General features: G+C 66.3%; 93 protein-coding genes and 1 tRNA gene (2 of these 94 only partly in view). 45 read left to right on the forward strand and 49 right to left on the reverse strand.

Features of this window, described 5'->3' with window-relative positions; genetic code table 11:
- The 11 genes from EO174_RS05920 to EO174_RS05980 all read left to right on the forward strand — a co-directional run.
- Positions 1 to 895, forward strand: the 3' portion of a protein-coding gene (locus tag EO174_RS05920) for a methyl-accepting chemotaxis protein (RefSeq protein ID WP_126943025.1). Its footprint begins 1364 nt before the window's first position; only the last 895 of its 2259 coding nucleotides appear in the window; the start codon falls outside the window, past its left edge; it ends in the stop codon at positions 893 to 895.
- A 508-nt stretch (positions 896 to 1403) separates the two neighbouring features.
- On the forward strand, positions 1404 to 3668 hold the full coding sequence (locus EO174_RS05925; RefSeq protein WP_047125433.1) for a methyl-accepting chemotaxis protein: 2265 nt from the start codon (positions 1404 to 1406) through the stop codon (positions 3666 to 3668).
- 333 nt (positions 3669 to 4001) lie between these two features.
- Entirely contained in the window at positions 4002 to 6674 is a 2673-nt protein-coding gene (locus tag EO174_RS05930; RefSeq protein ID WP_126943028.1) for a Cache 3/Cache 2 fusion domain-containing protein, read from the forward strand.
- Between the two features lie 925 nt (positions 6675 to 7599).
- Positions 7600 to 8382 carry a flagellar brake protein gene (locus tag EO174_RS05945; RefSeq protein WP_164740106.1) on the forward strand — a complete coding sequence of 261 codons (783 nt, stop codon included), beginning with the start codon at positions 7600 to 7602 and terminating at the stop codon, positions 8380 to 8382.
- Positions 8383 to 8512: 130 nt separating this feature from the next.
- Positions 8513 to 8998 (forward strand): chemotaxis protein CheW, encoded by a 486-nt coding sequence (locus EO174_RS05950; protein ID WP_016904902.1) that lies wholly within the window; start codon positions 8513 to 8515, stop codon positions 8996 to 8998.
- Positions 8999 to 9169: 171 nt separating this feature from the next.
- Positions 9170 to 9553 (forward strand): hypothetical protein, encoded by a 384-nt coding sequence (locus tag EO174_RS05955; protein ID WP_005993867.1) that lies wholly within the window; start codon positions 9170 to 9172, stop codon positions 9551 to 9553.
- Between the two features lie 85 nt (positions 9554 to 9638).
- Complete coding sequence (locus tag EO174_RS05960; RefSeq protein ID WP_047125435.1) at positions 9639 to 12020, forward strand: methyl-accepting chemotaxis protein; 2382 nt, start codon at positions 9639 to 9641, stop codon at positions 12018 to 12020.
- 206 nt (positions 12021 to 12226) lie between these two features.
- A complete protein-coding gene (locus EO174_RS05965) occupies positions 12227 to 13096 on the forward strand; it encodes a CheR family methyltransferase (RefSeq protein ID WP_104537492.1) in 870 nt (289 codons plus the stop codon).
- Positions 13093 to 13689, forward strand: a complete 597-nt coding sequence (cheD, locus tag EO174_RS05970; RefSeq protein WP_024937701.1) for a chemoreceptor glutamine deamidase CheD — start codon at positions 13093 to 13095, stop codon at positions 13687 to 13689. The genes EO174_RS05965 and cheD overlap by 4 nt, the downstream gene beginning before the upstream one ends.
- Positions 13686 to 14762: a chemotaxis response regulator protein-glutamate methylesterase gene (locus tag EO174_RS05975; protein WP_047125438.1), complete on the forward strand. Its 1077-nt coding sequence runs from the start codon at positions 13686 to 13688 to the stop codon at positions 14760 to 14762. The genes cheD and EO174_RS05975 overlap by 4 nt, the downstream gene beginning before the upstream one ends.
- A gap of 108 nt (positions 14763 to 14870) precedes the next feature.
- Positions 14871 to 17096, forward strand: a complete 2226-nt coding sequence (locus tag EO174_RS05980) for an EAL domain-containing protein (protein WP_164740896.1) — start codon at positions 14871 to 14873, stop codon at positions 17094 to 17096.
- A gap of 305 nt (positions 17097 to 17401) precedes the next feature.
- On the opposite strand, the gene EO174_RS05985 is transcribed toward EO174_RS05980, so the two are convergent.
- The 4 genes from EO174_RS05985 to EO174_RS06000 all read right to left on the reverse strand — a co-directional run bounded on the left by EO174_RS05985 (position 17402) and on the right by EO174_RS06000 (position 21773).
- Complete coding sequence (locus EO174_RS05985) at positions 17402 to 18280, reverse strand: alpha/beta fold hydrolase (RefSeq protein WP_241239974.1); 879 nt, start codon at positions 18278 to 18280, stop codon at positions 17402 to 17404.
- Between the two features lie 197 nt (positions 18281 to 18477).
- Entirely contained in the window at positions 18478 to 21069 is a 2592-nt protein-coding gene (gene acnB, locus EO174_RS05990) for a bifunctional aconitate hydratase 2/2-methylisocitrate dehydratase (RefSeq protein WP_104644554.1), read from the reverse strand.
- A gap of 48 nt (positions 21070 to 21117) precedes the next feature.
- Complete coding sequence (locus tag EO174_RS05995; RefSeq protein WP_016903181.1) at positions 21118 to 21528, reverse strand: type II toxin-antitoxin system VapC family toxin; 411 nt, start codon at positions 21526 to 21528, stop codon at positions 21118 to 21120.
- Positions 21525 to 21773, reverse strand: coding sequence for an AbrB/MazE/SpoVT family DNA-binding domain-containing protein (locus EO174_RS06000; protein ID WP_104535509.1), 249 nt, complete (start codon positions 21771 to 21773; stop codon positions 21525 to 21527). The genes EO174_RS05995 and EO174_RS06000 overlap by 4 nt, the downstream gene beginning before the upstream one ends.
- A gap of 151 nt (positions 21774 to 21924) precedes the next feature.
- Here EO174_RS06000 and acnA point away from each other — a divergent pair, with 151 nt between their 5' ends.
- Positions 21925 to 24693 carry an aconitate hydratase AcnA gene (gene acnA, locus EO174_RS06005; protein WP_115677415.1) on the forward strand — a complete coding sequence of 923 codons (2769 nt, stop codon included), beginning with the start codon at positions 21925 to 21927 and terminating at the stop codon, positions 24691 to 24693.
- A 207-nt stretch (positions 24694 to 24900) separates the two neighbouring features.
- Here the strand turns inward: acnA and EO174_RS06010 are convergent, their stop codons facing one another.
- Positions 24901 to 25350, reverse strand: coding sequence for a nuclear transport factor 2 family protein (locus EO174_RS06010; protein WP_126943040.1), 450 nt, complete (start codon positions 25348 to 25350; stop codon positions 24901 to 24903).
- Between the two features lie 97 nt (positions 25351 to 25447).
- On the opposite strand from EO174_RS06010, the gene EO174_RS06015 reads away from it, so the two are divergent.
- Both EO174_RS06015 and EO174_RS06020 read left to right on the forward strand, forming a co-directional pair.
- Complete coding sequence (locus EO174_RS06015; RefSeq protein ID WP_126943043.1) at positions 25448 to 27130, forward strand: long-chain fatty acid--CoA ligase; 1683 nt, start codon at positions 25448 to 25450, stop codon at positions 27128 to 27130.
- 474 nt (positions 27131 to 27604) lie between these two features.
- Positions 27605 to 28474 carry a crotonase/enoyl-CoA hydratase family protein gene (locus EO174_RS06020; protein WP_016903176.1) on the forward strand — a complete coding sequence of 290 codons (870 nt, stop codon included), beginning with the start codon at positions 27605 to 27607 and terminating at the stop codon, positions 28472 to 28474.
- A gap of 53 nt (positions 28475 to 28527) precedes the next feature.
- Here EO174_RS06020 and EO174_RS06025 read toward each other — a convergent pair whose 3' ends face one another.
- The 5 genes from EO174_RS06025 to EO174_RS06045 form a co-directional block, all read right to left on the reverse strand.
- On the reverse strand, positions 28528 to 30705 hold the full coding sequence (locus EO174_RS06025) for an ATP-binding protein (protein WP_126943046.1): 2178 nt from the start codon (positions 30703 to 30705) through the stop codon (positions 28528 to 28530).
- Between the two features lie 4 nt (positions 30706 to 30709).
- Complete coding sequence (locus EO174_RS06030; RefSeq protein WP_026064477.1) at positions 30710 to 31846, reverse strand: two-component system response regulator; 1137 nt, start codon at positions 31844 to 31846, stop codon at positions 30710 to 30712.
- Between the two features lie 140 nt (positions 31847 to 31986).
- Positions 31987 to 33504, reverse strand: coding sequence for a lysine--tRNA ligase (gene lysS / locus EO174_RS06035; protein ID WP_126943049.1), 1518 nt, complete (start codon positions 33502 to 33504; stop codon positions 31987 to 31989).
- A 185-nt stretch (positions 33505 to 33689) separates the two neighbouring features.
- Positions 33690 to 34815 (reverse strand): peptide chain release factor 2 gene (prfB, locus tag EO174_RS06040; protein WP_104544732.1). Its coding sequence is split into 2 segments (ribosomal slippage): positions 33690 to 34739 and positions 34741 to 34815, totalling 1125 coding nucleotides; the frame shifts between segments, so codons are not numbered across the junction.
- Between the two features lie 234 nt (positions 34816 to 35049).
- The gene (locus EO174_RS06045; protein WP_126943052.1) at positions 35050 to 35970 is read right to left on the reverse strand and encodes a LytTR family DNA-binding domain-containing protein; all 921 of its coding nucleotides are present in this window, start codon (positions 35968 to 35970) and stop codon (positions 35050 to 35052) included.
- 152 nt (positions 35971 to 36122) lie between these two features.
- On the opposite strand from EO174_RS06045, the gene EO174_RS06050 reads away from it, so the two are divergent.
- Both EO174_RS06050 and EO174_RS06055 read left to right on the forward strand, forming a co-directional pair.
- A complete protein-coding gene (locus EO174_RS06050; protein ID WP_126943055.1) occupies positions 36123 to 37337 on the forward strand; it encodes an acyltransferase family protein in 1215 nt (404 codons plus the stop codon).
- A gap of 100 nt (positions 37338 to 37437) precedes the next feature.
- A complete protein-coding gene (locus EO174_RS06055) occupies positions 37438 to 38475 on the forward strand; it encodes a DUF1176 domain-containing protein (protein WP_126943058.1) in 1038 nt (345 codons plus the stop codon).
- Positions 38476 to 39287: 812 nt separating this feature from the next.
- Here the strand turns inward: EO174_RS06055 and recJ are convergent.
- The 13 genes from recJ to EO174_RS06125 all read right to left on the reverse strand — a co-directional run bounded on the left by recJ (position 39288) and on the right by EO174_RS06125 (position 53899).
- Positions 39288 to 41027 (reverse strand): single-stranded-DNA-specific exonuclease RecJ, encoded by a 1740-nt coding sequence (recJ, locus tag EO174_RS06060; protein ID WP_126943061.1) that lies wholly within the window; start codon positions 41025 to 41027, stop codon positions 39288 to 39290.
- On the reverse strand, positions 41024 to 41944 hold the full coding sequence (locus EO174_RS06065) for a phosphoglycerate mutase (RefSeq protein WP_126943064.1): 921 nt from the start codon (positions 41942 to 41944) through the stop codon (positions 41024 to 41026). The genes recJ and EO174_RS06065 overlap by 4 nt, the downstream gene beginning before the upstream one ends.
- A gap of 30 nt (positions 41945 to 41974) precedes the next feature.
- Positions 41975 to 42439 carry a transcription elongation factor GreA gene (gene greA / locus EO174_RS06070; RefSeq protein ID WP_016903166.1) on the reverse strand — a complete coding sequence of 155 codons (465 nt, stop codon included), beginning with the start codon at positions 42437 to 42439 and terminating at the stop codon, positions 41975 to 41977.
- An 8-nt stretch (positions 42440 to 42447) separates the two neighbouring features.
- Positions 42448 to 45690, reverse strand: coding sequence for a carbamoyl-phosphate synthase large subunit (gene carB / locus EO174_RS06075; RefSeq protein WP_126943067.1), 3243 nt, complete (start codon positions 45688 to 45690; stop codon positions 42448 to 42450).
- Between the two features lie 114 nt (positions 45691 to 45804).
- Positions 45805 to 46146 (reverse strand): hypothetical protein, encoded by a 342-nt coding sequence (locus tag EO174_RS06080; protein ID WP_232087973.1) that lies wholly within the window; start codon positions 46144 to 46146, stop codon positions 45805 to 45807.
- An 11-nt stretch (positions 46147 to 46157) separates the two neighbouring features.
- A complete protein-coding gene (gene carA, locus EO174_RS06085) occupies positions 46158 to 47291 on the reverse strand; it encodes a glutamine-hydrolyzing carbamoyl-phosphate synthase small subunit (protein WP_104585273.1) in 1134 nt (377 codons plus the stop codon).
- 238 nt (positions 47292 to 47529) lie between these two features.
- Positions 47530 to 48246, reverse strand: coding sequence for a 4-hydroxy-tetrahydrodipicolinate reductase (gene dapB, locus EO174_RS06090; protein WP_126943070.1), 717 nt, complete (start codon positions 48244 to 48246; stop codon positions 47530 to 47532).
- A 443-nt stretch (positions 48247 to 48689) separates the two neighbouring features.
- Complete coding sequence (locus tag EO174_RS06100) at positions 48690 to 49412, reverse strand: MOSC domain-containing protein (RefSeq protein WP_126943073.1); 723 nt, start codon at positions 49410 to 49412, stop codon at positions 48690 to 48692.
- A complete protein-coding gene (locus EO174_RS06105) occupies positions 49409 to 50611 on the reverse strand; it encodes a PLP-dependent aminotransferase family protein (protein WP_126943076.1) in 1203 nt (400 codons plus the stop codon). Before EO174_RS06105 ends, EO174_RS06100 begins: the two co-directional genes overlap by 4 nt.
- A gap of 369 nt (positions 50612 to 50980) precedes the next feature.
- Positions 50981 to 51481, reverse strand: coding sequence for an autotransporter outer membrane beta-barrel domain-containing protein (locus EO174_RS06110; protein WP_104585307.1), 501 nt, complete (start codon positions 51479 to 51481; stop codon positions 50981 to 50983).
- A gap of 57 nt (positions 51482 to 51538) precedes the next feature.
- Positions 51539 to 51793 (reverse strand): DUF6587 family protein, encoded by a 255-nt coding sequence (locus EO174_RS06115; protein WP_016904924.1) that lies wholly within the window; start codon positions 51791 to 51793, stop codon positions 51539 to 51541.
- 1 nt (position 51794) lies between these two features.
- The gene (locus tag EO174_RS06120; RefSeq protein WP_104648642.1) at positions 51795 to 53654 is read right to left on the reverse strand and encodes a ferrous iron transporter B; all 1860 of its coding nucleotides are present in this window, start codon (positions 53652 to 53654) and stop codon (positions 51795 to 51797) included.
- Positions 53651 to 53899: a FeoA family protein gene (locus EO174_RS06125; RefSeq protein WP_104585288.1), complete on the reverse strand. Its 249-nt coding sequence runs from the start codon at positions 53897 to 53899 to the stop codon at positions 53651 to 53653. Before EO174_RS06125 ends, EO174_RS06120 begins: the two co-directional genes overlap by 4 nt.
- 116 nt (positions 53900 to 54015) lie before the next feature.
- Here EO174_RS06125 and EO174_RS06130 point away from each other — a divergent pair, with 116 nt between their 5' ends.
- The 5 genes from EO174_RS06130 to EO174_RS06150 all read left to right on the forward strand — a co-directional run bounded on the left by EO174_RS06130 (position 54016) and on the right by EO174_RS06150 (position 57695).
- Positions 54016 to 54813, forward strand: a complete 798-nt coding sequence (locus EO174_RS06130) for an enoyl-CoA hydratase-related protein (RefSeq protein WP_115676862.1) — start codon at positions 54016 to 54018, stop codon at positions 54811 to 54813.
- Positions 54810 to 55706, forward strand: coding sequence for a hydroxymethylglutaryl-CoA lyase (locus EO174_RS06135; protein WP_016904356.1), 897 nt, complete (start codon positions 54810 to 54812; stop codon positions 55704 to 55706). Before EO174_RS06130 ends, EO174_RS06135 begins: the two co-directional genes overlap by 4 nt.
- Positions 55707 to 55851: 145 nt before the next feature.
- On the forward strand, positions 55852 to 56622 hold the full coding sequence (locus tag EO174_RS06140) for an SDR family NAD(P)-dependent oxidoreductase (RefSeq protein ID WP_104648639.1): 771 nt from the start codon (positions 55852 to 55854) through the stop codon (positions 56620 to 56622).
- 108 nt (positions 56623 to 56730) lie between these two features.
- On the forward strand, positions 56731 to 57297 hold the full coding sequence (yeiP, locus tag EO174_RS06145; protein WP_115676860.1) for an elongation factor P-like protein YeiP: 567 nt from the start codon (positions 56731 to 56733) through the stop codon (positions 57295 to 57297).
- Entirely contained in the window at positions 57297 to 57695 is a 399-nt protein-coding gene (locus EO174_RS06150; RefSeq protein ID WP_164740107.1) for a hypothetical protein, read from the forward strand. Before yeiP ends, EO174_RS06150 begins: the two co-directional genes overlap by 1 nt.
- Positions 57696 to 57992: 297 nt before the next feature.
- On the opposite strand, the gene EO174_RS06155 is transcribed toward EO174_RS06150, so the two are convergent.
- The 3 genes from EO174_RS06155 to EO174_RS06165 are packed head-to-tail and all read right to left on the reverse strand — an operon-like array spanning position 57993 to position 61601.
- Positions 57993 to 59852, reverse strand: coding sequence for a DUF4105 domain-containing protein (locus EO174_RS06155; RefSeq protein WP_126943079.1), 1860 nt, complete (start codon positions 59850 to 59852; stop codon positions 57993 to 57995).
- Positions 59849 to 60148: a DUF2388 domain-containing protein gene (locus tag EO174_RS06160; protein WP_104648635.1), complete on the reverse strand. Its 300-nt coding sequence runs from the start codon at positions 60146 to 60148 to the stop codon at positions 59849 to 59851. Before EO174_RS06160 ends, EO174_RS06155 begins: the two co-directional genes overlap by 4 nt.
- 34 nt (positions 60149 to 60182) lie before the next feature.
- On the reverse strand, positions 60183 to 61601 hold the full coding sequence (locus tag EO174_RS06165; RefSeq protein ID WP_016904350.1) for an FAD-binding oxidoreductase: 1419 nt from the start codon (positions 61599 to 61601) through the stop codon (positions 60183 to 60185).
- A 208-nt stretch (positions 61602 to 61809) separates the two neighbouring features.
- Here EO174_RS06165 and serA point away from each other — a divergent pair, with 208 nt between their 5' ends.
- The gene (serA, locus tag EO174_RS06170; protein WP_104648634.1) at positions 61810 to 63051 is read left to right on the forward strand and encodes a phosphoglycerate dehydrogenase; all 1242 of its coding nucleotides are present in this window, start codon (positions 61810 to 61812) and stop codon (positions 63049 to 63051) included.
- A gap of 329 nt (positions 63052 to 63380) precedes the next feature.
- Here the strand turns inward: serA and EO174_RS06175 are convergent, their stop codons facing one another.
- Complete coding sequence (locus tag EO174_RS06175; protein WP_164740108.1) at positions 63381 to 63968, reverse strand: NUDIX hydrolase; 588 nt, start codon at positions 63966 to 63968, stop codon at positions 63381 to 63383.
- 141 nt (positions 63969 to 64109) lie between these two features.
- On the opposite strand from EO174_RS06175, the gene EO174_RS06180 reads away from it, so the two are divergent.
- From EO174_RS06180 to EO174_RS06210, 6 genes are all read left to right on the forward strand, one after another.
- Positions 64110 to 65582, forward strand: a complete 1473-nt coding sequence (locus EO174_RS06180; RefSeq protein WP_164739368.1) for an amino acid permease — start codon at positions 64110 to 64112, stop codon at positions 65580 to 65582.
- A 79-nt stretch (positions 65583 to 65661) separates the two neighbouring features.
- On the forward strand, positions 65662 to 67092 hold the full coding sequence (locus tag EO174_RS06185; RefSeq protein WP_126943082.1) for an amino acid permease: 1431 nt from the start codon (positions 65662 to 65664) through the stop codon (positions 67090 to 67092).
- A 954-nt stretch (positions 67093 to 68046) separates the two neighbouring features.
- The gene (locus EO174_RS06195) at positions 68047 to 68700 is read left to right on the forward strand and encodes a methylthioribulose 1-phosphate dehydratase (RefSeq protein WP_104535541.1); all 654 of its coding nucleotides are present in this window, start codon (positions 68047 to 68049) and stop codon (positions 68698 to 68700) included.
- 40 nt (positions 68701 to 68740) lie between these two features.
- Entirely contained in the window at positions 68741 to 69307 is a 567-nt protein-coding gene (locus tag EO174_RS06200) for an acireductone dioxygenase (RefSeq protein ID WP_104585392.1), read from the forward strand.
- Between the two features lie 2 nt (positions 69308 to 69309).
- A complete protein-coding gene (gene mtnC, locus EO174_RS06205) occupies positions 69310 to 70008 on the forward strand; it encodes an acireductone synthase (protein WP_126943088.1) in 699 nt (232 codons plus the stop codon).
- A 322-nt stretch (positions 70009 to 70330) separates the two neighbouring features.
- On the forward strand, positions 70331 to 71410 hold the full coding sequence (locus EO174_RS06210) for a C13 family peptidase (RefSeq protein WP_126943091.1): 1080 nt from the start codon (positions 70331 to 70333) through the stop codon (positions 71408 to 71410).
- A 267-nt stretch (positions 71411 to 71677) separates the two neighbouring features.
- On the opposite strand, the gene EO174_RS06215 is transcribed toward EO174_RS06210, so the two are convergent.
- From EO174_RS06215 to hisS, 11 genes are all read right to left on the reverse strand, one after another.
- Positions 71678 to 73264, reverse strand: coding sequence for a calcineurin-like phosphoesterase family protein (locus EO174_RS06215; protein WP_126943094.1), 1587 nt, complete (start codon positions 73262 to 73264; stop codon positions 71678 to 71680).
- A gap of 148 nt (positions 73265 to 73412) precedes the next feature.
- The gene (gene hisIE / locus EO174_RS06220; RefSeq protein WP_126943097.1) at positions 73413 to 74033 is read right to left on the reverse strand and encodes a bifunctional phosphoribosyl-AMP cyclohydrolase/phosphoribosyl-ATP diphosphatase HisIE; all 621 of its coding nucleotides are present in this window, start codon (positions 74031 to 74033) and stop codon (positions 73413 to 73415) included.
- Positions 74023 to 74799 (reverse strand): imidazole glycerol phosphate synthase subunit HisF, encoded by a 777-nt coding sequence (hisF, locus tag EO174_RS06225; protein ID WP_126943100.1) that lies wholly within the window; start codon positions 74797 to 74799, stop codon positions 74023 to 74025. Before hisF ends, hisIE begins: the two co-directional genes overlap by 11 nt.
- A complete protein-coding gene (gene hisA, locus EO174_RS06230) occupies positions 74793 to 75527 on the reverse strand; it encodes a 1-(5-phosphoribosyl)-5-[(5-phosphoribosylamino)methylideneamino]imidazole-4-carboxamide isomerase (RefSeq protein ID WP_126943103.1) in 735 nt (244 codons plus the stop codon). Before hisA ends, hisF begins: the two co-directional genes overlap by 7 nt.
- Positions 75524 to 76126 (reverse strand): imidazole glycerol phosphate synthase subunit HisH, encoded by a 603-nt coding sequence (gene hisH / locus EO174_RS06235; protein ID WP_126943105.1) that lies wholly within the window; start codon positions 76124 to 76126, stop codon positions 75524 to 75526. Before hisH ends, hisA begins: the two co-directional genes overlap by 4 nt.
- The gene (hisB, locus tag EO174_RS06240; protein WP_115676850.1) at positions 76123 to 77250 is read right to left on the reverse strand and encodes a bifunctional histidinol-phosphatase/imidazoleglycerol-phosphate dehydratase HisB; all 1128 of its coding nucleotides are present in this window, start codon (positions 77248 to 77250) and stop codon (positions 76123 to 76125) included. Before hisB ends, hisH begins: the two co-directional genes overlap by 4 nt.
- Complete coding sequence (hisC, locus tag EO174_RS06245) at positions 77247 to 78338, reverse strand: histidinol-phosphate transaminase (protein ID WP_126943108.1); 1092 nt, start codon at positions 78336 to 78338, stop codon at positions 77247 to 77249. Before hisC ends, hisB begins: the two co-directional genes overlap by 4 nt.
- Positions 78335 to 79630 carry a histidinol dehydrogenase gene (hisD, locus tag EO174_RS06250; RefSeq protein WP_126943111.1) on the reverse strand — a complete coding sequence of 432 codons (1296 nt, stop codon included), beginning with the start codon at positions 79628 to 79630 and terminating at the stop codon, positions 78335 to 78337. Before hisD ends, hisC begins: the two co-directional genes overlap by 4 nt.
- Positions 79627 to 80541, reverse strand: a complete 915-nt coding sequence (hisG, locus tag EO174_RS06255) for an ATP phosphoribosyltransferase (RefSeq protein ID WP_126943114.1) — start codon at positions 80539 to 80541, stop codon at positions 79627 to 79629. Before hisG ends, hisD begins: the two co-directional genes overlap by 4 nt.
- Before the next feature lie 9 nt (positions 80542 to 80550).
- Positions 80551 to 80877, reverse strand: a complete 327-nt coding sequence (locus EO174_RS06260; protein ID WP_039521339.1) for a YerC/YecD family TrpR-related protein — start codon at positions 80875 to 80877, stop codon at positions 80551 to 80553.
- Between the two features lie 222 nt (positions 80878 to 81099).
- A complete protein-coding gene (gene hisS / locus EO174_RS06265) occupies positions 81100 to 82533 on the reverse strand; it encodes a histidine--tRNA ligase (RefSeq protein WP_104648621.1) in 1434 nt (477 codons plus the stop codon).
- Between the two features lie 246 nt (positions 82534 to 82779).
- Here hisS and EO174_RS06270 point away from each other — a divergent pair, with 246 nt between their 5' ends.
- Positions 82780 to 83403, forward strand: a complete 624-nt coding sequence (locus EO174_RS06270; protein WP_080591401.1) for a helix-turn-helix domain-containing protein — start codon at positions 82780 to 82782, stop codon at positions 83401 to 83403.
- 28 nt (positions 83404 to 83431) lie between these two features.
- Here the strand turns inward: EO174_RS06270 and EO174_RS06275 are convergent, their stop codons facing one another.
- The gene (locus EO174_RS06275; RefSeq protein WP_126943117.1) at positions 83432 to 84178 is read right to left on the reverse strand and encodes a murein L,D-transpeptidase catalytic domain family protein; all 747 of its coding nucleotides are present in this window, start codon (positions 84176 to 84178) and stop codon (positions 83432 to 83434) included.
- A 101-nt stretch (positions 84179 to 84279) separates the two neighbouring features.
- A complete protein-coding gene (gene thrC, locus EO174_RS06280) occupies positions 84280 to 85587 on the reverse strand; it encodes a threonine synthase (protein ID WP_126943120.1) in 1308 nt (435 codons plus the stop codon).
- A 146-nt stretch (positions 85588 to 85733) separates the two neighbouring features.
- Between thrC and EO174_RS06285 the strand changes: the two genes are divergently transcribed.
- A complete protein-coding gene (locus EO174_RS06285; RefSeq protein WP_104585347.1) occupies positions 85734 to 86048 on the forward strand; it encodes an EthD family reductase in 315 nt (104 codons plus the stop codon).
- 74 nt (positions 86049 to 86122) lie between these two features.
- Here EO174_RS06285 and EO174_RS06290 read toward each other — a convergent pair whose 3' ends face one another.
- The 4 genes from EO174_RS06290 to EO174_RS06305 form a co-directional block, all read right to left on the reverse strand.
- Positions 86123 to 87073, reverse strand: coding sequence for a homoserine kinase (locus tag EO174_RS06290; protein ID WP_126943258.1), 951 nt, complete (start codon positions 87071 to 87073; stop codon positions 86123 to 86125).
- Positions 87074 to 87102: 29 nt separating this feature from the next.
- A complete protein-coding gene (gene thrA / locus EO174_RS06295; protein WP_126943123.1) occupies positions 87103 to 89610 on the reverse strand; it encodes a bifunctional aspartate kinase/homoserine dehydrogenase I in 2508 nt (835 codons plus the stop codon).
- A gap of 93 nt (positions 89611 to 89703) precedes the next feature.
- On the reverse strand, positions 89704 to 89937 hold the full coding sequence (locus EO174_RS06300; RefSeq protein WP_104648615.1) for a hypothetical protein: 234 nt from the start codon (positions 89935 to 89937) through the stop codon (positions 89704 to 89706).
- A 193-nt stretch (positions 89938 to 90130) separates the two neighbouring features.
- A complete protein-coding gene (locus EO174_RS06305; protein WP_180496960.1) occupies positions 90131 to 90631 on the reverse strand; it encodes a TspO/MBR family protein in 501 nt (166 codons plus the stop codon).
- Positions 90632 to 91408: 777 nt separating this feature from the next.
- Between EO174_RS06305 and EO174_RS06310 the strand changes: the two genes are divergently transcribed.
- From EO174_RS06310 to pgaD, 4 genes are read left to right on the forward strand one after another with little or no spacing between them, the layout of a single operon-like run.
- A complete protein-coding gene (locus EO174_RS06310; protein WP_126943261.1) occupies positions 91409 to 93367 on the forward strand; it encodes a tetratricopeptide repeat protein in 1959 nt (652 codons plus the stop codon).
- A complete protein-coding gene (pgaB, locus tag EO174_RS06315) occupies positions 93349 to 95247 on the forward strand; it encodes a poly-beta-1,6-N-acetyl-D-glucosamine N-deacetylase PgaB (protein ID WP_126943126.1) in 1899 nt (632 codons plus the stop codon). The genes EO174_RS06310 and pgaB overlap by 19 nt, the downstream gene beginning before the upstream one ends.
- Before the next feature lie 3 nt (positions 95248 to 95250).
- Positions 95251 to 96504 (forward strand): poly-beta-1,6-N-acetyl-D-glucosamine synthase, encoded by a 1254-nt coding sequence (gene pgaC, locus EO174_RS06320; protein WP_104585337.1) that lies wholly within the window; start codon positions 95251 to 95253, stop codon positions 96502 to 96504.
- Positions 96501 to 96947, forward strand: coding sequence for a poly-beta-1,6-N-acetyl-D-glucosamine biosynthesis protein PgaD (pgaD, locus tag EO174_RS06325; protein WP_126943129.1), 447 nt, complete (start codon positions 96501 to 96503; stop codon positions 96945 to 96947). Before pgaC ends, pgaD begins: the two co-directional genes overlap by 4 nt.
- 628 nt (positions 96948 to 97575) lie before the next feature.
- Here pgaD and EO174_RS06335 read toward each other — a convergent pair.
- Positions 97576 to 97652: transfer RNA gene (locus EO174_RS06335), tRNA-Arg, on the reverse strand.
- A 133-nt stretch (positions 97653 to 97785) separates the two neighbouring features.
- On the opposite strand from EO174_RS06335, the gene EO174_RS06340 reads away from it, so the two are divergent.
- The 8 genes from EO174_RS06340 (at position 97786) to EO174_RS06375 (ending at position 106034) form a co-directional block, all read left to right on the forward strand.
- Complete coding sequence (locus EO174_RS06340; protein ID WP_126943135.1) at positions 97786 to 99318, forward strand: aldehyde dehydrogenase family protein; 1533 nt, start codon at positions 97786 to 97788, stop codon at positions 99316 to 99318.
- A 339-nt stretch (positions 99319 to 99657) separates the two neighbouring features.
- A complete protein-coding gene (locus EO174_RS06345) occupies positions 99658 to 99942 on the forward strand; it encodes a DUF4190 domain-containing protein (RefSeq protein WP_016903110.1) in 285 nt (94 codons plus the stop codon).
- Between the two features lie 2 nt (positions 99943 to 99944).
- Complete coding sequence (locus EO174_RS06350; protein WP_164740109.1) at positions 99945 to 100712, forward strand: class I SAM-dependent methyltransferase; 768 nt, start codon at positions 99945 to 99947, stop codon at positions 100710 to 100712.
- A gap of 5 nt (positions 100713 to 100717) precedes the next feature.
- Positions 100718 to 101773 carry a quinone-dependent dihydroorotate dehydrogenase gene (locus tag EO174_RS06355; protein ID WP_104585325.1) on the forward strand — a complete coding sequence of 352 codons (1056 nt, stop codon included), beginning with the start codon at positions 100718 to 100720 and terminating at the stop codon, positions 101771 to 101773.
- Positions 101770 to 102822, forward strand: a complete 1053-nt coding sequence (gene murB / locus EO174_RS06360; RefSeq protein WP_115676810.1) for a UDP-N-acetylmuramate dehydrogenase — start codon at positions 101770 to 101772, stop codon at positions 102820 to 102822. The genes EO174_RS06355 and murB overlap by 4 nt, the downstream gene beginning before the upstream one ends.
- Positions 102816 to 103727 (forward strand): DMT family transporter, encoded by a 912-nt coding sequence (locus EO174_RS06365; protein ID WP_126943141.1) that lies wholly within the window; start codon positions 102816 to 102818, stop codon positions 103725 to 103727. The genes murB and EO174_RS06365 overlap by 7 nt, the downstream gene beginning before the upstream one ends.
- 138 nt (positions 103728 to 103865) lie before the next feature.
- On the forward strand, positions 103866 to 104570 hold the full coding sequence (locus EO174_RS06370) for an aspartate/glutamate racemase family protein (RefSeq protein ID WP_126943144.1): 705 nt from the start codon (positions 103866 to 103868) through the stop codon (positions 104568 to 104570).
- A gap of 165 nt (positions 104571 to 104735) precedes the next feature.
- Entirely contained in the window at positions 104736 to 106034 is a 1299-nt protein-coding gene (locus tag EO174_RS06375) for an MFS transporter (protein ID WP_126943147.1), read from the forward strand.
- Positions 106035 to 106109: 75 nt separating this feature from the next.
- On the opposite strand, the gene EO174_RS06380 is transcribed toward EO174_RS06375, so the two are convergent.
- Both EO174_RS06380 and ispG read right to left on the reverse strand, forming a co-directional pair.
- A complete protein-coding gene (locus EO174_RS06380; protein WP_126943150.1) occupies positions 106110 to 106808 on the reverse strand; it encodes a phosphatase PAP2 family protein in 699 nt (232 codons plus the stop codon).
- The gene (ispG, locus tag EO174_RS06385; protein WP_126943153.1) at positions 106789 to 108054 is read right to left on the reverse strand and encodes a flavodoxin-dependent (E)-4-hydroxy-3-methylbut-2-enyl-diphosphate synthase; all 1266 of its coding nucleotides are present in this window, start codon (positions 108052 to 108054) and stop codon (positions 106789 to 106791) included. Before ispG ends, EO174_RS06380 begins: the two co-directional genes overlap by 20 nt.
- Positions 108055 to 108174: 120 nt before the next feature.
- Between ispG and EO174_RS06390 the strand changes: the two genes are divergently transcribed.
- Together EO174_RS06390 and EO174_RS06395 are read left to right on the forward strand one after the other, a co-directional pair.
- Positions 108175 to 109401, forward strand: coding sequence for an ATP-binding protein (locus EO174_RS06390; protein ID WP_164739365.1), 1227 nt, complete (start codon positions 108175 to 108177; stop codon positions 109399 to 109401).
- The gene (locus EO174_RS06395) at positions 109398 to 109976 is read left to right on the forward strand and encodes a response regulator transcription factor (RefSeq protein WP_104585309.1); all 579 of its coding nucleotides are present in this window, start codon (positions 109398 to 109400) and stop codon (positions 109974 to 109976) included. Before EO174_RS06390 ends, EO174_RS06395 begins: the two co-directional genes overlap by 4 nt.
- A gap of 702 nt (positions 109977 to 110678) precedes the next feature.
- Here EO174_RS06395 and EO174_RS06410 read toward each other — a convergent pair.
- Positions 110679 to 111635: a glycoside hydrolase family 5 protein gene (locus EO174_RS06410; RefSeq protein WP_104648599.1), complete on the reverse strand. Its 957-nt coding sequence runs from the start codon at positions 111633 to 111635 to the stop codon at positions 110679 to 110681.
- A 472-nt stretch (positions 111636 to 112107) separates the two neighbouring features.
- Here EO174_RS06410 and EO174_RS06415 point away from each other — a divergent pair, with 472 nt between their 5' ends.
- Complete coding sequence (locus tag EO174_RS06415; protein WP_126943162.1) at positions 112108 to 113964, forward strand: EAL domain-containing protein; 1857 nt, start codon at positions 112108 to 112110, stop codon at positions 113962 to 113964.
- A 93-nt stretch (positions 113965 to 114057) separates the two neighbouring features.
- Here the strand turns inward: EO174_RS06415 and EO174_RS06420 are convergent, their stop codons facing one another.
- Positions 114058 to 115343 carry the 3' portion of a sodium/sugar symporter gene (locus EO174_RS06420; protein WP_104582942.1) on the reverse strand. 277 nt of this gene lie beyond the right edge of the window, so only the last 1286 of its 1563 coding nucleotides appear in the window; the start codon falls outside the window, past its right edge — the gene reads right to left on this strand; it ends in the stop codon at positions 114058 to 114060.

The following is a 115343-nucleotide window of genomic DNA, read 5'->3' on the forward strand; positions in this document are numbered from 1 at the left end:
GATCGGCCTGGCCTCGGGCGAAATCGCCTCCGGCAACCAGGACCTGTCGCAGCGCACCGAGCAGCAGGCCGCCAATCTGGAGGAAACCGCCGCCTCGATGGAAGAGCTCACCTCCACCGTCAAGCAGAATGCCGAGCACGCCAGCCAGGCCAACCAACTCGCCATCGGCGCGGCAGCAGTGGCGTCGCAAGGCGGCGACGTGGTGGCCAAGGTGGTCACCACGATGTCCGACATCCAGGACTCGTCGAAGAAGATCGCCGAGATCATCAGCGTCATCGACGGCATCGCCTTCCAGACCAATATCCTGGCACTGAACGCAGCGGTGGAAGCGGCGCGCGCCGGCGAGCAAGGCCGTGGCTTCGCGGTGGTCGCCTCCGAGGTACGCACCCTGGCGCAGCGTTCGGCCAGTGCGGCGAAGGAGATCAAGCAGCTGATCGACGACTCGGTCGACAAGGTCACCCAGGGCGCCACCCTGGTCGATCAGGCCGGCACCACCATGGCCGAGATCGTGGCCAGCGTGCAGCGCGTCACCAACATCATGGGCGAGATTTCCTCCGCGTCGCAGGAGCAGTACTCCGGCATCGAGCAGGTCAACCAGACCGTTACCCAGATGGACGAAACCACCCAGCAGAACGCCGCGCTGGTGGAAGAAGCCACCGCCGCCGCACGTGCGATGGAAGAACAGGCCCAGCAGCTCACCGAAGCGGTCGCCGTGTTCAAGGTCGCAGAGCACGCACCGGTGGCGCGCCAGTTGTCGGCCATTGCCAATGCGCCCGCCAATGCCCGCGGCACACCGCGTCCGATCGCCCGCACCAGCAGTGCCGCGCCGTTGCGGCGCAGCGCCGCAGGCGCATCCGCGACGACAACCGACGTGGGCGACTGGCAGGAGTTCTAAGCGGCACTGACCGCTGTCGGCACGTCCGCAGGGCGTACATGCCGGTTCTGCAACGCGCGTGTCTGTGCGCGAGGGAAACACCACGCCCAGGCACGCGGCCATGTAATCCGCATCAGCAGCATCTTTATCACGGCACCGCACACGCGGTGCCGTTTTGCGTTGTGCACGACCAGGCAGCTGTCCGCACGCCCGCTATGCACCGTGGCCAGCGTGAAATCGCACTTCACATCGTCCGGGCCGGCCTGCGCCGGCGCACCTCCAAAACCGCATTCAAGCAGGGTTTTCTAGGGATATTCCCCACACACCCCCACCGATCCCCTACCCCGCATACACATGGCAGTCACGTGCCTGAGACCCGGCTTTACCAACCGGTCCAGCCTGCCTCAATGCAGCAGCGCTAACGCCGTTATCTGACCGACGCATCACACAAGGGATGACGTGCAACGCACTGCTCCAGCACTGCGCTGCATGCCACTCCATCCAACGGCACATTCGCTCAGGTCACTCCATGAACTCCTTCCTGCACCGCTTCAACGTCGGCAAGCGCCTTTCCCTGGCCTTCGGCGTCTTGATCCTTCTCTCCTGCGCGCTGGTGGCCGCCGGTCTGTACACGCTCAGCCAAGCGCGCGAACGCCTGGACACCATCGTCAACCGCAACATGGCGATGATCCAGTACGCCACCGACATGCTGGACGCCAATGCCACCATCTCGTTGAATCTGCGCAACATCGTGCTGCCGACCACTGCCGAGCAGAATCGCCAGTTCGGTGAAGTGATCGACGCCCAGCGCATCCGCTACAAGGAGCTGCGCGACAAGCTCTACGCATTTCCCGCCGACGCGCACGACCAGGAATTGCGCAACGCGCTGGATTCGACGCGCGAGCAGGCACTGGCGCATAACCAGCAGGTGCGCGAACTGGGCACCGCCGGCAAGGTCGACCAGGCCATGCCGATCCTGCTCGAACGCGCCGCGCCGGCCACCCAGCGCTGGCAGGATGCGATCCGTACCTACTCGGACGCGCAGCGCAAGAGCAGCCAGCTGGCCTACGACCAGGCCAATGCTTCGATGGCGCGTGGCCGCAGCATGCTGATCGGCGGCGGCCTTGCGGTGGTGCTGCTGAGCGCCCTGCTGGCCTGGACGATTACCCGCAGCCTCACCGGCCCGTTGAACCGCGCCACCCGCGCCGCCGAGGCGATCGCCGACGGCAAGCTCGATAACGCCGTGCACAGCGAGGCCAGCGACGAGACCGGCCGTCTGCTGCAGGCGATGGACAAGATGCAGTCGCAGGTGCGCAACCTGATCACCGCGCAGCTGGACATGGCCAAGCGCCACGACAGCGGCCAGATCAGCTTCCGCATGGATGCCGACGCGTTCCCGGGCGACTACGGCCGCATGGCCGGCGATACCAACGCGCTGGTCGACAGCCACGTCCAGGTCACGCTGCGTCTGGCACAGATCATGGGCCGCTACGCGATCGGCGACCTCAGCGAAGACATGGACGCGCTGCCGGGCGAAAAAGCCAGGCTGACCGACACCATGGCGCAGGTGAAGACCAACCTGTCCTCGATGAATCAGCAGATCAAGCAGCTGGCCCAGTCCGCCGCCGACGGCGACTTCGGCGCACGCGGCGATGCGGCGCAGTTCCAGTTCGATTTCCGCGTCATGGTCGAGAGCCTCAACCAGTTGATGGCCACCGCCGATGGCAGCCTGCAGTCGCTGTCGGGCATCCTGCGGGCGATTGCGGCGGGTGACCTGACCGCGCGCATGGACGGCGAGTTCAAGGGCGTGTTCGCACAGATGCGCGACGACGCCAACGCCACCGCGACCCAGTTGTCCGGCATCGTCGGGCACATCCAGCACTCGGCCACGTCCATCAACGCCGCCGCCAGCGAGATCGCCGCCGGCAACCAGGACCTGTCCCAGCGCACCGAGCAGCAGGCCGCCAACCTGGAGGAAACCGCCGCCTCGATGGAAGAGCTCACCTCCACCGTGCGCCAGAACGCCGAAAGCGCTCGCCAGGCCAACCAGCTTGCCATCGGCGCCGCCAGCGTGGCCTCGCAGGGCGGCGAGGTGGTCAGCAAGGTGGTCGACACCATGAGCGGCATCGAAGCCTCGTCCAAGCGCATTGCCGACATCATCAGCGTCATCGACGGCATCTCGTTCCAGACCAACATCCTGGCATTGAACGCGGCGGTGGAAGCGGCGCGTGCCGGCGACCAGGGCCGTGGTTTTGCCGTGGTTGCCTCCGAGGTGCGCACCCTGGCACAGCGCTCGTCCGCAGCAGCCAAGGAGATCAAGAGCCTGATCGACGACTCGGTGCAGCGTGTGGCCGACGGCTCGCAACTGGTGGACCAGGCCGGCAAGACCATGGCCGAGATCGTGGCCAGCGTGCAGCGCGTCACCAACATCATGGGCGAGATCTCCGCCGCCTCGCAGGAACAGTCGGCCGGCATCGAGCAGGTCAACCAGACCGTCACCCACATGGACGAAGCCACCCAGCAGAACGCCGCGCTGGTGGAAGAAGCCACCGCCGCCGCCCGCGCCATGGAAGAGCAGGCCCAGCAGCTCACCGAGGCGGTTGCCGTGTTCAAGATCGTCGAGCAGGGCCCGGCAGCCCCCCGGCCCTCGTCGATGGTCGCCGCGCCGGTCAACGCACGCTTTGCCACCCGCCCGGCCGCACGTGCGGTTGGCAATGCAGCCCCGCGCCGCAGCACCACCGGCACGGCGACGGCGGCAGCCACCGCCGGTTCCAGCGACTGGCAGGAGTTCTAAGCCCCACCGCAACGCGTCACACCCGCAGTCTCCAGAAACAGTATTCGAGCGCAGTTTGATTCGTGATCCACGAATCTTGAGGGCCGCTTCCTAGCGAGGGAAGCGGCCCTTTTTTTGTCCCTGGGGACCCGTCGGACGGCAGCGGGCGGGCACTGCGCGGAACGCTATTTTTCACCCAAAAATAACAAATGCCACTCCGCCACGTTCGCTCCAGAGGGCAAGCGAACTGGACAATTGTGCTGTTTTCGACGCAAATCATCAATTAATTGCATAAACGGCCGCTATCGATTTCACGCATCCGTAACGCCCTCCCCCGGGCAAGGTCGATTCCTCATGCACTCCTTCCACCGGCTGTCCGTCGGTACCCGGCTGTCCGCGCTGCTGACATTGGTGATCGCGCTTTCCCTCGGCCTGCTGGCCCTGACCATCTACCGCCAGTCCGCCGCGGACATCACATCCCAGGTCAAGGCCGAGCTGCACTCCAGTACCCGGCTGATGCAGCAGTCGGTCGCGATGTACGACGTCACCCTGACCGAGGGCACCCAGCGCCTGGGCAGCGTGTTCGACGACATGCTGCCGCGCGGCGCACGCGAGCTGGATACCGCCAGCACCGTGACCATCGGCGCGCAGAACACGCCTACGCTGCGCTCCGGCACACAGGTACAGAATCTCAATTTCGATGCGGTGGATCGTTTTGCGCAGGCCACCGGCGGCGTTGCGACCATCTTCGCGCGCACCGGCGAGGACTTCGTGCGCATCACCACCTCGCTACGCAACAAGCAGAACGCGCGCGTGATCGGCACCCTGCTCGACCGCAAGGGCAAGGCCTACGCCGCATTGTCCGAAGGCAAGCCCTTCACCGGCCAGGCGCAGCTGTTCGGCGAGCAATACATGACCCACTACCAGCCGCTGCGCAATGCCGCCGGCGACGTGATCGGCGCGCTGTTCGTCGGTCGCAACTACACCCAGGGCCTGGCCGCGCTCAAGGCGCAGGTCGGCACCACCAGGCTGGGCCAGGACGGCTATTTCGTCATCGTCGACATGGCACCGGGCGAGCATCAGGGCCAGGTCATCGCCGCACCGCCGGGCACGCCGGCCACGCTGGCGGCCCTGGTGCCGGCCGGGCAGCAGGCATTGCTGCAGTCGGTACTGGACGGCAGGCAGCCCAGCGCCAACCTGCAGTTGCGCGATGCCAGGGGCAACAGCCAGGCCTTCGAAGTCACCGCCCAGCGCTATGCGCCGTGGCAGTGGGCGGTGATCGGCACCCAGCCGCGCAGCGCCATCGACGGCCCGCTGGACGAGCTGATGGGCAGCATGCTGCTGCTCTCGCTGGTGGTGCTGGGCCTGTGCATCGCAGTGGTGTTCATCGCCGCGCGCAAGATGGTCACCCGCCCGCTGCTGGCGGTGGAACGCGTGCTCGGCGATGTCGCTGCCGGCCGCCTGGACAATCCGATCGAGATCGACCGCCACGACGAACTCGGCCGCCTGCTGCGCAACGCGCGCACCATGCGCGACGACCTGCGCGCGCGCCTGCAACGCGACCATCTGATCGCCAGCGAAGCGTTGCGCGTGCGCACCGCGCTGGACGATGTCAGCACCAACGTGATGATCGCCGATGCGGATCGCCGCATCATCTACGTCAACCGCCCGCTGCAGCGCATGCTCAAGAGCGTGCAGGACGAGCTGCGCCGCGACCTGCCCAACTTCGATGCCGATGCGCTGATCGACGCCAGCATCGACCAGTTCCATCGCAGGCCCGAGCATCAGGCACGCATGCTCGATCAGCTCACCGGCACGCACACCGCGCAGATCCATGTCGGTGGCCGCACCATGCGACTGGTGGTCAACCCGGTGCTGGGCGCGGCCGGCGAGCGCATGGGCTTTGTGGTCGAGTGGGCCGACCGCACCCAGGAAGTCCAGGTGGAACAGGAAGTCGCACGCATCGTGCAGGCCGCCGCTGCCGGCGACCTGAGCGGGCGTGTCGGCCTGGAAGGCAAACAGGGCTTCCTGCTGCTGCTCGCCCAGCAACTCAACGTGCTGCTGGACAACAATGCAGACGGATTGTCGCGGGTGTCCGCGCTGCTCTCTGCGCTGTCGCAGGGCGATCTGACCGCGCGCATGGATGGCGACCTGCAAGGCGTGTTCGCCACCATCCGCGACGACGCCAATGCCACTGCCGACCAGCTGGCCGGCATCGTGCGCCGGATCAAGGACTCGTCGCTGGCGATCAACGCGGCCGCCACCGAGATCGCCACCGGCAATGGCGACCTGTCGCGTCGCACCGAACAGCAGGCCGCGGCACTGGAAGAAACCGCCGCCTCGATGGAAGAGCTCACCGCCACCGTCAGGCAGAACGCCGACAACGCCGACCAGGCCAATCGGCTGGTGCTGGATGCCGCCGGCGTGGCTGCCAAGGGCGGCGACGTGGTGGGCCGCGTGGTCACCACCATGGCCGACATCGACACCTCGTCCAAGAAGATCGCCGAGATCATCTCGGTCATCGACGGCATCGCCTTCCAGACCAATATCCTGGCCTTGAACGCGGCGGTGGAAGCGGCGCGCGCCGGCGAACAGGGGCGCGGCTTCGCCGTGGTCGCCTCGGAAGTGCGGATGCTGGCGCAGCGTTCGGCCGGTGCAGCCAAGCAGATCAAGCACCTGATCGACGACTCGGTGACCCGCATCGGCAACGGCGCCGCGCTGGCCTCCGAGGCCGGCAGCACCATGCAGCAGGTGGTCAGCTCGGTGCAGCGCGTCACCGACATCATGGGCGAGATCACCAGCGCCTCGCGCGAGCAGGCCGCCGGCATCACCCAGGTCAACCAGACCATCACCCAGATGGACGAAACCACCCAGCAGAACGCCGCGCTGGTGGAAGAAGCCACCGCAGCTGCACGCGCGATGGAAGACCAGGCCGCGCAGTTGGTGGATGCAGTGGCGGTGTTCCGCCTGGAACAGCAGGACCAACTGAACACCGTGCTGGCCAACGCACGGCACGCCTATAGCTGATGCCACACGGTCCCGCAACCGGCAAGGACACTGCACCAGACAGTTGGTCGGCGCTCATCTAAAAGCTGTCTGTCATGCGGTGTGCATCAGACCTGGAGCCGATGCTTCAATGATCAAAAAAAGCACGTCCAGCACTGCTCTTCCCATGCACACCGACCATCTCAACTGGTCCTTGCCCGCTCACCGTCGCGGGACCCTGAGCGGCATGGATGCCGCGCCGGAGCCTACATGGACGTACTTGCGGCGTGTCCTGTGATGGTGGGCGGGCAAGGACCCTGCAGCAAACCCGCAGCGTCGAGCGCGCGGTGCGCATCAGACATGAAGCAGATACGTCATGAGCGGACGACGCATCCAGCACCGCTCTTACCGTGCACACCGACCATCTCGATAGGTCCTTGCCCGCCCACCGTCGCGGGACCTTGAGCGGCATGGATGCCGCGCCAGAGCCTACACGGACGTACTTGCGGCGTGTCCTGCGATGGTGGGCGGGCAAGGACCCTGCAGCAAACCCGCAGCGTCGAGCGCGCGGTGCCCATCAGACATGGAGCCGATAGGTTATGAGCGAACGACGCATCCAGCACCGCTCTTACCGTGCACACCGACCATCTCGATAGGTCCTTGTCCGTTCACCGTCGCGGGACCCTGAGCGGCATGGATGCCGCGCCGGAGCCTACATGGACGTACTTGCGACGTGTCCTGCGATGGTGGGCGGGCAAGGGCCCTGCAGCAAACCCGCAAACCCCGCCCGCTCCGCAACTGATCCATCCGCACCATCCAGCGCCAGGAACATAGCGCCGAAAGCAACCAAGACGTCACGCAGTGGTTATTTGTCAGCCGCTCTTAAAGATTTCGCTTTGCCGCCGATATCAAGGCGACGCCAGGACAACCGTTCCGGCGTCTTCCCGCATCTACTGTGCTTGTGCCCATGTCCCAAGGCGATACCTCAGAGCTGGACCACGACGATCACCTTGCCGAAGGTGACGAGCGCTATCTGCTACGCAACAAACGGCAGATCCGTGGCCTGCTGCGCCAGTTGCTCGACCAGCGTGCCATCGTGACCATGCATGTGGCCGGGCGCGACATGGCCGTGCCCACCGCCGTGCTCGAAGTGGACGAAGACGAGGACTGCGTGATTCTGGACGGCAGCCACAACGAGGCCTCCAACCGCGCCATCCAGGAGGCCAAGTACCTGCTGTGCTACGCACAACTGGAACGGGTCAACATCCGCTTCCGGCTGGAAACGCCCGACCGGCTGGAACGCGACATCCATGTCGCCTTCCGCGCCGACCTGCCCGAGGCGATGTACCACATGCAGCGCCGCGAGTCGTACCGGCTGGAAACGCCGATCACCGACTCGCCCATCTGCATCATTCGCCAGGAAGAGGCACAGGGCGGCAATCTCAACCTGCAATTGCGCGTGATCGACATCAGCAGCGGCGGCCTGGCGGTCTCGCTCACCGACGGCATGCCCTTGCTCGAACCACAACGCACCTACCGCAACTGCACGCTGCAACTGCCCGACACCGCGCCAATCACCCTGCCGCTGACGGTATGCAGCCAGTACAAGCAGACCCTGCCCAACGGCAGCGAAGGCTTCCGGGTCGGCATGCAGTTCAGCGACCTGCCACGCGGCGCCGACGAGACCATCCAGCGCTACATCTTCCGGGTCGACCGCCAGCGCAATGCGCGCAAGAGCGGCGTGTTCTGAACCCACCCGCACCAGCCTCGGCGCACGGCTAAAGTTGCCCTGCACTGCGCCGATGTTGCTAGGGCAATCCTCATCCGCATGCTTTTTTATAGCTGCAATCCGACACTCAGCCGCAACGCCCGGAGTTTCCATGAACGACAAAAGCACGACCACCGGCACCGGTGGTGAATTCCTCAGCTTCGCCCTTGGCGAAGAACACTACGGCGTGGACATCCTGAAAGTGCAGGAAATCCGCGGCTACGACTCGGTCACCCGTCTGCCCGACGCACCGGACTACATCAAGGGTGTGATCAACCTGCGCGGCACCATCGTGCCGGTGATCGACCTGCGCCTGAAGCTGCGCCTGAAAGAAGCGCGCTACGACGCCTTCACCGTAATGATCGTGCTCAATGTCGAAGACCGCGTCGTCGGCATCGTGGTGGACAGCGTCTCGGACGTGATCCCGCTCAACGACGATCAGATCCGCCCCACCCCCGAATTCGGCGCCTCGGTCGATACCCGCTTCATCTCGGGCATCGGCACCCAGGACGATCGCATGCTGATCCTGCTGGATATCGAGACCCTGCTGGACAGCACCGAGCTCGGTCAGCAGCAGCTGGCCGAAGAAGCGGCCTGATTCAGACCATCTGGTGTCGGGAGCTTCCCGACACGAGACGCACAACCAAGTTGAAGTGAGATAGAAATCACGTTTTTCGGATTCAAGTTGAACGGCGGCTAGCCGATAGCTGAATAGAAGCCCGCGTACATAAACGGGTCACCGTTCGACTTTTGATTCTGGAGAATCCCAATGAAGTTCCTGCTCTCGCTCCTCCCCGTCGCTGCTCTCGTGATCGTTGCTCCCACGCTGTCGGCTCAGTCGCAGGAAATGATTCCGCCGGAAATGGCGACCCGTTTCGTCGGCAAGGACGGCATGGTGTGCGGCAAGGTCGAAAAGGCCAAGTACGCCCAGAGCTCGGAAGGTGAACCCACCTTCCTGTACATGGGCGGCATGTTCCCGCGTCACACCTTCTCGGCCCGCATCGACGGCGCCAACCGCGGCAAGTTCAGTTTTGCCCCTGAATCCCTGGAAGGCAAGGACGTGTGTGTGCTCGGCAAGATCCAGCGCGACAGCTCGCGTGCCGAAATCGAAGTCAGCTCGCCGGCCAGCCTGAAGTTGGCCACCATCAAGTAATCGCCTAGCAGATCGCCACGCCCTCGCGCGTGGCGATCTGCTGTTTGCGGTTATGCGCACTGACTTCTACCGGGGAATCGTGTCAATGCAATGGATCAACAATCTCAAATTGATGCCCAAGCTGATGCTGGCGTTCGGCATCGTGCTGCTGATCATGCTGGTGCAGGGAATCATCGCCTACGCGGGCCTGGCCTCGCTCAATAATGTCACCCGCGACCTGGCCGGCAATACCATGTCCAGCGTGCGCGAAGCAGGCGATCTGCGCGGCATGCTCGGCGAATATCGAAATGCGTCCTATCAAAATCTGGTGCGCGCCAGCGACTCGGTCAAGCAGGAAGCCAAGGTCCGCGCCAAGCGGCTCAATGGCGAAATCGAGGCCACGATCAAGGGCTATCCCCGCCTGATCGAGAGCCCGCAGCAAAAGCAGCTGTTTGCCACCTTCGTTGCGGATTGGAAGAAGGCCTCGGCCTCCTACGAAAGCGTCGACGAAATGCTGGAACTGAACCTGCCTGACGACGCCGTCGATACCTTCGTTGGCGAAACCAGCGCACTGCATGCCAAGGCACAGGCATCGTTGGCCGCATTGATCGCCGAAGACAACAAGTTGGCGCAGGCTGCCAAGAGCAAGGCCGAAAAGGTCCATGCCACCTCGGTCTCGTTGACCGTGCTGGTGCTGCTGATCGGTATCGCCGGTGGCCTGGGCCTGGCATTCCTGTTCGCACGGTCCATCGTCAAGAGCATGCGCGGCGCGGTGTCCACCGCCACCGAAATCGCCAGCGGCAAGCTCGATGGCCAGATCAATGTGCAGGGCCAGGACGAAGTGGGCGAACTGATGCGCTCCATGCACCGGATGCAGCGCGACCTGAAGGAGCGCATCGAACGCGACAAGAAGATCGCCGACGAAAACCTGCGTATCCGTACCGCACTGGACAAATCCTCCACCAGCACCTTCATCACCGACACCGATCGGATCATGATCTACGCCAACGAGGCGTTCCAGAAGCTGGTCACGCATTACGAAGGCAGCATCCGTCTGTCCTCGCCCGAGTTTGAGGCCAGCAAGATCATCGGTCAGCACATCAGCTATCTCGGCCTGCCCGAAGCGACCGTGCACAAGGCCATCGCAGCGCTGGAACGCGACGGCATCACCAGCTTCGAAGAGCGTTACGGCGAGTTTGTGATGATGCAGACCGTCACCGTCATCAAGAACGAGCAGGGCGAGAGCACCGGCGATGTCTGTGAATGGCGCGATCGCACCATCGAGGTCCAGGTCGAAGAAGAAGTCGCCCGCATCGTGCGTGCCGCCGCCAGCGGCGACATGAGCGGCCGGGTGGAAACCGATGGCAAGCAGGGCTTCTTCCTGCAGCTGGCCCAGCAGCTCAACGGCTTGCTGGATGCCAACGCCGCCAGCCTGGAGCAGATCTCCGCATTGCTGTCGGCGTTGTCGCGCGGCGACCTGACCGTGCGCATGCGCGGCGAATTCAGTGGCGTGTTCGCGCAGATGCGTGACGATGCCAATGCCACCGCCGAGCAGCTTTCCGACATCGTCGGGCGCATCAAGGTCTCGTCCACCGCGATCAACTCGGCTGCCGGCGAGATCGCCTCCGGCAACAGCGACCTGTCGCATCGTACCGAGCAGCAGGCGGCCAACCTGGAAGAAACCGCCGCATCGATGGAGGAGCTCACCTCCACGGTCAGGCAGAACGCCGAAAGCGCCCGCCAGGCCAACCAGCTCGCCATCGGCGCCACCGGCGTGGCCTCGCAGGGCGGCGACGTGGTCTCGCAGGTGGTCACCACCATGTCCGGCATCGAGGCCTCGTCCAAGAAGATCGCCGACATCATCTCGGTCATCGACGGCATCGCCTTCCAGACCAACATCCTGGCCTTGAACGCGGCGGTGGAAGCCGCCCGTGCCGGCGAACAGGGCCGCGGCTTTGCCGTGGTCGCCTCGGAAGTGCGTACGCTGGCACAGCGTTCGGCCGGCGCGGCCAAGGAGATCAAGGGCCTGATCGACGACTCCGTGCACAAGGTGGCCGAGGGCTCGGCACTGGTGCGCAAGGCCGGTGCGACCATGGCCGAGATCGTGGCCAGCGTGCAGCGTGTCACCGACATCATGGGCGAGATCTCCGCCGCCTCGCAGGAACAGTCGGCCGGCATCGAGCAGGTCAACCAGACCATCACCCAGATGGACGAGACCACCCAGCAGAACGCCGCCCTGGTGGAAGAAGCCACCGCGGCCGCACGCTCGATGGAAGAGCAGGCCGGCCACCTGGCCGAAGCGGTGTCGGTGTTCAAGCTGGACGAGCCGGCTGCGCCGGCCGCGCCGGCTGCACGCGCCCGCCCGGTCGCCTCGCGCCCGGTTGCGGTGACGCCCGCAACCAAGCCGGCCGCGCGTGCGGCGGCCACGCCGTCGCGGCCGGCCAAGCCGCAGGCCGCCCTGGCCGACGGCAACTGGCAAGAGTTCTGATCCAATGCTGTCCCGCAAAGCCCCGGCACTGCCGGGGCTTTGCGCATCTGCAGCCAGCGCAGTGCGCAGCGCCGCGCATTGGCCACGCCGGCTACCCCGCCAACGCGGTTGCAGGCGCCAGATGCGACCCTGCCCCCGCAAGACACCGATTAGTGCTTCAGTTGCATGACCACGTGGCCGATATCCAGTCATAGCTCACGACGCTTATGGATATGACGACCACCTCGACTCCCGCTTCAGACACACGCGAATTTGATTTTGGCGACCGCGATTTCAAGCGCGTCTGCGACCTGATCTATCAGCGTGTCGGCATCGCCCTGGCTCCGGCCAAGCGCGACATGGTGTATGGCCGGCTGTCGCGTCGTCTTCGCGTGCTCGGTCTGCGCTCCTTCCGCGACTATCTGGACCAGCTGGAAGCAGGCACCGACGAAGAGGAATGGCAGGCGTTCACCAACGCGCTGACCACCAATCTGACCTCGTTCTTCCGTGAGCCGCACCACTTCGACAAATTGCGCGAAGAACTGCAAAAGCGTGCCTCGCAGGCGCCCTTGAAGATCTGGTCGTGCGCGGCCTCCACCGGTGAGGAGCCCTACTCCATCGCCATCACCGCCTGCGAAGCCTTCGGCACCCTGACCCCGCCGGTCAGCATCGTGGCCACCGACGTCGACACCCAGGTGCTGGAAACCGCCTCGCGCGGCGTCTACGCCATCGACCGCGTCGCCTCGCTGGACGCATCGATCAAGCGCAAGTATTTCCAGCGCGGCAGCGGCCCCAACGAGGGCAAGTGCCGGGTCATCCCGGCGTTGCGCCAACTCATCGAATACCGCCAGCTGAATCTGCTGGCACCGCGTTACGACGTCGGCGGCCCGTACGCGGCGCTGTTCTGTCGCAACGTGATGATCTATTTCGACAAGCCGACCCAGCGCGGCATCCTGTCGCGTCTGGTCAGCCACATGGGCGATGACGGTCTGCTCTACACCGGGCACTCGGAGAATTACCTGCACGCAGCCGACCTGATCCAGCCGTGCGGGCGCACGCTGTATCGGCGTGCGCCGCGCGCCGGAGCCGCCACATGAGCACCGCCGTGCAGGTCGACGATGTCATGCGCTACCGCGACTCGCGGTTCCAGACCATCACCGCCAAACTGCTGCCCACCCAATACCTGGTGGTGGACGACGACACCGCGTTGACGACCACCTTGGGATCGTGCGTTGCCGCCTGCCTGCGCGACCCGGTCCTGAAGATCGGCGGCATGAATCACTTCCTGTTGCCGGAAGGCCAGGTCGGTGACGGCGCACCCGCGCGCTACGGCAGTTATGCGATGGAGTTGCTGATCAACGACATGCTCAAGCGCGGCGCGCATCGCAAACGCATCGAAGCCAAGGTGTTCGGTGGCGCCAACGTGCTCAAGGGCTTCACCAGCAATCCGGTCGGCACCCGCAATGCCGAGTTCGTGCGCCAGTACCTGCAGGCCGAGCACATTCCCATCATTGCCGAAGATCTGTGCGGCATCCATCCGCGCAAGGTGTGGTTCTTCCCGACGACCGGACGCGTGGTCGTGCAGCGTTTGCCGCATGCACACGAAGCCGAAGTCGCCGCCGCCGAATCGGCCGTGCGCGCCCGTCTGTCCAAAGCACCGGTCACCGGTGGAGTGGAGTTGTTCGAATGACGCTGGAAACCCCTGTGCGTGTATTGATCGTCGACGACTCGGCGGTCGTACGCCAGATGCTGACCGAAATCCTCTCGCGCGATGCCGGCATCGAGGTGATCGGCTCGGCCGCCGACCCGATCCTGGCGCGCGAAAAGATCAAACGCCTCAATCCGGACGTGATCACGCTGGATGTGGAAATGCCGCGCATGGACGGCCTGGTGTTCCTGGAAAACCTCATGCGCCTGCGCCCCACCCCGGTGGTGATGATCTCATCGCTGACCGAGCGTGGCGCCGACACCACCTTGCAGGCCTTGTCGCTGGGTGCGGTGGATTTCGTCTCCAAGCCCAAGATCGACGTCGCACGCGGGCTGGAAGGCTATGCCGAGGAGATCGTCAGCAAGGTCAAGATGGCCTCCAAGGCCAAGGTCAGCGCGCTCAATCGTCCCAGCGCGCCCAAGGTCACCCTGGACATGCAGTCGGCACCGGTGCCGGGCAGCGCGCTGCGCTTTCGCACCACCGACCGCCTGATCGCCATTGGCGCTTCGGCAGGCGGCACCGAAGCCCTGCGCGTGGTGCTCGAGCACATGCCCGCCGATGCACCGGCGGTGGTGATGACCCAGCATCTGCCGGCCAGCTTCAGCACCGCCTTCGCCGAGCGCCTCAATCGCCATTCGGCGATGTCGGTACGCGAGGCCAGCGATGGCGAGGCGATCCTGCCCGGCCATGCCTACCTGCCGCCCGGCGGCCAGCATCTGCGCATCATCCGCGACGGTGCGCGCTGGCGCTGCCGCATCGACGACGGCCCGCCGGTCAATCGCCACAAGCCGGCGGTGGACGTGCTGTTCCGCTCCGTCGCTGCCAACGCCGGCCCGAATGCGGTCGGCGCCATCCTCACCGGCATGGGCGACGACGGCGCACGCGGCCTGCTGGAAATGCTGCAGGCCGGCGCGCCCACGCTGGTGCAGGACGAAGCCAGCAGCGTGGTCTGGGGCATGCCCGGTGCCGCCTATAAACTCGGCGCCGCGCAGGAAGTGGTACCGCTGGACCGCGTGGCCGAGCGCCTGATCGCGCTGTCGGCGCAGGCGCGCTGATCCGGCATGAAGTCCCGCCCCCCGCACCCGACCGAACAGGCGGCGGCTCCCGGCGTCGCGGACGCCGCGTCGCCGGTGACGGCGGATGCGCGAGCAGATCACCCGCTCATGCCCGGGACGATCAAGGCCGGCCCGATCACCGCCGGCATGACCAGGCCCGACGAACATCCCGACGCCACGCGCTCGCGCCTGCTGGCCGAAGCGCTGGACGGCAGCAGCAGTGCGATCCTGATCTGCGATCTGCAATCGCGCCTGCTCTATGCCAATGACGGCTTCCAGCGCATGTTCGGCTATACCGAGGCCGAACTGGTCGGCAAGCGTCCCTCGGACGTGCTCACCCGCGCGCAAAGCGACCAGGACGAGGTGGCACGCATCCGCGACCGCGCCGACGCCCTGCAGCAGACCCAGGCCGACCTGCTGGTGTACCGCAAGGACGGCACGCCGCTGTGGATCTCGCTCAACTTCAATCCGATCTACGACGCCAGGCATCTTCCCTCGCATTACGTGGCGGTGCTGACCGACATCACCGACACCAAGATGCATGAGGTGCTGCAGCACCGCGTGCTCGAGGCGCTGGTGCAGGAGCGGCCGCTGATCGAGGTGATGACGCTGATCTGCACCGAGGTCGAGCGCATCGCGCCGGACGTGCTGGCCACGGTCATGAGCGCGGACAATCAAGGCTGCCTGCATTCGCTGGCGGCCCCCAGCCTGCCGCCGGAGTATGCCGATGCGGTCAACGGCTTGAAGATCGCGCCGGGCGCAGGCGCCTGCGGCACGGCCGCCTGGCGCGGCCGTGCGGTGATGGTGGAAGACATCGCCACCGACCCGCTGTTCGCGCAATTTCGCGAAGTATTGTTGCCGATGGGCTTGCGCGCCTGCTGGAGCACGCCGATCCGCTCCAACAGCGCACGCGTGCTCGGGACCTTCGCGCTGTACTACCGCAAGGCCCAGCGGGCCGATGCCTGGCACGTACGCCTCACCGATCTGTGCCAGCAGCTTTGCACGCTGGCACTGGAGCGCGAGCAGACCCGCCAACGCGTGCACCAACTCGCGTTCTACGATGCACTGACCGGCCTGCCCAACCGCATCATGTTCAGCGCACGCGCCGAGCAGGCCCTGACGCAGGCCGAATATGCCGGCGAACCGGCCACGTTGATGTTCATCAACATCGACCGCTTCAAATTGATCAACGACAGCCAGGGCCATGCCGCCGGCGACGGCCTGTTGCGCGACATCGCCCTGCGCATCGGCGAACAGCTGCCCGCCACCGCCATGCTGGCGCGCCTGGCAGGCGACGAATTCGCACTTGCGCTGCCGCAATGCAGTGCCGAGCAGGCCAGTGCCGCCGCAGAACGGGTGCTGGGCACCATTGCCAGGCCACTGCCGGTCGGGCACATGACCGTGCATCCGTCCGCCAGCATTGGCGTGGCGATGTTTCCCGAGGACGGGCGCGACATCAACATCCTGCTGCGGCATGCCGATCTGGCCATGAACCGCGCCAAACAGGAAGGCGGCGGACGGTTCCGCTTCTTCAGTTCCGACATGAACCGCATGGCGCAGGAGCGCGTTGCGCTGGAAGCGGAGCTGCGCCAGGCCATCGGCCGCGATCAGCTGCAGCTGCACTATCAACCGCAGTTGCACAGCGCCGCGCCGCACGCACTGTACGGCGTGGAAGCGTTGTTGCGCTGGAATCATCCGCAACTGGGCGCCATTTCGCCGGCGCGTTTCCTGCCCGTGGCCGAAGAGCAAGGCATGATGCCGCAGCTCAACGATTGGGTATTGCGCAGCGCCTGCCGGCAGATCGCCGATTGGCGCACGCGTGGTGTGCCGGTGACGCGCGTGTCGGTGAATCTGTCGGCGAGCAGCTTCGAAAGCCCGCGCATGCTCAGCGACCTGTTGCGCCTGATCGCCGAGACGGGCGCTCAGCCCTCCGACCTCACGCTGGAAATGACCGAGAGCGTGATGCTGTCCGGGCAGCCTGGCGTGCTGGAGAACCTGCATGCCATCCGCGAAGCCGGTATCTCGTTGTCGCTGGACGACTTCGGCACCGGCTACTCCAGCCTGAGCCACCTGCACCGCCTGCCGATCGACGAACTCAAGCTGGACATGAGCTTCGTGCGCGACATCGAACACAGCGAAGACGCCCGCGCCCTCACCACCTCGGTGCTGCGCATCGGCGAGCATCTGCGCAAGCACGTGGTTGCCGAAGGCGTGGAAAACGAGGCACAGCGCCTGTTCCTCGCCGATCTCGGCTGCGAAGTGCTGCAGGGCTATCTGTTTTCGCGGCCATTGCCGGCGGCGGCACTGGAAGCCTGGTTGGGTGCGCAGCCTTAGAAGCGGCTCACGACACTACGTCGTGGTTTGTCAGGCTGTTCTCATAGCGTTTTACGCTCGCATCAGCAGGTCGAAGCAACCTGCTAGAAGGCAAAGCATCTGATCTGCTGCTTCTGCGCAGGGCCCTTGCCCGCCCACCATCGCGGGACGCGCCGCAAGTACGTCCCTGTAGGCTCTGGCGCGGCATCCATGCCGCTCAAAGTCCCGCGACGGTGAGCGGGCAAGGACCAGTCCGGATGATCTGTGCTCATGGTTGCAAGCAACGCATGGTGTCGTTCTGATTCACCAGATCAGCAGCACACCCGTCAGAGCGGCGCCTGTGCCTGAGCGCTGCCTTCAAGCGCGCGCCTTTCCATCCGCGTCGAATCCGATGCCACGGTGCGCTTCAACCACCCCAGCAACTGCGCGGTGACGAACGCCGGATTCTCCAGCGATGCGATATGCCCGGCGTCGGGAATCAGCTCGTAGTCGCAACCGATCACCTCGGCCATCAGCCACAGCTCTTCCGGCGGCCGCGGAATATCGTCTGCGCCGCCGAGCAGGAAGGTGCTGGCCGGATTCAGCGCAGACATCGCCTCCAGGCGATCGGCGCGCCCGAAGATCAGCCGGCCCAACGGCACGATGGAGGCGCGCACCTGCTCGGCCGACAGCGCCGCCAGGCGCTGTGCAAACGCAGCCGGCAGCGCGGAATTCAGATCGATGCCGGGACGGAAAAAGATCGGCACGATCGCCTCGATCAACGCAGGCGTCACCTGTCCCGCGGCTTCCATTGCATCGAGCAACCCGAAATAACGCGTTTGCGTGGCCTGCGGCTCGGCCCCCAGGAAGGTATCCATCAACACCAGGCTGCGCACGCGCTCCGGTGCCAGCAGCGCCAGCTCGGCGGCCCACATGCCACCGACCGACAAGCCGACCACCGCGCACTGCGGCAGCTCCAACGCGTCCAGCAATTGCAGCATCTGCCTGGCAAGATCGCCAACCGTCTGCGTGCCTGCCGGCAATGCTGCCGACTGTCCGTGTCCCCACAACTCGGGGACGATGACCCGATAGTGCTGCGACAGCGCCTGGATCTGCGGCTCCCACATGGCCGCATCCCAGAGATAACTGTGGCCGAGCAGAACCGGAAACCCGTGACCGTAGTGTGCGTAGTGCAGCGTTTGACCAGCGATCGTGCAAGTAGGCATTGGAGATCATCACAGCGAGTGGAAGCGGCGCCACTCTAGGCCTCCCGACTTCAGATTTTTGTTGCAATGCGGCAGGTGAGTTAACTGCGATTGCCTTTAACTTCCGGCATTGCGCGGACAAGACGAAGCCATCGCCCGAATAACGAAAAACGCCCGGCATTGCCGGGCGTTCTCGAATGGGTGATTAAACCGTTGGATCAGGCAGCGACGGTGTCGGCCACGTCCTGATATTCCTGGATCTGATCGAAGTTCATGTAGCGGTAGATCTGGTCGCCACTGGTCTTGATCACGCCCACATCGGCCATGTACTCGTCCTTGGTCGGGATGCGACCCAGACGCGAGCAGATCGCGGCCAGTTCCGCCGAACCCAGGTACACGTTGGTGTTGCGGCCGAGACGGTTGGGGAAGTTACGCGTGGAGGTGGAGAACACCGTGGCGCCCTCGCGTGCCTGTGCCTGGTTGCCCATGCACAGCGAGCAGCCCGGCATTTCCATACGCGCACCGGCCGCGCCGAAGGTGCCGTAATGGCCCTCCTTGGTCAGCTCGGAGGCATCCATCTTGGTCGGCGGCGCAACCCACAGGCGGGTCGGGATGTCGCGCTTGCCTTCCAGCAACTTGGCGGCGGCACGGAAGTGACCGATGTTGGTCATGCACGAACCGATGAACACCTCGTCGATCGCCGCGCCGGCCACGTCGGACAGTGTCTTGACGTCGTCCGGGTCGTTCGGGCATGCCACGATCGGCTCATGGATGTCGGCCAGGTCGATCTCGATCACCGCCGCGTATTCGGCGTCGGCATCGGGCTGCAGCAGCTGCGGATCGGCCAGCCACTCTTCCATCTTCTTGATGCGGCGGCCCAGCGTGCGCGCATCGGCATAGCCTTCGGCAATCATCCAGCGCAGCAGCGTGATGTTGCTGGTCAGGTATTCGATGATCGGCGCCTTGTCCAGGTGCACGGTGCAACCGGCCGCCGAGCGCTCGGCCGAGGCGTCGGACAGCTCGAACGCCTGCTCCACCTTCAGGTTCGGCAGCCCTTCGATTTCCAGGATGCGGCCGGAGAAGATGTTCTTCTTGCCCTGCTTGGCCACGGTCAGCAGGCCGTCCTTGATTGCGTACAGCGGGATCGCGTTGACCAGATCGCGCAGGGTCACGCCCGGCTGCATTTCACCCTTGAAGCGCACCAGCACGCTCTCGGGCATGTCCAGCGGCATCACGCCGGTGGCAGCGGCGAACGCCACCAGGCCGGAACCGGCCGGGAACGAAATGCCGATCGGGAAACGCGTATGCGAGTCGCCGCCGGTGCCGACCGTGTCGGGCAGCAGCATGCGGTTCAGCCAGCTATGGATCACGCCATCGCCCGGACGCAGCGACACGCCGCCACGGGTGGAGATGAACTCCGGCAAGGTGTGATGGGTCTTGACGTCCACCGGCTTCGGGTAAGCGGCGGTGTGGCAGAACGACTGCATCACCAGGTCGGCCGAGAAGCCCAGGCAGGCCAGGTCCTTGAGCTCGTCGCGGGTCATCGGGCCGGTGGTGTCCTGCGAGCCCACCGAGGTCATCTTCGGCTCGCAATAGGTACCCGGGCGCATGCCCTGGCCTTCCGGCAAGCCACACGCGCGGCCGACCATCTTCTGCGCCAGCGAGAAGCCCTTGCCGGTGTCCGGCGGGTCCATCGGCAGGCGGAACAGGTCCGAGGCCGGCAGGCCCAGGAATTCGCGTGCCTTGGCGGTGAGGCCGCGGCCGACGATCAGCGGAATGCGGCCGCCGGCGCGCACTTCGTCGAACAGCACGTCGGACTTCATCGCGAACTCGGCGATCACCTGGCCGTTCTTCAGTGCCTTGCCGTCGTACGGACGCAGCTCGACCACATCGCCGTGCTCCATCTGCGACACGTCCAGCTCGATCGGCAATGCACCGGCGTCTTCCATCGTGTTGTAGAAGATCGGGGCGATCTTGCTGCCCAGGCACACGCCGCCGAAGCGCTTGTTCGGGATGAACGGAATGTCCTCGCCGGTCCACCACAGCACCGAGTTGGTCGCCGACTTGCGCGAGGAACCGGTACCGACCACATCGCCCACGTAGGCGACCAGATGGCCCTTGGCCTTGAGGTCGGCGATGGCCTGGATCGGGCCACGCTTGCCGTCTTCTTCCGGCACGAAGGCCGCGCCGTCGCGGGCGTTCTTCAGCATCGCCAGCGCGTGCAGCGGGATGTCCGGGCGCGTGGTCGCATCCGGGGCCGGCGACAGGTCGTCGGTGTTGGTCTCGCCGGGTACCTTGAACACGGTGACGGTCATGCTTTGCGGCACTTCCGGCTTGCTGGTGAACCACTCGGCCTCGGCCCAGCTCTGCAGCACGGCCTTGGCGTGCGCGTTACCGGCTTCGGCCTTTTCCTGCACGTCGTGGAAGGCGTCGAACACCAGCAAGGTGTGCTTGAGCGCTTCAGCGGCGGTGGCGCCCAGCTCGGGGTTGTCGAGCAGATCGATCAGCGGCTGGATGTTGTAGCCGCCCAGCATGGTGCCGAGCAGCTCGGTCGCACGCGTGGGGCTGATCAGCGCGGTCTTTTCGGTGCCGAACGCCACCGCGGCCAGGTACGAGGCCTTGACCTTGGCGGCGTCGTCGACACCGGCCGGCACGCGCTGGCTGAGCAGCTCGACCAGGAATTGTTCTTCGCCCGCCGGCGGAGCCTTCAGCAGCTCGATGACCTCGGCGGTCTGCTGCGCGGTCAGCGGCAGCGGCGGGATACCGAGCGCGGCGCGCTCTGCAACGTGGTGGCGATAGGCTTCCAACATGCGGATTCTCCGAAAGACAACAGTGAATGTGTAAACGCGAAACGTGGATCAGCGTGCGGGTTTGGGGACAACGATCTTCAAACCCTTGAAGTAGTCGCGGAAAAAGCCCTCGTCGCGGGTGATCAACCCGTCGCACTGGAGCATCGCGTGGGCGCCGATCAGGAAATCGGCCACCACCCGCTCGCGCTTGCCGCCGCGCGCGCGGAAGCGCTTGTTCATATGGCCGGCGCGCACCGCCGCCGCTTCCTGGGTGGCTTCGTAACGCACGCCGATCGAGGCCAGGGTTTCCATCAGGTCGACCTGGGTGTCGAGCATGGCCAGCACCTCGGCCACCACCGCATCGCAGACCACCACCTCGTCGCGCGCCAGCGCATCGCCGATGCAGATCTCCGACACCTCGCCGTAGACCGCATCGCCGACCAGGATGTCGAGCAGCACCGAGGAATCCAGGGCGATCATGGGTCGAACGGATCCCCGGGGGCGCGGCCACGGATGGCGCGCATCGCCTCGTCGGTACTGGTCAGCCCGTCGACCAGCCTGAACTTGCCGCGCACCTTGCGCAGCGCCTCGCTGACGTCCTTGCGCAGGATGATGCGCCCGCCGTCGAGCTCGATCTTGAGCGTGGTGCCCTTGGTCAGGCCCAGGGCATCGCGCACGGCCTTGGGCAGCGTGATCTGCCCGCGTTCGGCAACTGTGGCTTCCATGGAGGTGGCCCCGGCAGAAAGTATGCAGTGATTTTACATACTTGACTTGTCGTACTCAAGGCCACATACCCTGTGCTGCAACCGAACGTACACACTGAATTGGTCACACTGTCCCAAACAGACCTAAAGCCTGCTGCCATAGGAGTGATGCATGAGCGATTCCTTTTCCACCCGCACCTCGTTCGAGGTCCACGGCCAGCGCTACGAGTACTACAGCCTGCCCAAGCTGGGCGAGCGCTTCGAGATCGGCCACCTGCCCTATTCGATGAAGATCCTGCTGGAGAACCTGCTCCGGCACGAGGACGGCGGCGTCACCGTCGGCAAGGACCACATCGAAGCGGTCGCCAAGTGGGACCCCAAGGCAGAGCCCGATATCGAAATCGCCTTCATGCCGGCCCGCGTGGTGCTGCAGGACTTCACCGGCGTGCCGTGCGTGGTCGACCTGGCCGCGATGCGCGATGCCGTGGTCAAGCTCGGCGGCAAGGCCGACCAGATCAACCCGCAGATTCCCTCCGAGCTGGTCATCGACCATTCGGTGCAGGTGGATGTGTTCGGCTCGGCTGACGCGCTCGACCTCAACGGCAAGATCGAATTCCAGCGCAACCAGGAGCGCTACGGCTTCCTGCGCTGGGGCCAGAAGGCATTCGAGAACTTCAAGGTGGTGCCGCCCAATACCGGCATCGTCCACCAGGTGAACCTGGAAAACCTGGCACGCGTGGTGATGAGCGCGGACAAGGACGGAACGCGGATCGCCTACCCGGACACCGTGTTCGGCACCGACAGCCACACCACCATGATCAACGGCATCGGCGTGCTGGGCTGGGGCGTGGGCGGTATCGAGGCCGAGGCCGCGATGCTGGGCCAGCCCTCGTCCATGCTGATTCCGCAGGTGGTCGGCTTCAAGCTCAGCGGCAAGCTGCCCGAAGGCGCCACCGCCACCGATCTGGTGCTCACCGTCACCCAGATGCTGCGCAAGGCCGGCGTGGTCGGCAAGTTCGTCGAGTTCTACGGCGAAGGCCTGCAGCACCTGCCGCTGGCCGATCGCGCCACGATCGGCAACATGGCACCGGAATACGGCGCCACCTGCGGCATCTTCCCGGTCGACGAAGAATCGCTGACCTATCTGCGCCTGTCCGGCCGCAGCGAGGAGCAGATCGCCCTGGTCGAAGCCTATGCCAAGGCGCAGGGCCTGTGGCACGACGCCAACACCCCGCCGGCCCAGTACAGCGCCACGCTGGAGCTGGACATGGGCGAGGTCAAGCCGTCGCTGGCCGGCCCCAAGCGCCCGCAGGACCGCGTGCTGCTGGAAGACATGCAGTCCAACTTCCGCGAGAGCCTCAAGCCGTTCGTGGACGCGCGCAGCAAGCGCCTGACCGACGTCAAGCAGGAAGACCGCCTGAAGAACGAAGGCGGCGGCGGCACTGCGGTCGGCGCCAAGGCCGCGCAAGCCGAGAGTTCCACCGACAGCGGCGCCGGCTGGCAGCTGCGCGACGGCTCGGTGGTGATCGCCGCGATCACCTCCTGCACCAACACCTCCAATCCGGCAGTGATGCTGGGTGCCGGCCTGCTCGCGCGTAACGCGGCGGCCAAGGGGCTGAAGGCGCAGCCGTGGGTGAAGACCTCGCTCGGGCCGGGCTCGCGCGTGGTCACCGATTACCTGAGCAAGGCCGGCGTGCTCGCCGATCTGGAAAAGCTCGGGTTCTACGTGGTCGGCTACGGCTGCACCACCTGTATCGGCAACTCCGGCCCGTTGCCGGACGATGTGTCTGCGGCGATCGCCAAGGACGACCTGGTGGTGTCTTCGGTGTTGTCGGGCAACCGCAATTTCGAAGGCCGCGTGCACCCCGAAGTGAAGATGAACTACCTCGCCTCGCCGCCGCTGGTGGTGGCGTATGCGATCGCCGGTACCACCGACATCAACCTCACCACCGACCCGCTGGGCACCGGTAGCGACGGGCAGCCGGTGTATCTGCGCGACATCTGGCCGAGCAACAAGGAAATCGGCGACACCATCGCCGCCACCGTCGGCCCGGAGATGTTCAAGCAGAACTATGCCGACGTGTTCAAGGGCGACAGCCGCTGGAACACCATCGCTTCTCCGGATGGTGCGCTGTACGAATGGGACGCGGCCTCGACCTACATCAAGAACCCGCCCTACTTCGACGGCATGACCATGCAGGTGGGCCATGTCGAGGATGTGCATGGCGCACGCATCATGGGCCTGTTCGGCGACTCGATCACCACCGACCACATCTCGCCGGCCGGCAACATCAAGAAGGATTCGCCGGCGGGTCGCTTCCTGCAGGAGCGCGGCGTGCAGCCGGCCGACTTCAACAGCTACGGCAGCCGCCGCGGCAACGACGACGTGATGGTGCGCGGCACCTTCGCCAACATCCGCATCAAGAACCTGATGTTCGGCGGCGAAGAAGGCGGCAACACCCTGTACTACGGCAAGGACGGCGCGGCGCCGGAAAAACTGGCCATCTACGATGCGGCAGTGAAGTACAAGGCCGACGGCGTGCCGCTGGTGGTACTGGCCGGCAAGGAATACGGCACCGGCTCCTCGCGCGACTGGGCGGCCAAAGGCACCAACCTGCTCGGCGTCAAGGCGGTGATCGCCGAGAGCTTCGAACGCATCCATCGCTCCAACCTGGTCGGCATGGGCGTGCTGCCGCTGCAGTTCCTGGAGAACGAAAACGCCCAGACCCTGGGCCTGGATGGTTCGGAAGTGCTGGACATCACCGGCCTGCAGGACGGCGCCAGCCGTCGTGCCACGGTGGATGCGAAGAAGTCCGACGGCAGCGTCAAGCAGTTCCAGGTCAAGGTGCTGCTGCTGACGCCCAAGGAAGTGGAGTACTTCAAGCACGGTGGCCTGCTGCAGTACGTGCTGCGTCAACTGGCTGCCCGCAAGGCGGCCTGAGCGCAGCGCGCTGCCCTGTAAGCATGACCCCACTCCCGCCGCCCGGCGGGAGTGGTGTTTTGGGCAGCTGGAACCTCGTATTGCCGGACAGGTGAGCAATCATCGGAAGCGGACAGGCGCTGCACGCCAACGCAGCGCAGCGGGGAAATACCTTGCCATCCGATACCCACCGCGCCCACCGGCGATGCGCGCTCCAGAATCGCGGCATCAGTGCCCGGTCGGCTCCCACTGCGCGTGATACAGCTGCCAGTCGCGGTCCTGCAAGCGCCAGCCGGTGGTCACCTGGTAGGTCTGTGCCTGCTCGGGCAGCCAGCGCCCGCTGCCGCCGGTCAGCAGCGCGGTGAAACGCACGCGTGCGGTGTCATCGTGCAGTTGCACATCCACCGGCCCCAGGGTCACGCCGATGCGGCGATTGCCCAGCATCTGCAGCTGCATCAATCGCCGCAGGCCGGCTGCGTCCAGTCCTTGGTCGCCGACAAAATCCTCGGCCACCGGCGCCATCGCCTCGCCGATGTCGCGCGCTTCGATCGCCTGGTGCATCGTCTCCAGCGTTGCGCGCAGCCGTTGTTCCGGTGCGGCACGCGTGCAACCGACCAGGCCCACGATGCAAATCGCAACCAACCCGACCCGCCACCGCGCTTGAATGCTGCCCTGCATCACGCTTCGCCTTTTCCATCCATGACGGTATGCTGCCAGCTGTTGTAGCGCCGTGGAACACACCGCGTCACGTAGCGAACACCCTGGAGGGGGGCAGATGAATCAGGCACGTCCTTGGTTGCAAAGTTATCCGGCCGGCGTTGCCGCCGAGATCGATCTGGAGCAGTTCCGGACCGTGGCAGAGGTGTTCGCCACCTCGGTCAAACGGTTCGCCGACCGCCCCGCATATCACAGCTTCGGCAAGACCATCACCTATCGGCAAGCCGATCAACTGGTCGAGCAGTTCGCCGCCTATCTGCTTGGCGAATTGCAGTTGAAGAAAGGCGACCGCGTCGCCCTGATGATGCCCAACTGCCTGCAGTATCCGGTGGCCACCTTCGGCATCCTGCGTGCCGGCCTGACCGTGGTCAACGTCAATCCGCTCTACACCCCGCGCGAGCTGAAGCATCAGCTGATCGACGCCGGCGCCAGCGTGCTGGTGGTGATCGACAACTTCGGCACCACCGTGCAGCAGGTCATCGCCGACACCCCGGTCAAGCAGGTGATCACCACCGGCCTGGGCGACATGCTCGGCTTCCCGAAAGCGGCGCTGGTCAACTTCGTCGTCAAGTACGTCAAGAAGCTGGTGCCCGATTACCGCATCAAGGGCGCGATCCGGTTTCGCGACGCACTGGCGCTGGGCCGCAAGCACAGCGTGCCGACGCTGCAGATCGAGCCCGATGACATCGCCTTCCTGCAGTACACCGGCGGCACCACCGGCGTGGCCAAGGGCGCGATGCTCACCCACCGCAATCTGGTGGCCAACATGCAGCAGGCCCACCAGTGGCTTGCCGGCACCGGCAAGCTGGAAGAAGGCGCCGAGGTGGTGATCACCGCGCTGCCGCTGTACCACATCTTTGCATTGACGGCCAACGGCCTGGTCTTCATGAAGATCGGCGGCTGCAATCACCTGATCAGCAATCCGCGCGACATGCCCGGCTTCGTCAAGGAATTGAAGAAGACCCGCTTCACCGCCTTCACCGGCGTCAATACGCTGTTCAACGGCCTGCTCAATACGCCCGGCTTCGACCAGGTGGATTTCTCCACGTTGAAGATGACCCTTGGCGGCGGCATGGCGGTGCAACGGTCAGTCGCCGAACGCTGGAAAAAGGTCACCGGCCTGACCCTGGTCGAGGCCTACGGCCTGACCGAAACCTCGCCTGCCGCCTGCATCAACCCGATGGACCTGAAGGACTACAACGGCTCGATCGGCCTGCCGATTCCGTCCACCGATGCCTGCATCAAGGACGACGCCGGCGCGATGCTGCCGCTGGGCGAGATCGGCGAGCTGTGCATCAAGGGTCCGCAGGTGATGAAGGGCTACTGGAAGAAGCCGGAAGAAACCGCCAAGGTGATGGATGCCGACGGCTGGCTGCACACCGGCGATATCGCACGGATGGACGAGCAGGGTTTCGTCTACATCGTCGACCGCAAGAAGGACATGATCCTGGTGTCCGGCTTCAACGTCTACCCGAACGAGATCGAGGACGTGATCGCCGAAATGCCCGGGGTGCTGGAAGTGGCCGCTGTCGGCGTGCCGGACGAGAAGTCCGGCGAGATCGTCAAGGCCGTCATCGTGAAGAAGGACCCTGCGCTGACCGCCGATGCGGTCAAGGCGCACTGCCGCGCCAACCTGACCGGCTACAAGCAGCCGCGCGTGATCGAGTTCCGCAAGGAACTGCCGAAAACCAATGTCGGCAAGATCCTGCGCCGCGAACTGCGGGATGCGCCCAAGGGATAATCCCCCGGCGCCACCGCAGATCGACGGCCACCCGGCTGCCATCCCACGCCCGCACTGCCTCCAGGCCTTGCGGGCGTCTGCTTTTGCACGCTTCGGACGGTTCACGCGTCTCAGACGAGTGGTTTGCGACCGCGGACATGCCGGAACGATGGCCAGTTTGCACCTGGTTATATCCGCATTTTTGACACCCGCAAATGCAGGCACGCACTTTGCGGTTGATAACACCGGCCAGGGGAGTCCTGCAGGAAACCACAGGCCAATGACCAGACAGATAATTTCAGCACTGGGTAATCCACAATAAACTGCATTTGTTTGCAGACATTCGCTGAAAGATTCAGCACACAGGGCTCACCGGGTAGAAAGGAAGCCCTCAGCGTTCATGGAGATAGTGCCGGTGTAGCATCGATTCGGAGTGGATCGCGCGCGCCCGCCGGCGTCCACTCTCCCATCGCGGGCTTTTCCAGGATCACGCCCATGAATACCGTTGAAAAGATTTCGATCGGCCGCCCCCACTCCACCATTCGGGTCGATGCGTCGGCCGCTGATGGCACCCACTGGTTGTTCATGCATGCCAATGCGCGTTTTGGCATCCGTCCCTGCTGCAGTCCCGAATTGCTGGACGACATATGGGATGTCATGGGATCCATCACCCGCGCCCCGCATGAGCGGCGCAGTGGTGAACTACGCCACTTCGTGCTTGCATCCGACTCCACCGCCTTCAATTTAGGCGGCGATCTGGACCTGTTTGCACGCCTGATCCGCGACCAAAACCGCGAGCAGTTGATGCGCTATGCCACCCGCTGCGTGGAAGGCGTCCATCACCTGCATGTCGGCTTTGGCGGGGACGTGCGCAGCATTGCGCTGCTGCAAGGCGATGCATTGGGAGGTGGATTGGAGATGGCCCTGGCCTGCCACACCATCGTGGCCGAAGAAGGCATCGGGATGGGACTGCCCGAGGTCTTGTTCGGTCTGTTTCCGGGCATGGGCGCGTATTCGTTCCTGTGCCGTCGCGTGTCGCCCCAACTGGCAGAAAAAATCATTCTCGACGGACGCATCTACAGCAGCGAGGAAATGCATGCGATGGGAATCGTGGACGTGCTCGTCCCCAAGGGCCAGGGAGTCGTTGCCACCGAAACGCTGATTCGCCAGCAAAAGCGCATCTCCCATGCCTATCTGGCAATGAACGCCGCACGCAACCTCGCGCAGGCGGTGCCTTACGACGAATTGCTGCGCATTACCGAGGTCTGGGTCGACACTGCCCTGGCACTGAGCGAGAAATCACTGCGCACGATGGATCGTTTGGTCAAGGCACAGAATCGCCGCGCTGGCGCAAGTGCCGCCTGATTTGGTGGATCCAGTACTGGGGGAATCAGGCCCGGCCTATCGCCGGGCTTCACTTAGCCGCGGTCGCCATTCCCGCTGACTCCGCCGTCGGACTTGTTCCGTGCGCGTTGAGCAAGCGCCTCGCGCCCGAGTGTCAACCCCGTCTTCAGCTGCTCCAGCCTCTGGCTCCATTCTGCGCGCAGCTGCGCTTCGGGCAGGCGCATCAACTCACCTCCCTGTTCGGCCAGCGCCACCAGCCCGAGATTGCTGGAAACGCCCTTGACCGCGTGAGCATGCTCGCGCAGACGTGCCCAGTCCTGGTCCGCCGCCGCCTTGCCGAGCTGGACAACGCAAGCTGCGGCATCGCTGAGACATTGCTGAATGAACTCGCGTTCGAACTCATTCCCCATCCCCAGTTCCGCCAGCTCGTCGAGCACGGCAGGGTCGAGGACGGCGCCACTCGGCGCCGGGCTGCGGGTAGCGATGGCCGGATCGGCCTGACGCAGTTTCTGGTTGACGGCGATTTCGGCCAGCGTATCCAGCAGCTTGATCGCCGCCACCGGCTTGGCCAGGAAGGCATAGGCGCCCGCCTGCTCGCAGCTGCGAATCGACTCGGGGGTGACATCGGCGCTCAACACCACGACCGGGGTGCCCGGCATACCGCCCGCCTGCATCACCCTGAGCTGCTTCAACATGTCCAGACCGCTGACACCGGGCATGTGCAAGTCGACGATGGCCGCGTCGAAGTCTGCCTCGGCCAATGCATCCAGTACGGCCTCGCCGCCGTCAACGCAGGTCACGCGATGGCCTGCTTTCTGCAGCAACCGCTGCAGAACCAGGCGATTTGCCAGATGATCGTCCGCCACCAGGATATGCATGCTGCGCACGCGGGCACGGTGACGTAGAAACGGATCGGCAAACGCAATCACGTTGCCCGGTATCGTGGACTCCGCCTCATGCAGCACAGGCGATGGCGTTGCTGCGGGCTTGGCGGCCGCCAGGCCAAACGGCAGTTCAAACCAGAACAAGCTGCCGCCCGCGGGATTTTCTTCGAACCCGATCGCGCCCCCCATGGACTGGACCAGCCCCCTGGCGATCGTGGTTCCCAGGCCGCTGCCTTCGAACCGGCGTGCCAGTCCGGTATCTGCCTGTTCAAACGCCTCGAACAAACGCGGACGCATATCGACCGGCACACCGATGCCGGTATCGAGCACCTCAAAACGGAGCAGCAAACCGCCGCGGCCGCTGGCCTCGGTGGCAGCCACCTTCAACTGGACACTGCCGTGGTCGGTGAACTTGACCGCGTTGCCGACCAGGTTGAGCAGGATTTGCCGCAGATGTCCCGCGTCCCCGTGCACACGCGAAGGCACGTCGGCAGCCACGGCTGTCTGGTAATGCAGCCCCTTGGCCCTGGCCTGCGGCTCCAGGATCAGACCGATTGCCTGCAGGATGTCCTGCAACGCAAAGTCGGACGTGTTGATCCGCAGCTTGCCGGCTTCGATGGCCGAGATGTCCAGCACCTCCTCTACCAGCGCCAGCAGGCTGCGTGTCGATGCCTGAATGGTCTTCAGGCATTCGCGCTGCTCGCTATCCAGACGCGTCGTTGCCAATACCTCGGTCATGCCGGACAGGCCATTGAGCGGTGTCCGAAACTCGTGACTCATGTTGGCCAGGAAGCGGCTCTTGGCCTCACTGGCACGGCGCGCCTCGGCGGTGGCGCGGGTCAACTGCCGCAGAAGACTGGAGAAATACAACGGAACGGCGGCCAGACCAACGGCAAGCCCGATACCGAGCCGCTGGTTGCGTTGCCAGTAGTCGGTCATCCACAGCGTCGTGGAAAAGCTCACTACCGCCATTCCCACCGCAAGGTACAGATAGCGGTTGCCGTAGCGCAGGCCGTTGCCGACGGTGACCCACATCACCACGACATAGACCCAGGCTAGCGGCTCGCCCATCTGGATCATGCCGGCCGCCATCAAGCCGTAATCGGCCAACATGCCCAGGATGCGACGCGCATCCGAGCGCCCGGGCCGCCACAGCAGCCACCCGAACAACGCAAGTCCGAGACTCAGGCCCGTCAGCACAATGACCAGAACGCCGGTGTGCTGGTGCGGCGGCAGGCTGTGCCGGACACCCGGCAGCAGGACATACGCCAGAATCAGGCTGATCAGCACGATGCGGACGATCGCCTGACCATGTTCGCTGTCGGGTCGATGCATCAACCGCTGCCGGATCCTTCCGAACGGATTCATTGCCTCACACCCCGGGTCGTGCCGATGCGGTCGAGAATTCGCCGCAGATCTGGTCCAGCTGCGCGCGACCGCGCAGCAGCGCATCCACGCAGCGCGGGTCGAACAGGCGACCGCGTTGTGCATACAGATAGGCCAGCGCGGCGTCCATGGTCCATGCCTCCTTGTACGGGCGCGGCGACAGCAGCGCGTCGAAGACGTCGGCCACCGCCACGATGCGCGCTTCCAGCGGGATCGCTTCGCCAACCAGCCCATCCGGGTAACCGGTGCCGTCGTAACGCTCGTGGTGACGCAACGCGATCAAGGCGCCGACCTGGATGAAACGGTTCTGGCTGCCGCTGAGCAGCTCGTAGCCGATGCGCGGATGCCGCTTCATGATGCTCATCTCGTCGTCGGTGAGCTTGCCCGGCTTGAGCAACACCGCGTCGGGAATGGCGATCTTGCCCATGTCGTGCAGCGGTGCGGCCATCTCGATGATGCGCACTTCTTCCTCGGACAACCCGAGCTGCTCGGCGATCAGGCCGGCCACGTGCGACATGCGCTCCAGGAAGGCGCTGGTGCCCGAGTCGCGGTACTCGATGGCGCGCGCCAGCCGCGACAACGTCTCGCGTTCGCGCTCTTCGACCTCGTTCATGCTGGCCAGCAGACGCTGCTCCAGCGACAGCGCGCGTTGCTTGACGCTTTCGCTCTGCTGACGCAGCTGCAGCAAATTGGCGCAGCGTGCGCGCAGTTCGCGCGGACGGATCGGCTTGACCAGGAAGTCGATCACGCCCGCCTCCAGCGCGGCCTGGCGGATCGGCTCGTCGCCGACGATGGTGATCAGGATGATCGGGATATCGCGATGGCTGGGCAGCCGGCGCAGACGCCGGGCGAACTCCAGGCCATCCATGCCCGGCATGCGATAGTCGAGCAGCAACAGATCCACCCGTCCGGCCTCGCACCACGCCAACGCGTCGAGCGGATCACCGAAATCGTAGACCTTCAATTCCGGTGCGATGTCCTCGATGACGTGGCGCAGCATCGTCCGCGCAGACATCTGGTCATCGACAATGACGATGTTCAATCCCAGATCCGCCTTTTCCGACCAGCTTCCCGATGTATCCGCCGACGACACGCCGGCAAGATTACCCAAAACATCCTGCATAGCCGTTGCTCCTCTTTCCTGAGAACGGAAAAGCGATGACGCCGGCCGCCGGGCCGACTCCCCCGACGATACGCCATTCGGGGCTCCGCTCTAGCATATGCAGTATCTGTGCCGTCGGCACGCCGACGGCACAAAAAAGATCAGGCTTCCGGACGCATATATGGGAACAGCAGCACATCGCGGATCGAGGTGCTGCCGGTCAGCAGCATCACCAGGCGGTCGATGCCGATACCCAGGCCGCCGGTCGGCGCCATGCCGTACTCCAACGCACGGATGTAGTCGGCGTCGTAATGCATCGCTTCGTCGTCGCCACCGTCCTTGGCCTGCACCTGCGCCTGGAACCGCGCGGCCTGGTCTTCCGGGTCATTGAGCTCGGAGAAGCCGTTGGCCAGCTCCTTGCCGTTGATGAACAGCTCGAAGCGGTCGGTATACCCCGGCTCGGTGTCGCTGGAGCGCGCCAGCGGCGACACCTCGACCGGGTGGTCGGTGATGAAGGTCGGCTGCACCAGCGTGTGTTCCACGGTGGCCTCGAAGATTTCCAGCAACAGCTTGCCCCAGCCGTAGGATGGCTTGACCTTGATCTTCAGCCGCTCGCAGTGCGCCAGCAGCGCGTCGCGATCAGTGCAATCGGCCGCGCTGATCTGAGGATTGTGGTGACGAACGGCCTCATCCATGCGCCAGCGCCGGAAAGCCGGCGCCAGATCGATGGCGGCGCCGTCCCAGTTCACCTGGGTGGTACCCAGCACCGACTGCGCGGTGTCGCGGATCACCTGTTCGGTCAGGTCCATGATCTGGTGGTACGTGGCATAGGCCTCGTAGAGCTCGAGCATGGTGAACTCGGGGTTGTGCCGGGTCGACACGCCCTCGTTGCGGAAGTTGCGGTTGATCTCGTAGACGCGCTCCAGGCCACCGACCACCAGCCGCTTGAGGTACAGCTCCGGCGCCACGCGCAGGTACAGGTCCAGGTCCAGCGCGTTGTGGTGGGTGGTGAACGGCTTGGCGGTGGCGCCACCGGGGATGTAATGCATCATCGGCGTTTCCACTTCCAGGAAGCGGCGCGCGTCCAGCCAGGCGCGGATCGCGCGGATGATCCTGGAGCGCTTGATGAAGACCTCGCGCGCTTCCGGGGTGACGATCAGGTCGACGTAGCGCTGGCGATAGCGCTGCTCCACGTCCAACAGGCCATGCCACTTGTCCGGCAACGGACGCAGCGACTTGGTCAGCAGGCGCAGCGCGCTGGCCTTGACCGACAGCTCGCCGGTCTTGGTGCGGGTCAGCCCGCCCTCCACCGCCACGATGTCGCCGACATCCCAGCCCTTGAACGCGGTATAGGCATCGCCGAGCACATTGCCCTGCAGGAACAGCTGCACGCGCCCGGACTCGTCCTGGATCTGCGCAAAGCTGGCCTTGCCCATCACCCGCTTGGCCATCAGGCGGCCGGCCATCCGGACCGTGCGCCCGGTTGCTTCCAGCGCTTCGGAAGTCCAGGTGTCGGCATCGGCGAATTCGCCCTGCAGGTCGCCGGCGAAGTGTTCGCGCACGAAATCGTTGGGATAGGCGATGCCCTGGCCGCGCAACGCGCCCAGTTTCGCGCGACGCTCGGCGATGAGGCTGTTCTCGTCGGCGGGGATCTGCGGCGCGGGGGTCTGCTCGGTCATGGCGGGAATCGGTCTGCGATAGGTCGGGCGCATGCCCGGTGGAGAATGCGGAACCGGGCGGGCCGGTTCCTGCGTTTTACGGTGTCTCGGTGACAACTGCGCGGCGCAACGGGATTGCGTGGCGATGTGCCGCACTGCAACCGCGCCGCCGATGTCGCAGCGGACGCGGCGGCCTCGCCGCGCGATCAGGCATCCAGGCGTTTGGAGCCTGCCGCCAGGCCGGCCTTGAGGCTGGCCTCGACGAATTCGTCCAGATCGCCGTCCAGCACTTTCTGCGTATCGCTGCGTTCGATGCCGGTGCGCAGATCCTTGATGCGGCTCTGGTCGAGCACGTAGTTGCGGATCTGGCTGCCCCAGCCGATGTCGGACTTGGTGGCTTCCAGCGCGTCGCGTTCGACGTTGCGCTTCTGCACTTCCAGCTCGTACAGCTTGGCGGCCAGCATCTTCATCGCGTTGTCGCGGTTCTGGTGCTGGCTGCGGCCGGTCTGGCAGGCGACCACGGTGTTGGTCGGGATGTGCGTGATACGCACTGCCGATTCGGTCTTGTTGACGTGCTGGCCACCGGCACCGGAGGAGCGGTACACGTCGGTACGCAGATCGGCCGGATTGATGTCGATCTCGATGTTGTCGTCCACTTCCGGCGACACGAACACCGAGGTGAAGCTGGTATGCCGGCGGTTGTCCGAATCGAACGGCGACTTGCGCACCAGCCGGTGCACGCCGATCTCGGTCTTCAGCCAGCCATAGGCATACTCGCCCTCGATGCGGATCGTGGCCGACTTGATGCCCGCCACTTCGCCGCCGGACACTTCCATCAGCTCGGTCTTCCAGCCGCGCGACTCGGCCCAGCGCAGGTACATGCGCAGCAGGATTTCGGCCCAGTCCTGCGCCTCGGTGCCGCCGGCGCCGGCCTGGATGTCGACGAAGGCATTGGCCCCGTCCATCTGCCCGGAGAACATGCGCTGGAATTCCAGCTTTTCGACATGGGTCTGGTACTTGTCCAGATCGGCGATCACCGCCACCGCGGTGTCTTCGTCCTGCTCGCTCTCGGCAAGTTCCAGCAGATCGGCGGCATCGCCCAGGCCGGCCAGCACGTCGGCGATGCCGATCACAGTCTTTTCCAGCATCGAGCGCTCGCGCCCCAGGGCCTGCGCGCGCTCGGCGTCGTTCCACACGTCGGGGCTCTCGAGCTCCCGGCTGACTTCTTCTAGACGCTCTTTCTTGACGTCGTAGTCAAAGATACCCCCTGAGCGAGAGCACGCGATCGTTGAGATCGGTGATGCGCTGGCGGATCGGATTGGTTTCGATCATGACGGATTTCCGGCAAACAAGCCCGGTAGTTTAGCAAGCGGGCGGCGGCGGCGGAACGCGGTGGCGATCGTGACGGGCCGCAGGTTCGTGCCGGCCATGGACGTCATGGCGACCACTGCAAGCTCAGACCGGAGCAAGGCAGCCAGCAGGCGGTCCAGATGACGAGCGTCTGGGCTCATCTGCCACTGCGAGGCTGGCGCTCGCTCCGGTCGCAAGGCTGACCGCCTGGAACGGTCAGCCCGGCGCGGCCTCGACACGCTGCGGTGTGGGCGCCTGCCCCGCCAACGCCCGTAATGCAGCCAGGTAACGGCGGCTGCACGGCAGCACGGCGGCGTCGGCCAGGTGTACACGCGCGTCGCCGGATTCCAGCGGCTCGATCGCCTGCACGCGTGCCAGCTTCACCAGATAGCTGCGATGGATGCGCACGAACACGGCCGGGTCGAGCCTGGCCTCGATCGCGGCCATCGTGCTGCGCAGCGGGTAATCGTGGCCGCGTACATGCAGGTTGACGTAGTTGCCCGACGCCTGGATCCACTCGATGTCGGCGGTGGCGACCAGGAAGTCGCGTCCCAGCTTGCGCACCAGAAAGCGTTCCGGACGGTCCAGTGGCTCGACCGGCGGGCCTTCGTCCGGCGCGGTCAGCAGATGCGCCTCGCCCTGCCGACGCCGGCCATACCAGGCCAGCGTGTGGCGTAGCGCCACCAGCAGGGCAAAGGTGCGCAGATCCTTGGACAGTTCGTACATCCACTGCAACCGCAAGGCGCCGAAATCGTAGTGCGCACCGACCGCCAGATAGACCAGCTTGCGCAGCAGCACCATGCCGCTCACGTGCAGCAGCCACCAGACAAGTGCGGCCGCAATATAGACAGGAACGCGCCGCCGCCAGACATCGGCATGCAATGGCCAACGCGTGCAGAGCCAGATCAGCGGCGGCAAGAGCAGCAGTGAGACGGTCGCGCTGCTCAGCTCCCAGGTCAGCACCTGCCACAGCAGCAGCGGCTGGCCGTCGCGCCGTGCCGCCAGCCATGTGCTGGCGGTGTTGCCCAGCGCGCTGCCATAGAAAACCAGCAGCCAGATCAACGCTACCCACCGCCTGCCCGCATTGGCAGCGCTGTCGGTCTGGCGTTCGATCGCCCCGGACACAGGTGAATTCATCCGCGCATTCTATGCAAACCGCCAGCTTGCCGCCCCCGGTTCGTCCCTGCAGGACCGCAACTGGTCACTCCAGGACGGCATTGCCACCCTTGGCGCAGCTGCCTGGGGCCGGCGTTGCCGAGGATGCGGGCACGTCTCCTACCGACACGACCATGACCGAGCGCCGCCACGATATCGACGCCTTGCGCGTCTTCGCCTTCGCACTGCTGATCCTGTACCACGCGGGCATGGCCTACGTGGCCGACTGGGAGTTCCACCTCAAGAGCGTGCACACCGCGCAGTGGCTGCAATGGCCGATGATCGTGCTCAACCGCTGGCGGATGCCCTTGCTGTTCATGATCTCCGGCATCGCCATCGGGTTGTCGCGGCCGCAGGCCACGCCCTGGCGCTTTGCCTTGCGGCGCTGCGGGCGATTGCTGCCACCGTTGTTGTTCGGCATGTTCGTGGTGGTCGCGGTGCAGGCCTATTGCCAGGGCGTGAGCAACGGCAAGGTCAGCCCGGGCTTGGGCAACTTCCTGTTGCGCTACTGGCAGGTGCGGCCGTGGCCGGCCGGCAGTTTCGATGGCTGGCAGCATGGCATCACCTGGAACCATCTGTGGTATCTGGCCTATCTGCTGCCCTACACCGTCGCATTGATGGCGCTGGTGTCGCTGACACGCCCGCTGCGGCTGACCGCGTTACCGGGCCTGCCCACTGCGCTGGCGGTGCCGGCTCTGCTGCTGTTGCCGATCCTGTGGGAAGCGTTCTGCGTGCTGTGGGTGATGCCACGCCACCCGCCCACCCACGCGCTGTTTGGCGACTGGTTCGTGCACGCCGAGTCGTTCCCGCTATTCGTCCTGGGATACCTGCTGGCGCGCAGCGAGCGCTTCTGGCAGTGGGCCGTGCAGCTGCGCTGGCTCACGCTAGGCACCGCGCTTACGGCAATCGGCACCGAACTGGCCATTCGCTATGCCAGCATCCATGGGCAGACTGCGCAACCGGGTGCAGCGCTGGCCGCGCTGCCGTGGGCGGTGATCGAGCACAGCGCACGTGCCGCCTACACATGGCTGGCGCTGCTGACGATTCTTGGCTGGGCCAGACACCGATTGAACCGCCCGTTCCGCTGGCTGCCGTACTGCACGGAGGCGGTGTTCCCGTGGTACATCCTGCACCAGAGCCTGATCATCGTGACGCTGTACTGGCTGATGCCGTTGCATCTGAATGCCTGGCTGGAGCCGACGCTGGTGATCGCCGCCACCGTGATCGGCTGCCTGGGGTTGCATGAGTTTGCGATCCGCCGGGTGCGCTGGTTGCGTCCCTTGTTCGGATTGCGCGCACGCACGCCGCGTTCGGCGAGGAAGGCCGACGTCATGCCGATGACCTCATGAACACCAGGCGCAGGGGTGGCGCTGTTTCGCATGCCACGCACTGGACTGCCCGTCGGCAGCAACGCAAGATGCGCGCCGGACACGCTCTTTCGAAGACACCATGCGCCCTACCCTGCTTGCCGCCACCTTGTTGCTCGCGCCTGTCGCCGCCCTTGCCGATGCGCCGGTCGGCATTGCCTTCGACCACCAGGACTGGACCATCGCCTGCGACAACACCCGCACCTGCCGCGCTGCCGGCTATCAGCCGGATGACGACGGCAGCACGCCGGTGTCGGTGCTGCTGACGCGCAAGGCCGGTGCCGGACAAGCGGTCACCGCCGAGTTGATGCTGGGCCAGTACGACGAGGTCAAGATGCCGGCCTCGCTCAGCTTGCGCATCGACCAGCGCGACCTGGGCAAGCTGGCATTGAATCGCGACAGCGGCACCGCGCCGCTGACCAGCGCGCAGGTGACCGCACTGCTGGCCGCACTGACCCGCAGCAGCAAGATCGTGGCAGTGGGCAACGATGGCCGCCGCTGGCAGCTGTCCGATCGCGGGGCGGCGGCGGTGTTGCTGAAGATGGACGAGTTCCAGGGCCGGCTAGGCACGCGCGGCGCACTGGTGCGCAAGGGCGATCGCGACGAGGCCACGGTGCTGCCGGCCGTGCCGGCACCGCAGGTGCGCGCGGTCAAACTCGCAGCCCCGCAAGCGGCCGATGCCCGCCTGGGCACGCTGCCTGCGCTCTATCAAGCACTGCGTGCCAGCTTGCCGGCCGATGAGGAATGCAAGGGACTGCAGGCCGACGATACGGCCGAGCCGCTGTCGATCACCCGGCTCAGCAGCGACAAACTGCTGGTGTCGACCGACTGCTGGATGGGCGCCTACAACGTCGGCACCGGTTTCTGGGTGATCAATGCACGCGCGCCGTTCGCGCCGACGTTGGTGACCACGCACGCCAGCGATATCGACGGTTCCACCATCCTTGAATCGCAGAAGGGCCGCGGCCTGGGCGATTGCTACAGCGAGGCCAGCTGGACCTGGGACGGCCGCCGTTTCGTGCCGACCTCCGAATCCACCTCCGGCCTGTGCAGATTGGTCGCCGCTGGCGGCGCGTGGGAATTGCCGACCTTGGTGACCGAGGTCAAGAAGGCGCCCTGATCAAGGCGAGGACAGGGCGAGCGAGTGCGAGCGTCAGTGTGCGCTTGCACGGTCTTGCAGGACGCTTCGAACTGCAAACCAGACTGCTTTGCGGCCGTCAGGCATGCGGCTCTTAGAGCATGTACTCCCGCATAAATGCCGCCTGTGGTGCGAAGCTCAGTGCAGAGCACATGCAGAGCGGCTGAGCTGTTGCCTGGCTGCAGGCCCTTTCCCGCCCACCCTCGCGGGACACGCCGCAAGTACGTCCGTGCAGGCTCTGGCGCGGCATCCATGCCGCTCAAGGTCCCGCGACGGTGGGCAGGCAAGAACCAGTCCAGATGGTCGGTGTGCGTGGTTGCAGGCGGAGCATGACGCGTGTGGCTTGGATCACGGCGCGTCCGATCGGCTCCCCGGCACACGCCGAACAACACAGGGCCTTCAAGAAAACACCTGCAGCGTCGTCATCGCGAAGCTTGAAAACAAGATGGTGAAGCGGCCTGCCTTGACCAGGTCGCGGAAACGACATGCCGAGGCGGCAGCGTGGCCGGGGATTGGCGGAGAGCGGCACTCAGGATGTGCCGCGGCGGCGAGTCAGACAGGATGTCTGACAAAGCCGAGGAGCCGATCCCCGGCCGCGCTGCCGCCCCTTACCGAAGCCAGCGACTGGCAGCCGCGCGCCTGAGAACCCGACGCTCAGCTCCCTCCACGGACGGATTCACGGCGCATCCGGCGAGCGGCGAGGACACCACGCGCCCTCGACCAACGCGGCCTGGATCATCCAGATGACACCAGGTGCAGCCTACAAAAGGCAGAGAGAACGCTGAGCCCGCAGCTCAGCCAGTGACTGTCGCCGGCTCGCAATGTTCGACGATCAACTGCACCGCGGTGCCGCCGCGATAGTCGTCGCTGACCAGGCGGTACGCCAGCCGCACCATGCGTGCCGGCTCGCTGCCGCGCCAGCCATTGAAGTGGATGGCGTTGAGCGGTTCGGCGCGGCCGGCACAGCGCAGCGTGAGCTTGAGATGGCGCTCCTTGAGCAGGCGCCATTGCAGCACTTCGAACCGGCCATCGAACAGCGGCTCGGGAAAACCCTGCCCCCACGGCCCGGCCACGCGCAGTGCCTCGGCATGCAGGTGATCGAGCTCGTGCGCGGCCAGTTCGCCGTCGCTGTGCAATTCGGCATGCAGCAACGAGGCATCCACCATCGTCTGCACCTGGCGCTGGAATGCCTGCTCGAAGGTCGCCAGCGCGGCCTGCTCCAGGCTCAATCCGGCCGCCATCGCATGCCCGCCGAACTTCTGGATCAGGCCCGGGTGGCGCGCGTCCACCGCAGCCAGCACATCGCGGATATGCAGGCCGGGAATCGAACGCGCCGAGCCACGCAGCTGGCTGCTGCCCGGCTCGGCCGGCGCCAATGCAATCACCGGGCGATGCAGCCGGTCCTTGAGCTTGGAGGCGACCAGGCCGATGACGCCGGGATGCCAGTCGGCGTCGAACAGGCACGCGGCGATCGGCAATTCGCCATCGGCATCCAGCACCACCTTGGTGACCGCCTGCTCGGCATCGTCGGTCATCAACTGCTGCACCGCGCGACGCTCGGCGTTGATCTCCTCCAGGGTGCCGGCGATCTCGCGCGCCCGGCTCCAGTCTTCGCTGAGCAGCAGTTCGATGCCCAGGGCCATGTCTTCCAGCCGGCCGGCGGCGTTGAGACGTGGCCCCAATGCAAAGCCGATATCGCTGGCGCTCAGGCGCGCCACGTCGCGGCCGCTGGCCTCGATCAGGGCGCGCAGGCCGATGCACCCCTTGCCCTCGCGCAGGCGGCGCAGGCCGGCCGACACCAGCGCACGGTTGTTGGTGTCCAGTGGCACCAGATCGGCGACCGTGCCGACCGCCACCAGGTCCAGCAATACCGACAGATCCGGCTCGGCGCGTTCGGCAAAGGCGCCGCGCGCGCGCAGCACGCCGCGCAAGGCCATCAGCACGTAGAAGATCACCCCGACCCCGGCCAGGGATTTGCTCGGGAAGCGGTCGTTGGCCAGGTTCGGATCGACGATCGCATCGGCCGGCGGCAATACCTCGCCAGGCAGGTGATGGTCGGTGACCAGCACCGTCCAGCCACGCGCCTTGGCCGCGGCCACGCCGGCGTGGCAGGCGATGCCGTGATCGACGGTGACCAGCAGATCCGGCTGCAATGCAGCCAGCTCGTCCACCAGCGCAGGCGACAGACCATAGCCATGCACCATGCGATTGGGCACGGCGTGGTGGACATCCAGCGCGCCGAGCATGCGCAAGCCACGCACGCCGACCGCACAGGCGGTGGCGCCATCGCAGTCGAAATCGCCCACCACCAGGATGCGACGCTGCTGTGCGATCGCATTGGCCAGCAGCTCGGCCGCGACGTCGCTGTTGTGCAACAACTGCGGCGACAGCAGCTGCCCCAGACGCGGCTGCGCGCCCTGCGTATCGGTCACGCCGCGCGCGGCATAGATGCGGCGCAGCAGCGGCAACATGGCATCGGGCCAACTGCCGGCCTGCCCGGGTGGGCGCCGGACGATCCGCGGGGTGGAGGTCATTGCGCCAGCTGTGCCCGCGGCTTGCGCCAGAAACGCCAGCGTTGCGCATGCGTCAGCGACACGGTGTCGCCATCCTGGAAATCCAGCACCAGCCGATCCAGTTCGCCACGCGCCATTGCCGCCAGCAACGGCGCCACCGCGTCGTCGCTGAACTGCTGCAGCGAGCGCAGGTGCCGCAGGTCCACCAATGCGTCCACGCGTTGTTCGCCCTGCGCATCGGCGCCAGCCGCCAGCGCCAGCGCACGCAGCAGCGATTCGCGGCTGCGCACCTGACGGTGCGGCGAGCTCACTGCCTGCGGCAGCACGCCGCCGCCCCAGAACCACAGCGAATTGATCGCCGGCTTGCCGCTGGCCACGCGGCCCTCGTTCCAGGGATGCTGATGCAGCAGCACCTGCGCTTCGGTCAGCAAGGCACGCCAGCGCCGGCCGACCTCGCCAGCCGGCAGATGCTCGAACAGGTCATCGCCGATCGCCAGATCCGGCGGCGCGAAGTCGGGCAGCCTGGCATCCGGCGACAGCCGCAGATACCAGCGCGCAGGCGTGGGCGCATCCAGCAGGAAGCCGGCATCGCCGAACATCGGCTTGAGGATCGGCAACAACACCGCCAGATCCTCGGCGGTGGGGCCGAGCGCCTCGCCGTAGCCCATCAAGCGCGCGCCCTGCATGTCCGGTACCACGTAGGCCGGATCGGCACGCACCCAGGTCGCACCGGCCGCATCGCCGGCATCGAGCTGGCGGGTCAATGCGGCCACCGGCCACTGCGCAGGCGTCAGCGTGAAGTGGCGCTGCAGCTGCGCCACCTCGCCGGGCTCGGTGCTTTGCTGGTCGGCGCGCGCCAGCGCACGCGACACCGGCGTGTCGCCCAACGCACCGGGCAGGCGGCGTCTTTCCGGCAGCAGCAGCGTTGCAGTGGTCATCGGTCGGTGGCGTCGCTCGATCCCGGCCCGTCAGTCCAGATAGGCAACGCTGACCACTTCGTACTCGCGCTGGCCGGCCGGGGCATCGATGGTGACCGAATCGCCTTCCAGCTTGCCGATCAACGCGCGCGCCAGCGGCGAGGAGATCGCGATCATGCCCAGCTTGATGTCCGCCTCCAGATCGCCAACGATCTGGTAGCGCTTCTCTTCGTCGGTCTCGGTGTCGGCCAGCGTCACCGTGGCGCCGAACACGATCTTGTTGCCGGCCGACAGCTTGGTGATGTCGATGATCTCGGCATGCGAGAGCTCGCCTTCCAGCTGCTTGATGCGGCCTTCGATGAAGCTCTGCTGCTCGCGTGCGGCGTGATATTCGGCGTTTTCCTTCAGATCGCCGTGCGCACGCGCTTCGGCGATCGCGTTGATCACCGCCGGACGCTTGACCGACTTCAGCTGGTCCAGCTCTTCGCGCAGGCGCTGCGCGCCCTTTGCCGTCATGGGTGCTCTCATGCTTCCAGTTCCTTGTGCAGTTCCTGCAGCGACCAGACAGGGCCGGTGCCGCGGAATTCCAGCGAATGCACCAGCGCCTTGGCGCCGGCGACAGTGGTCGAATAGGTCACGCGATGCTGCAACGCTTCACGCCGGATCGAGAACGAATCGGAAATGGCGGCGCGGCCTTCGGTGGTGTTGACGATATACACGATCTCGCCGTTCTTGATCGAATCGACGATATGCGGGCGCCCTTCGGCGACCTTGTTGACGATCTCGCAGTTCAGCCCGTTCTGCTGCAGCCAGGCGCCGGTACCGCGCGTGGCGACCAGCGTATAGCCGCGCTCCACCAGGGCCTGCGCCACCGGCAGCACGCGCTGCTTGTCCGGGTCGCGCACCGACACGAACGCCTTGCCCACCGGCGGTGCCTTGATGCCGCCAGCCTCCTGCGCGCGCGCAAACGCGGCGCTGAAGCTGCGGCCCACACCCATCACCTCGCCGGTGGAGCGCATCTCCGGCCCGAGGATCGGGTCCACGCCCTGGAACTTGGCGAACGGGAAGATCGCCTCCTTCACCGAGTAATAGCCCGGCACGATTTCCTTGGTGGCGCCCTGCTCGGCCAGCGTCTTGCCGGCCATGCAGCGCGCGGCGATCTTGGCCAGCGGCATGCCGATCGCCTTGGACACGAACGGCACGGTGCGCGAGGCACGCGGGTTCACTTCCAGCAGGAACACCACGTCGTCGCCGGCCTCATCGACCTGCACCGCGAACTGGGTGTTCATCAGGCCGACCACGTTCAGGCCTTCGGCCAGCATCACCACCTGGCGACGCAGCTCGGCCTGGGTCTTGGGCGAGAGCGAATACGGCGGCAGCGAGCAGGACGAATCGCCCGAATGCACCCCGGCTTCCTCGATGTGTTCCATCAAGCCGCCGATCAGCACGTTGCCGTCCTTGTCGGCGATGATGTCCACGTCCACTTCCACCGCGTTGTCGAGGAAGCGGTCCAGCAGCACCGGCGAATCGTTGGAGACCTTGACCGCGTCGCGTACATAGCGCGCCAGGTCGGATTCGCCGTAGACGATTTCCATCGCGCGGCCGCCGAGCACGTAGCTCGGGCGCACCACCAGCGGATAGCCGATCTCGCGCGCCAGCACCAGGGCTTCCTCGGCATTGCGGGCAATGCGGTTGGGCGGCTGCTTCAGGCCCAGCTTGTCGACCAGTTGCTGGAAGCGCTCGCGGTCTTCGGCCAGGTCGATCGAATCGGGCGAGGTGCCGATCACCGGCACGCCATTGGCTTCCAGCGCGCGCGCCAGCTTCAGCGGGGTCTGGCCGCCGTACTGCACGATCACGCCCTTGGGTTTTTCCAGCTCGACGATTTCCAGCACGTCTTCCAGCGTCAGCGGCTCGAAGTACAGACGGTCGGAGGTGTCATAGTCGGTGGACACGGTCTCCGGGTTGCAGTTGACCATGATGGTTTCAAAGCCGTCATCGCGCAGCGCCAGCGCCGCGTGCACGCAGCAGTAATCGAACTCGATGCCCTGGCCGATGCGGTTGGGGCCACCGCCGAGGATCATGATCTTGTCGCGATCGGTCGGCAGCGCCTCGCACTCGTCCTCGTAGGTCGAATACAGGTACGCGGTGCTGGTGGCGAATTCGGCAGCGCACGAATCCACGCGCTTGTAGACCGGGCGGACCTTGAGCGCGCGACGCAGCGTGCGCACCGATTCTTCGTTGGTGCCGGTCAGCTCGGCCAGGCGCGCATCGGAGAAACCGGCGCGCTTGAGCGTGCGCAGACGCGCCGCATCCAGTGCCTGCATGCCGTCGTCGGCCAGTTGCTGCTCGTGGCTGATCAGTTCCTCGATCTGATCCAGGAACCAGGGGTCGATGAACGACAGCGCATACACATCGGCCACGCTCATGCCGGCGCGGAAGGCATCGGCGACATAGAACAGGCGCTCCGGACCCGGCGCCTTGAGCTCGCGCTTGAGCGCGGCGATATCGTCTTCGCTACTCAGGTCCAGGCCGGTCGGATCCAGCCCGATCTTGCCGGTTTCCAGCCCACGCAGCGCCTTCTGCAGCGATTCCTGGAAGGTGCGGCCCATCGCCATCACCTCGCCCACCGACTTCATCTGGGTGGTCAGGCGCGCATCGGCCTGCGGGAATTTCTCGAACGCAAAGCGCGGGATCTTGGTGACCACGTAGTCGATCGACGGCTCGAACGAGGCAGGGGTCAGGCCACCGGTGATCTCGTTCTTCAATTCGTCCAGCGTATAGCCTACCGCCAGCTTGGCGGCGACCTTGGCGATCGGAAAGCCGGTGGCCTTGGACGCCAGCGCCGAGGAACGCGACACGCGCGGATTCATCTCGATCACCACCACGCGGCCGGTGGTCGGGCTGATGCCGAACTGCACGTTGGAACCGCCGGTATCCACACCGATCTTGCGCAGCACCGCGATCGAGGCATCGCGCAGGCGCTGGTATTCCTTGTCGGTGAGCGTCTGCGCCGGTGCCACGGTGATCGAGTCGCCGGTATGCACGCCCATCGGGTCGAGGTTCTCGATCGCGCAGACGATGATGCAGTTGTCCGCGGTGTCGCGGACCACTTCCATCTCGAATTCCTTCCAGCCCAGCACCGACTCTTCCACCAGCACTTCGGTGGTCGGCGACAGTTCCAGGCCACGGCCGACGATCTCGATCAGCTCTTCGCGGTTGTAGGCGATGCCGCCGCCGCTGCCACCCAGGGTGAAGCTGGGGCGGATGATGGTCGGGTAGCCGACGCGGGTCTGGATATCCAGCGCCTCTTCCAGCGTGTGCGCCACTTCGGCCCGGGGGCAATCCAGGCCGATCTCGCCCATCGCCACGCGGAACAGCTCGCGGTCTTCGGCCATGCGGATGGCTTCGCGCTTGGCGCCGATCAGCTCGACGTTGTACTTCTCCAGCACGCCGTGGTCGGCCAGATCCAGCGCGCAGTTCAGCGCGGTCTGCCCGCCCATGGTCGGCAGCAGGGCGTCGGGCTTTTCCTTGGCGATGATCTTCTCGACCGTCTGCCAGTTGATCGGCTCGATGTACACCGCATCGGCCATGTCCGGGTCGGTCATGATCGTGGCCGGATTGCTGTTGACCAGCACCACGCGATAGCCCTCGTCGCGCAGCGCCTTGCACGCCTGCGCGCCGGAGTAGTCGAACTCGCAGGCCTGGCCGATGACGATCGGGCCGGCGCCGATGATCAGGATGGTTTTTAGGTCGGTGCGCTTTGGCATTTCTTTACTCGATTAGGAACATGCGGCAAGCCGCAGGTGCGGAAGAGTGGCCGCGGCGATCGCATCGCGACGCGGCGTGATGTTGCATCGACTCCACGGAGCCGAAAGCCGGGGTCATCCGGCGTATCCATAGCCCAGGGCGCGCAGGGTGTTCTGCATCCACTGATGCAGCGCGAACGCGGCGGCGAAGCTGACCAGGAGCAACAGCCAGCCGGTCCCGGAGGTCTTGCCCCAGCGACGCACCTTGTCCGGGTCGGTGTTCTGCATGCGCTGGTGAAAGGATCCTCCTCCAACCACATAGCCGATGCCGAAGACGACACACATCGGCACCAGCAAGGCCAGTTTGATGCCTCCGGGCAGCGTGATCGACGCCACGCCCGCCTGCGCCTGCTGCAGCGGCATCCAGACGCCCCAATAGGCCACAGCGGCGCCCACCAGCAGGATCAGCACACCCATCAACCGAGCGCTCATGCGCGCTTGGCATCCTTGGCCATCAACTCCACGAACCGATCGAACAACGGGCCCACATCGCGCGGGCCCGGCGAGGCTTCCGGGTGGCCCTGGAACGAGAACGCCGGTGCGTCGGTCAGCGCGATGCCCTGGTTGGTGCCATCGAACAGCGAACGATGGGTCACCCGCACATTGGCCGGCAGCGTGCTTTCATCCACCGCAAAGCCATGGTTCTGCGAGGTGATCATCACCCGCCCGCCGTCCAGATCCTGCACCGGATGGTTGGCGCCGTGATGGCCGGTGGTCATCTTGACCGTGCTGGCGCCGGCGGCCAGCGCCAGCAGCTGATGGCCCAGGCAGATGCCGAAGGTCGGCACCTTCTGCGCGACCAGTTCCTTGATCGCGGCGATCGCGTAATCGCAGGGCTCCGGGTCGCCCGGGCCATTGGACAGGAACACGCCATCGGGCTGCATCGCCAGCACCTCGGCCACCGGCGTGCGTGCCGGCACCACGGTGACGTCGCAACCACGGTCGGCCAGCATGCGCAGGATGTTGAGCTTGACGCCGTAGTCATAGGCCACGACCTTGTGCTTCAGCTCGGTGCGCACGAACGTGTCGGAGTTCAGATCCAGCGAGCCTTCCTGCCAGCCGTAGCTGGTCTCGGTGGAAACCACCTTGGCCAGGTCCATGCCCTTCAGGCCGGGGAAGCTGCGCGCGGCTTCCAGCGCCTTGTCGACATCGATCTCGCCGGCCATCAGCGCGCCGTTCTGGGCGCCCTTCTGCCGCAGCAGGCGGGTCAGCTTGCGGGTATCGATGCCGGAAATGGCCACCACACCGCGGGCCTGCAGCCACTCCGGCAGTGCGACTTCGCTGCGCCAGCTGCTGGGGCGACGCGGCACATCGCGCACGATCAGGCCGGCGGCCCAGATCTTGCTGGCCTCGTCATCCTGATCGGTAAAGCCGGTATTGCCGATGTGCGGATAGGTCAGCGTGACCATCTGGCGGGCGTAGGAGGGATCGGTCAGGACTTCCTGGTAACCGGTCATGGCGGTGTTAAACACCACTTCGCCGACGGAAAGCCCGTTGGCGCCTACGGATTCGCCCTCGAACACGGTGCCGTCTTCGAGGACAAGGATTGCGGGTTGGGTCACGTGGGGTCTCGCTCTGGCTGCCTGGGACTCCGATGCGCTTCCGGCCAAATTCCGGTTGCAGCAAAGCGCGGACGCGGTGCTGGGGACCGGTCCGACGCTGGTTCGGGCAAGCGAGAATTGTAAAGGCAAGTGCCCCGGCATGCCAGCCTGAAGAACACCGGCTGCCGTGCCGGCATCGCAATGGCGGGATGAATGCGCCACTGCGATCATTTGCCATTCATGCGCGGCGACGCACCGCTTACAGCACCAGATCGCGCACGCGATAGCTGCCGGGCGGCTTGCCGAGCAGCCGCTTGGCCGCATGCAGGGCACCACGCGCGAAGATGTCGCGGTTGGTCGCGCGGTGCACCAGTTCCACGCGCTCGCCCAGCCCGGTGAACTGCACCGTGTGCTCGCCGACGATGTCGCCGGCGCGCAGGCTGGCAAAGCGCGGCTGCGCGCCACTGCCGGTGGCCGCCTCCCCCAGCGTCAGCGCGGTCCCGGAGGGTGCATCCTGCTTGTGCACGTGGTGGGCTTCGACGATGTCGCAATCCCAGCCCGGCAGGCTGCCGGCGGCACGCTCCACCAGTTCGGTGAGCACCGCAACGCCCAGGCTGAAGTTGGACGCCCACACCAGTGGAATCTGCTGCGCGGCCTCCAGCAAGGCGGCGCGCTGCGCCTCATCCAGACCGGTGGTGCCGGACACCAGCGGTTTGCCGCGCTGCACGCACAACGCCAGGATCGGCGCGAAGCCCTGCGGCAGGCTGAAGTCGATCGCCACGTCGAAGCTCGGCGCACCGCCGAGCTCGCTGGCGGCGAAATACGGCACGCCGTCCACCACGCGCTGCGAAGGCGAGCGCCCCACCACCGCACCGACGACGTGCAAGGCCTCGTCTTCGGCCGCCAGACGCAGCAATGCCTTGCCCATCCGCCCGGAGGCGCCGTGGATCAGAACTTTCACAGGAGACGGTGTCATGGCGGCAGGCCTAGCTGGGCGATGGGGTTGTACAAGATAGCTGGGAATCGGGAATCGGGAATCGTAAAAGCTGGGATTGGGGGGGCGGGATTGGGGAGTCGTTAAAGCCGGGAATCGGGAATCGGGATCAGGGACTCGTGAGAGCGGGTGCGGGTGTGCGCGTTTTATGTGCTGTGGCGCTTTGGCTTGGTGGCGTCCGTGGGGTGCGCGTGGTGGTTGGCACACAACGGCGCGAGCGGCCATGGGTCGGTGAGGGCTGCGCCGCTGTACGTTGGTAAGGACGATGAAGACGCATGGCACACGGCCATCATGGCGGCGCCTGGAAGGTGGCGTTTGCCGACTTCGTGACCGCGATTCCCCAATCCCGACTCCCGAATCCCAAATCTCAGCCCTGCAGCTAGCGCGGCTGCGGGCTTTGATTGCGTGCGATGGTGTTGCGGCTCTCAGTCGCTTGCGCCATGCAGGCGCTTGCTCCAGCTCTCTATTTCGCGGCGTTGCAGGCGGCGTTCGAATAGCGTCCGCCATGACGGCACCAGCGGCAGCTGCAACACTGCGGTGATGGCGGCGGCATCGACATTGCGCGCGTACAGCAGCTGTTGCAGGCGCGACAGCGGCCATTGCGGATGCGGTCGCTGCTGCAGCGTCAGCATGTCGCCGGCTGCCACGTCGCCGGGTTGCAGCACGCGGTAATACCAGCCGGTGCGGCCGGTATCCTGCACGCGGCGCGCCATGTCGCGCAGGCCGAAGCGGTCGGACAGCTTCCAGCACGGCTGACGCAGCTGCGACACTTCCACCACCGCCGTACCCAATGCAAAGCGATCGCCCAGACAGACCTCGGCCTCGGTAAGGCCGACGCTGCTCAGGTTCTCGCCGAACGCGCCGGCCGTCTCCAGCAACGCATGCGCGCCGAGGTCGGCCTGCCAGGCAGCGTAGTGATCGCGCGGATAGTGATGGATCGCCTTGTCCGGCCCGCCATGCACACGCAGGTCGCCCTGCTCGTCACCGCGCAGCCCGTCCGGACCGACGCGCACAGGCCCGCTCACCGCACGCTTGTCGATGGCACTGCGGCTACCGGGGCGGGTGAAATCGCGTGCGATACCGATCGCCACGCGGTCGATGCTGACCGCGAGCGCCGGCGCCTGCACGCCAGCGGTCTGCGTGGTCACGCGCCCTGCCCGGGCAACTCGGCCAGCGCCTCGCGCAACACCTCACCCAGGACCTGGATGCCGGCATCGATCCTGTCGCCGGGCACGGTGACGAACGACAGCCGCAAGGTATTGACCTGCGGCGAGGTGGCGTAGAACGGCGCGCCCGGCACGAACGCGACATTGCGCGCGATCGCACGCGCCAGCAGCGCGGTGCCGTCCAGCCCGGGCGGCAGGCTCACCCACAGGAACATGCCGCCTTCGGGGCGATTCCATTGCACCTGGGGCGGGAAATGCCGATCCAGGGCCTCCAGCATCAGGCTGCATTGGCGCGCATACAGCGCGCGGATCTGCGGGATATGCGTGTTCAGGAAATCGTCCTGCAGCGTCTGGTGGACCACGCGCTGGGTGAACGACGGCGTATGCAGATCGGCCGCCTGTTTGGCCTGGATCAGCTTGCCCAGCACCGCCTCGGGCGCAACCACATAACCCAGCCGCAAGCCGGGCGCGAGCACCTTGGAGAACGAGCCCATGTAGATCACGCCCTCCGGATTGAGCGACAACAGGCTCGGCAGCGGCCGGCCGCTGTAATACAGCTCGCCATACGGATCGTCTTCGACGATCGGCACGCCCGCTGCTGCTGCGCGCTCCACCAGGGCCTGGCGCCGCGCCAGCGGCAACCGGCGACCGGTGGGGTTCTGGAAATTCGGCAGGCAGTACAGAAAGCGCGCATCGGCCAGCAATGCAGGGTCCAACGCGTCCACCACCACCCCGTCCTCGTCCGAGGGCATGCCGACGAAGCTCGGCTGGAACAGCGAAAACGCCTGCAACGCACCCAGGTAGCTCGGCGTTTCCACCAGCACCTTGCTGCCCTCATCGATGAAGACCTTGCCGAGCAGGTCCAGCCCCTGCTGCGAGCCGGTGGTGATCAACACCTGGCTGGGCCGGATGCTGGCGCCGTCGCGGCTCAGGCGTGCGGCCACCCAGTCGCGCAGCGGCGCATAGCCTTCGGTGGGGCCGTATTGCAGTGCGGCCTGCGGCGCATCGCGCAGCACCTGATCGCTGGCCGCGCGCATGCGCTCCGCCGGAAAGGTGGCCGGCGACGGCAGCCCGCCGGCGAAGGAAATCACCTCCGGCCGCTCGGTCACCTTGAGGATTTCGCGAATCGCCGAACTGGTCAGCGCCTGCGCACGCCGGGAGATCTGGAAGGAGGTCGTCATGGCCCAAGCATAGCGAAGGCGTATGGCCGGCGCGCTGTGCACTGCAGCGTCGGATGCGCACCTCGGTCAATGACAGGGGTAGTGCCGCACCGACCATCGCCACGCGTGGCGACCTGCCTTCCTGCGTTGCGCTGGCGCTACCGAGATTGCCGTGCAGTGCGGTCGATGTCCTCGCGTTGGCGCCTGCCAGCAAGGCGATCGCCACACGTGCATCGCCTTGCACGGAATGTCACCTGTTTCCGCCGACGCAGGCTGCGTGCGCAGGTCGGCTGGGCAGCGAGCCAGATCGGCGCGTGTCGATGACCGGCATCGCGCCCGCGCATCGATGACACCGCCTTGGCAATGCGGCAGCGATAGTGCCGGCGGCGCCTACTCGTACGCCGGGCCGACCCAGGCCGTGCCTTCGCTGCGTTCGATCAAGGTCTTCCAGCGCTTTCGGATCAGCTTGTCGCGCGAGCGGAAGGTCATGCGCACCCCCGGCAAGCCGAGCGTGGCACGTGTCTCGACCATGGCCGAGGCTTCATCGGCGGCGATCTCGATCCTGGTGATCGACTGCTTGTAGTCGATCAACTCTTCCGGGTTGGCCACATGACGCATCTGACGCAGCACCTGCGCCCACTCGCCATTGGATTTGCAGTACTGCTCGCGGGTGGTGGTCTGCCGCTGCTGATGCGAATCCATGCGGTACAGCACCACCATTTCGAACGCCGGCGCGGTCATCGCACACAGCGCTTCGCCGTCCTGACCACGCATCGCCTTGTCGTGCGCGGCGTAGAAATCGCGCACCTGCGCTTCGTCCAGCGCATTGCCGCCATAGTTGTAAACACCGGCGACCGCCGCCAGGACCGCCAACAACACCAACAACCGCATCTGCGTCCCCTGCACTACCGCGTCCTGCGGCCGCGCAAGTGTAAGGGATGCAGTGCGTCAGTGACGACGGGGCGGCGTCGGCCCGCAGCTGTCGCAGCCACCGCAGGCCGCGGCGTTCTGCGCGGCCGGCGGTGCGACGCGGCGGCCCAGCGCCCGCATCCATGCAGGCCGCCCATCGCGCAACAGGCCGATCGCCACTGCGCCACGCAGGCGCCGCAGCGTGCCGGGGAATTGCTTCTTCATCACCACCCACAGGCTGAGCAACACCGCCAGGGCGATGACCACGTATTGCAAGGTGAGCGACAGATCCACCTCAGCCGGCTCCCAGCAGCACGGCCAGCTGGTAGGTCACCAGCGAGGCCAGGTAGGCCAGCGCGAACAGGTACACCGCGCTGATGGTCATCTGTTTCCACGAATTGGTTTCGCGCTTGATCGTGGCCAGCGTGGAGATGCACATCGGTGCATAGATGTACCAGACCAGCAGCGACAGCGCGGTGGCCAGCGACCAGCCATCGCTGATCAGCGGCGACAGGGCCTGCGCGGCGGCATCGTCGTCGGCAGCCGACAGCGCGTACACCGTCGCCAGCGAGGCAACCGCCACTTCGCGCGCGGCCAGGCCGGGAATCAGTGCGATGCAGATCTGCCAGTTGAAGCCCAGCGGCGCGAAGAAGATCGCCATCGCATGGCCGATGCGCCCGGCGAAGCTGTAATCGATCGCCGGCAAGGTGGCGTCGGCCGGCGCGGCCGGAAACGACAGCAGGAACCACAGCAGGATGGTCAGGGCCAGAATGATGCCGCCGACGCGCTTGAGGAAGATCATCGCACGCTCCCACAGCCCCAGCGCCAGGTCCGGCAGATGCGGCAGGCGATAGGACGGCAGCTCCAGCATCAGCGGATGCTCGCTCTTGTCGCGGCGCCACTTCTTCATCGTCCACGACACCAGCAGCGCGCTGACGATGGCCGCGGCATATAGCGCGAACAGGATCAGGCCTTGCTGGTTGAAGATGCCCCACACGGTTTTTTGCGGAATGAAGGCGCCGATCAGCAGCGCATACACCGGCAATCGCGCCGAACACGTCATCAGGGGCGCGACCATGATGGTGGCGAGCCGGTCGCGTGGGTCCTGGATGCTGCGGGTGGACATGATGCCGGGCACCGCGCAGGCAAAGCTCGACAGCAGCGGGATGAACGAGCGCCCGGACAAACCGGCCGCCGACATCATGCGATCGAGCAGGAAGGCCGCGCGCGGCAGGTAGCCGGACTCCTCCAGCGCCAGGATGAAGGCGAACAGGATCAGGATCTGCGGCAGGAACTTGATCACCCCGCCCAGGCCGGTGATGATGCCGTCCTTGAGCAGGCTGTTGAGCGGGCCCTCCGGCAGCGTGGTGCCCACCCACTCGCCCAGCATCGCGGTGCCGGCATCGATCAGGTCCATCACTGGGTTGGCCCAGGCGTACACCGCCTGGAAGATCAGGAACATCACCACCGCCAGCGTGACCAGGCCCCAGACCGGATGCAGCAGCCAGCGGTCCAGCGCATCGTCCACCCGCGAGGTGCGCGTGGGCATGGTCACTGCCGCACCCAGGATCTGCCGCACCTGGGCGTGGTAGTTGCCGTCGGCCGGTGGCGTGGCCGACGGCGCGGCCAGGCTGGCCGCCTGCGTATCGAGCCGCTCGACCAGGGCCTTGGCACCGCCGCGGCGCACCGCCACCGTTTCCACCACCGGCACCCCGAGCGCCTGTTCCAGCGCCGGCAGGTCGATGACGATGCCGCGCCGCTGCGCGGCGTCGACCATGTTCAGCGCCACGATCATCGGCCGGCCCAGCTCGCGCAGCTCCAGCGCAAAGCGCAGATGCAGGCGCAGGTTGGTCGCATCCATCACGCACACCAGCACGTCCGGCGCAGGCTCACCGGGATAGAAGCCGCGGCACAGGTCGCGGGTGATCGCTTCATCCAGGCTGGCCGGCTGCAGGCTGTAGGCGCCCGGCAGATCCAGCACCGCGAAGTCGCGCCCGGACGGCGCACGGAAATGCCCTTCCTTGCGTTCGACGGTGACGCCGGTGTAATTGGCGACCTTCTGCCGGCTGCCGGTCAGCTGGTTGAACAGGGCGGTCTTGCCACTGTTGGGGTTGCCGACCAGCGCCAGACGCATGGGGACGGTTGCGGTGCTCATGCCTGCGCTCCATCGACGCGCACCTGCACGCGGGCGGCCTCGCTGCGCCGCAGGGCGAACCGCGTGTAACCGACCTGCACCAGCAAGGGTTCGCGCCCGACCGGACCGGTCGCCAGTACCGTGACTTCCTCGCCAGCGACAAAGCCCAGTTCGCGCAGCCGCCTGGCGATCGTGTCGTTGGGCAGACGCTCCTCCACGGATTCAACAATGGCGGCGCGATGCAGAGGCATGTCGGACAACGTCACAAAGACGGCCTGATTGTTAGGAATGGTTCTCAATTCTAGCATCGACGCACCGCGTCATGGCTCGGCCGACCCGTGCCACTATCATGGTTCGCATCCCATTCATGGACGTTGACCCAATGCAGGACACCGGCTTGATCGTGGAGGACCAGGGAGCGGTCCGTACGTTACGTCTGCACCGCCCGGCGGTGCATAACGCCTTCGATGCGACCTTGATCAGCGCGCTCACCGACGCCTTGCAGCAGGCCGGCCGGGCAGCGCAGATCCGGGTGGTGGTGATCACCGGTGCCGGCGCCGCGTTCTCTGCGGGCGCCGACCTGAACTGGATGCGCGGCATGGCCGGCGCCAGCGAGGCCGACAACGCGGCCGATGCGCTCGCCCTGGCGCGCCTGATGCGCACGCTGGACGAACTGCCCAAGCCGACCATCGCGCGCGTCAACGGCGCGGCGTTCGGCGGGGGCGTCGGCCTGGTGGCGTGCTGCGATATCGCCATCGGTTGCACCGAGGCGCGCTTCGGCCTGACCGAGAGCAAGCTCGGCCTGCTGCCGGCGGTCATTTCGCCGTACGTGATCGCGGCGATCGGCGCGCGCCAGGCGCGGCGCTGGTTCGCCACTGCCGAGATCTTCGACGCGGCCACCGCGCAGTTGCTGGGCCTGTTGCATCAACTGGTCACCGCCGACCAACTGGATATCGCGGTGGAGCGCCAGGTCCGCCTGTTGCTGGCGGCCGCGCCACTGGCGGCCGCCAGCGCCAAGGCCTTGGTGCGCGCGGCGCTGCCGCCGACCGACCGCGACGCCATCGACGCCGCCAACGCCGCGTGGATCGCACGCCTGCGCGTTTCCCCGGAAGGCCAGGAAGGCCTGGGTGCCTTCCTCGACAAGCGCAGCCCGGCCTGGTTGCCGGAGGGTGCGGCATGAGCGACTTCGTGCGCATTGTCGAAGTCGGCCCGCGCGATGGCCTGCAGAACGAAGCCACACCGATCGCCACCGCCGACAAGATCGCGCTGATCGACCGACTCTCCGCGACCGGACTGCGCAGCATCGAGGCGACCAGCTTCGTCAGCCCGCGCTGGGTGCCGCAACTGGCCGACGCGGCCGAGGTGTTCGCCGGCATCACCCAGGCGCCGGGCATCGCCTATCCGGTGCTGGTGCCCAACCTGCAGGGCTATGCGCGCGCGCGCGCCGCCGGTGCACGGGAAGTGGCGGTGTTCACCGCGGCGTCGGAAGCCTTCAATCGCACCAATACCAACGCCGGCATCGACGAATCGATCGAACGCTTTCGCCCGATCCTGGAACAGGCCGCCCTCGACGGCGTGCGCGTGCGCGGTTACGTCTCCACCGTACTGGGCTGCCCGTACCAGGGCGAGGTGCCGGTGGCCGACGTGGTCGATGTCGCGCAACGGCTGTACACGCTGGGCTGCTACGAGATTTCGCTGGGCGACACCATCGGCGTGGGCACACCGGGCAAGGCACGCCAGATGCTGGCCGCCGTGGCGCAGGCGGTGCCGATGCCGGCATTGGCAGTGCACTTCCACGACACCTATGGCCAGGCGCTGGCCAATATCGCCGCCTGCCTGGAGCAAGGCGTGCGCGTGGTCGATGCGGCGGTGTCCGGGGCCGGCGGCTGCCCCTACGCCAAGGGCGCCAGCGGCAATGTCGCCAGCGAAGACGTGGTGTACCTGCTGCACGGGCTGGGCATGCCGACCGGCATCGACCTGCCTGCCCTCGCCGACACCGGCCGCTGGCTGGCGCAGTTGCTCGGCCGCCAGACCGGCAGCAAGGTCGGCAAGGCCCTGGCGGCCGCCGACTGAGGCGCCAGTCCGGCATGCCACCGTCGCCGCGCCCGCTCCATTCCAGGATCAGTCGCGCTAACGCTTCGGCTAGAATCGCCGGCTGCGTCGTCACCCGTTCGCCGGCCGGCATCACCGGCCTCCAGTATCTCCGAGGAACCACCGCATGCAGCCTTCTTCTGTTCTTGCCATCGTCACCGGCGGCGTTTCCGGCCTGGGCCTGGCCGTGGCGCAGCGCATCGTGGCCGATGGCGGCAAGGTCGCGCTGTTCGACGTCAACGCCGACAAGGCCGACGCGGCGCTGGCGCTGCTCGGTGCGGGCAACGCACTGTATGTCGCCACCGATGTCACCGACGAGGCGCAGGTTGCCGCCAACGTGGCGCAGGCCGCGCAGGCGCTGGGCGGGCTCAACCTGGTGGTGAATTGCGCCGGCATCCTGGGCTCGGGCCGGGTGCTCGGCAAGGAAGCGCCGATGCCGCTGGCGACCTTCCGCACCACCGTGCTGGTCAACCTGGTCGGCAGCTTCAACGTGGCCAAGGCCGCGGCCGACGTGATGCAACACAACCATGCCGGCGACGACGGCGAGCGCGGCGTGATCATCAACACCGCCTCGGTGGCCGCCTACGAAGGCCAGATCGGCCAGGCCGCCTATGCCGCCAGCAAGGGCGGCGTGGTCGGCATGACCTTGCCGATGGCACGCGAACTGGCGCGCTTCGGCATCCGCGTGATGACGATCGCTCCGGGCGTGTTCTGGACCCCGATGGTGGACGGCATGCCCGAGGCGGTGCAGCAATCGCTGGCCGCAGCGATCCCGTTCCCCTCGCGCCTGGGCCAACCCGACGAATATGCCGACACCGTCGCCTTCATCCTGCGCAATCGCTATCTCAATGGCGAGGTGATTCGCCTGGACGGCGGCGTGCGCCTGGCACCCAAGTAGCCGGGATTGGTGAGTCGGGATTGGGGATTCGCAACGGCAACCGCCGCCTGCAACCCAGCCGCACTTGCCAATCCCAAATCCCCAATCCCCAATCTCCGACTTACATCCATGAAAGCCAACGACATCAAGAAAGGCAACGTCGTCGAATACAACGGCGGCATTTACCAGATCCGCGACATCGAGCGCAGCTCGCCGCAGGGCCGCGGCGGCAATGTGCGCTTCCGCTTCATCATGTACAGCGTGCCGGGCGGTGTGAAAACCGACGCCAGCTTCGACGCCGACGACAACCTGCCGGAAGTGGAACTGCTGCGTCGCCTGTCCACGTTCTCTTACAAGGATGGAGAGGCGTTCGTGTTCATGGACGACGAAGACTTCACGCCGTACACGCTGGATGCGGAGGTGATCGGCACCGACGCCGGCTACATCACCGACGGGCTGACCGGCATCTACGTGCAGGTGATCGACGACCAGCCGGTGGCCGTGCAACTGCCGCAGACGGTGACGCTGGAAGTGATCGAAACCCCGCCCGAACTCAAGGGCGGCACCGCCACCAAGCGGCCCAAGCCGGCCAAGCTCAACACCGGCCTGGAAATCATGGTGCCCGAATACATCACCAACGGTGAGCGCGTGCTGGTCAACACCACCACCGGCGAATTCGCGGGCCGCGCCGACTGATGCGCACGCCGGTCGTGGTCCTTGCGCTGGGGCTGTTGGCCGCCTGCACGGAGCAACCGGCTCCGGCTCCGGCGCCGACGTCCGCAGCCACGCCCGCGCCGGTGGCCTGCACCGACGCCAAGGTGGACGAAGAGTGGCTGCAACATCCGCCCGGCCTGTGCGGCATGCCGGAGGATGTGCGCACGCTGGTGGAGGACTACGACACCTGCGAGCACTTCGCGGGCGAGGAGCCGTACGACGCCGATCGTCGCCACGAAATCGACGTGGCGATCGCGCAGTTCTGCACGCCGGCACCGGCGCGGCTTGCAAGGCTGATGCAGCAGTACCGCAACAACGCGCAGGTCAGCGACTGGCTGCGCAAGTATTCGGTGCAGGCGGATCTGCAACCGACTGGTTGAGCTGCGCCGGCTGGTGTGACAGGTGCCAGCTGGCGCATGCGTCGTCCCTGGCCGGAGCACTGGAAACTGGGACTTGCAGCTGCAGACAACAGCGCATCCCTTCCCCCATCGGGAGAAGGTGGCGCAAAGCGCCGGATGAGGGGACGGGCGAAGCCTCATGCAGTTGGACCTCTACGAGAGCTTCGCCCCGTCCCTTGACCCCAATCCCCGCTCCGCGCGCCGGTGACGCGCACGCCCGGCCTTCTCGCCCCGCAGGGAGAGGGGCCGGTACCGCCCTCCCCCGCGTAGTCCGAACCGCTATTGCGCCTGCAGAGGTATCCGCATCCCTGACCGCAGTTTGTCGGCAGCCGCATCACCCCGCGCTAGCCCGCGCAGGCGGGCGCGCAGACGTTGCACATTTGCCTCGCCCTGCTCCAATCCAGTGCGGACCTCGGCCGGCAGTTGCTGCCGCCCCAGTGCCTGCAGCTGTTTCCAGCCGTCGACCAGTACGCCGGTTTCCTGCGCCACGCGCGCGCTCAGGTCCAGCTGCTCGTCTGCTTGCGGCAGTCCGTAGCCGGCGCTGCCCAACAGCGTGGCCGGGTGACTGAGCTGGGCCTGCCGCGCAAATAGTGATTGCAGTTGACCCTGCACCGGGTCACGCCCGGCTGCGCCGGGTGTCAGCAGGCGCTTGAGCGCATCGCGTGCCAGCAACTCCTGGCGGCGCAACGCGGCCTGTTCCAGCAACAACGCTGCAGCCGTCTCGCGCAGACCGCCGCGCTCGAACCATTGCGCACGTGCGTCCGGCCGCGCGTCCAGCCATTGCTCCACGCTGGTCTGCGGCAGCGGCAGGCCGCGCCGGATCACCTCGAACATGGCCTGGTAATGCGCCGCCGCCGACTCGAAGTAATAGCCTTGGCGAGTCGCCTGCGCACGGTCGTCCAGCACCTGCAGGTCGGCGATGCCGGCACGGTGCAGCCGCTGGCGCACGCCGCGCGGGGTGATCGACGACAGCCCGGCCGCGGCCAGCCGCGGCACGCCGTCGTGCAGGAGCTTGAAAGTCTCCACCGCGCAATTGTTGCCAATGAAGTAGTAGCGCCCGTCGTAACTCCAGTGCACCTGCGCGGCGCGTGCGAGCAGCGCGGCGATCTCCTCGGGCGTGAGCTTCAGCGGCACCGACGACAGGGCACGCAGCTCCACCTTGGTGTATTCGTCGACCACCTGATTCAAGGGCAATACGAACAGCCGCGAAGGATACGCGCCGGTCAGCCCGCGCCAGCTGGAAATCTGCACATCGCCGACGAAGGCGCGGAACGACAGCACGCGGTGATACTGCAGATCCAGACGGCAATCGGGGCCGGGCGCACGGCCAGGGGCGCAGATCACCAGACGCAGCATGCTGTGGCCCCAGCGGCTCATCGGCTGCGCATTGCCCTCGGCCAGCAGGTAATCCACCGAATACACCCGCGATGGATCCAGTGCCAGCAATGACATTGCGCCGGCATCGTTGTCGGCCTGCAGATACGGCAGCGCCGCCTCGCAGCGCGTTGCATCGGGCATGGCGCCAACCTGCTCGGCAAACCAGGCCGCCAGCGCCGGACGCCGGCAGTGGTAATCGGCATCGAGCACGTAGTGTTCGAGATTCACCGCGACGAATTCGGCCGGGCTGCGGCGTTCGTAATCGTCGGGGCTGCGATCGCTGAACCGGTTTGCGCCACGCCCGATCCGCCAGGGACGCACCTGCCAGCCAGCCAGGTCGCGCAGGCGCGGGGCACGCGACAGGCCACCGTGCGCACCACGGTCCAGCACGTGCGCCAGTTCGTGCACCACCGCCGCCATCGCCGCGCGCGTGGCCGGTGTACCGGGGTCGGCCTGCGCAGCGGCAGCCTGCGTGTTCCACGCATCCAGCAGCGCACGATCGAGCAGGATGCGCCGGCCGATCGCGCGACCATGCACGTGTGCCGGCAAATCCGTACGCCACTGCAGCTGGATCGGTGCGTCGATACGCTGCATCCAGACCGGCGGCAGGCGCTGCGCAACCTGCTGCACCAAGGCATGCGAGGCCTCGATCTGCGCCGCCGACAGGCCCTGCGGATCGACATCGACGCGTGGTTCGGCCTGCACCGCCGGTGCGATCGCTGCGGCCAGCCACAGCCACCAGCACCGGCGTGGAGAACTCACTGGGCCAGGATGGACTGCGCCAGTTCCAGGTCGCTGGACAACCGCGCCGCATCGCTACGGCTGCGCAGCTGCATCAGCGCCGCTTCCAGCCGCACGCCGCGGATCGCGCCATTGCTGGCGACAAAGCCGGCCGCATCTTCGCGTGCGTCGGCCACCACCTTGTCGTCGCCGGAACTGCTGCCGGAGGAATTGGACGAACCGGCCGACGATGCGCCGGCCGAGGTCCCGGCCAGGCTGGAGGCAACGGCTGCCAGCGGCAGCAGCGTCAGGGCGCAAAACACGAGGGAGCGCATCATGGGCGTATCGATTCCGTGTGAAAGTGGTGAAAGACTAACCGGCACGCGCGGCGGCAGGCGCGTCGTCGATCTCGAACAGCTTGCCGGGATTCAGCAAAAGATGAGGATCGAGCACATGTTTGATCCCGCGCATCAAGGCGATCTCCTCGGCCGAGCGCGTGCTCCACAGATAGGCCTTCTTGACCAGGCCGATGCCGTGTTCGGCAGAGATGCTGCCGCCAAAACGCTGCAAGGCCTGCGCCAGCAACTTGGTCACCTGGTCGCAGGCCGCGACGAAATCGGCCTGGCTGGTGCCATCGGGCTTGAGCACGTTGATATGCAGGTTGCCATCGCCGATATGGCCGAACCACACCACATCGAAATGCGGATACGCATCGTGCAGCAGCGCCTGGGTTTCGGCCAGGAATGCCGGCATCACCGAGATGCGCACCGACACGTCGTTCTTGTAGGGCGTGTAGCGCGCCAGCGCCTCGGTGATGCCTTCGCGCAGTCGCCACAGTTGCGCGGCCTGCGCATCGCTCTGGCTGATCACCCCGTCGCTGACCCAGCCCTGCTCCATGCAGGTCTCGAATGCCGCCATCGCCGCGGCTTCCTGCGCCGCGTCGCCGGCGGCGAATTCGGTGACCACGTAGTACGGATGCACCTGCGCAAACGGTGCCTGCGCGCCGTGCGCCAGCACGTGCTCCAGTGCGCGGTCGGTAAAGAATTCGAACGCCTCCAGCCGCAGCTGCGCGCGGAAGGCGGCGAACACCTGCATCAGCACTTCGAACGAGGGCAGCGCCAGCAGCATCACGTTGCTGGGCGGCGGCGGGTCGGTCAATCGCAGCGTCGCTTCGACCACCACACCGAGCGTGCCTTCGGAGCCGATCAGCAGATGGCGGAAATCGTAGCCGCTGGAATTCTTCACCAGCGCATTGTTGAGTTCGAGCAGTTCGCCGGCACCGGTGACCACCTTCAGGCCGGCCACCCATTCGCGGGTGTTGCCGTAGCGGATCACCCGGATGCCGCCGGCATTGGTGGCGATATTGCCGCCGATCGAGCACGAGCCCCGCGCGGCAAAGTCCACCGGATACACCAGCCCATGCTCGCGCGCGGCGTTGTGCACCGCCTCCAGCGGCATGCCGGCCTGGACGGTGAGCGTGCGATCCACCGCGTTGAACTCCAGCGGCTTGTTCAGGCGCTCCAGGCTCAGCACCAGCTCGCCGTTGGCGGCCACCGCGCCGCCGGACAGGCCGGTGCGCCCGCCCGAAGGCACTACCGCCACCGCATGCGCATTTGCCCAGCGCAGCACCGCCTGCACCTCGTCCACCGAGCCGGGCAAGGCGATCGCGAGCGGGTTGGGCGTCCAGCGCCGCGTCCAGTCGCGGCCGTAGTGTTCCAGGTCGGCCGGCTCGGTCTTCAAACGCAACGCCGGCACGGCCTGTTGCAACGAAAGGATGCGGGGATCGGTCATGGCACACGGCGCTGCGGTAGGAACCGCACAGCGTGCCAGTGCGGGCCAGCCCCGTCCAGCTGCACGGCGTGCGGCCGAGGCGGTGTTGGATTCAGCTGAAACCGTTGCACCGCAAGGACTTTGCCTGCGCAAACACTGCGTTGCGACCGCCCCATCGCGCAGCCCATCTGGCATAGTTGCCGACCCGATTGCTGCATTGCGCTCCCCCATGTCGCCGAAGAGAACCTCGTTTCCCAAGCAGGACATCCGCGTCCTGTTACTGGAAGGCATCAGCCAGACTGCCGTGGATGTATTCCGCGCCGCCGGTTATTCGCAGATCGAGCTGCACGCCAAATCGTTGCCGGAAGATGAGTTGATCGCCCGCATCGCCGAGGCGCATATCGTCGGCATCCGCTCGCGCACGCAGTTGAGCGCGCAGGTGCTGGCACATGCCAAGCGGTTGATCGCGGTGGGCTGCTTCTGCATCGGCACCAACCAGGTCGATCTGGACGCGGCCGAACTGGCCGGCATCCCGGTATTCAACGCGCCCTACTCCAACACCCGCAGCGTGGCCGAGCTGGTCATCGCCGAGGCGATCCTGCTGTTGCGCGGCATCCCGCAGAAGAATGCCGAATGCCATCGCGGTGGGTGGTCCAAGTCGGCCGCCGGCAGCCACGAAACGCGCGGCAAGGTGCTGGGCATCGTCGGTTACGGGCATATCGGCACCCAGGTCGGCGTGCTGGCCGAGTCGCTGGGCATGCAGGTGATCTTCCACGACATCGAAACCAAGCTGTCGCTGGGCAACGCGCGTGCGGCGATCGACCTGGACGACCTGCTCGCACGCGCGGACGTGGTGACCCTGCATGTGCCGGAGACGCCGTCGACCAAGGACATGATCGGCGCGGCGGAAATCGCGCGCATGAAACACGGCGCGCACCTGATCAACGCCTCGCGTGGCACGGTGATCGACATCGACGCACTGGACGCGGCGCTGAGCTCCGGCCAGATCGGCGGCGCGGCGGTGGACGTGTTCCCGATCGAGCCCAAGGGCAACGGCGACGCGTTCGAATCCCCGTTGACCGCACACGACAACGTGATCCTGACCCCGCACGTGGGCGGCAGCACGCTGGAAGCGCAGGACAATATCGGTGTCGAAGTGGCCGCCAAGCTGGTGCGCTACAGCGACAACGGCAGCACCCTGTCGGCAGTGAACTTCCCCGAGGTCACTTTGCCCGAGCATCCCGACAGCCTGCGCCTGCTGCACATCCACCGCAACGTGCCGGGCGTGCTGTCCAAGATCAACGAACTGTTCTCGCGCCACAACGTCAACATCGACGGCCAGTTCCTGCGCACCGATGCCAAGGTGGGCTACGTGGTGATCGACGTCAGCGCCAGCGAGGCGCAGGCCACCGCGCTGAAGGAAGGCCTGGCGTTGATCGAGGGGACCTTGCGGACGCGGATCTTGTATTGAGCTGTTGATGCACGCGCGGCCCTCATCCGCGGCCCTCATCCGGCGCTTTGCGCCACCTTCTCCCGCAAGCGGGAGAAGCAAGTGCAGGTCACCCTTCTCCCGGGAGCTCCCTTCTCCCGGGTGCTCCCCCCCCGGGTGCTCCCTTCCTTCTCTCGCATGCTCCCTTCTCCCGCTCGCGCCCCTCTCGCGCGTGCTCCTTTCTTCCGCGCGCCCTTGTCTTCCCGCTGGCGCCCTTCCCCCCGCGTACTTCTTTCTCCCGCTCGCTCCCTTCTCCCGCTTGCGGGAGAAGGTGCCCGCAGGGCGGATGAGGGCACACGCCCTCAATCCCCTTACACCCCTCGCGCCACCCACTTTTCGGCCATGCGCCGCATCGACGGATCCAGCTGCGGATCGGCAAGCAGCTCGGCGATCGGCCGCCACGCCAGGGCCAGTGACTCCTCGCTGACCTCGAACGCCTCGTCCGTTCCAGCCACCACCACATAGCGCGCGTCGTAATGCCAGTGCCCGGCCACCTCGCCGCGTGCTGGAATCCAGTGGCGGTCCAGGTCGAAGATGGCCGCATCCGCCAGGCGCAAGCCGCTCAATCCGGATTCCTCCTGCGCCTCGCGCAGGGCCACCTGCGCCAGGTCGCGGTCGCCGTCGGCGTGCCCGCCCAGCTGCAGCCAGCGCTGCAGCTTGCGGTGGTGGGTCAGCAGCGTGCGCGTGCCATCGGCGCTGACCACCCAGGCCGAGCCGGTGAAATGACCTTCGACACGCTCGCGCAGGAACGGGTTGGTGGCATCGTCCAGCAGCTGTGCGAACTGCTCGGCCAGCCCGGCTTCGTCCGGCCAGCGTGCGCGGTAGTCGGCCAATCGCTGTTGCAGGGTTGCATCCACCATCTGTCGTTCTCGGTCGCCCGTCGCGGGCCAGGTGGCCATTATCGCCATTCATGCTGCGTACGTGCTTGTCGTGAGCGTGTAGCTTTGGCAAGGTAGGCCGCTTGCCTGTCCGTTGGGGACGCGGCGCACACCTTCGCCCGGGCGCCAGCGCCTTAGCCTTGCCACTTAGGGATGTACCGAATGCTGAAGTCTCTGTTGAGGGTCAAACCGATCGAGCCCGCTGGACATGTGGACGGGGGCGAACCGGTCGAAGGCAGCCTGCAAGGCGAAGCCACCCTGCAACGCACCCTCACCGCCAAGCACCTGATCATGCTCGGCATCGGCGCGGTGATCGGCGCCGGCATCTTCGTGCTGACCGGCCAGGCCGCTGCCAACCATGCCGGCCCGGCGGTGATGCTGTCCTTCGTGTTTGCGGGCATCGCCTGCGCGTTCGCCGGCCTGTGCTACGCAGAGTTCGCGGCGATGATGCCGGTCTCCGGCAGCGCCTACTCGTATTCATACGCCACCCTCGGCGAAGGCATCGCCTGGTTCATCGGCTGGTGCCTGGTGCTGGAATACCTGTTCGCCGGCTCCAGCGTGGCGGTCGGCTGGTCGGCCTACCTGATCAGTTTCCTGACCGGCACGCTCGGATTGCCGTTCCCGGCGGAGCTGGCCGGTGCACCACTGGCCTGGGACGGCCACAACTTTGTCAGCTCCGGCAACCTCATCAACCTGCCGGCCGTGCTGATCGTGGCTGCGGTGAGCATGCTGTGCTACGTGGGCGTCACCCAGTCGGCGTTTGCCAACGCCATCGTGGTGGCGATCAAGGTGGTGGTGATCTGCCTGTTCGTCGGCTTCGGCATCGCCTACATCGATCCGGCCAACTGGCACCCTTTCATTCCGGAAAACACCGGGCCGGGCCAGTTCGGCTGGGACGGCGTGTTCCGTGCGGCGTCCATCGTGTTCTTCTCCTACATCGGCTTCGACGCGGTCTCCACCTCCGCCGGCGAGACCAAGGATCCGCAGAAGAACATGCCGATCGGCATTCTGGTATCGCTGGCGGTCTGCACCGTCATCTACATCATCGTCTGCGCAGTGCTGACCGGCCTGTTGCCCTACACCCAGCTCGGCACCGCCAAGCCGGTGGCCACGGCACTGGAAGCGCACCCGCAGCTCACCTGGCTCAAGACCGCGGTGGAGATCGGCGCGATCGCCGGCCTGTCCTCGGTGGTGCTGGTGATGCTGATGGCGCAGCCGCGCATCTTCTACACCATGGCCAAGGACGGGTTGATGCCCAGACTGTTCGGCAAGGTGCACCCGAAGTTCCACACGCCCTACGTCGGAACGATCTTCGTCGGCGTGGTTGCGGCGCTGCTGGCCGGGCTGATCCCGCTCAGCGTGCTGGGCGAACTGGTGTCGATGGGCACCCTGCTCGCCTTCGCCACCGTGTGCGCCGGGGTCATGGTGCTGCGTTTCACCAAGCCGGATCTGCCACGGCCGTTCCGGGTGCCGCTGGCGATGCTGATCTGCCCGCTCGGCGCGCTGGCCTGCCTGTTCCTGTTCTTCCAGGCCTTCCAGGAACACTGGAAGGTGTTCGTGGGCTGGACCGTGATCGGCCTGGTCATCTATTTCGGGTATGGCATTCGCCATAGCCGGCTGGCCCGCAGGGTTTGACTGCAAGTCCCTCGCAAGAGTCCGCACATCTCGCACACGCCCGCACCTCCATGTGCAGGGATTCAACAGGAACCGCTGCATGTTCAAGCAACTCTGGGCCACCAAACACCCGCACGCCAGCCATGAGGCGGCCGACGGGCTGGGCCTGCAACGTGCACTCGGGCCCTGGGGGCTGACTGCCCTGGGCATTGGCGCGGTGATCGGCGGCGGCATCTTCGTCATCACCGGCCAGGCCGCGGCCGACCATGCCGGCCCGGCGATCATGCTGTCGTTCGTGCTGGCCGCGGTGTGCTGCGCGTTCTGCGCGATGGCCTACGCCGAATTTGCCGCGATGGTGCCGGTGTCCGGTAGTGCCTACACCTATACCTACGCCACCTTCGGCGAACTGGCGGCCTGGTTCATCGGCTGGATGCTGGTGCTGGAATACGGCGTCTCCGCCTCGGCGGTGGCGGTCAGCTGGACCGGCTACTTCCTCAGCCTGCTGGAACATTTCAACATCCACCTGCCGGCCGCCCTGGTCAGCGCGCCGCTGGACGGCAAGCTGCAGCGCACCGGCGCGATCGCCAACCTGCCCGCAGCCGGTATCGTGCTGCTGCTGACTTGGCTGTGCTACGTGGGCATCCGCAAGTCGTCGGCAATAAACATGGCGATGGTGATCCTCAAGACCGGCTTGATCCTGCTGGTGATCGCAGTGGGCTGGAAATACGTCGATACCGCCAACTGGCACCCGTTCATCCCGGCCAACGAAGGCCCGGGCAAGTACGGCATGGAAGGTGTGCTGCGCGGCGCGGCAATGGTGTTCTTCGCCTACATTGGCTTCGAGGCAGTGTCGGTGGCGGCGCAGGAATCGCACCGCCCGCAACGCGATCTGCCGATCGGCATGATCCTGTCGCTGGTCATCTGCACCGTGCTCTACATCGCCATGGCGGCGGTGATGACCGGCCTGGTGCCCTACACCCTGCTCGGCACCGACGAGCCGGTGGTGACCGCGGTAGCGGCACATCCGCAACTGGCCTGGCTGCGCGTGGTGGTGGAAGTGGGTGCACTGATCGGGCTGTCGTCGGTGGTGCTGGTGATGATCATCGGCCAGCCGCGCATCTTCATGATCATCGCGCGCGACGGCCTGCTGCCGTCGATCTTCACCCGCATCCATCCCAAGTACCGCACCCCGCACGTCAACACCGTGATCACCGGCGTAGGCATCGCCCTGCTGGCGGCGGTGTTTCCTCTGGATGTGCTGGGCGAGCTGACCTCGATGGGGACGCTGATCGCCTTCGCCGCGGTATGCGCCGGCGTGCTGATCCTGCGCCGTACCCACCCGGAACTGCCGCGCCCGTTCCGCATGCCGGTGGCCTGGCTGATCTGCAGCGCCGGCGTGTTGAGCTGCCTGGCGCTGCTGTCGGCGATGACCCTGCACAACTGGATGTTGATGGGGGTGTGGACGCTGGTCGGGCTGGTGGTCTATTTCGGCTACGGCTACCGCCACAGCCGTCTGCGCGACGGTCGCTGAGCACGCGCGCACGCCAGCAGCCACTGACGAACGACCGCCCGCCGGTGTATGGCAGAGCGGGTGACAGTCTTCGGCTGCTGGGCGGCTGGTCTGCAACTTGGCTGCAGGGTCCTGATCTGCTGATCTGCGGCTTGGCTGCAGGGCCCTGGTCTGCTGATCTGCAACTTGGCTGCAGGGCCCTGGTCTGCTGATCTGCAACTTGGCTGCAGGGCCCTGGTCTGCTGATCTGCAACTTGGCTGCAGGGCCCTGGTCTGCTGATCTGCAACTTGGCTGCAGGGCCCTGGTCTGCTGATCTGCAACTTGGCTGCAGGGCCCTGGTCTGCTGATCTGCAACTTGGCTGCAGGGCCCTTGCCCGCCCACCGTCGCGGGACACGCCGTGAATCCGTCCATGGAGGCTCTTACGCGGCATCCATGCCGCGTATGGTCCCGCGACGGTGGGCGGGCAAGGACCTGTCGAGATGGTCGGTGTGCATCGTTGAAAGCAGAAGATAAGGTGCGATGGTCGAGCCACTGTGCCTCGACCGGCTTCCCACCACTTGTCTCACCGCAGACCGAGCCGCAGACAAGCGTTTTGACGCGCAATCCGCAAACGTCGCGTCTGCCCACCGCAAGCCGAGCGCCACGCTTTCAAGAAAACAGCCGGCCAACTGTCTGATGCGGTGTCCTTACCGGTTGCGGGACCATGTGGCGGCATGGATGCCGCCACCGAGCCCCCAGGGACGGGTTCACGGCGTGTCCCGCAAGCGGTGAGGGCACCGCGCACTCGACCGACTAAAGCGTTTCACCTGGCCCCTGACTGCCTCCGACAAGAGGCGGCTAACAAAAACCATTGCGTTCACCGCCTGACGCGCGCTCTTTGTCTCCTGTCAGCCATTCGCGACCCGGGCGTGGCAGCAACAAACCCTGCTGCGCTGCACCTGACCGTAATCCGGCGGGGCAGTAGAATAGGACCATGAATGCGACCACTGCCCCCCTGCCCTATAGCGCCGCGCGTCTGCACGAGTTGGCGCAACTGCTGATCGGCAACATCCGCGAGCTGGCCCAGGCCGGCTGGACGCCGGCCACCAGCAGCAATTTCTCCCATCGCCTGGACGAACAGCACGCCGCGATCACCGTGTCCGGCCGCGACAAGGGCCGCCTGGTCGAGGAAGACATCATGGTGGTGGACTTCGATGGCCTGGCCGTCGGCCGGCCGTTGCGCCCGTCCGCGGAGACGCTGCTGCATACCCAGCTGTATCGCCGCTTCCCGGAGATCGGCTGCGTGCTGCATACCCATTCGCCGGTGCAGACCATCGCCTCGCGGCTGTATGCCGGCGCCGGCGTGATCCGGCTGGAAGGCTATGAGCTATTGAAAGCCTTCGAGGGCAACACCACCCATGAAACGGCAGTGGACGTGCCGGTGTTCGCCAATACGCAGGACATGCAGGTGCTGGCCGCGCAGGTGGAGGCCTTGCTGGACAAACAGAGCCTGTGGGGGTATCTCATCGAAGGACACGGTCTGTATGCCTGGGGCCGCAACATGGCCGAGGCACGCCGTCACCTGGAGGCCTTCGAATTCCTGCTGCATTGCGAACTCGAGCTGCTGAAGCTGCGCGGCCCGCGCTGAGTCCTCGCCACCTCCCCCTTCCCTTGTGAGCCAGATCGCCATGAGCCGACTGCGTATCTTCGCCGACACCAATCCCAGCATTCCGGAATTCGACAGCCGTGACGGCGATGCCATCGCCGCCGAGCTGACCAAGATCGGCGTGACCTTCGAGCGCTGGCATGCCAGCCAGCCGGTCGAGCCCGGCGCCACGCCCGAGCAGGTCATGGATGCCTATCGCGTCGACATCGACCGCATCAGTGCCGAGCGCGGCTTCAAGACCGTGGACGTGGTCAGCATCGCGCCGGACAACCCCAAGCGCGAGGAGATGCGTGCCAAATTCCTCGACGAGCACTTCCACAAGGAAGACGAGGTGCGTTTCTTCGTGGCCGGCTCGGGCCTGTTCACGCTGCACGTGGACGACAAGGTCTACGAGATCGAATGCGTGAAGGACGACCTGATCGCCGTGCCCGACAGCACCCTGCACTGGTTCGACATGGGGCCGGAGCCGCACTTCGTGGCGATCCGCTTCTTCACCGAGCCCGATGGCTGGGTCGGCCATTTCACCGGCACCGAAATCGCCCAACAATTCCCCCGCTACGCCCCCGAGAAACCTCACAAGGCCAGCTGACGATGACACGACCGCAAGCGATCCTCACCGATATCGAAGGTACGACCAGCAGCATCTCGTTCGTCAAGGACGTGTTGTTTCCGTATGCGCGCCGCGCCATGCCGGCCTACGTGCGCGAGCACGGCGGCCACCCACAGGTGCGGCACTGGCTCAACCAGGTGGCCGACGAGATCGGCGAGGATGTGCCGGACGAGGTGCTGGTCAGCACCCTGCAGACCTGGATCGACGAGGATCGCAAGCACACCGCACTCAAGGCGCTGCAGGGCATGATCTGGGGCGATGGCTACAAGACCGCCGACTTCACCGCGCATATCTATGCCGATGCGGCAATCCAGCTGCAGGCCTGGCATGCAGCCGGCATTCGGCTGTACGTGTATTCGTCCGGCTCGGTGCCGGCGCAGAAGCTGTTCTTCGCGCACAGCGATGCCGGCGACCTGAGCGGGCTGATCAGCGACTGGTTCGATACCGAGGTCGGCCCAAAGCGCGAGAGTGCCAGCTACCGCCGCATCGCCGAACGCATCGGCGTGCCGCCGGGCGAGATCCTGTTCCTGTCGGATGTGATCGAAGAGCTGGACGCCGCCAAGCGTGCCGGCATGCGCACTGCGCTGCTGGACCGTCTGGAGGATTACCCCACGCCACGCGCAGCCGACGAGATCGGCAGCCACCAGCGCGTGGAGAGTTTTACCGAGCTGGCGCTGTAAACACGCTCGACAATCCGGCTGCGCTCACCAATGGGTCAACGCAGCCGCTGTCTGGTGCTGCGCGCGCTGCGGATAGGTGATGGTTCAAGTGCGCCATCTGCGCCTGCCTGACGGCACGCTCGCGCCGCCTTTTGCCGGCTCGGGTCAGCCGGCCTCGCCAATGCGGATTGGCGAGGCCCGGCATGGAAGGCCTGCTGCACGGGACGTATTCTGCAAGATGTGCCCGAAGCACAGCGATGGACGTTGTGCAGCGTCACCGCCTGCGTTGCAATCACGGCGCCCAGGCGCTCCACCCGTCTCTCCCAGACTTCGGCGTTTCTCCATGTCGCTGCATTCCCCCTTCGGACCGAGCGCCTTGCTGCGGCGACTCTCATTGTTGATCGTCATCGTGGCCTTGATGGCCGGCTGCCATCCCGATGCCGGTGCCGCATTGCCGAACCAGGCGGCAAGCGAAGACGAGGTCGATCCGGTCGACCACGCGGCGCTCGCGCAGGCCTTGAACGCGCTGCAGCCGCAGCGCCCCGGCGTGACCGATCTGTATGTGGTCGGCTTCGCCGGCGATGCCAGCGACGATGTGTTCCGCAACGAAACGCTCTACCTCAAGCAGCTGTTCGAACGGCGCTTCGATGCGCGCGGCCGCGTGGTCACGTTGGTCAACAACCCGGACAATCTGGGCGAGCAGCCGTACGCGCCACTGGCGACCTACGACAACCTGTACGACACGCTTGCGGCGGTCGGCAAGCGCATGGATCGCAAGGAAGACGCGCTGCTGCTGTTCGTCACCACCCATGGCACCGAAGACCACACGCTGTACGTGCAGGTGGACCAGAACGAGGAGGATTTCATCAGCCCGCAGGATCTGCGCCAGGCGCTGGACGATGCCGGGATCGGCAATCGCATCATCGTGCTGTCGGCCTGCTACTCGGGCGGCTTCATTCCGGCGCTGCGTTCACCAGACACGCTGGTCCTCACTGCTGCGCGCGCAGACCGGCCTTCGTTCGGCTGCGGCAACACCTCCAATGCGACCTACTTTGGCCAGGCCTGGTTGATCGATGCGATGAACCGCAGCGACGACCTGTTGGCGGCGTTCGCCATCGCTAAAACGGCGATCACTGCGCGCGAGAAACAGGACGGCGAATTGCCGTCGTTGCCGCAGCAGTCTCTCGGCAGGCGCATCGCACCGGTGCTGGCACGCTGGCGTGCAGGGCTACATGCGGGCCCGGCGGTGGCCTATCCGTATCCGCCGCTGGATGCTGTGCCGGATGACGGGCAAGACCGCGCTCCAGAAAGCGATTCCGATACGCAGCCACTGCACAGCCCGACGAACGCCAAAGCGCCGGCCGCTCCCACCCGCCCGCGCAGCCCGCTGCCCGTGCCGCCGACACCGGCACCGCCAAACTGATCACTGTCATGCACTGAGACTAATTCTCATTTCGTCAGCGCTCGCGCGGCCTCGCTACACTCGCCGGGCCAGCCAGCGCACGCCAGCCAGCATCGATCCCCGCCAGCGCGCCATCGCCTGCCAGCCCGGATCCCAGAACGCCTCCCTCGTGGAGGCGTTTGTGTTTCTGCCCCCCAGGATTCAGCCGCGCATCCATCCACAACGTTCCCGTAGGAGCGCATTCATGCGCGAAGGGCTCTCCACACACACCCGCACCCCGCACAGCCCTCAAGGATCGGCGCGCTGCAGGTGATACACCGTGCGTGCGCTGTACTGCCCGGTCGGCAGCGACGCGCGCACGTCCACGGTGTGTTCGCCCACCTCCAGCGTGGTCGGCAATGCGCCACGCCACAGGTGCGTGGACGGCGTGGCCTCGGGCGAGCGGTCGTAGCCGCGCAACTGCTCGGCCGCATCGTCGCGCACGTTCTCTGCCAGCAGCCGCGGATCGGCACGCTCCACCCGCTTCATCGGCTGCCATGCGCCATTGTCGATGCGCATCTCGACGAGGGTGTCGTCCCGGCCCATGAACACATTGGCGTAGATCCCCCAGGCCGCATACGCGCCCTGGCGCAGCACCTTGGGCGCGTGCAGCAGCAGTTGCGCATCATCGACCGAACGCGCGACGTGATAGGCCAGCGTGTAGTCGCCGCCCGGCGCCACCTGCAGCACCGCGTAACCGTTCGGCGTGCCGTCGCTCATCGTCGCGTCGGGAATGCCGGCGGCATCCTTGGCACCGGACCAGAACGCACCGCAGGCCGCGCCGACATTGTATTCGTGCAGCGGGCGGGCGCCCTGCCAACCTTCGTCGGCGCCGTGATCGACCTGTCGCTGGGTATGGCTGTGTGCGCTCAGCACCAGCACATGCGGGAAATCCTTCAACAGGGCGAACAGGCGGCGGCGATCGGCATGCCGGAAGGTCTCCTGCCCCGGCGCTGCGTCGAACAACGGAATATGCATGCCCAGCACCAGCAGCCGCTCGCGCGGCAGCTGCGCCAGATAGGCCTGCAGGAACGCGAACTGGTCCTCGCGCAGGCCGCCGACATAGGCCGGTTTGCCGCCTGGCGTATAGATCACATCGTCCAGGAACACGAAGCTGGCGTTGGCCTCTTCCACCGCGTAGGTGTCCGGGCCGTAGACGGCACGCCAGCTGTCCAGCGACTGCGCATCGTCGCCCGCGTCGAAGTTGAGATCGTGATTGCCCGGCACATGGAACCACGGCACGCCCAGCTGGGTGGTGACCTTGTTCAGGGCCGGGTACAGGCTCAGATCGTCGCTGACGATATCGCCCAGCGTGGTGCCCAGCCGGGCCGGGGTCTTGCCGACGATCGGCGCGACGATATCGCGCTGGTAGTACCCCACGTCGGTCAGGCTGGCGGTCTGGCTGTCGGCGAGCACCAGCATCTGGAACCCATCCTTGCCGGCGCTGGCGCGCGGGGTCAGCGCGAAATCCCAGTGCCGGGTGTTGCGCCCGGTGGCGGCGATGCCTGGGTACTTGCGCTTGGCCGATCCCGTGGGTGCGTAGTGACGCCAGAAACCCGGCAGTCCGTCCGCGCTTGGCACAAAGCTGCGGTCGCCTGGCTTGATCACGAACACCGTCTGCCCGTCGCGTACCGGCAGGCGGTAGCGGCCTTGCGCGTCGGTGCGCACCAGCTGCTCGCCGTTGGAGACGGTCACGTCGCTGATGCCCGGCTCGTCGGCGCTGCGTCCGGCACGCCCGTCGTGCTCTTCGTAGACGATGCCATCGACCACGGCATCGCGTGCGTACGCGCCACCCGCGAGCAAACCCAGGGCCAACAGAGCGAAGCGAAGCTGCATGCGTTTTCCCGCAGAAAGACCAGCGGAAATTGTACCTGCCAAGGCCGGGCGCACATCACGCCCCCCCTCATCGTAGGAGCGCACCCGGGCGCGACGGGCGTTATCGGTAACGCTCCGTCGCGCCCAGGTGCGCTCCTACGGGGTGATGCTATTGGTGCCGCGACTCCAGCAGCGCCACCGCATCGGCCAGGCCCAGGCCGCGCGCGCGCAACAGCACGATCAGGTGATACAGCAGGTCGGCCGACTCGCCGAGCAACTCGGCATCGCCCTGCACCACGCCGGCCAGCGCGGTTTCCACGCCTTCCTCGCCCACCTTCTGCGCGATGCGGCGGATGCCCTGCTCGAACAGCCTGGTGGTGTAGCTGCCGTGCGGGCGCTCCTGCTCGCGCGTGGCGATCAAGGCATCCAGGCTGCCGAGGAACTGGCCGGGCGCGGTGGGGAAACAGCTGGTGCGGCCAAGATGGCAGGTCGGCCCATGCGGGCGCGCCTGCACCAGCAGCGTGTCGGCATCGCAATCGGTCTGGATCGACACCACCTTCAACACGTTGCCCGAGCTCTCGCCCTTGGTCCACAGGCGCTGCTTGCTGCGGCTGAAAAAGGTGACTTCGCCGCGTTGCTGCGTGACCGCCAGCGCTTCGGCATTCATGTAGCCCAGCATCAGCACGCGCAGGTTGTCGGCGTCCTGCACGACCACCGGCAACAAGCCATCGCCCTTGCTCCAGTCCAGCGCGGCGAGCGCGTCGCCCGCTGCCGTCTCGTTACTGCCCATCACGTACCTCGATCTGTTGCGCGCGCAGGAATTGCTTGAGTTCCGGGATCGGAATCGCGCCACTGTGGAACACGCTTGCCGCCAGTGCGCCATCGACATCAGCCTGGTCGAACACGTCGGCAAAATGCTGCATGTCGCCGGCACCGCCGGAGGCAATCAACGGCACGTGGCACAGCGCACGCACCTGGCGCAGCTGCTCGATGTCGTAGCCGCGCCGCACGCCGTCGTTGTCCATGCAGTTGAGCACGATCTCGCCGGCGCCCAGGCGCTGCGCTTCGGCCACCCAGTCCAGCGTACGCATCGGCAGGGCCTGGGTCTTGCTCGGATCGCCGGTGTAGCGGCGCACGCGCCACTGCCCATCGTCCTCGCGGATCGAGTCAATGCCGACCACCACGCATTGCACGCCGAAGGCGTCTGCGAGCTCGGAGATCAGCTGCGGCCTGCCGAGCGCCGGCGAGTTGATCGAAATCTTGTCGGCACCAGCATGCAGCACCGCGCGCGCGGTGTCCACATTGCCGATGCCGCCGGCCACGCAGAACGGGATATCGATCAGCCGCGCCACCCGCTCGACCCAGGTGTAATCGACCGAGCGCCCTTCCGGGCTGGCACCGATGTCGTAGAACACCAGCTCGTCGGCACCTTGCGCGCGGTAGCGCAGCGCCAGTTCGACGATGTCGCCCATGTCGATGTGGTCGCGGAACTTGACGCCCTTGACCACGCGTCCGTCGCGCACGTCCAGGCAGGGAATGATGCGGCGGCTCAGCATGCCAGTGCCTCCTTCAACGCCAGATGCCCTTCCAGCAAGGCCTTGCCGAGCACGATGCCGGCGCAGCCGGCAGCCTTGGCGGCAACGACATCGGCCAGGTTGCGCGCGCCACCGGACACCTGCACCTGCAACTGCGGCGCCAGCGTGCGCAGGTGCGCGTACAGCTGCATGTTCGGGCCAGACAACATGCCGTCGCGCGCGATGTCGGTGCACAGCAGATGCTGCAGGCCGGCCTGCGCGTAACGCCCGGCCAGCTGATCCAGCGTGGCCTCGGCCGCTTCGGTCCAGCCATGCACCGGCAACTGCCACACACCGTCGGCGTCCTGGCGCGTGTCCAGCGCGATGGTCAGCCGATCGGCGCCGAATTCCTGCAGCCAGGCGATGACGGTATCGGCCTGGCGCACCGCCAACGAGCCGATCACCACGCGCGCGGCGCCGGCATCGAGGATGCGCGCCACGTCCTCGCGTGAGCGCACGCCACCGCCGGTCTGCACCTGCAAGCCGGTGGCACGGGCGATCTCGCCGAGCGTGCTCGCCAGCGTATAACCGCCGGCCTTTGCCGCATCCAGATCGACCAGATGCATCCACTGCGCGCCGGCATCGGCAAATGCCTGCGCGCGTGGCAGCACATCGTCGCCGTACTGCGTCTCGCGTGCGTAGTCGCCTTGCAGCAGGCGCACCACGCGGCCGTTGCGGATATCCAGCGCCGGGTAAACGGTGAAACTCATGGGAAGCTCATCTCAAGAAAATTGCGCAGGATGCGTGCACCGGTCTCGGCCGAACGCTCGGGGTGGAACTGCGCGCCGCAGCGCAGGCCTTGCTGCACCACCGCCGTGAACAGACCGCCGTGATCGCAGGCGGCCACGGTGTCGGCCGTCACCGGCGCGGCATACCCATGCACGAAATAGGCACTGGCGCGCTCCGGCAAGCCGGCCAGCAACGCGGAGTCGCGCATCGGCACCAGCTGATTCCAGCCCATATGCGGCACGCGTATGCCGAGTGCGGGCGTCATGTGCCGCACGATGCCCGGCAGCACGCCCAGGCAATCGACATCGCCTTCTTCGGAATGTTCGAACAGCAACTGCATCCCCAGGCAGATGCCGATCAGCGGCACCTGCAACTGCCGCAACGGCTCGACCAGGCCCTGTGCGCGCAGGCGCGACATCGCCTCGGGCGCGGCGCCGACGCCAGGCAGGATCACCCGCTGCGCGCCCTGCAACCCTGCTGCATCGCGTACCAGGCGCGCTTCCACGCCCAGCCGTTCCAATGCGTAGCGCACCGAGCCCAGGTTGGCGCCGCCGGCATCGATCAACGCGACATCGGTCATAGCGCACCCTTGGTGGTGGGCAACGCAGTGCCTTCGCGACGGATCGCCTGGCGCAGCGCACGCGCCAGGGCCTTGAAGCAGGCCTCGACCTTGTGGTGGTCGTTCTCGCCACGCACGCTCAGGTGCAGGTTCAGGCCGGAGGCATCGCAGATCGAGCGGAAAAAATGCGGGACCAGTTCGGTCGGCATGTCGCCCACGCGCTCACGCTTGAACTGGCCTTCGAACACGAAGTACGGCCGACCGCTGAAGTCCAGTGCAGCGCTGGCGATGGTTTCGTCCATCGGCAGCGTGAAGCCATGCTGGGTGGTATCGCCGGCAACACGCCACGGGCTGTCGTCGGGGTCGAAGCCGTAACGGCCGATGCCGCGCTTGTCGCCCAGCGCTTCGCGCAAGGCCTGGCCCAATGCCAGACCGGTGTCCTCGATGGTGTGGTGCTCGTCGATATGCAGATCGCCTTCGGCGCGGATATCCAGCGCAAAGCCACCGTGCTTGCCGATCTGCTCCAGCATATGGTCGAAGAACGGCAGGCCGGTGGCGGTCTTCGGTTCGGCCACGCGATCCAGATCCAGTTCGACGCGGATCCGGGTTTCCTTGGTATTGCGCTGGACCACCGCACGCCGTGGCGCATCGGCCAGCTCGTGTGCGATGCCTGGCCAGTCCCACTCGCCGCCGAATTCGTCGGTGCGCAGCTGGAAACCGCGGATATTGAGGTTCTGCGCGAACTGGATGTCGGTGATGCGGTCGCCCACCATCGCCGAGCGTGCCCAGTCGATCGTGCGGTCCTGCAGGTAAGGCACCATCAGGCCGACACCGGGTTTGCGCGTGGGCGCGTTGTCGGCCGGCCAGCTGCAGTCGATCAACACCTCGCGGAACACGATGCCCTGGCTGGCGAAGATCTGCAGCATCAGGTTGTTCGGGCCATCGAAGGACGCGCGCGGATAGCTCTCGCTGCCCAGCCCGTCCTGGTTGCTGACGATGACGAATTGATAGCCGGCGTCGCGCAACTTCAGCATTGCCGGAATCACGTTGTCGACCAGGCGCAGTTTTTCGTAGGCGTCGATCTGGTAATCGGCCGGCTCGGTGATCAGCGTGCCGTCGCGGTCGACGAAGAGAATCGGGGTCATGCGGCGGCCTCCTGCGTGCGTTGCAGCGCGCTCAGCACGCGCGCGTTCTGTTCGGGCGTGCCCAGGGTGATGCGCAGGGCATCGGACAGCTGCGGTACCGCGCGTTGATCGCGCACCACCACGCCGGCCTCCAGCAGCGCCTGGAATGCGGCTTCGGCATCGTCGAAACGCACCAGCAGAAAGTTGCCCTGCGAGGGATACACCTGACGCACGCCGGCCAGCTGCTCGAGTGCGGTGTGCACGCGTGTGCGCTCGCTGCGCACCTCGGCGATGCGCCGGCGCGTGACCTCCAGCGCCGGCGCGGACAAGGCCTGTTCGGCCATTGCCGCGCACGGCGTCGGCACCGGGTACGGCGCCTGGCAGCGCCGCAGCACGGCGATCAGCTCGGCGTTGGCGATCAGGCTGCCGATGCGTGCCGCTGCCAGCGCATGCGCCTTGGACAACGTGCGCAACACCGCCAGATTGTCGTAGCGCGCAAGCAGGCTCACTGCCGAGGGTATGTCGGAGAACTCGCCATAGGCTTCGTCAACCACCACCAGCGCCCTGCCCTGCAATGCCTGCAAGGCGGTTTCGATCGAGTCCAGGGCAATTGCCGAGCCGGCCGGGTTGGACGGCGAGCACAGGAACACCAGCTTGGCCTGCGAGCTCAGCGCTGCTTCGACGATCGCCGGGATATCCGCGTGGAAACCTTGCGGTCCATCCACCAGCGGCACCTCGACCAGGGGTGCGTTCTGCAGGCGCGCGCACACCGCGTACATGCCGAACACCGGCGGGGTCACCACCACCGCATCGCGCCCGGGCACGCACAGGCCGCGCACCAGCAGATCGATTGCCTCGTCGCTGCCGCGGCCGATCAACAGCTGCTCGGGCGTACAGCCATACAACCCCGCCAATGCAGCGCGCAGACCCTTGGGTTGCGGGTCCGGGTAGCGCCGCGTGCTGCCGTCGGGATCGGCAGGATTGCCCCAGGCCGACTCGTTGGCGTTGAGCCACACATCGCCCTGCAACGCGCTGGTGCGCGCCGACGAGTAGCCGGCGAAGGCACGCAGATCCTCACGCACCAGTTCCAGAATCGATGGCGTACTCATGCCGCCACTCCCATGCGCAATGCCACTGCATTGGCGTGCGCATCCAGGCCCTCGGCGCGCGCCAGGATCAGCGCGCATGCGCCGATGCCGTCGATGCCGGCCTTGCTGGCGGCCTGCACGCTGACCATGTTCTGGAAGCTGGCCACACTTACGCCGCTATAGGCGCGCGCCGCACCGCTGGTCGGCAGCACGTGGTTGGTGCCGCTGCAGTAATCGCCCAGCGCTTCGGGCGTGTAATCGCCGAGAAACACCGAGCCGGCCGCTTCGACCTGGCCCAGCCACGCACGCGGCTCGCGCAGCGCGAGGATCAGGTGCTCCGGTGCATAGCGATTGCTGATCGCAAACGCTTCCTCCAGCGCCTGCACCTTGATCAGGCGCGATTGCGCCAGCGCCTGGCGCGCGATCCCGGCGCGCGAGAGTTGCGCCAGCTGGGCATCGAGTTCCACCTGCACCGCCGCGATCAGCGCATCGCTGTCGGACAACAGCAGTACCTGCGAATCCGGGCCGTGTTCTGCCTGCGAGAGCAGATCGGCGGCAACGAAGGCCGGCTGCGCGCCGGCATCGGCGATCACCAGCACTTCGGACGGGCCGGCCGGCATGTCGATCGCCGCCGCGCCGGACTGCGCCACCTGCTGCTTGGCCTCGGTGACGAAGCTGTTGCCCGGGCCGAACAACTTGTCGCAACCCGGAACCGAATCGGTGCCGTACGCCATTGCCGCAATTGCCTGCGCACCGCCGAGCTTGAACACACGGCGCACGCCGGTCAGTTGCGCGGCGACCAGCACCGCCGGATCGACGCTGCCGTCCTTGCGCGGCGGCGTGCACAGCACCACCTCGCGGCAGCCGGCCAGACGCGCGGGAACCCCGAGCATCAACGCAGTCGACGGCAACGGCGCACTGCCGGCCGGCACGTACAGGCCGACCCGACCGATCGGCCGCACGATCTTTTCGCAGACCACGCCCGGCGCGGTCTCCACTGCATAGCCTTCGCTCATGCCGGCGCGGTGGAAGGTGTCGATGCGCGCCACCGCGTCCTGCATGGCCTGGCGCAGTTCCGGCGCCACCGCCGCTTCGGCGGCGGCAAATTCGGCCTTGCTCACGGCGAAGCTGTCCAGCGCCACGCCATCGAAACGCGCGGTGATCTCGCGCAGCGCGGCATCGCCACGCGTGCGCACATCGGCAATCAATGCAGCGACCGCCTCGCGCGTCTGCGTGGCCACGGTCTGCACCGGGCGGGTCAATGCCTGGGTCCGCGCAGCGGTGTCCAGCTGCGACCAATCGAGAATATTCATGCCAGCGAGCGCTCCACCGTCAACACCATCAGACCTTGCGCACCTGCGCGTTCGAGTTCTTCCAGCCGCTGCCAGGTCACCGCGCCATGACACATGGTCTGCAGGCGCAACGCGCCGTTGCCATCGTCGGGCAGCTGCACCAGCGGCTCTGCATCGGGCAGCAGGCGGCGCAGCGCATCCACGGCGTCCTGCTCGGCGCGGAACATCAGCAGCTTGCTGTCGCGCAGCTTGAGCACGCCGTCCATGCGCCGCAGCAGCATCGCCAGCAATGCTGCGCGCGCGTCGGCCGGCTCGCGCACCGCACCGGCCAGCACCGCTTCGCTTTCCATCACCAGTTCCACCGGCTTGAGCTGGTTGGCGGCCAGGGTGGCGCCGCTGGAGACCAGATCGCAGATCAGATCCGCGGTGCCCAGGCGCGGGGCGATTTCCACCGAGCCGGACAATTCCACCACTGCCGCATCGATGCCCTGGCGCTTCAGCCAGTCGGCCAGGATCGCCGGGTAGCTGGTGGCGATCCGCTTGCCGGCCAGTTGCGCCACGCCCTGCCAATCCCACTCTTCCGGCACCGCCAGCATCAGCCGGCACTGGCCGAAACCGACCCCGCGCACCGCGTGATACGCGGCCGGCAGGCCATTGCGGCGGCGCTCGGATGCCTGCTCCTCGAGTTCGTTCTGGCCGACGATGCCCAGGTCGCAGACGCCATCGGCGATCAGGCCGGGGATGTCGTCGTCGCGCACCAGCAGCAGGTCCACCGGCAGCGATTCGCCGTAGCAGAACAGCTTGTCGCGGCTCTGCCGCCAGCTCAGCCCGCAGGCCGCCAGCAGGCTGCGCGCCGGTTCGGCCAGACGGCCGCTCTTCTGGATGGCGATACGCAACCGGTCACGTGCCGGTGCTGCCGTGGAAGCACTCATCTTGTTCTCTCAGTGGGATTCGACAGGGCGCGAGGATTGCTCGCGCAGGGCCTCGGCATAGCCGCCGGCACCATGTTCCAGGGTGCGCGCAACGCGCCCGATGGTGGTCACGCTGACCTGGGTCAGTTCGTGGATTTCGCGATACGGCACGCCCTTGATCAGCAACGGCACCACCCGCCAGCGATCCGACATGGCCTCCAGCTCGGCGGGCGTGCACAGATCGCGCAGGAAGGCCTCGACCGCCCCAGGCTCCTTCAGGCAGGCCAGGGCATCGGCCAGCATCTTGAGGGAGGCGGCGGCATCGGCACTTTCGCGGGGGGCGGGTCGTTGTTTCATTGCGTTAATGTAATAGCGTGTTAGCACATTAACGCAAACGCAGGCTATAGGACAAGCGCCGCGGGCAAAGCGTTCAGGGACGTCCCGGTCGGTGCGGCGAGTCAGAAACGACAAACCCACCGACACCGAGGCGTCGATGGGTTTGTCCGTGCATCGGGATGCACCCGGCGCCGCTGCTGCCGTTACCGACCAGGCGGCGCCTTCTCACCGCTTCCGGCGACGTCAATCGCCGTCGACGCCCCCGGCCACCAGCATCGCCCTGGCCTGCTCCAGCTCCACCAGCAAGGTGCTGGCCAGCTCGTCGCGGGCCACCTCGAACTGCTGCTCGCGCACCAGGTCCTTGACCGCCACCACCCCGCGCGCCAGCTCGTCGTCGCCGGCCAGCACCACGAAGCGGATGCCTGCGCGCGCGGCGTACTGGAACTGCTTGCCGATCTTCTTCGGCTCCATCTGCACTTCGGTATTGATGCCGCCGATGCGCAGCCGGCGCGCGATATCCAGCGCGTCCTCCAGCCGCGACTCGTCCATCAGCGCCACCATCGCGTGCACGCTGCTCTCGGCGATGCCCTGGATCAGGCCGGCCTCGCGCAGCTGCCAGAACAGGCGGGTCAGGCCGATCGAGATGCCCACGCCGGGCAATTTGGACTTGGTGTAGTGGCTGGCCAGGCTTTCATAGCGGCCGCCCGAGCAGATGGAACCGATCTGCGGGTGGTCGGTCAGCGTGGTCTCGTAGACGGTGCCGGTGTAGTAGTCCAGCCCGCGCGCGATCGAGAAGTTCAGGCAATACGCGCTCTCCGGCACGCCCAGTGCCTTGACCAGCTCCAGCACTTCGCGCAGCTCGGCGATGCCCTCGCCCAGAGTCGCGCTCGCAGCGACCGAGGCCTCCAGCGCCTGCAGCTGCGCCAGCGCATCGGCATGCCCGTTCGAGCGCACCGCCACGAAGGCCAGAATCCTGTCGACCTGCTCGGCGGCGATGCCGAAGCCTTCGCCCACCAGCGTGTCGCGCACGTAGTCGGCGCCGCGCTTATCGATCTTGTCGACCTCGCGCAACACCGCCAGCTGCAGCTCGCCCTCGGCCACGCCCAGGCTTTCGAAGAAGCCGCGCAACAGCTTGCGGTTGTTCAACTGCACCTTGAACGCGCCGATGCCCAGCTCGGCGAACACCGCGTGGATCACCGCCAGCACCTCGGCGTCGTAGCGGATGCTCAACGCATCCTTGCCGATCACGTCGATGTCGCACTGGTAGAACTCGCGGAAACGCCCGCGCTGGGCACGCTCGCCACGATAGACGCGCTGCATCTGGTAGCGGCGGAACGGGAAGCTCAGGTCGTGCTCGTGCTCGGCCACGTAGCGTGCCAGCGGCACAGTGAGGTCGAAGCGCAGCGCCAGCTCGGGCAAGCCACCCTCGCCGCCTTCGTCCGCCGCGGCGGCGGCATTGGCCAGCGCGCCGGTGGACTGCACGAAATACACCTGGCGCTCGGTCTCGCCACCGGACTTGGTCAGCAACACATCGGACAGCTCGAATACCGGCGTTTCGACCGGCAGGAACCCGAACCGCTCGTAGTTGCGGCGGATGACGTCCAGCATGCGCTGGAACGCGATCTGCTCGCGCGGCAGCAATTCCATGATGCCGGGCGGCGTACGGGGCTTGATCACGAGCGAAACTCCTGCAGGGCAATGTGGCGAACGCGCAATTCTACCGGCTGGGCGGCCGCGCTGACCGCATGGCGTATCATTCACCTGCGTTCCAGCAGTGCGTGACTCATGTACCGGCAGCTTTCAGACCCCAGCACGACCTGCCCGGCGCCCAGCGCAGCCGGGCGCAGCGATGCGCGTGGTTCCGACTGCGCGCTGTGTGCAGTCCGCGGCCGGGCCATCTGCGCGGCGCTGTCGCCGCAGGAAATGGACGCGCTCGACCAGGCCACCAGCGCCCAGTCCTATGCGCCCGGCAGCACCCTGGTGCGCGCCGGCGACATCCGCCAGCACGTCTATACGCTGACTTCCGGCGCGCTGCGCATGGTGCGCACGCTGGCCGACGGCCGCCGCCAGGTCACCGGCTTCGTGCTGCCGGGCGACTATGTCGGCCTGACCGAAACGCCGCAGCACCGCCACGACATCGAAGCCATCATCGACAGCCGGGTCTGCCGCACCCCGATGGCACAGATGCGCCAGTTGCGCGAGCGCTATCCGCAGCTGGAACGCAAGCTGCTGCAGCGCGCCAGCATGGAACTGGCCGCCGCACAGGACACCGGCCTGCTGCTGGCGCGCCTGCAACCCAGCGAACGGCTGGCGCACTTCCTGCTGCGCCTGGCGGCCCGCTCCACCCAGCCCGGCGCCAGCGGCGACACCGTCGCGCTGCCGATGAGCCGTAGCGATATCGCCGACCATCTCGGGCTGACCGTGGAAACGGTCAGCCGCACCTTCACCAAACTCAGGCAACAGCAGTTGATCGCGCTGCCGCAGCTGCATCTGGTGCAGATCCTGGATTACGCGGCGCTGCGCAGCCTTGCCGGCGATACCGTCTGAGACTTAATAGCTGGCAAGCCGGAACGCCTCAGCGCCCGCCCGCATTCGCACTTGCCACCGACGCACCACATCCGCCGCCCAGCAACCGCGATTGCCGCAGCCAGGCCCGGTCCGGGTAGTAGGCGAACACGAAGGCGCCTTCACGCAAGGTATCGATCAATTGCTTGGCCACCGCCGGACGCACCGCCGGGCAGCCCAGGCTGCGGCCGAGCCGGCCCTGCGTGCGGATCACCGCCTCGCTGACATAGGGCGCACCATGGATCACGATCGCGCGGTCGCGCGCATGGTCGTTGAACCCGGGCTCTAGGCCCTTGAGCCGCAACGAATAGCCGTTGTGGCCGGTATACGACTCCTGCGCGGTGAACGCGCCCAGGCTGGACTGGAAACTGCCGTCGTCATTGGAGAACTTGGCCGCCAGGTTGTTGCCGGTATTGCGCCCGTGCGCCACCCATTCCTGGAACAGCAGCCGCTGCCGCTCCAGATCGAACACCCATAGCCTGCGCTCGGTCGACGGCCGGCTGTAGTCGATGACGCTGAGCACGCGCTCGGTGCCCACCTGCTGGCGCTGCCGCGCGCATTGCAAGGCTTCGGCCGCCAGCGCCAGCACCTGGCGATCCAGCGATGGCGCCTGCCGCGCCAATGCATCGACCAGACCGATACGCGGTGCGCCCAGCGTCGGCAACGGCGAGGCAGACATGACATCGGCCGCGCTGGCCGCTCCAGCCGCTGCCCACCCGCACAACGCGGCGGCAACGGCGATCACTCGATAAGACATGCACCAACCCACATCGGACGCGGCGCCACGCTGGGGCCGCACCCGCTAGAAATAGCCCCATGGGCGGCACTTTCCAACCCCAATAGCCTGAACACGTTCGGTCAGGCCGCATCCGCAAGCAGGCGCTGCCGGAACGCGGCATAGTCCGGCGCCAGCGTTTCGGCATGCGCGGGACGCTGCAGCAGCGCGGCCAGCGCCGGCGGCACGGCCACCTCGCGCCCGATCAGGGGCTCGACCACGCCCTCGAACTTGGCCGGATGCGCTGTGGCCGCCACCGCCCAGTCGCCGGTGCCGCCTTCGGCCCCTTCCGCGCGCAGCTGCTCCAGCACATGCACGGCGGTGGCGGTATGCGGGCAATGCACTTCGCCATAGCGGGCAAAGCGCTGCTGCACGGTCTGGCGGATCGCGGCATCGTCCACCGAAAGCGCACGGAATGCCTCGCGCAACGCGGCATCGTCGCCGTCGTAGAGCCAGCGCAGCCGTTCGAAGTTGCTTGGCGCGCCCACGTCCATCGCATTGGCCAGCGTCGCCACGCTGGGCTGCGGCGCGTAATCGTCGCCGGCAAAATAATCCGGCACTACATGATTGGCATTGGAGGCCAGCGCGATACGGCCCAGCGGCACGCCGAGCGCACGCGCCAGGATCGCCGCCAACCCGTTGCCCAGGTTGCCGGTGGGCACCACCAGGTTCAGCGCGGCACCTGTGCCGGCATGGTGCTGCAGGGCGGCGTGCGCGTAATAGCTCATCTGCGGCAGCAAACGGCCCAGGCTGATGCTGTTGGCCGAACTCAGCGGTAGCTGCGCCTGCAGCGCGGCATCGTTCAAGGCCTGCTTGACCATCGCCTGGCAATCGTCGAACGTGCCGGCAACGCGCAGGGCCTGGATGTTGTCGCCGAAGCAGCCCAGCTGATGCGCCTGGCGCGGCGACACGCGGCCATCCGGATACAGCACCACCACGCGCAGACCCGGCTGGCGGTGGAATGCCGCGGCCACGGCAGCGCCGGTGTCGCCGGAAGTGGCGACCAGGATGGTGAGCGGCCGGCCTTCGGCACGCCGCAGGCGGGTCAGGCAGGCCGCAAGAAAGCGCGCACCGAAATCCTTGAACGCGGCGGTCGGGCCATGGAACAGCTCAAGCGCGTAATCGCCGGGCGTGCCCAGGGCCACCAACGGCGCCGGGAAGTCGAACGCTTCGGCACAGATGGCCGGCAGCTCTGGCGCCAATGCATCGCCGTCGAAGAATGGCTGCAGCAACGTGGCGGCGGTGTCGGCCAGCGTGGCGCCTGCCGTCAGCGTGCGTGCCGGTGGCAGGGCCTGCGGCACGTACAGGCCGCCATCGGGTGCCAGGCCGGCGGCAATCGCCTGGCTCAGGCTTGCGGCGGATGCGCCGCCACGGGTGGAGAGGAAGTTCATGGTGACGACTCCAGACAAGGCGAAGACGGGGCATGGCCCGCGAATGAAAAGACCGGACACTGCGGCATGGCCGCGCTGCGCCGCAGGGGCGCCCGGCAGGAGCGGCGCGGCGCTATGCTGCGCGCACCTTCCAGTGGAGCCGGCAGATGATCAAGGTCAGCGTGATGTACCCGTACCGCGAAGGCGCCCGCTTCGACCATGCCTACTACCGCGACGCGCATATGCCGCTGGTGAGCGCGCGGATGGGCGCGGCCTGCCTGCGCTACACGGTGGACAAGGGCATCAGCGGCGGCGAGCCGGGCAGCCCCCCGGCTTACATCGGCATGTGCCACATTTTCTGCGACTCGGTGGAGGCCTTCAACGCAGGCTTCGGGCCACATGCACAGGAAATCCTGGGCGACATTCCCAACTACACCGATCTTGCGCCGGTCATGCAGATCAGCGAGGTCGTGGTCGGTTGACGCGTGCCTTGCGCGCTGCACGGCCCGCCTGCCGTGCGCGGGCGATCGATCGACAACGACAGGCGCGCGATGGCTCATGCGAGCAACCGCGCGGCCGGGCTGGCGATCGGGGATACCCAGTGCTGGCTATGCAGGCCAACCCCTGCGAAGGCGGCCTTGACCGCTGCGGCGGCAGCGTTGGCGGCCGCGCGCGATGCGAACCAGGCGAATACGCTGGGTCCGGCGCCGGAAATGCTGGCACCGAGGGCATCATGATCCAGCGCGGCCTGCTTGGCAGCGGCGAAGCCGGCGATCAACGGCGCGCGGCGTGGTTCGATCAGCACATCGCGCAGGCCCGCACGCACCAAATCGGCATCACCGGCATGGCAACCGGCCAGCACCAGGGCCAGGTTGGTGCTCTGCGCGACGAACTCGCGCAGTTGATAGTCGCCGGCCAGGGCTTCGCGCGCGCGCCGCGTTTCCAGCACCGCGTCCGGATGCACCAGCAGGCTGTGCCACGCCGCCGGCACGTTGATCGGCACCAGACGCTCCAGCGTGCACAACACCAGGCCGCCTAGAAACAGCGGGCCCAGGTTGTCGCCATGGCGGCTGCCGCTGGCCACCGCCTCGCCATCGAGGGCGTGCTGATACAGCTGCTCGTTGCGCAGCGGCGCATCCAGCAGCGCGTTGGCGGCAACCAACGCCGCCACGCAGGACGCTGCCGAACCGCCCATGCCCGAACTCAGCGCGATGCCTTTGTCGATCTCGATCTCGAAACCGAACGGCAGCGCCAGCGCCGCGCGCAACGACATCAAGGCCGCACCCGCGGTGTTACGCGCGGCATCCAGCGGCAAGGCCACGGTAGTGCCGCGGATGGCGGCGATGCGCACCAGCGGCGCCTCGATACGCCGCACCGTGACGGTGTCGCCGACGCCGTCGATGGGATAGCCGAGCAGATCGAATCCCACCGCCACATTCGCCACCGAGGCCGGTGCGAAGGCGCGTGCCTGGCCCAGCTCGCGCGCAGCAATCGCCACCTGTTGCATCTGCGCGGCCTGGTCTGCAACCGCCTGGTTCACAAGCGTGCCCCCTCGCCCGCCGCCACCCGCAGCAGATCGGCAAACACGCCGGCCGCGGTGACTTCCGGGCCCGCACCGGGCCCCTGCACCACCAACGGATTCTCGCAGTAGCGACGCGTGGTGAACTGCACCACGTTGTCGGTCAGGCGCAGATTGGCGAAGGCGTGATCGGCCGGCAGCTCGACCAGGCCCACGCTGGGCGCGCGATCCGGCGGCAGCTGCGCGACATAGCGCAGCACATTGCCGCGTGCACGTGCATCGGCCAGGCGCTGTGCGAAGGTCGCATCCACCTCATGCAGGCGCGCCATGAAATCGTCCACGCTGGCCTGACGCAGTGCTTCGGGCACCAGGCTCTCGACCTGCACGTCCTCCAGGCTGATCTCGCGCCCGGCTTCGCGCGCCAGGATCACCAGCTTGCGCGCCACGTCCACACCGGACAGATCGTCGCGTGGATCCGGTTCGGTATAGCCCATGCCGCGTGCCTGCGTCACCAGCTCGGCGAACGGCACGCTGCCGTCGTATTTGTTGAACAGCCAGGCCAGCGTGCCGGAGAAGATGCCTTCGATCGAGGTCACCGTATCGCCGGTATCGACCAGGTCGCGCAGCGTGGTGATCACCGGCAGGCCGGCGCCAACGGTCGCTTCGTAACGGAAGCGCGCGCCGCTGGCATCGGCCGCCGCACGGATCGCCTGATACCGCTGCAACGGACCGGAGCCGGCCTGCTTGTTCGGCGTCACCACGTGGATGCCGGCAGCCAGCCAGTCCGCATAGCGATCGGCCACGTCCGCGCTGCCGCTGCAATCGATGATCACCGTATGCGGCAGGTGCGCGGACAACAGATGCGTGGTGAAACGCTCCAGATCGGTCGCGGTGGCTGCGGAGGCGAAGGCATCGCGCCAGTTGCCGACCAGGCCGCGCTCATCGAGCAACATGCGGCCGCGCGACACCACCGCGCGCAGGCGCAGATCCAGGTTGGCCTTGCCCAGCAACTGCGGTTGCGCGATGCGCAACTGGTCCAGCAACGCCGCGCCCACATTGCCCGGGCCGATCACGCCGACAGAGAAGGTCTGCGGCGACAACCAGAAGCCGGCATGCGCCGCACGCAAGGCCTTGGTCGCATGCGCCGCGTCGATGGCCACCGAGATGTTGCGCTCCGAGGAGCCCTGCGCGATCGCCAGGATATTGACCTGCGCACGCCCCAGCGACTCGAACAGCCGCGCCGCCACACCCGGCTGCCCGGCCATGCCATCTCCCACTGCAGCGAGCACGCTGATGCCGGTGGTCAGTTGCACGCGCTGCACCTGGCCGACCGTGAGTTCATGCGCAAAGGCCTGCAACAAAGCATTGCGCGCGCGCTCGGATTCATGCTGCTTGACCACGCAACAGATCGAATGCTCCGACGAGCCCTGCGAGATCATCACCACCGACACCTGCGCCGTGCGCAGTGCCGCAAACACGCGCTCGGCGGTGCCCGGCACGCCGATCAGGCCGGTGCCTTCCAGGTTGAGCACAGCCAGATCCGGGCTCAGTGTCAGCCCCTTGATCGGCCCGCTCACCGCGCTGCTGGCGGTGATGCGCGTGCCCGGGTGTTCGGGCTGGAAGGTATTGCGGATGATGATCGGCAAGCCGCGCTCGATCGCCGGCGACATGGTCTGCGGATGCACCACCTTGGCGCCGAAATAGGCCAGTTCGCAGGCTTCGTCGTAGCTCAACGTTTCCAGCTGTACCGCTTCGGGCACCACGCGGGGGTCCGCCGACAGCACGCCATCCACATCGGTCCAGATATGCAGCTCATCGGCATCGAACAAGGCCGCGAAGATCGCGCCGGAATAATCGCTACCGTTTCGCCCCAACGTGGTGATGCGGTCGGCGCGGTCGCGCGCCACGAACCCGGTCACCACCACGCGCGTCTGCGGATGTGCCTGGCGCCAGGTCGCAAGCCGCTGCGCGCTGACCTCCCAATCCACATCAACGCCGAGTTCGCCGCGGTTGACCACCAGCACATCGCGTGCATCCAGCACCGCGCAATCCTCGCCAAGCGCGCGGAAATGATCGCCGAGCAACTGCGCCGAATACACCTCGCCCAGGCCTTGCACGCGGTCGAGCACCTCGCGCGGCAGCTCGCCTATCACCGCCAGCGCACCGAGGATCTGCGCCAGATGCTCGAAGCGCTCGTCCAGCCACTCCACCGTCGGCCCGGAATGCTCGCCCAGCAGGGCCACCGCCGCACCGCGATGGCGTGCCCGCGTTTCATGCCAGCGTTCGCGCCACTCGGGGCGATCTTGCGCCGCCAGTTCGGCCAGTTCGATCAGCGCATCGGTCACCCCCTTCATCGCCGACACCACGGTGACCTGCACGGTCTCCTCGCGCGCCAGCAACAACTGCGCCACATGCCGGTAGCGCTCGGCATCGGCCACCGAGGTGCCGCCGAATTTGTGTACGACGATGCGCGCAGAGGACGCGAGAACAGCAGCGGGTTCGAGTGAAACAGCAAGCGATGACATCGACAGACCTCGTTGGGGAGGCCCCGTCCGCATCAGATGAGGGAGGAAAGCCCCCGCATCCTGATCCGGGTGCGGGGCCGTGGTTTTCGGAAGTTACGCGAAGACGACGGGCCGCACCGGGCGAATGGTGACGGTGGTAATGGTGGTGCTAATGCCGGCCACGCCCGCACCCGGCCGCAGCTGCGGCTGGCAGGTAAGCGAGGTGGTGGCGAAGGCATCAGGCATGTACGCAAAAGACATCACCGGGGTGAAGGCTGTCAAGCACTGCGCATCAAGCCAGCCTTGCGCAACGCAAGACCCACGCAGAAAGCCTTGCAGGACAAACATTTAAGCGATGCAGCCACAAGCGATTGATTGCTATGGAAACTTTTTGTGCGCCGCGCCGAGCGGCGCTTGCGCAGCATCCTGTCGCGGAGACCTGGTGCCGGACAACACGGATCCGGCTAGTCCAGCGTGGCGGCCACGCCACCTCTCGCGCCTGACGCAGAGGTGCATCAGACGCTTTTGACCCATGCAGGCCCTAGCCAAGCACCTGCGGATTGAGTTGCCACACCGCATGGTTCAACGCCGCCGCAAAACTCACCCACAACAGATATGGCACCAACAGCCACGCGGCAGCGCGTTGTCGCCTGGCGAAAGCCGCAATCGTCAGCACCAACGTCAACCAAAGCGCCACGATGTCGACAAATGCCCACGCCCCCATGTGCCAGGCAAAGAACAGCCAGCTCCACAACCCGTTCAACCCCAACTGCAACACGAACAGGCTCAGCGCCCCACGGGCACTGCTCCACCCACCGCGCCGCCAGACCAGCCACACGGACACCGCCATCATCCCGTACAACACAGTCCACACCGGCCCGAACACCCATCCCGGCGGTGCCCAATCCGGCCGCAGCAAGCCGGCGTAGAAGCTCGCCGCCTTGATTGACGCCGCCGCCCCTAATGCCGCAACCAGATAGCACAGCACCAACCAGCCCAGCAGTCCCAGCAATCGCGATTTACCCGTCATTTTCCTGTCCAATCTCACTACGCCTGCTTTCGCAAAAAAAAACGCTTGCCGTCGTGCCAACCCCTTCACTTCCGCAGCGCTAGCCAATGCCCAATAAATCAGAGCACGTAAATCATACATCGACGGGAGATTCAGCCCCCCGCATTCCCAGTGATCCACCTGATTTAGCGGCCGCCTGAATTTCCAAGCAGTTCCATTGACATCGATTCAAGCCCGCCAACTCGCGAAACCGATTAACTCAGGATAAAGTCAATCGACGGAGCAGTATTCAATAAAAGCAAGGTTATTATCTATCACGAAACCTGCGCGGGCACTGCAACCAAGGAATATCATATTCGCCTAGACGCCATGACTGATTATTCCTGCTGGATGAGCTGGGCTGCACATCATGATGTCGATCATTGTCCGGTCTGTTTTGATGAGCGTCTCCCGCTTGTCTACGGCTCCATCAGTCGACGGTGGACAGTGGCGCCAGTCGTCGACACACTGGTTAAGTGTGCTGTACGTCACAATTCAAGCGAACTGATCCGATGAAGGTCGCGTCAATTTCTTGACGACGTAGACTTTACATAGGCATACGCAGTATCGCCGGTCGTCATACGCCCGGATCGCTAATGCACTGCCTCCTCCCCCAGCTTTTGCAACCACGTGCGTCGCGGTTGTCCTGACCGCTCAGGCGCATTCACCCCTCTGCTCAGCCTTGCTTTGATTGCCGCATGTGTGCCCCAGGCGCACAGTGGTGAAGTGCGGCCGAACGGGGTGACTGACGCCTCCACCGCCCTCACTCCCATGCGGCAGGCCGAGCAGTTACGCGGCCAGCAGCGGTATGCGGATGCTTTGGCCATTTACGAGCGCGTGTTGCGTGCGAACCCACGGGATCGTGGCGCCTACACCATGCGCGCGATCACGCTGAGCGACCTCGGGAGCGCACAGCTTGCGGCAGAGGCCGTATGGCGGCATCCGGACTGGTTCTCGCAGCAGGAGCGCGAGCGCATCGAAAACGACCGCGTCGCCCGCATGATCGGGTGGGCCAGCGCCGAGCCCATCGATGCCGTGCACCGCTACGCGGAGACCGACCAGGCCCTGGTCAACATCGCCCGCATCGAACGCGAATCACCGCCGACGTCGAGGTGGGAAGCCACGCGGCTGCGTGTCGATGGCCTGGCCGCACTCAACCAGCGTCAGCGCCATCGCGACGTGGTAGCCAGCTACCAGGCATTGAAAGCAGAAGGCATCGACGTTCCCGCGTATGTGCTGCCGACGGTCGGCGATTCGCTGATGGGCCTGCGCCGCCCGGCCGAGGCCGAGGCCGTGCTGCAGCAAGCCTTGCAGCACACCCCGGACGACTTCAATACACAACTGTTGCTGGGCTACGCCCTGCTGGAGCAGGAACGCTTCGATCTGGCAATGCCCCTGTTCGAAACGCTCGCGGCCACGCAGGCGCCCTGGCCGCGCCGCAATGGTGCGAACAGCGGCTACGAAAACTGGGATCGCTTCAGCGCAGACATCGCCCTGGCCACCGCGCGTTCGGCCGCCAATGACAATCGCGGCGCTGAAGGCCTGCTGCGCGAGCGCGTGGCCATCGGCCCCGACAACGCGGAACTGCAGGCGGCACTGGCCTCGATCGAATTCCGTCGCGGGCACCCCGGCAAAGCGCTGCAGCGTAACTCGGTGGCATTGACGCTGGATCCGCATCAAAAACAGGCGCGCAGTGGCGTGGTCGAGGCGCAGCGCGATCTGGATCGCCTGGACCTGGCCGATGCGACATTTGCCCCGCTGCGCAGGGAATATCCGGATGACGCCGGCCTGCAACGGCTTGGCGCTTCGCTGGAACGTCAACGCGGCTGGCAGGTGCATCTGAGCCATGCACGCGGACGCAGCGACAACGACACGTTGACCAACAGCACCTCGCCGCTGGGCAACGACTTCGGTAGTACGTTGCTGGAAGCCGAATCGCCATTTCTCGGCGAAGGCTGGCGTGTGGGTTTGCGTGCACGCGACGACTGGGCCGACTTCCAGGACACGCGTGTGCGCTATCGCAGCTTCTGGCTGGGAACGCACTATCACTACGACCGCCTGGATGTCAGTGCGTACGGCGGACGGGCGCTCGACGACTTCGATCGCGATGGCACCGCCTGGGCACTGGATGCCGGCTGGCGGTTTTCCGATGCCTGGTACGGCAGCGTTGCGTGGCGCACGCGCGATCCGGAAGCCTCATTGCAGGCCCGCCGCTTCGGCATCACCGGCGACAGTATCGGCGCGGCCCTGCGCTGGACACCCAACGACGAAAGCCGTTGGGAACTGCAGGCACGCCAATTGCGTTACAGCGACGGCAATCGGCGCGATCAACTCGATCTTTCGGGCAGCCAACGCCTGTGGGCCAGCCCGCATGTGCTGCTGGATGGCCTGCTCGCCGCTTCGGCCGGACGCGCCGAAGACGAGCGCGCCGTCACTTACTTCAATCCGCGCCGCAACTCTGCGGTGGCCGCCGGCGTGCGCATCGATCAGATCGGCTGGCGTCGCTACGACTACGCGTTCCGGCAGCGGCTGGAGGTCACGGTCGGGCCGACCTATCAGTCCGGCTTCGGTAGCCAGTGGGTGCCCGGCGCGGCCTACCGGCACCTGTGGTCGCTGGGCGACGGCAGTGCGCTGAGCTACGGCGTGAGCTGGTCGCGCCCGGTCTACGACGGCCAGCGCGAACAACAACTTGGATTCGACCTGGATTTCCGATGGGGAGGTACGCCTTGATCCGCCTGCCGCTGTTGCTGGTCGCCTTGTTGCTGATGACGTTCGCGTCGTCGGCGCAGGCGGGCCTGCTGGTGCTCAGCTACCACGATGTTCGCGACGATGTCGCCGCCAAGGGCGATCCCGATCGTTATGCGGTGTCCACCAGCAACTTCGCCGCGCATCTGGACTGGCTGCGCTCGCACGCCTATCACCCGGTGAGCGTGCAGCAGGTGCTGGATGCACGTGCCGGCAAGCGTGCCCTGCCCTCCAGGCCGGTGTTGCTGACCTTCGACGACGGCTTGCGCAGCGTCTACACGCGTGTATTCCCGTTATTGCAGGCCTACGGCTATCCCGCGCTGGTTGCGCCGGTGACTAGTTGGGTCGAATTGCCCGCCGGCCAGGTGGTGCCCTACGGCCATCGCGATTTCACCCACGAGGATTTCGTCACCTGGGCGCAGCTGCGCGAGATGCAGGACAGCGGCCTGGTCGAAATCGGCTCGCATAGCGACGATCTGCACAAGGGCATCGCGGGCAACCCATTCGGCAATCAGACCCCGGCCGCGGTCACCCGGCGCTGGGATGCAGGCAAGGGCTACGAAAGCGAAGCGGAGTATCGCCAGCGCATCCAGACCGATCTGCGCCATAGCCGCGACGCCATCGTGGCGCATCTGGGCACACCGCCGCGCGCCATGGTGTGGCCGTATGCCGCCTACAACCGCGCCAGCAACGCCATTGCCGCGCAACTGGGCATGACGCTGAGCTTCGACCTGGAAGGCCGCTCGCACGAAGCCGATATCGGCCAGCAGGGCCGCGACCGCGTGGACGGGCAATCGCTGGCCAGCCTCGGCCGCCTGTTGCTGTTCAACAATCCCGATGTGCGCGACCTGGCCGGCGAACTGCGACGCGACCTGTCGCGCGATGGCCTGCGCGCGATCCAGATCGATCTGGACTACGTCTACGACCCGGACCCGGCGCAGCTGGCACGCAACCTGGACATCCTTGTCCAGCGCGTCAAGGACATCGGCCCCAGCCATGTGTTCCTGCAGGCCTTCGCCGACCCGGATGGCGATGGCGCCGCCGATGCGTTGTATTTCCCCAACCGCCATCTGCCGATGCGCGCGGACCTGTTCGGGCGTGTGGCCTGGCAGCTGCGCACCCGTGCCGGCGTGCGCGTGTTCGCCTGGTTGCCGGTGCTGGGCTTCCATCTGCCCGATGCACAGCAGCAGGCGGCGCTGCAGATTCGCGGCAAGGACGCCAAGGATGTGCCGCGCCTGGATCCGGGTAACCCGCGCACGCATCAGCTGGTCGCCGACATCTACGAAGACCTGGCCGCCAACACCTACTTCGAAGGCCTGCTGTTCCATGACGATGCCTACCTGCGCGATGACGAAGTGCCTGCCTACGGCAATGGCGACCCGACCAGGCGCACGCAGCAGCTGATCGGTTTCACCCAGGAGCTGAAGGCAGCCGCCGAACGCTGGCGGCCCAAGCTGGTGACGGTGCGCAACCTGTTCGCGCAGCCAGTGCTGGAGCCGCACAGCGAAGCCTGGTTTGCGCAGCGCCTGGACGCCTTTGCTTCGGCCTACGACTACACCGCGCTGATGGCGATGCCGTACATGGAACAGGCCAACGATCCGCAGCAGTGGCTGCAGCAGCTGGCACAGCGTGTCGGCCAGCAGCCGCATGGTTTGGAGAACACCATTTTCGAACTGCAGACCGTGGACTGGCGCACCGGCAAGCCATTGCCTGACGGTGTGCTGCTCGCACACAGCAAATTGCTCCTGGCTGCGGGCGTGCGCCACTTGGCGTACTACCCCGACGACTTCATCGGCAGCCACCCGTCTCTTCCCGAAGCGCGCGAGGCCATGTCGGCTCGGCAATTCCCATATATCGAGCGGTAACCGATGACGACCAGCCTCCTGTTGGGCGCCCTGTTCAACTTCGCGTTTTTCTATCCCATCATCATGGCGTTCTTCTGGATGATCGGAGGCACGTACTACTACCTGCGACGCGAACGCGGCACGCCCGGCCCCTCGTCGCCGCCACCGTTGGCCAGCGAGCCGTTCGTATCGCTGCTGGTGCCCTGCTACAACGAGGCCAAGCATGTCGGCGAAACCATCGCCGCGATGAGCGCGCAGAACTATCCGGATTTCGAGATCATCGCCATCAACGATGGCAGCAGCGACAACACGGCCGAGGCGCTCGACGATCTCACCCACCAGCATCCGCGCCTGCGCGTGGTGCACCTGGAACAGAACCACGGCAAGGCCAACGCGCTGCGGGTCGGCACGCTGGCATCGCGCTCGGACTACCTGGTGTGCGTGGATGCCGACGCCATCCTGGACCCGAATGCCACGCGCTGGATGGTGGGCCACCTGATCTCCGGCCCGCGCGTCGGCGGCGTCACCGGCAATCCGCGCGTGCGCAACCGCACCACGCTGATGGGCCGCATGCAGGTGGGCGAATTTTCCGCCATCGTGGGCCTGATCAAACGTGCGCAGCGCGTCTACGGGCGCCTGTTCACGGTGTCGGGCGTGATCTGCGCGTTTCGCCGCTCGGCGCTGCACCACGTCGGCTTCTGGTCCGACAACATGGTCACCGAAGACATCGACATCTCCTGGCGTCTGCAGCTGGACGACTGGGATATTCGCTACGAGCCCAACGCGCTGTGCTGGATCCTGATGCCGGAGACCTTCCGTGGCCTGTGGATGCAGCGCCTGCGCTGGGCGCGCGGCGGCGTGGAAGTGCTGCTGAGCCATGGCCGTCGCGTGCTGTCCTGGCGCAGCCGACGCATGTGGGGCGTCTTGCTGGAATACGCGCTCAGCCTGGCCTGGGCCTACACCATGCTCTTCATCATCGTGCTGTGGCTGCTTGGCAAGGTCATCCCGCTGCCGCCTGCGCTGTACGTCGACACCATCCTGCCGCGCTGGCACGGCCTGGTGCTGGCGGTGGTGTGCCTGATGCAGTTCGCCACCAGCCTGGTGATCGAACGCCGCTACGAAAAAGGCCTGGCGCGCCAGTTCTTCTGGGTGATCTGGTACCCGGTCGCCTTCTGGATGATCGGCATGCTCACTGCCGTCATCGCCTTCCCCCGCGCCCTGCTCGCACGTCGCAGCAAACGCGCCCGCTGGAAAAGCCCCGACCGAGGAATCCAATGACACCGCCCATCATCAACCTGCCACAACGCCTCGGCCGCTCGCGCCGCCTCGCCTACGGCGCCGCCACCGCCGGCGCCTGGATGGTCTACTTCTATCTGTGGGCACCACTGGCGACGCTGATCGCCTGGTTCTTCGGCCTGCGCAGCGCCTACACGGAGCTGTATCTCAAGCACAACTCCCTGGATCCATTCGCGCTGGGCGCCCTGCCGGTGATCGCACTGATGAGCGCCATCACCACCGTCGGCTGGGCCGAGTACAACCGCATCCGCTTCGCCAAGGCCGACCGGCGCAAGCGCCGCCCCACCGTGCTCGAACCGGAAGTCGATCAGCGCCTGGGCGTCCCCGAACAGCTCGGCAGCCTGCTGCGCCATAGCCGCATCTCATCGGTGGCGATGGACAAGTTTGCGCGGCCGGTGGGGGTGCGGGTGGTTAGGCGCGGGTGAGTGGTTCTTGCAGTTCGTGCAAGCCTCCGCGTTATCCATCAATCTGCGCCCCAATCCGTTCCCCTCGAAGCCGGGTAGAACGAAAGCGGCGAACACACATCCTTCCTCGACATCCACCATAGAAAAACCGACGGGGGCACCATTGACCTCGGCGACCCAAGCGCATGGAGCTTCTAGAATAGCCTTTTGTACGGTTGCGGGGGTAATGCCCATTTCCACCAATTGATCGCGGGATAAATGATTTTCGTGAACCCGGGTGCGAATATCAAAAATTGCATCGATATCGGCCGGGCCAGCGAGTCTGATGGTTTTCTCCATGATGCACTGCTTTGTATTCAATCCATATGATCCAGATGGTTTTTAGATATCTGGCGCAATCAACGGCGGCCTCGTTCGCATGGCAGCAGCTCCGTCATCTCACTCCTCCCGCTGCGTCGCAGCCGTGGCGGTACGTCTTTGAGATCGGCTTACGCATCATGACCGCTCATGCGTGCCGGTTGGACCAGCCCATGACCGCCGCTGCCCATTTGCCAGATCATTCCGATCAGGTGGAAACATATTCGAGGATGAGCCGGCACACATGTGCCTGCCGAAACCAAACCGATCGAGATGCTAAGTGATTGATTCCTGGTGACCCCGGCCCGATTCGAACGGGCGACCTTCCCCTTAGGAGGGGGACGCTCTATCCAGCTGAGCTACGGGGCCAAGGTGGGCATTGTCGCACGATCGTTGCGATTGCCAAGCCGGTGGGTGGTTGGCGGAGCCTGCTAAAATCGGCGGCTACCCGTGTCGCGGTGGCCCTGGCTGCCGCGCGACCGTCCCGACCTTTGGAGATCCCATGTCCGCTGACCTGCTCAAGGCGCTCGACCTCGCCGCGTCCAATTCCGGTACCTATCTTGGCGAGGCGACCTGGTCGCAGGCGACCGGCGCCGGGGTGCTGCAGCCGCTCAATCCGACCACCAATGCGGTGATCGCCGATGTGCAGGCGACCACGCCGGAGGATTACGAGCTGATCGTCCAGCGTGCGCAGGCCGCCTTCAAGGTCTGGCGGACCACGCCTGCGCCGCGCCGTGGCGAAGCTGTTCGCCTGTGTGGCGAGGCGCTGCGCGCGCACAAGGATGCGCTGGGCTCGCTGGTGGCGCTGGAAATGGGCAAGAGCAAGCCCGAGGGCGATGGCGAGGTGCAGGAGATGATCGACATCGCCGACTTCGCAGTGGGCCAGAGCCGCATGCTCTATGGCTACACCATGCATTCGGAGCGTCCCGGCCACCGCATGTACGAGCAGTACCAGCCGCTGGGCCTGGTGGGGATCATCAGCGCGTTCAACTTCCCGGTGGCGGTGTGGGCGTGGAATGCGTTCCTGGCGGCGATCTGCGGCGATATCTGCATCTGGAAGCCGTCCAACAAGACCCCGCTGACCGCGATCGCGACGATGAAGATCTGCAATGCGGCGCTCAAGGACGCCGGCTTCCCGGACATCTTCTTTCTGATCAACGATGCCGGCACCTCCCTGTCCGAGAAGCTGGTCGAGGACGGCCGCATCCCGCTGATCAGCTTCACCGGGTCGACCCAGATCGGCCGCGTGGTTGCGGAAAAGGTCGCGCGCCGCCTGGGCCGTTGCCTGCTGGAACTGGGCGGCAACAACGCAATCATCCTGGACGAAACCGCCGACCTGAAGCTGGCCATCCCCGGCATCGTGTTCGGCGCGGTGGGCACCGCCGGGCAGCGCTGCACCACCACGCGCCGCCTGATCGTGCATGAATCCATCTACGACAACGTGCTGGCCACGCTGGTCAAGGCGTACAAGCAGCTCGACAGCAAGATCGGCGACCCCACCGACCCGGCCAACCTGATGGGCCCGCTCAACAGCCAGGGCGCGGTGGAGCAGTTCCTGGCCTCGATCGCCAAGGCCAAGGCGGCCGGCGGCACGGTCGAAGTGGGCGGCACCGCGATCGATCGCCCTGGCAACTTCGTGCTGCCGGCGATCGTCACCGGGCTGCAGAACAGCGACGCGGTGGTGCAGCACGAGACCTTCGCGCCGATCCTGTACGTGATGAAGTACAGCACGCTGGACGAGGCGATCGAGCTGCAGAACGGCGTGCCGCAGGGCCTGTCGTCGTCGATCTTCACCCAGAACCTGAAGGCGGCCGAGAAGTTCCTGTCGGCGGCCGGCAGCGACTGCGGCATCGCCAACGTCAACATCGGCACCTCCGGTGCGGAGATCGGCGGTGCGTTCGGTGGCGAGAAGGAGACCGGCGGTGGCCGCGAATCCGGCTCGGATGCGTGGAAGGTCTATATGCGTCGCCAGACCAATACGATCAACTACTCCGACTCGCTGCCGCTGGCACAGGGCATCAAGTTCGATCTCTGATCGACGTGTGCAGGCGCGCCGGGCATCGCGCCGGCGCTGTCGCATGCATGCCGGACCATGGCTGCTCCGGTGCGTCCGCGCCCGGCATCCACGCTCCCGGCGGCGTGGCCCCGATGCCGTGGTCACAGCCGTGAGTCGCACCTGCGCATCATTTGAGCACCCAAGGTTTCCCTCGCCGCTCAGTCCGATGCCGGGGCGAGCAGACCTCCAGCCCCGCCCGTTCGCGTCAAACCCGACCACGCGATTGCGTTTGGCCGCAGATGGCACGCCATTCGGGCGGCGGCTCTGGGATAATCGGGCCACGCCAGCCGTCGGCTGCCGCCACTTCAGGAGTTCATGATGAACGTCGTCGTTCGACAGACCAGCGCCATGGCCATCGTCAGCCTGGTCTCGGGCATTCTCGGCTGGACGCTGATCCCGTTTCTCGGCAGCCTCTGCGCCATCATCACCGGCCATCTGGCGCGCGGCGAAATCCGCCGCAATCCGCAGGGGCTGGACGGCGACGGGCTCGCCATCGGCGGGCTGATTCTCGGCTGGTTGGCGGTTGCGCTCTGGGTGGCAGGGGTGGCGATCTTCATCCTGTTCTTCGGCGGCCTGGCCTGGCTTGCGGCCGCCAACAGTTGAGCATGGCCGCGCCCTCCTCCGCCCAACGCTTCAACGACCGCGTCGCGGCCTATGTGCGCTACCGGCCAAGCTATCCGCCACAACTGCTGCGCTGGCTGCACGAAGAGCTGGGCGTGACGCCGGCCACCACGGTGGCCGATATCGGTGCCGGCACCGGCATCTCCAGCCGGCTGTTCCTGGAGGCCGGCTATCCCGTCACGGCGGTGGAACCCAACCCGGCCATGCGCGAAGCCGCGCAACAGTGGCTGGCGGAATTCCCCACCTTCCGCGCGGTCGACGGCACCGCCGAGGCCACCGGGCTGGCCGATGCCAGTGTCGGATTGGTGTCCGCAGCACAGGCCTTCCACTGGTTCGACGTTCGGGCGGTGCGCGCCGAATGGGCGCGCATCCTGCAGCCCGGCGGGCTGGCGGTGATCTACTGGAACAGCCGCGAACTGGACACCACCGACTTCCTGCGCGGCTACGAACAGCTGCTGCTGGACTACGGCACCGACTATTCGGCCGTGGCCGAGCGCTATCAGGACGATGCCACCATGCAGGCGTGGTTCGGCGACGGCTTCCGCGCGATGGCGCGCTTTCCCAACGTGCAGCGGCTGGACTTCGATGCCTTGCGTGGCCGGCTGTTGTCTTCGTCATATGCGCCGCTGGCGCATGACCCGCGTCATGTCCCGATGCTCGCCGCGCTGCGCACGCTGTTCGATGCGCACGCGCGCGACGGGCTGATCGACTTCCAATACCAGACCCGGGTGTTCGCCGGGGGATTGAACTGACCCACATGTATTCGCTTGCCCGCCCCTTGCTGTTTTCCCTCGACGCCGAGCGCGCCCATGCGCTGGCACTGCGCTCCATCGATGTTGCCTACCGCACCGGTACCACGTCGCTGCTGGCCAGGCGCCCGGAACCGCTGCCGACACCGGCCTTCGGGCTCATGTTTCCCAACCCGGTCGGTCTCGGTGCCGGCCTGGACAAGAACGGCGAGCACATCGATGCGCTGCTTGCGCTTGGCTTTGGGTTTGTCGAGATCGGCACGGTGACCCCGCGGCCGCAGGAGGGCAATCCCAAGCCGCGCATGTTCCGCTTGCCGGAGTACCAGGCGGTGATCAACCGCATGGGCTTCAACAACCTGGGCGTGGATGTGCTGGTGGCCAACGTGCAACGCGCGCGTCGTCGCGGCGGCCTGCTCGGCATCAACATCGGCAAGAACAAGGACACGCCCAACGAAGAGGCAACCAGCGATTACCGCTATTGCATGGAGCGCGTCTACCCGCTGGCCGACTACATCACCGTCAACATCTCCTCGCCCAACACCGCCGGCTTGCGCGAACTGCAGGAAGAACAGGCGCTGCGTCGGCTGATCGCCGACCTGCGCGAAACCCAGGAAGCCCTGGCTGCGCAACACGGCAAGCGCGTGCCGATGCTGGTGAAGGTGGCGCCGGACCTCAACGACCGCGACATCGATGCGGCCGCGCGCGTGCTGGCCGACCTGGCGGTGGATGGCGTGATCGCCACCAACACCACGGTGACGCGCACCTTGATCGCCAATCATCCGCTGGCTGGCGAGGCTGGCGGCCTGTCGGGTGCACCGCTGCTGGGGCAGTCCACGCTGGTGCTGCGCCGCTTGCGCGCCCGCCTGCCCGAGTCGATTCCGTTGATCGGCGTGGGCGGCATCAACTCCGGTGCCGACGCGGTGGCCAAGATGGCGGCCGGCGCGACCCTGGTGCAGTGCTACAGCGGCCTGGTCTATCGCGGGCCGCCGCTGATCGGCGAATGCGTCAATGCGATCCGCCGCCGCCGCGAGGCGCCCAGCGGCGGTGCGGTGTCGCCGTTATGAGCGCTGCAGCGCAGGCCGGCTGGCGCTTGAGCGAGCACGCGCCACTGCGCGCGCTCAATACCTTCCATGTGGAGGCCACGGCACGCTGGTTGCTGGGCATCCACGCACCCGATGCGCTGCCGCAGGCGCTGGCGGCACCGGAGATCGCCGGGCAGCCGCTGCTGGTGTTGGGCAGCGGCAGCAACGTGCTGCTGGCCGGCGACCCGCCGGGCTGCGTGCTGTGTTTCGAAAACCGCGACATCGCCATCATTGCGCACCACGCCGACCATGCCATCGTGCGCGCCGGTGCCGGCGTCAACTGGCATGCGCTGGTGTTGTATTCGCTGCAGCAGGGGCTGTCGGGGCTGGAGAACCTGGCCTTGATTCCCGGCACGGTCGGCGCCTGCCCGATCCAGAACATCGGCGCATACGGCGCGCAGGTGGGCGACTTCATCCATGTGGTGGATGCCTTCGACCTGCAGGCACAGCAATTCGTGCGACTGACGGCGGCCGAGTGCGCCTTTGCCTATCGCGACAGCGTGTTCAAGCAGCAGCCGGAGCGTTACCTGATCGTCGCGGTGGAATTCAATCTGCCGCTGCTGCATGAGTTGCGGCTGGACTATGCCGGCATCCGCGAGGAACTGGCCAGCATGGGCGCCGAACTGGCCGGTGCCGCCGATGTGGCGCAGGCGGTGATCAATATCCGTCGGCGCAAGCTGCCGGACCCGGATGTGCTCGGCAATGCCGGCAGCTTCTTCAAGAATCCGTTGCTGCCCAGCGAGCAGATCGCCGCGTTGCAGGCCACATTCGCCGACATGCCGGTGTATCCCGGCGAACAGCCCGGCCAGGGCAAGTTGTCGGCGGCCTGGTTGATCGAACAGTGCGGCTGGAAAGGCCGGCGCGAGGGCGATGCCGGGGTATCGCCGGACCACGCGCTGGTGCTGGTCAACTACGGCACTGCCAGCGGTGCGCAACTGCTGGATGTTGCGCGGCGCATCGCCGAGTCGGTGCGCGAGCGTTATTCGGTGATCCTGGAACCGGAGCCACGCATCATCGGAGCGCATTGGTGACCGCAGCGCAGGCGTCGCGACGTGCCGCGCTGTGGATGCTCACCAGTACCTTCGCCTTCGGCCTGATGGCGATCTGCATCCGGCTGGCGTCAAGCACGATCGCCACCACCGAGATCGCGTTCTTTCGCAATGCGTTTGGGCTGCTGGCCCTGTTGCCGCTGATCCTGCGCCCCGGCAAGGCGCTGCCGCGCACGCGGCAGTTGCCGCAATATCTGGCACGCACCCTGATCGGCCTGGCCTCGATGCTGTGCGGGTTCTGGGCGATCGGCCACCTGCCGTTGTCGCAGGCGATCTCGCTGTCGTATTCCACCCCGTTGTTCGTCACCGTCCTTGCCGTGGTGTGGCTGCGCGAACAGGTGCGCCTGCGGCGCTGGCTGGCGGTGGCGGCCGGATTCATCGGCGTGCTGGTGATCCTGCGGCCGGGCTCGTCCACCTTTACGCCTGGGCTGCTGATTGCGCTGCTGGCAGCGGTGATCAGCGCCGTGGTGGCGATCCAGATCAAGCAGCTCTCGCGCAGCGACGACTCGGACACCGTGGTGTTCTACACCTATGTGTTCTGGGTGCCGATGTCGCTGATTCCGGCACTGTTCCAGTGGACCTGGCCGCACGGTATCGACTGGTTCTGGCTGGCGGCGACCGGCATCTTCGGCACCGCCGGGCAGCTGTTCTGGACGCGCGCGCTCAAGCTGGGCGAAGTCTCCGCACTGCAGCCGATCAGCTTCATGCAGCTGCCGCTGGTGGCGCTGCTGGGCTGGTGGCTGTTCGGCGAGGCGATCGAACACCATACCCTGGTCGGTGCGGCCATCATCATCAGTGCCAACGTCTACATCGCGCATCGTGAAAGCGTGCTGGCACGCCGTGCCGCCACGCATGCGCCGCTGGAAGGCGCAAAACCGGGCGAGTGATCGACCGTCCGCAGGCGGCCTGGCCGGCGCGCGATGGCGTGGTGACGCTGCCGACGTACACTGCGCCGATACACGCTCCCCGAGCATCGAAGGGCGATGCGTACGCACATTCGTTGACTGTTCCAAGGGGAGGTCGGCATGCCGGTTCCAAGCAAAACCATCGGCCTGATCGGCGGCATGAGCTGGGAATCCACCCTGCCCTACTACCGCATCATCAATCAGTGGGTGCGCCATGCCTGCGGCGGCCTGCACTCGGCCAAGGTCTTGCTGTACAGCGTCAATTTCCATGAGATCGAGCGCCTGCAGCACGCCGGCGACTGGGACGGCGCCGGCCGGGCAATGGCAGCAGCGGCGCGCGCGCTGCATGCCGGTGGCGCCGACTTCCTGGTGCTGTGCACCAACACCATGCATTGCGTTGCCGATGCGATCACCTCCGCCACGCCGCTGCCGTTGCTGCATATCGCCGATGCCACGGCCGAGGCGCTGATTGCGGCGGGCGTCACCCGGGTCGGGCTACTCGGCACGCGTTTCACCATGGAGCAGCCGTTCTATCGCGAGCGCCTGGCTGCGCGCGGCCTGCAGGTGCTGGTACCGCCGGCCGACGTACGCGCGCAGTTGCATCGGGTGATCTACGACGAACTCTGCCAGGGCATCGTCCGGCCGGAATCGCGCGGCTATTTTCGTCAGGTCATGGCCGACCTCGGCCAGGAGGGTGCGCAAGCGATCATCCTGGGCTGTACCGAGATTTCGCTGCTGGTGGACAGCAGCGATGCACAGTTGCCGTTGTTCGACACCACCGCCCTGCATGCCGAAGCGGCCGCGCACGCAAGTGTGCACGACTGACCGCCACCAAAGGCGCAGCCAGCGCGCCTTTCCCGAAGTGCGTCCGCCCCGCCGTTGCGTGCAAACGTGCAAGCTGCGCATTGCCGCAGCGATGGCATGGGTGCCTCACACCCCGCGGCTGCAGCACACGCATGCGCGCGATCACCTGCCACAGGATGTCATGCCTTGAAGACCCGTCCAGCAACAGGCACTGCACCAGCAAGCCAGCTCACACGCGGTGATTACAAGACGCTGGCCTTGTCCGCACTGGGCGGCGCACTGGAATTCTACGACTTCATCATCTTCATTTTCTTCGCCACGGTGCTGGGGGAGCTGTTCTTCCCGCCGGGCATTCCGGAGTGGATGCGGCAGTTGCAGACCTTCGGCATCTTTGCAGCCGGGTACCTGATCCGCCCGCTGGGCGGGATGGTGATGGCGCACTTCGGCGATCTGCTCGGTCGCAAGCGCATGTTCGCGCTGAGCATCGGGCTGATGGCGTTGCCGACGCTGGCCATCGGCGTGCTGCCGACCTACGCGCAGATCGGCCTGGCCGCCCCCTTGCTGCTGCTGACGATGCGGTTGCTGCAGGGCGCGGCTATCGGCGGCGAAGTCCCCAGTGCATGGGTCTTCGTCGCAGAACACGTGCCTGCACAGCGCAGGGGACTGGCGTGCGGAACCTTGACGGCCGGCCTGGCAGCCGGCGTGTTGCTCGGCTCGCTCAGTGCCGGGGCGATCAATCGCGCCTTCACACCGCAGGAAATCGCCGAAGGCGCCTGGCGCCTGCCGTTCCTGGCCGGTGGCATCTTCGGCCTGCTTTCGGTGTATCTGCGGCGCTGGCTGCACGAAACACCGGTGTTCGCCGAGCTGATGGCGATGCGTGCCCTGGCGCGCGAGACGCCGCTCAAGGTGGTGCTGCGCGATCATCCACGCAGTGTGGCGCTGTCGTTGTGGCTGACCTGGATGGTGGCGGCCGGGGTGCTGGTGGTGTCGTTGATGACGCCGACGCTGCTGCAGAGCGCCTATCACTATCCGGCAGCGGTCGCCTTGCAGGCCAACCTGCTTGCGGTCCTGCTGCAGGCGGCCGGCTCCATCGTGGCCGGCGCCTTGTCCGATCGCTACGGCAATGGACGCGTGCTGCTTGCCGGCAGCGTATTCCTGGGCGCCAGCGCCTGGCTGTTCTATCGGCTGGCCGGCGATCCGCAGTTGCTGTTTCCACTATATGCCCTGATGGGCGCGGCGCTCGGCGTCCTGGGCGCGATCCCGCGCGTCATGGTCGAGGCGTTTCCGCCGGTGGTGCGCCTGTCCGGCGTGTCGTTTGCCTACAACCTGGGCTATGCGGTGTTTGGTGGCCTGACCCCGCTGGTGGTGGTGATGCTGCTCAAGCAGCACCCGATGGGACCGGCGTATTACATGATTCTGCTGGCCGTGATCGGCAGCGTGATCGGGCTGCAGTTGTGGCGCCGGGAACGTGCGAGTCGTCGCTGAGTCAAAGGCAGCACGGCGCCACTTTCGGTACCCGCACTTACGCCGACCGCGTTCGACCGCAAAGCGGTCGTGCCCTCAGGTCGAAGCGGGATGGCGACGCCAATGCGGCCGCCGCGCGCCGCGAAACATCACCAGATACAGCCCGACCACCCACACCAGCGCGGCCGACCAGCCGCCCAGGATGTCGGAGGGGTAATGCACCCCCAGGTAGATCCGCGACACCCCCACCAGCACCGCGAACCCACTTGCGGCAATGGCCACCGGCCAGCGCCAGCGGGTGTTCCAGGCCAGCGAGACGACCACCGCGGCGAGCGTCATCGAGCCCATCGCATGCCCGCTGGGAAAGCTGAAGGTGCTTTCCGGGGCGATCGATTCCCACAGGCTGGGGCGGTCGCGCTGGAAGACCTGCTTGGCGCCCATGTTCAACAAGGCCGAGCCAGCAAAGCCGAGTGCGGCAAAGGTTCCCTCGCGCCAGCGCCGCAGCATCAGCAATACCAGCACGATGGCGATATCGGCCGGGATCACCCCGCACTGGTAGCCAAGCTTGGAAACCACCCCGAAAAACGCATCCAGCCCCGGCGTGGCGATGCTGCGCATGCTCCACAGCAGGGGCTCGTCGAAGTAAAAATTTTCCAGTTCGTGGACTTCGTCGGCCAGGTCGACGAACAGGCCCAGCGGCAGCAGCACGCCGGCAAACAGCAACGCCATGCGCCACGCATTGCTGCGCAGCCATCCCCTGAAACCGGCCGGCGATTCAGCCGGCGCGGCGGACATAGGTGCGTTCGACGTACTGATCGATCAGATCGATGAATTCGTAGGCAATGTTTTCGCCACGCAGGGTGACGCTTTTCTCGCCATCGATGAACACCGGCGCCGACGGCGCCTCGCCGGTGCCTGGCAACGAGATGCCGATGTTGGCATGGCGCGATTCGCCCGGCCCGTTGACCACGCAGCCCATCACCGCCAGGGTCATGTTCTCCGCGCCGGGGTTGCTGATCTTCCACTCCGGCATCTTGGCGCGCACATGGTTCTGCACCACGCCGGCCAGTTCCTGGAAGAACTCGGAGGTGGTGCGGCCGCAACCCGGGCAGGCGGTGACCATCGGCGTGAAGGCGCGCTGGCCGGTGGTCTGCAGCAGTTCCTGCGCGACGACCACTTCCTGGGTGCGCGACTGGCCCGGCTCCGGCGTCAGCGAGATGCGGATGGTGTCGCCGATGCCTTCCTGCAGCAAAACGCTCAGCGCCGCGGCCGAGGCCACGATGCCCTTGCTGCCGATACCGGCTTCGGTCAGGCCCAGATGCAGCGCAAAGTCGCAGCGGCTCGCCATGTCGCGATACACCGCGATCAGCTCCTGCACGCCGGACACCTTGGCCGACAGGATGATGCGCTCGCGCGCCAGGCCCAGTTCCACCGCGCGCTCGGCCGAATCCACTGCCGAGCGGATCAGCGCCTCGCGCAGCACGCGGCCGGCATCCCAGGGCGTGTCGCGCTGCGAGTTCTCGTCCATCAGCTGCGCGGCCAGCGACTGGTCCAGCGAGCCCCAGTTGGCGCCGATGCGCACCGGCTTGTCGTACTTGATCGCAAACTCGATCAGCTGCGCGAACTGCAGATCCTTCTTCTTGCCGAAGCCGACATTGCCCGGATTGATGCGGTACTTGGCCAGCGCTTCGGCGCAGGCCGGCTCGGCGGCAAGCAGCTGATGCCCGTTGTAGTGGAAGTCGCCGATCAACGGCACCTCGATCCCCATCATGCGCAGCTTGTCGACGATGCGCGGAATGGCCGCGGCCGACTCGGCGTTGTTGACGGTCAGGCGCACCATTTCCGAGCCGGCGCGCCACAGGTCGGCCACCTGCTTGACGCTGCCGGCGACGTCGGCGGTGTCGGTATTGGTCATCGACTGGACGACCACCGGGTGGCCACCGCCAACGGTCACGCTGCCGATCTTGACGGCCTGGGTGATGCGGCGCGGCCAGGCGGTGGCGTCGGCGGGAGGGGTTGGGCGAGTCACGGCGTCGTACATCGCGGTATTTTAGCCTGTCATCGGTCCGCTCACAGCTGAAGCGCTGCGCGCGCCGTCTTCCAGGCCGATGCGACGGTTTGTCGCAGGCCGCCACGCCCCCGAGCGCATAGCATTGCCGTGATGAATTCCTCAGACGCCTCCTTCCTGCGGACCCTGTGCAGCCTGCGCTGGCTGGCCACTGCCGGCCAGGCCGCCACCATCCTGGTCGCCACCGGGCTGATGGGCCTGGATCTGCCGCAGCAACCCTTGTGGGCCGGCGTGGCCGCGCTGGCGGTGTTCAACCTGTATGCACAGCTGCGGGTGGCCCATCGCGGCGCGGTCAGCCCGGCCACCGAATTCGGCCACATCCTGGTCGACGTCACGGTGCTGACCTGGATGGTGGGCTGGAGCGGCGGCATCGCCAACCCGTTCGGCTCCCTGTTCCTGGTGCTGATCGCCCTGGCCGCGCTGGCCCTGCCGCTGGGCTGGGCGATGGCGGTGGCGGCGGCCTGCGTGGCCGGTTATGTGATCAGTGCAGCGTTCGGGCTGCCGCTGCCCTACGGCAGTTTCGACCCGCTCAGCCTGCATATGTGGGGCATGGCCGCCAACTTCCTGTTGTCCACGGTGGTGGTGCTGGCCTTCGCCACCCGGCTGGCCTTGTCGATGCGCGAACGCGAGCGCGAGATCTCCACGCTGCGCGAGCGCTTCGCGCGCAACGAGGGCATCGTCGCGCTGGCCACGCATGCGGCCTCGGTCGCGCATGAGTTGAACACGCCGCTGGCGACGATGACGCTGCTGGTCGACGACATCGCCGACCAGTGCGACCAGAGCGAGTTGCGCGAGGATCTGGACACCCTGCGCGAGCTGCTGGTGCAGTGCCACGAGCGCGTGCTGGCGCTGGCCGCACCGGCCGACAACGGCCACCTCAGCCGCGAAGTCGCGGTCAAGGACGTGCTGGAACAATGGCGGCTGGTGCGCCCGACCATCGAGCTGCGTCGCAACGACGATGCGCCGATGCGCCTGCTGCTGCAGCCCGGGGTCAGCCATCTGCTGATGGTGTTGCTCAACAATGCGGCCGATGCCGGCGAACGGGCCGGCCGGCCGCAGATCGACCTGACGCTGCGCGTGGAGCAGGATCATCTCAGCGGCGAAGTACGCGACTACGGTCCGGGCTTCGATACCTCGCAAGCCATGCTGCCCGGCACCCTGTTCAACAGCGGCAAGCATGACGGCATGGGTGTTGGGCTGGCGCTGTCGCATGCCACCGTCGAACGGCTGCAGGGCGAGTTGTGGATGCTGCCCGCCGAAGGCAGCGGCGCCCGCGTCGGTTTCCGTCTGCCGCTCTCCGAACACGAGGCACTCGCATGACAAGCACTCCCCTGCGCACCGGCCTGCTGGTCGACGACGACACCTTGTACCTGCGCACGCTGCAACGCAGCCTCGCCCGCCGCGGTGTGGACACCCTGACCGCCACCGATGCGGCCAGTGCCTTGTCGACCGCACGCAGCGCCCTGCCGGATTTCGCCTTGATCGATCTCAAGCTCGGCCATGATTCCGGCCTGAGCCTGATCCAGCCGTTGCGCGAGATCCGCGCCGACATGCGCATCCTGCTGGTCACCGGCTACGCGAGCATCGCCACCGCCGTGGAGGCCATCAAGCTCGGTGCCGACGACTATCTGCCCAAGCCGGCCAATATCCCCACCATCATGCGGGCACTGGGCGAAGAGGACGACGAGCTGCCCGAGCCGGACGAAGAAGAAACCGCCCGGGAAATGATGACACCGCTGAGCCGCCTGCAATGGGAGCACATCCAGCAGGCGCTGCACGAAACCGGCGGCAATGTCTCGGCTGCCGCACGCCTGCTCGGCATGCACCGCCGCTCGCTGCAGCGCAAGTTGACCAAGCGGCCAAGCCCGGGGCCATTACGCGAGCCCGGACGTTGAGACGCGGCCAGTTGCCGTGAGGACAAATCGGTCGAGGGCGCAGCGCCCTCGCCGCTCGCCGGACACGCCGTGACCCCATCCCCAGGGGCGCGTTGGCGGCATCCATGCCGCCAACGTTCCGGCAACCGGCAAGGACACCGCACCAGGCAGTTGGTCGGCGCTCTTGTGAGAGCTGTCTGTCGTGCGGCGCCCATCAGACATGGAGCCGATACGTCACGAGCGCATCCAGCACCGCTCTTACCATGCACACCGACCATCTCAACTGGTCCTTGCCTGCTCACCGTCGCGGGACCCTGAGCGGCATGGATGCCGCGCCGGAGCCTACATGGACGTACTTGCGGCGTGTCCCGCGATGGTGGGCGGGCCAGGGCCCTGCAGCCAACGCGCAGCGTCGAGGGGGCGGCGCCCTCACCGCACCAAACAGTTGGTCGGTGCTCTTGTGAGAGCTGTCTGTCGTGCGGCGCCCATCAGACATGGAGCCCATGCGTCGTGAGCGAACGACGCATCCAGCACCGCTCTTACCGTGCGCACCGACCATCTCGATAGGTCCTTGTCCGCTCACCGTCGCGGGACCTTACGCGGCATGGATGCCGCGTAAGAGCCTCCATGGACGGATTCACGGCGTGTCCCGCCATGGTGGCCGGGCAAGGGCCTGCAACCAAGCGCCGGATCGACCGCTCTACCGACTGTGGAGCTTCAATCTCAACGCGGGCCGAATACGCTCGCCCTGCGCGAGGTCGCGGTGATGCCATCGGCGCCCAGGATCAAGTTGCGGCCCCAACTGCTGAGGCGCGTGGCGTTCCAGCCGATTGCGATATCCAGCGATTGCGTGCTGCTGTCGTTGCCCGACCACGACCAGCCCAGGTAGCCAACGTTGTACTCGCGGGCGCGACGCATGATCGCCGCCTCGTCCACCTGCGCGCCGCGATGGTCTCCTCCGAACTCGCCGATCACCAGTGCCAGCTTTTTATCGCGGAAGGCGCGCAAATACTTGTTGACCGTTGCATCGCTGCCGAACACTTCGTACATGTGCACGCTGAAGATCAGGTTGCGGCGGCTGTCGCGCGCCAGCAAGGCGGCCGCGTTGTCGCGCATGTAGAACTTCCAGTCCTGGCCCCAGTTCGGTGCATCCACCATCAATGCGTGGGTCAGCCCGGTCTTGCGCAACGCGGCGATCGCCGTTGCATGGCCATTGACCCATTCGCTGGCGCTCAACTGGTTGCCGAACGGCTCGTTGCCGATGTTGATGATGACGTGGTCTTCGTTGCCGATCAGTGCCTTGCGGATGCTGGTCCAGTACGCAGTGGCATGGGACAGACCGGCGGCGGCGCCGTCTTCGCCATAGCCGGTGGTGTCGTGCACTTCCAGCACCGCGATCAAGCCCAGACTTTTGCAGCGCGCGATGATGCGCGCCACCTCGGCCTCCGGCGTACGGTTCCAGCGATAACCGGAACTGAGCACCACACGCACGCTGTTGGCGCCGGTGGCGGCAATGGCGGCCAGGGCCGCATCGGTTCGGCTTGCGTACCAGGCGTGCGGCAGATTGACGCCACGCAATACCACGGTATTGCCATTGGACTCACGCAGCTGGGTGCCGGACACCGACAGCCCTGCGTGCGCGGCAGACGACAATGCCAGGCCTGCAACGACCAGCAGCATGCGGCGGGCAAAACGGGGCAACGGTGATTTCACGATCGATTTCCAGGCAGCGGGGAGGATGACGGGCGATGGCGTAACTCACAGCGCCCGTGAACACTGTGTCAATTTGCGGTAGCTGTTGATGCAATGCCTGTCACACAACGAACAAGCACCAAATTAGGTACGCTGAATCGTTACGGCTCGTGGGACGACAAGGCGGGCTTACCACCAGTGATCGGCCAGGCGTCGATAATGTTGAGCAACGCGCATCGGTGCCGACGGCGCTGCCGGCCCGTCGCATCAGGCATGACGCAGGAACCGGCGCGATCGCCGGCCTGGCGCCCAGCCGTCGCCCAAGCCGTTGCCTGATGCCGCCGCGTCGCGGCCGTCGCCGCGGCGCTTCAACCGCGGCCACCGTGCGGGAAAACCGCGTCAACTGAACAAAGCCCGGTGCTGTCGATCAAGGGATCACGCTTCAGGCCGATACGAGCACATGCATTCCGCGCTCGCTCCCGTCAGTTCCCCTCCTCCGCCCGAGGTCGATGAGTCGACCCGGTTGGCCGTCCTGCGTGGTCTTTGCCTGCTGGACTCGCCGCCCGATCCGGTGTTCGAGACCATCGCCGCGATGGCTGCCCGCAACCTGGGCGCGGAAATCGCACTGGTGTCGCTGGTGGACGAGCATCGCCAGTGGTTCAAGGCCCGCATCGGCCTGGAGCCGCAGGAAACACCGCGCGACCAGGCGTTCTGCGCGCATGCGATCCGCAGCCACGAGGTGATGGTGGTGCCCGACGCGCAACTGGATCCGCGCTTTTGCGACAACCCGCTGGTGCTGGGCCCGCCGTTCATCCGCTTCTACGCCGGCGCACCGCTGACGCTGCGCGACGGCCACCGCATCGGCACCTTGTGCGTGATCGGAACCAGCCCGCGCCCGGGTCTGGACGCCGAGGCGATCACCCAACTGGAAGGCCTGCGCGACCTGGCGGTGCTGCGGGTGGAAAACCTGCGCAGCACCACCTATCGCGACGGCCCGACCGGGCTGCCCAATCGGTCGCGCTTTGCCGAAGACCTGGATGCCTGGCTGTCGCAACGCGACAGCGCCCCGGCCACCACCGCCGTGGCGGTCGACATCTGCGGCAGCGATTATTTCCGCGAAATGGTCAAGGCGCTGGGCTGGGACTATGCAGACGGCTATGTGGCGCTCGCGCAGCGCCGCCTGGCGGCCTATCTGCCCGCCGGCACCGCGTTGTATCGGCTGGACCCGACCACCTTCGGCTTCCTGGCCCAGGTCGAGACGCACCGGTTGTCCACGCTGTGCACCAAGGTCTCCAAGGCCTTTGCCGAGCCGCTGGAACATCAGGGCATTCCGCATACCCCGGTCGCCTCGATCGGCGCGGTCTCGCTGCAGACCAGCTATGGCGCGGCCGACACCATCCGTTCGCTGACCACTTCGGTGGACATCTCGCGCGAGCGCGGTGCGCCCTGGAGCATGTACGAGCGCAAGCACGACGTGGCCCAGCGCAATACCTTCCGCCTGCTGGCGGCCCTGCCCGCCGCGCTGGACAGTTCCAGCCAGCTGCGTCTGCACTACCAGCCGCGCGTGGACCTGCACGATCACCGCTGCGTCGGGGTGGAAGCGCTGCTGCGCTGGCAGCATCCGATGATCGGCCCGGTGATGCCCGCCGACTTCGTGCCGATGGCCGAGAAGACCGCGTTGATCAACCGCATCACTGCCTGGGTGATCGACAACGGCATCGCCCAGGCCGCGCGCTGGCAGCAACAGGGCCTGGACTTCAATCTGGCCTTGAACGTATCGGCCGCCGACCTGGACAGGCCCGGCTTCGTCGGCCTGCTGCGGCGTGGCCTGGAGCGCCACAAGCTGGATCCGCGCCGGCTGGAGATCGAATTCACCGAAAGCGCGATGATCCGCCACCCCGAGCATCTGGCCGAGCAACTGGCGGCCATCGCGGCGCTGGGCGTGCACATCGCCATCGACGACTTCGGCACCGGCTACAGCAATTTCAGCTATCTCAAGCAGCTGCCGGCCAGCTCGTTGAAGATCGATCAGTCCTTCATCCGCTCGTTGCCGGACAACCGCACCGACCGCACCCTGGTGCCGGCCATGATCCAGCTCGGCCACAGCCTGGGCCAGCGCGTGGTCGCCGAAGGCATTGAATCGGCGGAGGCCTACACGCAGTTGCGCGCCTGGGGCTGCGACGAAGGCCAGGGCTACTGGATCGCCAAACCGATGCCGGCGGCCGCACTGGAAACCTGGCTGCAGACGCCGTGGCACGAGCAGTTCGAAGCACCGGTCAACCTGCTCGCTGCGAGCCTGGCGGCGGCGCGGGTGTAAGCGGCAACCGCACAACGTCCAAACGCAATGCGGCGCGACACCTGCGTGTCGCGCCGCATATGCACGGCTGATCTCAGCGTGCGGTCCGATCGATTACCAGAACACCGCGTACAGCGCGACCAGGATCGCCACCACCCCGATCGCACCGATCTTGAAGCCCAGCGTGGTGCCGTAGGCCACATCGTCGGTGCGGATCAGATCACGTGCCTGGGTCGGGGCGGTCATCAACGACACCAGCACCGCCAGCACCAGCGCGGCCACGAACACCACGCCGATGCGGTCCATGAACGGCAGTTCCGGCCAGGCGAACTTGAGCGCGAACGACAGCACCACCGAGCCGATCGCCGCGGTCAGCGCGCCGGCTTCGTTGGCGCGCTTCCAGAACAGGCCAAGCATGAAGATCACCACCACACCCGGGGTGAAGAAGCCGGTGAATTCCTGGATGAACTGGAACCCCTGGTCGAAGTTGCCCAGCAACGGCCGCGCGGTCAGGATGCCGATGATCACCGCCACGATGGCCACGATGCGGCCCACGCGCACCAGCTGCTTCTGCTCGGTCTGCGGCCGGAACTTGGCGTAGAAATCCAGGGTGAAGATCGTCGCCACCGAGTTGATCTTGGAGGCCAGCGAGGCCACGATCGCCGCCACCAGCGCCGCGAACACCAGGCCCAGGATGCCGGTCGGCAACAGCTGCATCATGGTCGGATAGGCCTGGTCGGGCTTGGCCAGGTCCGGCGCCAGCACCACTGCGGCAATGCCCGGCACCACGATCACCAACGGCATCAGCAGCTTCAGGAACGCGGCGAACACCATGCCCTTCTGCGCCTCGCCGATGTTCTTGGCCGCCAGCGCGCGCTGGATGATGTACTGGTTGAACCCCCAGTAGCTGATGTTCATCACCCACAGGCCGCCCAGCAACACGCTCAGGCCGGGCAGGTCCTTGTAGAACGGGTTGTCCTTGCTCAGGATCATGTGGAAGTGCTCGGGGTGCGCGCTCCACAGGTGCTTGAAGCCGGCCAGCACGCCGGCACCATCGCCGATCCGTGCCAGGGTCAGCCCGGCCACCAGCAGGCCGCCCAGCACCAGCAGCGTGACCTGCACGATGTCGGTCAAGGCCACCGCCTTCAACCCGCCATACAGCTGGTAGACCAGGGCGAACACGCCGATCAACGCCAGCGCCAGGGTCTGGTCCATGCCGGTGACCTGGCTGACCGCGATCGAGCCCAGCCACAGGATCGAGGTGAGATTGACGAACACGTACAGCAGCAGCCAGAACACCGCCATCAGCGTGCGGATCCACTTGCCGTAGCGCTGTTCCAGGAACTGCGGCATGGTGTAGATGCCGTTGCGCAGGAAGATCGGCAGGAAGAACTTGCCGA

The sequence above is a fragment of the Xanthomonas sp. BRIP62418 genome (genome assembly GCF_003993495.1).
Taxonomy (GTDB): Bacteria; Pseudomonadota; Gammaproteobacteria; order Xanthomonadales; family Xanthomonadaceae; genus Xanthomonas; species Xanthomonas euroxanthea.

What these genes read in the sequence shown, in the direction of transcription:
- cheD (WP_024937701.1), top strand. Translation starts at nt 13,093, where the DNA reads ATGAGCACCGCCGTGCAGGTCGACGATGTCATGCGCTACCGCGACTCG.
- EO174_RS05980 (WP_164740896.1), top strand. Translation starts at nt 14,871, where the DNA reads ATGCCCGGGACGATCAAGGCCGGCCCGATCACCGCCGGCATGACCAGG.
- EO174_RS06050 (WP_126943055.1), top strand. Translation starts at nt 36,123, where the DNA reads ATGACCGAGCGCCGCCACGATATCGACGCCTTGCGCGTCTTCGCCTTC.
- EO174_RS06215 (WP_126943094.1), bottom strand. Translation starts at nt 73,264, where the DNA reads ATGCAGCTTCGCTTCGCTCTGTTGGCCCTGGGTTTGCTCGCGGGTGGC.
- dapB (WP_126943070.1), bottom strand. Translation starts at nt 48,246, where the DNA reads ATGACACCGTCTCCTGTGAAAGTTCTGATCCACGGCGCCTCCGGGCGG.
- EO174_RS06350 (WP_164740109.1), top strand. Translation starts at nt 99,945, where the DNA reads ATGGCCGCGCCCTCCTCCGCCCAACGCTTCAACGACCGCGTCGCGGCC.
- EO174_RS06415 (WP_126943162.1), top strand. Translation starts at nt 112,108, where the DNA reads ATGCATTCCGCGCTCGCTCCCGTCAGTTCCCCTCCTCCGCCCGAGGTC.
- EO174_RS06345 (WP_016903110.1), top strand. Translation starts at nt 99,658, where the DNA reads ATGAACGTCGTCGTTCGACAGACCAGCGCCATGGCCATCGTCAGCCTG.
- hisG (WP_126943114.1), bottom strand. Translation starts at nt 80,541, where the DNA reads ATGAGTGCTTCCACGGCAGCACCGGCACGTGACCGGTTGCGTATCGCC.
- EO174_RS06200 (WP_104585392.1), top strand. Translation starts at nt 68,741, where the DNA reads ATGAGCCGACTGCGTATCTTCGCCGACACCAATCCCAGCATTCCGGAA.
- EO174_RS05995 (WP_016903181.1), bottom strand. Translation starts at nt 21,528, where the DNA reads ATGATCGCCCTGGATTCCTCGGTGCTGCTCGACATCCTGGTCGGCGAT.
- EO174_RS06000 (WP_104535509.1), bottom strand. Translation starts at nt 21,773, where the DNA reads ATGGAAGCCACAGTTGCCGAACGCGGGCAGATCACGCTGCCCAAGGCC.
- EO174_RS06025 (WP_126943046.1), bottom strand. Translation starts at nt 30,705, where the DNA reads ATGAATCCGTTCGGAAGGATCCGGCAGCGGTTGATGCATCGACCCGAC.
- mtnC (WP_126943088.1), top strand. Translation starts at nt 69,310, where the DNA reads ATGACACGACCGCAAGCGATCCTCACCGATATCGAAGGTACGACCAGC.
- EO174_RS06120 (WP_104648642.1), bottom strand. Translation starts at nt 53,654, where the DNA reads ATGAGCACCGCAACCGTCCCCATGCGTCTGGCGCTGGTCGGCAACCCC.
- carB (WP_126943067.1), bottom strand. Translation starts at nt 45,690, where the DNA reads ATGCCAAAGCGCACCGACCTAAAAACCATCCTGATCATCGGCGCCGGC.
- EO174_RS06185 (WP_126943082.1), top strand. Translation starts at nt 65,662, where the DNA reads ATGTTCAAGCAACTCTGGGCCACCAAACACCCGCACGCCAGCCATGAG.
- acnA (WP_115677415.1), top strand. Translation starts at nt 21,925, where the DNA reads ATGAGCGATTCCTTTTCCACCCGCACCTCGTTCGAGGTCCACGGCCAG.
- EO174_RS06300 (WP_104648615.1), bottom strand. Translation starts at nt 89,937, where the DNA reads ATGTTTGTCCTGCAAGGCTTTCTGCGTGGGTCTTGCGTTGCGCAAGGC.
- EO174_RS05930 (WP_126943028.1), top strand. Translation starts at nt 4,002, where the DNA reads ATGCACTCCTTCCACCGGCTGTCCGTCGGTACCCGGCTGTCCGCGCTG.
- hisH (WP_126943105.1), bottom strand. Translation starts at nt 76,126, where the DNA reads ATGACCGATGTCGCGTTGATCGATGCCGGCGGCGCCAACCTGGGCTCG.
- thrC (WP_126943120.1), bottom strand. Translation starts at nt 85,587, where the DNA reads ATGAACTTCCTCTCCACCCGTGGCGGCGCATCCGCCGCAAGCCTGAGC.
- EO174_RS06030 (WP_026064477.1), bottom strand. Translation starts at nt 31,846, where the DNA reads ATGCAGGATGTTTTGGGTAATCTTGCCGGCGTGTCGTCGGCGGATACA.
- hisF (WP_126943100.1), bottom strand. Translation starts at nt 74,799, where the DNA reads ATGCTGAGCCGCCGCATCATTCCCTGCCTGGACGTGCGCGACGGACGC.
- EO174_RS06370 (WP_126943144.1), top strand. Translation starts at nt 103,866, where the DNA reads ATGCCGGTTCCAAGCAAAACCATCGGCCTGATCGGCGGCATGAGCTGG.
- EO174_RS06380 (WP_126943150.1), bottom strand. Translation starts at nt 106,808, where the DNA reads ATGTCCGCCGCGCCGGCTGAATCGCCGGCCGGTTTCAGGGGATGGCTG.
- EO174_RS06110 (WP_104585307.1), bottom strand. Translation starts at nt 51,481, where the DNA reads ATGCGGTTGTTGGTGTTGTTGGCGGTCCTGGCGGCGGTCGCCGGTGTT.
- EO174_RS06020 (WP_016903176.1), top strand. Translation starts at nt 27,605, where the DNA reads ATGAATACCGTTGAAAAGATTTCGATCGGCCGCCCCCACTCCACCATT.
- EO174_RS06055 (WP_126943058.1), top strand. Translation starts at nt 37,438, where the DNA reads ATGCGCCCTACCCTGCTTGCCGCCACCTTGTTGCTCGCGCCTGTCGCC.
- ispG (WP_126943153.1), bottom strand. Translation starts at nt 108,054, where the DNA reads ATGTACGACGCCGTGACTCGCCCAACCCCTCCCGCCGACGCCACCGCC.
- pgaB (WP_126943126.1), top strand. Translation starts at nt 93,349, where the DNA reads ATGGGGAGGTACGCCTTGATCCGCCTGCCGCTGTTGCTGGTCGCCTTG.
- EO174_RS06160 (WP_104648635.1), bottom strand. Translation starts at nt 60,148, where the DNA reads ATGATGCGCTCCCTCGTGTTTTGCGCCCTGACGCTGCTGCCGCTGGCA.
- EO174_RS05955 (WP_005993867.1), top strand. Translation starts at nt 9,170, where the DNA reads ATGAAGTTCCTGCTCTCGCTCCTCCCCGTCGCTGCTCTCGTGATCGTT.
- EO174_RS06390 (WP_164739365.1), top strand. Translation starts at nt 108,175, where the DNA reads ATGAATTCCTCAGACGCCTCCTTCCTGCGGACCCTGTGCAGCCTGCGC.
- lysS (WP_126943049.1), bottom strand. Translation starts at nt 33,504, where the DNA reads ATGACCGAGCAGACCCCCGCGCCGCAGATCCCCGCCGACGAGAACAGC.
- EO174_RS06135 (WP_016904356.1), top strand. Translation starts at nt 54,810, where the DNA reads ATGAGCGACTTCGTGCGCATTGTCGAAGTCGGCCCGCGCGATGGCCTG.
- murB (WP_115676810.1), top strand. Translation starts at nt 101,770, where the DNA reads ATGAGCGCTGCAGCGCAGGCCGGCTGGCGCTTGAGCGAGCACGCGCCA.
- acnB (WP_104644554.1), bottom strand. Translation starts at nt 21,069, where the DNA reads ATGTTGGAAGCCTATCGCCACCACGTTGCAGAGCGCGCCGCGCTCGGT.
- EO174_RS06140 (WP_104648639.1), top strand. Translation starts at nt 55,852, where the DNA reads ATGCAGCCTTCTTCTGTTCTTGCCATCGTCACCGGCGGCGTTTCCGGC.
- recJ (WP_126943061.1), bottom strand. Translation starts at nt 41,027, where the DNA reads ATGACCTCCACCCCGCGGATCGTCCGGCGCCCACCCGGGCAGGCCGGC.
- EO174_RS06275 (WP_126943117.1), bottom strand. Translation starts at nt 84,178, where the DNA reads ATGTCTTATCGAGTGATCGCCGTTGCCGCCGCGTTGTGCGGGTGGGCA.
- EO174_RS06210 (WP_126943091.1), top strand. Translation starts at nt 70,331, where the DNA reads ATGTCGCTGCATTCCCCCTTCGGACCGAGCGCCTTGCTGCGGCGACTC.
- EO174_RS06180 (WP_164739368.1), top strand. Translation starts at nt 64,110, where the DNA reads ATGCTGAAGTCTCTGTTGAGGGTCAAACCGATCGAGCCCGCTGGACAT.
- EO174_RS06010 (WP_126943040.1), bottom strand. Translation starts at nt 25,350, where the DNA reads ATGCAGGGCAGCATTCAAGCGCGGTGGCGGGTCGGGTTGGTTGCGATT.
- EO174_RS06260 (WP_039521339.1), bottom strand. Translation starts at nt 80,877, where the DNA reads ATGAAACAACGACCCGCCCCCCGCGAAAGTGCCGATGCCGCCGCCTCC.
- EO174_RS06130 (WP_115676862.1), top strand. Translation starts at nt 54,016, where the DNA reads ATGCAGGACACCGGCTTGATCGTGGAGGACCAGGGAGCGGTCCGTACG.
- serA (WP_104648634.1), top strand. Translation starts at nt 61,810, where the DNA reads ATGTCGCCGAAGAGAACCTCGTTTCCCAAGCAGGACATCCGCGTCCTG.
- thrA (WP_126943123.1), bottom strand. Translation starts at nt 89,610, where the DNA reads ATGTCATCGCTTGCTGTTTCACTCGAACCCGCTGCTGTTCTCGCGTCC.
- EO174_RS06080 (WP_232087973.1), bottom strand. Translation starts at nt 46,146, where the DNA reads ATGGGTGTGCTGATCCTGCTGGTGGGCGCCGCTGTGGCCTATTGGGGC.
- EO174_RS06410 (WP_104648599.1), bottom strand. Translation starts at nt 111,635, where the DNA reads ATGCTGCTGGTCGTTGCAGGCCTGGCATTGTCGTCTGCCGCGCACGCA.
- yeiP (WP_115676860.1), top strand. Translation starts at nt 56,731, where the DNA reads ATGAAAGCCAACGACATCAAGAAAGGCAACGTCGTCGAATACAACGGC.
- hisC (WP_126943108.1), bottom strand. Translation starts at nt 78,338, where the DNA reads ATGAGTACGCCATCGATTCTGGAACTGGTGCGTGAGGATCTGCGTGCC.
- EO174_RS05945 (WP_164740106.1), top strand. Translation starts at nt 7,600, where the DNA reads ATGTCCCAAGGCGATACCTCAGAGCTGGACCACGACGATCACCTTGCC.
- EO174_RS06165 (WP_016904350.1), bottom strand. Translation starts at nt 61,601, where the DNA reads ATGACCGATCCCCGCATCCTTTCGTTGCAACAGGCCGTGCCGGCGTTG.
- EO174_RS05975 (WP_047125438.1), top strand. Translation starts at nt 13,686, where the DNA reads ATGACGCTGGAAACCCCTGTGCGTGTATTGATCGTCGACGACTCGGCG.
- EO174_RS06175 (WP_164740108.1), bottom strand. Translation starts at nt 63,968, where the DNA reads ATGGCCACCTGGCCCGCGACGGGCGACCGAGAACGACAGATGGTGGAT.
- pgaC (WP_104585337.1), top strand. Translation starts at nt 95,251, where the DNA reads ATGACGACCAGCCTCCTGTTGGGCGCCCTGTTCAACTTCGCGTTTTTC.
- hisA (WP_126943103.1), bottom strand. Translation starts at nt 75,527, where the DNA reads ATGAGTTTCACCGTTTACCCGGCGCTGGATATCCGCAACGGCCGCGTG.
- EO174_RS06270 (WP_080591401.1), top strand. Translation starts at nt 82,780, where the DNA reads ATGGACGCGCTCGACCAGGCCACCAGCGCCCAGTCCTATGCGCCCGGC.
- EO174_RS06065 (WP_126943064.1), bottom strand. Translation starts at nt 41,944, where the DNA reads ATGACCACTGCAACGCTGCTGCTGCCGGAAAGACGCCGCCTGCCCGGT.
- EO174_RS05960 (WP_047125435.1), top strand. Translation starts at nt 9,639, where the DNA reads ATGCAATGGATCAACAATCTCAAATTGATGCCCAAGCTGATGCTGGCG.
- greA (WP_016903166.1), bottom strand. Translation starts at nt 42,439, where the DNA reads ATGACGGCAAAGGGCGCGCAGCGCCTGCGCGAAGAGCTGGACCAGCTG.
- EO174_RS06015 (WP_126943043.1), top strand. Translation starts at nt 25,448, where the DNA reads ATGAATCAGGCACGTCCTTGGTTGCAAAGTTATCCGGCCGGCGTTGCC.
- hisIE (WP_126943097.1), bottom strand. Translation starts at nt 74,033, where the DNA reads ATGGGCAGTAACGAGACGGCAGCGGGCGACGCGCTCGCCGCGCTGGAC.
- hisB (WP_115676850.1), bottom strand. Translation starts at nt 77,250, where the DNA reads ATGACCCCGATTCTCTTCGTCGACCGCGACGGCACGCTGATCACCGAG.
- pgaD (WP_126943129.1), top strand. Translation starts at nt 96,501, where the DNA reads ATGACACCGCCCATCATCAACCTGCCACAACGCCTCGGCCGCTCGCGC.
- EO174_RS06150 (WP_164740107.1), top strand. Translation starts at nt 57,297, where the DNA reads ATGCGCACGCCGGTCGTGGTCCTTGCGCTGGGGCTGTTGGCCGCCTGC.
- EO174_RS06105 (WP_126943076.1), bottom strand. Translation starts at nt 50,611, where the DNA reads ATGACGACCTCCTTCCAGATCTCCCGGCGTGCGCAGGCGCTGACCAGT.
- EO174_RS06355 (WP_104585325.1), top strand. Translation starts at nt 100,718, where the DNA reads ATGTATTCGCTTGCCCGCCCCTTGCTGTTTTCCCTCGACGCCGAGCGC.
- EO174_RS05925 (WP_047125433.1), top strand. Translation starts at nt 1,404, where the DNA reads ATGAACTCCTTCCTGCACCGCTTCAACGTCGGCAAGCGCCTTTCCCTG.
- EO174_RS06395 (WP_104585309.1), top strand. Translation starts at nt 109,398, where the DNA reads ATGACAAGCACTCCCCTGCGCACCGGCCTGCTGGTCGACGACGACACC.
- hisD (WP_126943111.1), bottom strand. Translation starts at nt 79,630, where the DNA reads ATGAATATTCTCGATTGGTCGCAGCTGGACACCGCTGCGCGGACCCAG.
- EO174_RS05950 (WP_016904902.1), top strand. Translation starts at nt 8,513, where the DNA reads ATGAACGACAAAAGCACGACCACCGGCACCGGTGGTGAATTCCTCAGC.
- EO174_RS06045 (WP_126943052.1), bottom strand. Translation starts at nt 35,970, where the DNA reads ATGAATTCACCTGTGTCCGGGGCGATCGAACGCCAGACCGACAGCGCT.
- EO174_RS06195 (WP_104535541.1), top strand. Translation starts at nt 68,047, where the DNA reads ATGAATGCGACCACTGCCCCCCTGCCCTATAGCGCCGCGCGTCTGCAC.
- EO174_RS06310 (WP_126943261.1), top strand. Translation starts at nt 91,409, where the DNA reads ATGCGGCAGGCCGAGCAGTTACGCGGCCAGCAGCGGTATGCGGATGCT.
- EO174_RS06340 (WP_126943135.1), top strand. Translation starts at nt 97,786, where the DNA reads ATGTCCGCTGACCTGCTCAAGGCGCTCGACCTCGCCGCGTCCAATTCC.
- EO174_RS06290 (WP_126943258.1), bottom strand. Translation starts at nt 87,073, where the DNA reads ATGCAACAGGTGGCGATTGCTGCGCGCGAGCTGGGCCAGGCACGCGCC.
- EO174_RS05965 (WP_104537492.1), top strand. Translation starts at nt 12,227, where the DNA reads ATGGATATGACGACCACCTCGACTCCCGCTTCAGACACACGCGAATTT.
- EO174_RS06285 (WP_104585347.1), top strand. Translation starts at nt 85,734, where the DNA reads ATGATCAAGGTCAGCGTGATGTACCCGTACCGCGAAGGCGCCCGCTTC.
- EO174_RS05985 (WP_241239974.1), bottom strand. Translation starts at nt 18,280, where the DNA reads ATGCCTACTTGCACGATCGCTGGTCAAACGCTGCACTACGCACACTAC.